This is a genomic window from Methanomassiliicoccales archaeon, assembly GCA_013415865.1.
Classification (GTDB): domain Archaea; phylum Thermoplasmatota; class Thermoplasmata; order Methanomassiliicoccales; family UBA472; genus MVRC01.
Window position 1 is genome coordinate 576715 of sequence record CP058896.1, and the last position, 115343, is coordinate 692057.

Sequence of the window (115343 nt, forward strand, 5' to 3'; positions counted from 1 at the left end):
GCCGATCGACTATACGGAGCTCCGACGTAACGCCAAGGCCTTGAAGGAGCTGATAGACGAAGGAAAAGAGGTCCACGTTACCTCGCCCTCCGGCACGGACATAAGGTTCAGGATAGAGGGGAGGAAGGGGCATTACGATGACGGGGACTTCCGCCAGCCCGGTCAAGGCGGCAACCTGCCGACCGGCGAGGTGTACGTGTCGCCGGCCAATGGGACGGCAGAGGGGGCCATAGTGTTCGACGGTACCATCGACCTAGACACCGCCGCCGAGCTCCCTGATGAGCCTGTGAGGGTAAGGTTCGAAAAGGGATTTGCCGTTGAGATATCCGGGAAGGAGACCGCAAGGAAGTTACGTGAGCTCCTCGATAGGTCGGAGGCGCAGGCGAGGGGCCTTGGCAAGCTCGAGGATGCGAAGAACACGAGGCACCTGGGCGAGATGGGCATCGGTCTGAACCCCAGGGCAAAGATGTCCTGCAACATCCTGGAGGACGAGAAGGTGGGCGGCACGGTGCATTTCGCCATAGGCATGAACCTTGAGAACGACGCCCATGCCATGATACATCTGGACTGCCTCGTTCTCCGTCCTGACGTCTTCATCGATGGACGACAGGTGATGAAGGAAGGCAGGCCTCTGGTCTGAGGTGGTGATGGATGGCGGAGAAGGTCTATGGGCTGAACGTCGGGGACAAGGCACCGGACTTCGAGCTCCCCAAGGAGGACAATGAGCCCGTCAGGCTGAGCTCGTTCATCGGCAAGAGACCTGTCATCCTGGCGTTCTACCCTTCCGACTTCGGCATGATGTGCACCGTCGAGATTAAGGGCCTGAAGGAGTACTATCCGCAGCTCAAGGATATCTGCACGCTCCTCCCGATAAGCACGAACACCACCTATTCCCATGGCAATTGGATCATCGCCCTCGACCTGCCGTTCTCGCTCCTCAGCGACCGGGATGGAAAGGTCTCGAGGATGTATGATGTGATGCCCGACCCGAACGACATCGCCTATGGCTACCTGGAGGGCGGAAGGAGCTACAGGTGCGTGTTCATACTCGACCTCAAAGGGGTCATAAGATACAAGTGGGCCCCGGAGGACCCCTCCCTGGAGCCTGACTACGATGAGCTCGTCAGGGTGTGCACCGAGCTGATGAAGGAGAGATGATCGGTCAGGGACCAAAACAATCTTTAACCATATGGACAGCTCCCGTTGTGATGATAACAGGAAAGGCCCCTCCGCTCGGTACCAAGGTGGTAGACTTCACCCTGCCCGATGAGAGCAACAGACCGGTGGGCCTGAGCGAACTTAGGGCGGACGGCCCTGTGCTGATCTTCTTCTATCCGTCCGACTTCGGCATGCTGTGCTCGATACAGATGGGCGAGGTGCGGGACAAGTACCAGCAGTTCGTCGATGCCGGGGTGAGGGTGGTCGGTATCAGCACGAACACTTACTATTCGCACGCCGCCTGGCGCTCGAACATGCGGCTGCCGTTCACCCTGCTCTCTGATGTGGATGGTAAGGTGGCAGAGGCCTTCGGCGTCCTCTGCCCCAAGGACAGCTGGTTCAAGGGCAGGGCATGCAGGTCGGCCTTCATAATCTCGAAGGAGGGCGTGCTCCTCTACGCTTGGGTCCCGGAGGACACGCATCAGACGCCCGACATCGACGGTCTGATCAAGGAATGCAGGAAGATCACCGGGAGATGATCATGCGAGGTCCGCATCGGTCACCACCAGCCTTGATGACGACCTGTCCTCTTCCACATAGCTGGAAAGCACTTTGATCGGACGGGAGTGCAAAGGCGATGAGAGCACGAGGGTCTCGTACTCCCCGCCCTCGCCGGAGACGTTGATGCCAAACCTCTTCTTAAGACGTATAAGCTCGTCTATCGCGAAGGTGTCGATCTCCCTGCCCAGCCAGCTTCTGTCCATGCCCTCCACGAAGGTGCCGACGATGATGGCCCTGATGCCTGCGGCGACCATGTCCCTCAGGAGCATCTCCTGGTCCTTCCTCCATAGGGGGGAGAGGCATCTCAGCCCCGACCGTTCGCAGACGCCGTTGATCCTGTCCCATTGGTAGTCCGACGCGATCGCACCGGTGACGACGCCGTCGACGTCAAGAGCTGAAAGCTCATCGCTCAACGCACGCAGGTCGTCCTTCTCCTCGCCGCTCGTCCTCACCATCCTGACCTCCTTGCCCATCGACCTCGAATGCAGGGGCATGAGGTCCAGGTTCAACGTGTGGAAGAGCATGGCATAGGGGTCCCTCGGCACCATGGTGACGAGCACCGTCACCTCATGGCCCATCTGCTCTTCCAGATAGAGCGCGTATGTCGAGTCCTTCCCTCCAGAGAAAAGTGCGGCGAGCTTCACGTCAGGCCGATGTCCCTCGCCTCTCATCAACCTTGCTAGGAGAAAATATCTAGGGCCTCGACAATGCCAGGTCATGTACTGCCCCAAGTGCGGCAAGACGATACCGGACGAGAGGTTGGAGGAGATCAACAGGACCCTGGTCGAGAGGTTCAACAAGGATTCGTTGTCCAAGGGCCTCTGCCCTGTCTGCGGCACGAAACTGATAGCGCCGAAGAGGAAGTGATGACATGAGGATCGAGGAGATGAGCTCGGTGGATTTCGCCAAGGCGGTGAAGAAAGGCCCTGTGGTCATACTTCCCTTTGGGGCGGTCGAGGCGCACGGTGAGCATCTGCCCTTGGGAACGGACTCGTTCCAGCCCATGTATGTCGCAGATGAGGTCGCCAGGAGGATAGGAGGGCTCGTGGCCCCGATAGTGGCATATGGGCAGCACAGCTCCACAAGGCGGATGCCCGGCACGCTGGGCATAAGGATGGAGACCCTCAAGGCGGTCGCCATAGATGTGGTCTCATCGCTCTATGACCAAGGCATCAGGAAGGTCGTGATATTGACAGGCCACGCCGGGACCGTGCACATGGCCGCCCTCAAGTCCGCAGGAGAGGAGCTTGTCTGGAAATATGAGGACCTTCAGCTCATGGTGCTCTCCGATTATGATTATGCGTTCAAGATGAAGGACGAGCTCTGCGGAGAGGAGGACGATGGCCATGGGGGCATAATCGAGACCTCCAGGGTCTTGGCGCTGAGGCCCGAGCTTGTAAAGAAGAAAAGGAGGCGCGGATGCGCGACGAGCCCGAACTTCATGGTCGTCCGTCATCCGGAGAGGTTCTATCCCGACTGCTTCGTCGGGGATGCGGCAAAGGCCAGTGCCGAGAAGGGCAAGAAGGTGAACGATTTCGTGGTCGAGAAGCTGACCGCGGCGATCAAGATGAACTTCGGGGTCTGACATGAGCGAACTTAAAAAGGCGGCGGAGAGGGCGGTCGGGCTCGTCAAGGACGGCATGATATTGGGCCTGGGCACCGGAAGCACCACATATTACGCGGTGGAGGCGATCGGAAGGCTCGTCGCCCAGGGGTATGACCTCAAAGGTGTTCCGACGTCCAAGGCCACCGAGGAGCAGGCGAGGAGACTGGGCATACCTCTCTTAGAGCTTGACGACGTGGACCGTATCGACCTCACCATCGATGGCGCGGACGAGGTCGACGGAAGGATGGACCTGATCAAGGGGATGGGCGGCGCCCTTCTGAGGGAGAAGATGGTCGCGTACGTGTCAAGGCAGGAGGTCATCATCGTCGATGGGTCAAAGATGGTCGACAAGCTAGGTACGAGGTCGCCGCTCCCGGTGGAGGTCGTGAGGTTCGGGCATAAAAGGACGAGAAGGCACCTCGAGATGCTTGGCTGCCAACCGGAGCTCAAGGGCGGGGCGACGCCTTTCATCACCGACAACGGGAACTACATCTACAACTGCAGGTTCGATTGCATCGAGGACCCCTATGCCCTCGAGCTACAGCTCAAACAGATACCGGGCGTGGTAGAGACCGGTCTGTTCCTGAGAATGGCCACAAAGGTCGTGATCGCCCGGGAGAACGGCATAGAGATAAGAGAACGCTAGAAGGTCATGGATAAATGGTTTGTCACTAAGGGGGTCAGGGACCCTGTCCCTGCTGGGCCTGTTGCTTCAGCAGCTCTATGTTCGCCTCGATCCTCTCGATGCGCTTCCTCTCTTCTTTTTCCAATGTCTCTATGATCCTTTCAAAAGGTATCGCGAGCTTGTACGAATGCACAGGCCTGCCCTTTCCCTCTTTCTTTATGTCACGCTTGATGACCCACTTGCGCCTTCTTAGCTCCTGCATCGCTATCGAGACCTCTGGCTGCCTCAGCTGGGTAGAAAGCTCGATGTCGACCGACGTGGTCTCCTCCTTCTTGCGCAGGTAGGCCAACGTCTTGGCGACGTTCTTGGGCATGCCTGTGCCCATCAGTATCTCGACGAGCGTCTCGTCTTTCTTGTTAAAGCCTCTCTCGACCATTTTCAAACACGCTCCCCTTAGTAAAACGGTTTATTCGATTTTGAACGGTTCCTTAAAAACATTTATTATGTCGTAGATATAAATGATTTTCTATTTCTCATTATTATTGAAATGCCTGGATAAGATGCTGGCATATGATTTAATTGTAACAGTCCCAGATAAATTATGCCTCTTCTCGTGATTATAATGCCATTACTAAAATAATTTAAATATTCCCTAAGGGCGCGATCAGCTTCTGGCGGTCGACCGGTATGAGCCGTTTACAAGGGCGCCCCTTACATGATGAACATGCCCCTCCGGCCCTTGACATTTTGACCTCTGGAATAGCATCGCTGCATCATGGCCAGCATACTTCCAGATGGCCTCATAGTGCTAAGAGTTTAAATAATAATTGAGTATTAGGGCTCCTTCATCCAAGGGTGATATTGATGAAGATGCCCAGGGCGATCAAGACTTACTGTCCCACTTGCAAGGTCCACACCGACCATGAGGTCGAGAGGGTCAAGAAGAAGAAGGCAAGTGAGCTCAAGTGGGGCCAGAGGAGATTCAGGAGGGCCACCTCAGGTTATGGAGGTTTCCCAAGGCCAAAGCCGGAGGGGCGTGAGAAGCCCACCAAGAGGATCTCCCTCAGATACCGCTGCAAGAAATGCAAGAAAGCGCACCAGAAGCCATGCTTCCGTGCAAAGAAGTTCGAGCTGACGGAGTGATGCTCATGACCCACACCAACAATTTCGTGAAGATCAAATGCGCGGACTGCGGGAACGAGCAGGTCGCGTTCAAGAAGCCAGCGACGAATGTCACCTGCCACGTGTGCGGCTCCACTTTGATCAGGCCCAAGGGAGGCCAAGGGGAGATCAAAGGGCAGCTGCTTGAGGTGGTCGACTAATGCCAAAGACCAGCGAGTTCCCGGAAGAAGGCGAGCTCGTTGTATGTACAGTTCAGAACGTGAAGAGCTTCGGCGCCTTCGTCACCCTGGATGAGTACGGCAACAAGGAGGGCTTCATCCACGTGAGGGATGTTGCCACCGGGTGGGTCAAATACATCAGGGACTTCATACGCGAAGGCCAAAAGATCGTCTGCAAGGTCCTGGGCGTCGACCCCAGCAAGGGGCACATAGACCTCTCGTTGAAGACCGTCAACGAGCACCAGCGACGTGACAAGATCCAGGAATGGAAGAACGAGAACAAGGCCGACAAACTGATGGAGATAGTGGCCGAGCGGCTCAGGATGCCGGTAAAGGAGTGCTTTGAGAAGTTCGGCTTCGCTCTCATGGAGCATTTCGGAACCCTGTACGCCGCCTTCGAGGCGTGCGCCGCGAACCCCAAGGCACTGCAAGAGGCGGGCTTTGAGGGCGACTGGAACAATGTTTTTATCGAGGTCGCGAAGGAGAACGTCACACCGCCGTTCGTACAGATATCGGGGTATCTCGAGATGAGATGTCCTGCGCCTGATGGCATAGAGAAGATAAAGGGGTCCCTCTTGGCCGGACTGGAAGGAAGGGAGGACAAGATGACCGTCCAATACATCGGCGCGCCAAAGTATCGTGTCGTGGTCACCGCGGCCGATTACAAAGAGGCCGAGGAAGAGCTCAAGGCGGGGACCACCATAATGATCAACAGGATCAAGGAATGCGGTGGAGAGGGCGTCTTCAACCGCGAGGCAAACAAGTGACCGGCCCCTTGTTCAAAGGAAATATATTATTCAGCGTACGACATAATCTGGTCCTGGAAATGAGGGTACGATGAAGACCTCGCTCAGGAAATGTGACAATTGTAAGGAATACACCTTGAAGGATGTGTGCCCCAGATGCGGTCAGGCTACGACCGTCCCTATACCGGCGAGATACTCGCCCGACGACCGCTATGGCAAATACAGGAGAATGCTCTTGGCAAAGAGGAGGCAGTGACATGGACAATATTCTTATGATCGAGAAGGAGAGACCGGTACTGAAGGACCCAATATTCATCGAGGGGCTTCCCGGTGTCGGCAATGTAGGCAAGCTGGCAGCTGACCACATGGTCGAGCAGCTGAAGGGGGTTAAGTTCGCCGACATCTACTCTAAGTTCTTCCCCCCGCAGGTGCTCGTCGACGACAATGGGCTGATCAGGCTGGTCAGCAACGAGCTCTACTATGTGAAGATGGAGGGGCAGGAGCATGACCTCATCATCCTCCTTGGGGACTACCAAGGCCTTACGCCAGAGGGCCAGTATGAACTGTCCTATCACATGCTCCAGTATATCAGAGGTTACAATGTCAAACGTATCTACACCCTTGGGGGCTATGGTGTAGGAAGATTGCTGGAGAACCCGAGGGTGCTCGGTGCGGCCACACACCCCCATCTCGTCGAGGAGATGAAGGCAAAGGGGGTCATCTTCTCAAAGGGGGAGCCAGGCAGCGGGATTGTCGGTGCTTCGGGCCTGCTCCTGGGACTGGGCAAGAACTTCGGTATGGAGGCTGTATGCCTTATGGGCGAGACGTCAGGTTACTTCGTCGACCCTAAGGGCGCGGAGGCGGTTTTGAAGGTGCTATCCTCCATCGTCGGCGTCAACGTCGATTATAGTGCTCTGAGGGACAAGGCGGAGCAGATCGACGCCCTAGCATCGAAGCTGAAGGAGGCCGAGGAGCCTGTCGTGCCCAAGCGCGAGGACCTGGGCTACATCGGTTGACGTCCTCTTTGAAACTCCTTTTCCGTTTCAATTTTCATTGACCTGATCGTCTGGCCTTGTTCGAGAATGAGCAAAAAAATAAAAAAATAAGGGGAGGTAATAGTGACCTAGCCCCTCAGAATGCGTGCACCCCATCCCATTCTGACCGGCTACTTCCTCAGATACCTTTGTTCCATCTCCTCGATGCTCGCTAGGGTCCGTTCGGCCTCTTCCATCTTCTTCATCTTGTCTGCCACAAGGTCGACCCTTGCGTAGATGAAGTCACGGATGGCTGCCCTTATCGCCTCTGACCGTGATGGGAAGTCATCGGCCTTCACCAGGAAGTCCAATGCCCTCACATATCGGGCCGGTAGACGAAGGGTCACTTTTTCGAGGTCGTTCTCCTCCATCGCCCCCACCTTGGAGTACAGAAGAGGTCTATCCGACCTCTTTTGTCGGACAAAGTATGTTCAGCATGATATAAATACTTTTGTTGATGGGACCGACTGGATTAATGATTATGAAAAATTACGATGCGTATTTGACTCATCGAACGTCAGACATCCCGCAGCATCGATCAGAATCATCAGACTCCTTCATATGAAGAGAGTTCGGACGTACTGGATGCCTCCTTCGGCTCAGAACTCTACGGCAAAATTAAATATGGTGAGGTGATTAGGAGGAAAGCCACCCGACTTAGCTCAGACTGGCTGGAGCGGCTGACTGTAGTGGGTTTACCGGCTTGCCGGTTACTTTGACGCCGATATCAGCAGGCCCCCGGTTCAAATCCGGGAGTCGGGACCATTTTATAAAATTGAGGCTCCTCGGTCACGAAGACCTTTTAAGATGCCCTCGCTCTCTTCTACGACCTTCCGCTCATCGATCGTAAGGATCTTCCTGTCCCTCATCACGATCTTACCATCACAGACCACCGTCTTCACATTACCTGCATTCGCGCTGTAGACGATGTTCGAGACGATGTTCTCAGGGACCAACGGCCTTAGGTTCGGCGCCGAGCCGTCGAGGATGGCCAGGTCCGCCCTCTTCCCTAACTCTATCGAGCCCAGGTCGGGCATTCCTATCGCCTTGGCGGCGTTCACCGTGGCGAGGTCCAACACCTGTTGGGCCGGCAGCACGGTCGGGTCCCATCTGCTGGATTTTTGAAGTAACGATAGGAACTTCATCTCCGAGAGCATGTCGAGGCTGTTGTTGGTGGTCGATCCATCGGTGGCAACGGTGACGTTGACGCCATTTGCAATCATCTCCGGTATCGGCGCGATGCCTCCGGTCGCAAGCTTCATGTTCGATACAGGGCAGGTGGCGACGGAACAATGATTCCTTCCAAGGGCTCGGACCTCGTTCATGGTCAGCCAGGCGGCATGTGCGGCAAGGACCCTATCGCTCAGGACGCCTATCGACTCAAGATGCTCGGCCGGTCTCTTGCCATGCTTGTCCTTATGGTCGTAGACCTCCTTGCGCGTCTCCGAAAGGTGCATGTGCATAAGAAGGCCTTCCTTTCTCGACATCTCATCTGCCTTAAGGAACGTCTCCGTAGAGCAGACGTACACCCCCTGGAGACCGATGCCCGGTATGACCCTCTCGTTGTCTTTGTGGTCCTCACAGAACCTTCTGCAGTTGTCCAAAGGATTGCCCTTCTGGGTCGTGAACTCCTCGTCGAGGACGGCCCAACATAGCACCCCCCTTATCCCGGTCTCTGTGACGGCCCTGGCGACGATATCCTCAGAATAATAGAGGTCCACGAAGGTCGTCGTTCCTGAACGGAGCATCTCGAATATGCCCAATCTGGAACCGAGGAGAAGGTCCTTTTCGGTCCTGTCGGAATCGATCGCGAACACCTTTTCTAAAAAATCTGGGAATGGGACGTCGTCCGCCATCCCCTTCATGACGGCCATGGCCACATGGGTGTGCGTGTTAATGAGCCCTGGCATGACGATGTCGCCTTTCGCCTCGATGGTCTCATCCGCGTCGGCATCGGAGGTGCCGACCGCAGCTATCCTTCCATCCTCGACCAGGACATCTCCTCTGATTATCCTCCTTTTCGCATCCTGGGTGACCACAGTCGCATCCTTGATCAAAAGGCGCATCTTATCGGCCAGAATATCCACGCGGATGATAAATAGTCATTGTCCGGAGCATAGCCCGCGCAAAAAGGTTGAATATGCATCAGGACTGAGGGTGATACCGCCGGACAAGGAAGGGCGATGACGACCATAACATTCCTAGGGACGGGCGGGGGGAGGTTCTCCACCATATACCAGGTCCGCTCCACGGGGGGCATATACGTCAGGGACGGGGCGAACGTCCACATCGATCCCGGCCCAGGCGCCCTGGTGAACATGGCCAGGTTGAGACTGGACCCCGCCAAGACCGATGCCATACTGGTTTCACATTGTCACCCTGACCACTACACAGACACGGAGGTGCTGCTCGAGGGCATGACGCGGGGAGGTCTTAAGAGAAGGGGGACGCTCGCAGGCAGCACGAGCGTCATTGAAGGCGACGGGTGTCATGGCCCAGCCGTATCAGCCTATCACAAAGGTCTTCCGGAGAGGGTGCTCTCTCTGTCGCCAGGCGACACGTTCGCCCTTGGAAAGATTGGGATATCCGTGACACCTACCAGGCACAGCGATCCCGTTGGGGTCGGATTCGTGCTCAGAACTAGCTCTGGCCAGATATCATACATGAGCGACACCGAGCTGGACGAGAAGGTGGTGAGGAGCCATGAGGGGGCGAGGCTGCTCATACTCTCATTGACAAGGCCCCTCGGTTCCAGGGTCCCCAACCATATTTGTACCGAGGATGCTGCGGAGATCGCGAGGCGTATACGTCCAGAAGCGGTCGTTCTTACTCATTTCGGCGCTAAACTGGTCTATAATGGCACATCGAGGCAAGCTCAATATGTGGAGCAGGAGAGCGGGGTAAGGACAATAGCCGCCGAGGACCTTATGACCGTCACGGTCGGGAAGAAGATCAGGGCGGTCAAAGGGCCGGAGAGGGTTGAGAAGGGGCCTTTGATCAGCGGATGCTCAAAAGCGGTGGACTGAGCTGCTAGATCGTGCGCTCATTGTTGGTCGACCTTTGAACTCTAAAGAAGCAGCCAGCATTCATTTTGCAGGGAAATTATTTAATCGGCCAAAGGTCATCACACAGTGATGATGATCTGCCTGATATCAGGGTTCCTGGGAAGCGGAAAGACGACGCTTATGATAGAGCTCGGTAAACGTCTTGGTTCCAAGGGAATAAGGACCGCGATCATCGTCAATGAGGTGGGGGAGGTCGGGGTCGACGGCGCTTTGATAAATCGATACGGATTGAACAGCGTCGAGCTCACCGAGGGCTGCATATGTTGCTCACTATCAGGGAGCCTGCAGAACACCCTGCGCGTGGTGAGCAATGACTATAAGGCCGACGCTATCTTCATCGAGCCTACCGGGATCGCACTGCCATCGAAGATAGACAAGATAATCAGGACGTCGATGGTAGAATATGACGCGAAGCTGGGCATATGCGTGGTGGACGCCTATAGGGCGACCAAGATATACCGCGAGGCGGAGCTCTTCTTCAGGCGGCAGATAGAGGATGTCAACATCGTGGCGGTCAACAAGATCGACCTTGTAGATGAAGCGAGGATCAAGGAGGTCGAGGACCTCGTCACCGGCTTGAACCCCAAGGTCCAACTGGTCAGGATGAGCGCCCGAGAGGACAAGGGCGTGGACCACCTTGAGAGCATGCTCCTTGGTCAATCGGGGGCGGTCAGGTGACCGAGGACTCAAAGAAGCTGGCAGGGGCGGGCAGCACGGGAGTTGAACTCCATCTGGAAAAGGCCAGGGTACCTTCCGAGATATTCAAGGAGGCGTTGGACAGGTTCATCATGTCCTGGGCCAAGGACCTTGAGGGGAGGGGGGCGTTGATAGGGCACGTCAAGATGATAGCCGAGGTGGACCTGGGCTATTATAAGCTCAGCGTCGTCGATGTTGGTCTGGGCGTGGAGAAGGATGATGGCCTAGAGGACGGGAACGTTACAAAAGGAAGGGTCAGGATAATGGCAGCGGTGCTGAACCTTGATGACGAGGAGGTGGAACGGTCATTGGAGAAGGCCTTGGAGGGGCTCTCCAGAGATGTCCATTTCCATAAGGCAGGGCACCAGTGCGCTCATGGACATTGAGTCGAAGGGGGGAAAGGACTGTACGGGATATCTATTGATATAGGGACGAGCGGGACAAGGATGCATGCGGTCGACCTGGGGTCGGGACAGATCGTTTCGACCGCTATCACTGTCAGGCATCCAGTTCCGGGTGCCAATGTGATGGACCATCTGACCTTCTGCATAGAGGTGGACCAGAACATCGCGAACAGGCTTATGGTGGACACGATCAACAAGCTGATCGGATTGTTGGGCGTGCCAAAAGAGGAGATCGAAAGGTTCGCTGTCTGTGGGAACCCGATCCAGCTATCGATATTCCAGAACATGGAGATAAGGGACCTGGCGTTCGCAGGGGAGAGGGCCTTGAAGGCCAGAGGCGTGGAGCCACAGAAAAGGGATGCAAAGGTGATCAACTCAGATGATGTTGGCATCGATGTGCCGAAGAGCTCTCCGGTCTACGTCCCGCCTTCGATCAAACATGAGATAGGGGCAGATGCTCTGGCCATGATGTTCAAGACCGGTCTCCTGGAGCGCAAAGAGAACTGCCTTGTGACGGATTATGGCACGAACGCAGAGATGGCGCTCAAGGTGGGGGACGAGATCTATACCGGGTCAGCGGCCGCCGGACCGGCCATGGAGGGGCAGTCAGTGCATTTTGGGATGCTCGCCTCCCCAGGGGCGATATCGGACGTGGATTTCGATTCCTATTGGAGGTGCAAGGTTCTAAATGATGACCTGATGCCCACAGAAGGAGATCTGGTAGAGATCAATTCCGGGAACATCGTGGAAGAAGGGAAGATGCATGGCAGGGCAAAAGGGATCACTGGTACTGGTGTCGTTGCGGCCATCGCATTGGGCCTTGAGAACGGGAACATCAAGGCTCCGAAGTTCACGACCTTGGACGGCAAGATCCACCTCCAGGATGGCATCTATATCGATCAGAAGGACTTCCTCGAGGCCTCAAAGGCGTTCGGGGCAATGCGCGCCGGACATTTCACGCTCATGGAGCATGCGGGGATGAGGTTCGAGGACCTGGACTCGATGTACATGTCAGGTGCCTCAGGTACATATGTGGATGCCATAAAGGCGCAGAAGGTAGGTCTGCTGCCTGCCACGCCAAAGAAGATCTACCAGGTGGGGAACACCTCGCTGGCGATGGCAACGGATATCGTAAGGGACCCTGGAATGATCGATGTTCTGCAGGCCAAGGCCAATTCAATAAGAGCAAACCATGTGATGTTCGCCACTGACAAGGTGTTCGAGACCATCTATCTCCAGGAGCTGGGGATGTGGCAGGAAGGGATGCCGAAGGAGACATACAATTTCTTCCTGAAGACCATGGGCATACAAGAGCTGCCAGATAAGATAGTGGAGGCAGAGGTGCACAAGCTCGTCGACAGGGACATACCCGTCCTGGGCAAGAAAGGGCTGAAGATCCTCAGGGACATCGGAACTCTGATATACGGTACCTTCGAGGGATGCATCGGCTGTCATAAGTGCCAAGAGGAATGCCCTGAGGACGCTATCGAGATCGTTGAGCAGAGGGGCGATTTCCAGATACAGATAAGATCGGACCTGTGCAATGGCACCGCCTGCATGAGGTGCGTCAGGATCTGTCCTGAGAAGGTGTTCGACCTCAAGAAGATGACGATCGAGGTGTGACCAGATCAGTCTATATGAAATATATAAAAAAAGGTTCGGAGGGCCTTATGCCCTAGGCCCTATGATGGCAACATCTCTTTTCTGCCTCATGGCGAAGGTCCAGTATCTGCGCCTGATGAGGGCATGGGCTCGTTATTACCATTGATATGTATGGAATGATTGAACAGAGATGTATTATTCTGCATGACTGAATGGCCAATTAAATTGTCCAGCAGATTTGCCGACACCGATAACGTTAAAGGAAGCTCACTTAAAAAAAATGGTTCTATCCCTTATCCTATTTTAGGATTTGAAAAAGATAGTTTATTGAGAATTTTTAAAAATAATCCTGGTCCACAAGGATCATATTAAAAAGGAAAATGGAAAGGGTTTGGAGGTGGAAACACTCGATCTTGCTCAGAGTCCGTAGTTCTTCGGGTTCCAGCCTGGTACGTTCTTGTACTCCTTCAGGCAGGCCTCTTCGAACTTGGAAGCGCTGTCCGGCAACGACTTGAGGTCGGCGATGACCTTGTTGAGCATGTCACGCTCGTGCTTGCTCAGCTTGATTCCGCCCTTGTCATTGCTCTCCATTATGAGCTCAGCGGCTTTCAGGCCAGCGGCCTTCGCCCTCAGGTAGATGTCGTTGCCCTCCGCCACGATGGCCTCACCGATCTTGTATGCGTTGTCGTAGCGCAGGATGAAGCCCTCTGGGCTGCGGTAGCTGTCGCATGCGGCGTACAGGTCACGGAGCACCTTGTCCTGCTTCAGCTGCTTGGCAGTGTTCATCAACGCAGCTTCGTAGCCGATGACACCTAGCCAGCAGGCCACGGATGACCCACCGAACTCAGGGTGGTACTCGACGGACTCGTTGGACCACAGGTCGCAGGTGGAGGCGATGAGGTTGCCCATGAGGTCCGCGTGAGCGTCCTGGGCGCCCTTTCCTTCCTGAGCGGATGGCTTTCCAGATATGGCTTTGAGAATCGGACCCTCGTAGCCGCAGTCCTTGTCAGGTCCGGTCGCACCGCACTCATAGGCAACGAGCGTCCTGGCGGATGCGATTGCCCTCGTGACGGCAGCGAATGTCCTCGGAATGTCCTTGTCCAGGTATCCGCCGGCCATGAACATCGAGGTGTTGGCGCCTGCGCAGTTCGTGTCACCGCCGGCTATGACCTTGTTCTTCTTGGCGATGTCGACGATCTGAGGCCACAGCCACTCCATGTCAATGGAGCCGACGTAGCCGATACCGAACAACCATCCTTTTATGTCCTGGTGCAATATCGCGTAGTCAGCGAGCTCCTTGCCACCCATCGATTCTATGGAGAGCACATCGGCACCGTTCTTAGCGGCGACCTCGAGGGACTCAATGACCTTCTCTGGGTAGTTGTGCTCCTTGTCCATGCCCGGGCGCATACCCTTCTCGCAAAGCCTTGGGTCGGCGACCGTGTGCCTTATGGACAGCGCAATGCCGTACTCGTCGTGGTACTTCTGCATCAATGCCTTCTGGCCTTCGACGACCGGCTTCGCGAATTTCTCTGGGTCGTTGCCCATCTGGAAGATCCACTCGTTCTCGAGCTGGACCGCAGGGAAACCGAGCGTAACTGCGCGGTCAAGTATGTCCTTTGTGATATAGTCGACATACTCGCGGGTGAGCGTCTGTGGGTTCTTCTCAGATCCCGGCCTTGGAGCAAAGTTGATCTCAGGAACGACCGTTCCTGCCCCGATCTTCTGTCCCAGACCATAGGTGAGCGGGTACTTCGCCTCTCCAAAGACGAGGTCGTCAGCACTCTTCATCTCCATCTTCGTGTATCTCTTTATTGCCATCTATCTCACCCCTTCACCACTTCATCCCACTTGGTCCTGATCTTCTTCCAGTCCCATCCGTCCATGGCCTTTCCGACCAACGCAGGTCCCTGTGCTGCCGCGACCGCATATATGCCCATGGGGAATGATTCGACATACGCACGGTTGACCGCACCACCTGCACAGATGAACGGCAGCTCGACGCCCTTCTCCAGCAACCTCTCCGAAATCTTCGGGAAGGCGGACATCGTTGTCGTCATCAAAGCTGTTCCAGTGAGAACATCTGGCTTCTCTTTCTCGACCGTCTTTACTACATCGACGATCGGCACATCACGTCCCATGTCGACAACGCCATAACCGGCAGACTTCAACAGGACCGCGGCAATGTTCTTGCCGATGTCGTGCGGGTCTCCCTCGGCGACGTGCATGACGACGCTCCCCTTCATCTTCCTCTCTCCCTTCATGTTCTTCTAGCAGAGCTTAATCCCACGGTCCATTGCATCTGCGGCGACCATGACGTGGGGGAGATAGTAGATGCCCCGGCCATATAGCTCAGAGACCACGTCCATTCCCTTGACAAGCCCCTTCTCGATGATCTCCTCGGGCTTGAACTTCTCAAGGGCAGCCTTGGTGTCGGCCTCGATGTCCTTATATTTCATGAAGACAACGTCCTCGGCGACCTTCTTCAGGAGCGCGTCCTTAGGAAGGATCTTCGCGGCGATGTCTTCAGGCTTCTCCTTGGCCTCTACCAAGATGTCGTAGCGCCTGAATATGACGTCATAGTTTACACTACTTATGTCTAGCATTTATACACCCCTATTCGACTCCTCCAATCCGAGAAGGATCCGTAGTCTAAACCACTCCCCAATTCGGACCACGTATCCTATCTCTGATGTTGTCGATTTTATTGTTGAGTATATTAAGCTAATTATATCATCATATATATAATTATTTACAATTATTATATTATATTTATATATATGAATTAAGAGTAATAATAAAAGATATATTACTCTATCTGGTTTAGACTTAAAATATAGTTTAATATAATTAATATAAATATCAATATCTATTCATATGATACATATAATATATCTAAAATTTATTAATTTATTTATATTTATAAGTTATATTTATGATAATGAATTTAATATTACGATATTTCGTATGATTTATCCAGTATTTAATTAATTTCAAAATTAATTATTGCAATTAATAATACAATTAATTATTAAAAATAATTTGTAAATTTTTTAATGCATTTTTTCATTTAATTATTTTCATTACTGGACGATTCAAATTACTAGTAGAATTTATTTATTTGAAACGCAATAAATATAGAGTTGGATTATTTATCCAATTATTCTGGCAAAAATCGATGATAAATTAATAACATTAAATTAAAAAATTAATAAAAACAATTACTTGCCTAAAGGGCAAATAAACTTCGTATTATTGATCAACTAATGAACGATCCGTGTGTTGCATTTAAATACTAGATGATTTTACACTTGTTAGCGTTCGAGGTCGATGCATTTCTCTCCTCCTATGAAACCCGTTCTGAATCCCCTTCATCGGCCTCAAACGCATTTTTCTCTTGTGCAATAAGAAGGATTATCGTATGAACAGTGTTTTATGGACCGATTATGGATCTTGAAGAAAGAGTCTTGGAAATAATCCGTCCAAATGATCGATCGAAAAAGGAGGTCAAAGATAAATCACAGGACCTTCTGAAAAAAGTGAAGGCCCTTGCATCAAAATATGATTGTATAGAAGATGTAAGATTGGTAGGTTCTGTTGCCAAAGATACATACGTAGGCAGACCAGATATTGATGTTTTCATCCTCTTCTCACCATCTACTAAAAGAGAGGTGATGGAAGAGACAGGATTGCTAATCGGAGATGCTTTGTTAACGGACAAAGAAAAAAGGTATGCTGAGCATCCTTATGTTCATGGTCATTTTGATGGTTTTGAGGTTGACATCGTCCCCTGTTATATGATCAGTGACACCAAGATGATGATGTCTGCGGTGGACAGGACCCCTTTTCATACCGATTACATCATATCAAATCTAAAAGATGAGCAAAAATCGGAGGTCATTCTTTTAAAACAATTTTTGAAGGGTATAGATGCATATGGAGCAGAGGCAAAAACACAGGGTTTCTCAGGTTACCTTGTTGAATTGCTTGTGATAAAATATGGGACGTTCAAAGGGGTCTTAGAAGCTGCATCGACATGGAAGACAGGTGAAAGGTTGGACATCAATGGAAAAGGTGGCAAGAGATTTCAAAGCCCCTTGACCTTCTATGATCCCGTGGACCTGTCCAGGAACGTTGCTTCCGCATTATCTCTGGAGAAGTTCTGTCTTTTTGTTCATGCCTGCAAGGAGTATCGAGCTTCACCCGATATGAGGTATTTCTTTCCGAACAAGAGGATGAATCTGTCATGTGATGAGATCCGGAAAAGAGAAGATGCCATAGGTCACCCGATCGTTTTTGCCAGTTGCAAGAGGCCGGATATTGTGGATGATAACCTCTATCCTCAAGCGAGGAAAACGCTTGATGGACTTGTCACACAATTGGAAAAAGATGACTTCTGCATTTTGGACAAAGCGTTGAACATCACTGAGGATGAGGTCGTTTTCGGTCTATTGCTTGAAACAGATGTCTTAAGTCCGACCTATAAACATATCGGCCCACCTGTGACGATGGCGAACTCCAAGACCTTCCTTGCCCGATGGAAAGGGGAAGCGAAGGTGGGACCGTATATAGAGAATGGAAGATGGGTAGCGATCGTCAAAAGGGATGTTAAAAATGCTGATGTCGCTCTCATCAAAGCATTGACGACCGCTTCGTTGGGGGATTCGTTCAAGGATTGCGACATAAAAGTGTTCAATACAAAACAGCATCTGAGGGATGGACACCTTGAATGCGCGACCAAGTTGCTCGATAAAAGAATGAGCTGGGAGATCTGATCGACGCGTCCATTGATCATATTAGCTGAACGGCTTGTTCAGCAATATAATCCAAACCCCCATTGAGAGAAGGAAGAACAAGAACAGATTCCCGGCCCATCCTTTTTTATCGATCTCCTTCGTATCGATCTTTGCCAGAGGATAGATATATTTTAAACTCACCATCCCGACGATTATCAACAACAGACCGATGGCGAAATGGATGGGTTGGGTCAGAAAGGCCATTATCCCGAACAAAGGGGCTATGAGGGCAGTCACCCAAAGTGCCTTTGTGCCCTTGATATCCTTTTCAAGGAACTCCCTCTCATTAAAGTCCGGTGGCGTCCAGGTGAATTCCGGTTCCTTTTTCTGAGAATCCTTTTTCTTCTTCTGGGCCATGTTTCACCCTAAATCATGAGCCGTTTATAACCATTTTGTTAACTATCAGTTAGGGATGCTGTAAGGTCGTTGATTGTAACCGAATCAATTATCATGCCGTTTCTCGTTTTGTTCAATGAGGAGGTACTTTCGGGGACCTCCCATCATTAGGGATATCATCCCCAGTTACATGGTTGAAGGTAGGTGCATCAATGGCCGAGATGAAATTGGAAGAGTTGCCTGGAGTAGGGCCCGCAACTGCAGAGAAACTTCGTGATGCCGGTTATAATGACCTTATGTCCATAGCGGTCGAGTCCCCGAAGACGTTGGCCGAGGTAGCTGAGATAGGTGAGAGCACGGCGGCCAAGATAATTGCCGCGGCGAAGCAGGCGGCAGACGTGGGAGGATTCGAGTCAGGAGACACTATACTGGAGCGAAGGAAGAAGCTCAACAGGCTCACCTCCTCATCAAAGGCATTCGATGACCTGTTGGGCGGAGGGCTGGAGACACAGGCGATCGTCGAGTTCTTCGGGGAGTTCGGAAGCGGTAAGACCCAGATGTGTTTCCAATTGGCGGTCAACACAACGATGCCCATAAACAAGGGAGGGTTGGACGGGGATGTCATAGTCATCGATACCGAGAACACCTTCAGACCAGAGAGGATCGCACAAATTGCAGAGGCGCAGGACCTGGATCCTATTGAGACCCTTCAAAGGATACATGTGGCCAGGGCCTACAACTCATCTCATCAGATGCTGCTTGTCGAGAAGGCCCAGGAGATAGCTCAAAAGACCCCTGTCCGATTGATGATAGTAGATTCCTTGACGGCCCATTTCCGGGCAGAATACGTTGGACGTGGCACCCTTGCCGAAAGACAGGGGCTGTTGAACAAGCATATGCATGACCTTCTAAGGTTCGCAGATGTGAACAATGCTGTCATCGCTGTGACAAACCAGGTCGCTGCAAAGCCAGATGCCTTTTTCGGAGACCCCACAAGACCGGTGGGAGGACATATTGTGGGGCATGCGTCGACATATCGCATTTATCTTCGCAAGAGCAAGGGAGGAAAACGCATAGCGAGGCTGATCGACTCTCCGAATCTTCCTGAGGCAGAGGTCGTAATCACCGTCTCGGAAGAAGGTATAAGGGACTGAGCGTCCTCACCTCTATCCAATGGAGAGCGCTAAGAGCAGTTCATACCTTTTCGAGCTGTCAGGGGAGCATCCGACCTTACCTCTGGCAGAGCTTGTCTCCACCATCAGGGCCGAGGTGGGAAGCTCTCAGATCATCATCTCAGGGCCTGGATACGCTGTCGTTTCAATTCCATCAAATTCCTTTGATCGGATAGCTGGAAGATTGGCATTGACCCATAGAGCGGGGGAGTTCCTGGCTGAGGTCGATCTAAAAGGAAAGGACCTTCATCTGGACATTCCAGAAGGCACCCTCGCATTGAGGGTCAGACGTTTTGACGACAGAGCTGGGGATTGGGACGTAGATGCCATTACAAAAAAGATCGCTGCGATGATCACCGTGGGTCGAAAGGTCGACCTGATGCACCCCGATATAGAGATAAGGGGGATCGCATCCGACCGTCTTCTATTATATAGAAAGCTAATGGAGGTCAACAGGAGGCAGTTCGACCTGAGAAGGGTGGCGGAGCGTCCTTTTTTCTCCCCTATCTCCCTGCACCCCAGATACGCACGTGCATTGATCAACCTTACTGGCCTAAAAAAGGGGGAAGCCGTACTGGACCCCTTCTGCGGGACAGGAGGGATCCTGATCGAGGCGGCCATTATGGGCCTCAGGACCTACGGGTCGGATATCTCTGAAGAAATGATCGAGGGTGCGCGGAGGAATATCGAGCATTTCGGTCTGAGGGCGGACCGTTTGGAGGTGATCGATGTTGGCTCTGTCCATGATGTCTTCGGGGAGGTTGATGGCATAGTCACCGACCCACCTTATGGCAGGGCAACGAGCACTAACAAGGAGGGGCTTGTATCTCTATACTCCCGTGCATTGGTCTCAATGAAGAACGCGACAAGGCCGGGCGGTGGACTGGGGGTGGTGTTCCCGTTCGAGATGCAGGTCCCCTCAGGCCTCGAACTGATAGAAATACACCATCAGAGAGTTCACAGGTCGCTCACAAGACACTATCATATCATGCGGCGACGTTAATGATAAATGTCTGTGTGAAAGACTCCTTTTCAATCCCTTTTGAGGTGAGGGATGTTATCTTGACGATGACGGTGTACGTACCGGCCTGCGTCTCAGGGGAGGTCTCTAACGTCAGCAGCACTGTTGCGGAACATTCATATGGCAGGTCGAGGGACAATAGGTCAGTGGAGTTCGCAGGGTCCTCCCCTTGCAGGTACAACCCTCGTTTCCAATCCATTGGAACGTTCATCACCTGCATCTGCAACCTGTAATCCGTGTTGCCAGTGTTTTTGATGTTGATGAAGAAGGTCACGGTGTCGCCTGGGGAGAGCTCGACGTCGTTGGTCCCTTGCAGCTCCACCCCGAACTCGTAGCTCGGGAACACGTTCGCGACCGGTACCGGGACAAAGGTCACTAAAAGCAGCAGGATGGCCACCACTCCCAGGAACTTCCTCTTCGTGTCGATCTTCGATATGTCGTTCAATGGTTGCGGGTGCTTCAGACCTAAGAAGAAAACGAGTATCCCGAATATCAACCATCCGCTGTAAAGGAAGACGCCAAGTATGAACAGCATGGCCATCGTCGCATAGCTCAGGTACTTTGCCTTTTCACCTAGGAAGCCGCGTGCAACGTGGCCCCCATCCAGCTGTCCTGCGGGAAGAAGGTTGATCGCTGTGACAAGGAACCCCACCCATGCCGCAAAGCCCACCGGGTGCATGCTGACGTTCTCCGGTACCGGGATGAAGAGCATCAGGCCCCAATAGAACAGCTGGTAGAACACCTGGAGGGCGCCCTCTTCTGGTATCGACCCGTCGGTCGGTGTGCCATTGGCAGTCAGATAAAGACCGATCAGGGCGATCGGTATGGTCACCAACAGGCCACCGACAGGACCTGCGATGCCGATGTCGATCAATGCCTTTCTGTTCGGGATCGGGTCCCTCATGGATATGAAGGCCCCCATGGTCCCCAAGGGCGGGATCGATGGTATGAAGAACGGGAGCGAGGCGGCGACCTTGTGCCTCTTTGCCATGTAGTAGTGCGATAGTTCGTGCACCCCAAGTATGGCCATCAGCGGAAGGGCAAAGGTCAAGGCCCCCCACAACAGGTTCTCAGCGGTGATCCACTCGTCCTTTCCTTCATAACCTGCCCACAATGCGGCACCGGCCAGGACGGTCGTCACACACGTAATGAACAGCAGGGCCGCGTTGACCCAAAGGCTCCTGGTCCTCCTTTGTTCCTTCTTGACCACCGTCAATGAGTACTCTCCGCCCTTGTGCGAAAGGAAAGGGATGTAGTTCTTCTCGCTCATCTCGAGCCTCATCTTCTCAAAGCTGTCCTCGAGGGTCGTAAGATCTGGACTGATGAATATCGTCAGGGCGTTGTAGTTCACCCTGACATCATAAATCGGGAAGTGACGCGCAACGATGGATTTGACCTGCTCGACCTCAGAGAGCATGTCGGATGGCATCATGGTTGGCACAAAACAGCATTTACTATCTAATCCTTTCCCAAATAAAAGGCGATGGGCCAGCAAACATTATTACGGACGATGGTCTATCGCCGCACGTGAACAAGGTCCTACAGCTTTTCCGCATCGGCAACTGTCTGATGGGGATCGTCGGTCTGCTGATGGGCGTATGGGTCGCCCTGGGAACGGACATCTTGGAAGGGCTTAGAGAGATCGTCTTCGCCTCGGCCGTGGTCTTCTTCTTTATCGCTGGGGGCAATGCCCTGAACGACTATGTCGACAGGGAGGTCGACAAGGTGGGACACCCTGAGAGGCCCATCCCCTCGGGCAGGATGACGCCCGCTGATGCTCTGAGGATATCCTCGGCCTGTTTCGTGCTGTCTGTGGCGTTCTCCCTGGCATTGAACGTCCCTTCGATCGTCATAGTGCTCTCTGCGGTGGCGCTCATGCTCCTATATGAGCTGAGGACGAAGAAGGCAGGTCTCAGCGGGAACTTGACGATCGCCCTGCTCACTGCGATGCTCTTCTTATTGGGCGGGACGGTCGTCGACAAATTAGATAGGACATACGTGCTCGCGGTCCTCGCGGGTCTCGCCACCTTGGGAAGGGAGATAATCAAGGATATCGAGGACATGGAGGCAGATTTCGACAGGAACACGCTCCCCAAAAGGATCGGGAAGAGGAGCGCATCCATAATAGCTTCTTTGTCCATCTTTGCAGCTGTGGCCATGAGCCCATTGCCTTACGTCGGGGGACAGTTCGGTCTTGGGTATCTGCTGATGGTGACCGTCGCGGATGCAATATTTATATATGCCTCTGTAGTTCAATTTCGAAACCCTAAGCAAGGCCAGAGGTATGCCAAATATGGCATGTTGGTGGCACTTGTGGCCTTCTTGCTAGGGGGGCTCCTATGAAAGTCTTCGATTACATAACGCAAGGGATCGGCAAGGGAACGATGCATATGACGCTGCTCGACCCGGCGAAACAGTCTCCCGAAGAGGCGGCGGCGATCGCCAAGGAAGCACAGGATTATGGGACCGACGCTATAATGGTGGGAGGAAGCACGGACATCACCCAGGAAAACCTAGATGCAACTGTGAAGGCGATCAAGAAGGTCTGTAGCGTCCCCGTCATCTATTTCCCTTCTGGCGCTCATGCCATATCCCGCTATACCGATGCCATCTACTTCATGAGCATGCTGAACAGCAGGAATGTGAAGATGGTCGTAGGGGAACAGGTGATGGGGGCCCCGATCGTCAAGGCGTTGGGGCTGGAACCTCTCTCCATGGGCTATATCATAGTGGCGCCAGGGATGAAGGTTGGCGAGGTCGGTCAGGCCGACCCTATACCAAGGGATGACCTGAAGCTCGCCTGTGCCTACGCCCTCGCGGCCGAATATATGGGGATGAGGCTTGTGTACATGGAGGCCGGGTCGGGCGCACCGGAGCCGGTACCGATAGAGATGGTGTCCGCGGTCAAGAAGACAATATCCGTCCCTCTGATCATAGGTGGCGGCATCAGAAGGCCGGAGCAGGCGGCGGCGATAGCAAGGGCAGGGGCCGACATCATCGTTACCGGGACGATAGCGGAGCATGACGACCTGAGCGCCCTGGGCTCTATCATCAAAGCGGTCAAGGCCCGTTGATCAGACCATCTTTATCAAAAGCTCATGAAGGCGCCAGTCGTTTGAAAGCTCAGGATGGAACGAGAGGGCCAGCAGATTGTCCTGTCTCGCCATGACGATGCTCCCTCCATGTCTCGCCATAGGTACACATCTGCCCCATGTCCTGTTGATAAGGGGGGCCCTGATGAAGACGGCAGGGAAAGGTTTTTCCAGGCCATCTATCTCCAATGCGGTCTCAAAGGATTCCCTCTGCCTCCCGAAAGCGTTCCTGTCCACCTGCATGTCCATGAGTCCGAGCAGCTCGGTCCCTGTCCTCTGAACCTGGTCGTCGCCTTCCTTTGACAGGAGGACGCACCCTGCACATGTGCCCATAATAGGCACCCCCTCTTTTGCCATTCGGACGATCTCATCGAAAAGACCAAAACGGCGCATCAGCTTCGAGATCGTGGTGCTCTCGCCTCCAGGGATGACAAGGCAATCGATGCCCTCAAGGTCCTTGCGCTTGCGGACAGGGCTCGCACTGCCTTTGATCCCCAGGTCCTCAAAGGCTCCGTTTAGCGCAGTGATGTGCTCTGGCGCCGCCCCTTGGACAAATACCACGCCTGCTCTCATGGCCAGGGCGGGGCTAGCGACCATCATAGATAAAAAACCGACGGAGCCCCGTCATGTCCTGTCGTAGATCTTCCTTCTGTCGACGATGGTCGCCTTCTTTGGCGTAAAGCCCGATGAGGAGCTTATCACCTCTACCTCGATGGGCTCAAGGAGGTCATTGTCCATCGACGACCTTATCTCATCTAATGCCAGCACCCTTTCCTCGATCTCCTTTCTGGCCCATTGCGTGTCACCGCTGAACTCTACTTGGAAGGTCAATCGGTCCTTGTAGCCGACCTTGTCGATTATTACCTGATACCCGAGCACTCCGGATACGCTTAGGACCGCCTCGTCAAAGAGAAGTGGGAAGACCTTCTCGCCATAGCCTATCTTGGTCTCGGAGTTTATCCTTCCCCTTGGCTTGCCTATCTTTCCCACCGACGTGAACCCGCACCCACAGGGCGGTTCGATGTAGGACGATAGGTCATAGGACCTGTACCTCAAAAGAGGACTGCCTTCCATCTCAAGGCTGGTCCAGATGAGCTCGCCCGGCTGCCTGGACCTCGTATGCTCACCGGTCTCGAGGTCGATGCACTCCGCCATATAGTTCCCCTCATCTATATGGAGACCGTCCTGCGCAAAGCATTCTATGGTCGTCGCCAGGCCCATCTCCGTCATGCCATACTGGCTCAGCGCCTTGCATCCCCAAGCGGTCTCGATCTCCCGTCTCATGGCCTCGCTCAAAGGCTCAGAGGAACAGATTATGGCCTTCATGCCGAACTGCCGAAGGTCGTACTTCGCCTTGGCCAGGACCGTGATGCGGTAGATGAACGATGTCAGCCCTATGATCACTTTCGCCTTGTTCTGCGTCATGCTCTTTATCTGCTCATCGACGTCCACCGAGCTGCAGACGTTCGAGCTCAGCCCGACCACCTTGCAGGCCCCGTCGAGCATGAGGCTCGGGTCCCATGCGGAGACCGCTGGGAACATTATGTGGAGAGTGTCATCGCCCCTCATCCCAGTGTTCTTGAAGGCCGAGGCGATCGAGTCGATGATGTTGAGCACGTCCTTTTGGGTGTAGAAGAGCCTTTTCCTCTGTCCCGATGTGCCAGAGGTGGTGAACGCCCTCATGACCTTGGACTGGGAGACGCAAAGGAAAGAATATGGCTCAGCGGCGAGCTCGGACGGCTCTGTCACAGGCACCTTGAGAAGGTCCTCCTTCGTCCTTATCATTCCAGGCTCAAGACCTAGCTTCTTGAACCTGTTGTGATAGAATATCGAGTTGGCATCAGTATACCTCATCTGCTTCCTGAACTTGTGCAGCTGATACTCCACAAGGTCCTGCCTGGACACGTCGCTCAGTCTTGAACGGCCGAGCGCCTTTTGAAAATCCTTGTCGCGCCTTAGCTCGCGCCTGACCTTCATCTCGATGAGCGCCTCGAGAGGGTGCTCGACATCGTCATCGATCTTCGTTGAAAGAAGCTTCATCCTCGCGACCGCGACCTTTAGACGTTGAAGCGGGCTCACACCGTCGTGAACAACATCCACTGGGATAATCGTTTCCCATCCATCATAAATCGGTATATATATCCGTCAACAGGATTCATCTGATATGGGGGACGGTAAGGACTGGACAAAGGTAAGGGAGGACCTCATCATTTCGCTCAGGATGAGGTCGGACCCTGTCGGAGTACGGATGCTCAGGGCATCCGAGCTTGCCGACCTTCGCGAAACGAGGGTCTTGAGGACCACGGCGGTCTGCCAGATGATCGCGATGTCCAGATATGAGAGGGAGGAGGGTGTCGTGGCCGCATCAGTCGAAGGGGTGAGATGCCTTTGGGCCACCAGCTGCCTGGGCTTGACTAGGACACCGGAAAGGCTCCTCAGAGGGGACCTCAACAGGGCGTTCACGAAGGATGTTAAGGCGGCAAAGGCCCTTCAGGACATGATCTTCTCCATCGGGAACGTCGAGAAAAGATATGGCGGCATAATGACCGCCCCCCTCGACCTGGTCGAAGGGGCCGTTGACGCCGTGGTCTTGTATGTCACGCCCGGTCAGGCATTGAAGCTGTTGCTGGCACTTAGCTATCAGGAGGGAGAGGTCGTCACTGCACCGGTGACGGGTCAGGCGGCCGTGTGCCAGGGGATAGCACGAGCGGTGTCCGAGGGGAAGGTCACATTAGAGGTCCCGTGCGTGGGGGACAGGACCTATGGGCTGGTCCAGGACGATGAGCTCGTCTTCGTGACGCCAGCACCCAAGATCGACCAGCTGCTCCAAGGGATCAAGGGGACAGACCGGTTCGCCCCTTATCCGTTCAGGCCTTTCCTGAGATGGCCCGCCCTCTTCCCGCCCGAGTTCGAACCGACAAGGTCCGAGATAGACCGCGACTAAGGCCGCGGACCTCTGCCATATTATTTATAATGCCAGAGCTTTCCTCGTTGTGGAGCTTTGATATGCCGCTGACACCAGAGATGAGACGCGCTGGGGTTACCCCACAGCTCATGAAGACGACCAAGCGCCTGAAGTGTCCAAGGTGCGGCAAGGAGTTCAGCCTTTTCCAGTCGAGGGCGATCGCCTGCGTCGGCTGTCCTAAGTCCACCACCAGCTGTCGCTTCGCGCGCTGTGTCCATTGCGACCAGGAATTCCCATTGCAGGAGTTCAATGTTCAGACGAAAGAGCAGGAGCAGTTCGTGTCCAGATACATGAACGATATCGTGGCCAACTATAGAAGGTCGGTCGGTAAGGAAAAGAACCGCTGAGACGGTTCATTTCAAGGGAGCACCGCAGGAATCGCAGCGTCTGGCACCAGACCTGTTCTGGGTACCGCAATATTGGCATCGGGCCCTCATCATCCTCATTTGTCTCAGCCGGTGCCGTCTCTCGCTGTCCTTCTTGTACATGACGATGCCGACGGCCAGCATCACGGTGGCAACGATGAGCACCACCGCCGCAAGTATCAGGAAACCATCCTCTGCAATGGCCCCGACCAGGCCGAAGAAGAGCGAGAAGAACAAAAGGAGACCGCCCACCGCGATGAGCACCAATGGAGCGACAGGTGCCGTCCGCGTGTCACACTCAGGGCAGTCGTGCTGTGGATCTCCGGTGCCTTGGCGCTCGGGCAACAGCTCACTCCTTCTTCGCGAACTTCGACCACATCTCATGACGATAGAGCGTCCTCCCATCGGCCCCGTTTATGTTGAAGAGGCAGAAAGGTATCAGCTTGCCATCCGGGGTCACTGTGTGGATGCAACAGTTGCAGAGCCTCTCCGTCTCAACGTTCCATGCGTCCTGGAAAGCCATCGTCGAGACGGTCAGGTACATGGTCTTGGCCCTTTCGATGAAAGACCCCCAGGAGTTCTCCTTGTTCGTATCCTCGTCCAGATTTAGAGATTCCTCGATGAAGCGCCAGAGGTCCGAGATCTCCTTCCTGGTCTTTGTGGCGATGGCGCTCGTCTCCCTTGGTGGGCCAAGGGCCCTCGAGGTCAGGGGGAACATTGAGCCGTCCTCAAGTATCACTGACATCGATTTTGCATCACAATGCACGTTGCTGCATGAGGTGGGGATGAAGTTGTCGGCCCTCAGCTCCCCCTTGGTCTGCTTCTCTATGGCCACCAAGAGGTCCGGGATGGTCACCCTGTCCAGGTCCCTCGGGACAATGGGATACCTGCCGAAATAGGCAATGGGCTGGAAATGCACCCCCTTCACCGTAGGCACGTTCTTCTTGGCGAAGTTTATGACATCGCCCACCTGGTCCAGGTTGATGTTCGGGGAGACCACGCACACCAATGTCACTCCCATGCCGACCTTGGCACAGTTAGAGATGGCGTCGAGCTTCGCCTGAAGCAGGTCCTTCCCACATGTCGCAAGGTAGACCTCTGGTGTAAGTCCGTCGAATGAGAAATAGAGCGAGTCGACCCCTGCCTCCTTCACCTTTTTCAGGAACTCGAGGTCCTGACCGAACCTCACCCCGTTGGTGTTGACCTCTATATGGTCTATGCCCATGCTCTTGCCCAGCCTGACGATGTCCGGAAGGTCGTCCCTTATCGTCGGTTCCCCGCCAGATATCTGTACGCAGATAGGGTGGTTCACATATTCCAACATCGTCTGATACATCTTCTTGATCTCATCCAGCGAGGGGTGGAACTTGTATTTCTCGTTCGCAGATGCGAAACAGATCGGGCACTTGAGGTTGCAGGAGTTCGTTATCTCCATTACCACGAGACATGTGTTCTGCGTGTGGTCGGGACAGAGCCCACAAACCTCTGGACACCGCTCCTTTTCTTGCACCGCGACCTTTGTAGGCCTGTTGGTCACGCATGCATACCGTGTCAGGTCCTTGTAGTCCTGCACCCCCCTCCAAATGATCGTACGGAACCTGCCGTGCTCGGGGCATTCCTTCTCGAGATAGATCGCATCGTTCTCTGCTATCTTGTGAGCAGGAATGGTCTTGAGGCATTGAGGGCAAAGGCTGCGGGTCTCTCCTATCTTCTCTATCATCGGCTCACCAAAAGCTGACCCAGAATCACCTCGCGAATAATCAAGCTTTGCTGATGGTCATCCTATCAATATGCAAATATTGACGATGATGGGATGTTCAGAAGAATAAAAAATGATTTTGATAGGCCGCTTGCGCGGCCTTTTTGAGTTTATGCCCTCTTCTTCTCGAACAGGCCCTCGGCCGCTGCGAGGGTCTTTGTCGCGAGATACTCCTCGGCCATGAGGAGGGAGCCGTCAGGAGATGCGAGGCCAGGTCCGGAACGGACGACGGTCATGTACTCCATCTGGAGGGTGGCGTAGTGCATGGGGGTGCTCCCATAGACCCAATCGCTCTCTCCCTCGAGGTGGTCGACCTTGACCAGCTTCACCCTGTGGGAATAGGCGGTCTTGACGTTCGCCTTCTTCTTCAGGATCCCGCTCTCAAGCTCGTACTCGACATATGCGGTGACGTCCCCGATCTTCTTCTGCGCGAGGTAGTGGTTCGTGCCCTTCTTCTGGATGGCCTTTCCGTTCTTCACCACGTCCTCGACATCGGCGACCTTCATCCCCCTCTTCCCGATCAGTTCCTTGACCGCGTCAGAAATTACGACTTCCATTTTTTTCACCTCACCATGTTCCGTACGTACCGAAGTCCCTAGCGGCCTTTACCAGAGCATACATGTTCCCTGGGATGGTGAACGGCGGGGTCTCGCAGGATGTTCCGAGGATGTAACCTCTCTTCGCGTCGCGCCCGGCGAGCAGCTGCTCCTTCGCCTGCTCATAGACCATCTTCGGGTTCGGGTTGATCATCAGCTTGGTGTCCACTGATCCCATGCAGGTCGCCCTGTCCTGGAACTCCGCCTTCAAGGTGGCGGACGGGAACGGGTTGCGGCCCATGTAACCGGCGTGTATGACGGTGAACGGGCTCCACATCAGGGTGTCCTTGAACACCTTGTAGTCGGTCTCGTGGTTACCGCATAGGTGATAGAACACCTGCGGACCTGCTCCGCGCCTGAAGCACTGGTCGACATAGTACTTCATGTTGTCCGCAGAGTATGTCTTGACGGCCTCGTCCGAGAATATGTCGTTGTTGGCCAGAACGGACCCGACGATCAACATCGCCATTCCGTAGGTGTCCGCCAGACCCTCAGCGCCGTTCACTGCGGTCTCGGTGTACTTGCGTACCAGCTTTTTCGCCTGCTCCTCCTCGGTGAAGGTCCACATGATGAAGTTCTCAACACCGCAGAGCTCGGCGGCGGCCCCGACCAGGTCGAAACCGTAGGATATCGGGACCAAGGTGTGTCCGAGGTTCTTCTGGACATAACCATAGATCCTCTTGAACATCGGCAGGGTCCATGCTCCCTCAAGCTCCTTCTTGTCAGGAACGCGGATCTTGTCCACCTCGGAGGGGTCCGATATTATCGGGCCGGTCGAGATCGGTGGCAGGGTGTCCTTGTACTCCAGCTTGATGCCGAGCTCGGTGACCCACGGCAAAGAGAAGAACCAGTGCGTCACAGGCAACAGGTCGTACAGCTGGGATATGTACCCAACACAGTGTATTCCCAATTCAGGCTTCTCATAGAAGTCCCTTATCGTGTATCCGCATGCCACGGCGGCATGGGACAGGATGATCGGGTCAACGTCGATCCTGTCGTGCGGCACATCGACAAAGGGGCTTGCAAACCTCTTGGCGGCGTTCGCCGCCCACTTCATGTCTGCTGGTGGAAACATGTCTTCATAGCCCATTATGAATCCCCATCCACTCAAACGCGATTGTTAATATATAATCCTTATCTCTTTTTTAGTAGGTTGATATGGAACGTTGTTTCACATAGGCGTATAAATAGGTGTTAAGATAGAACACTTTTACACTAAATAATTATAATTTGAAACAATATTGCATAAATATGATATTTATTTTCATTTAAAATATTTAGCCTTGAAGGCGGGTAAGAGTATCCCCTGGGAGGTTCATAAACATTTCATTTCCCGCAGGGGACGGTCGTGATCGGCTTTTCCTTTGTTGCCACCTTCTTTATCGCCATCGATGCGACGAAGAAGGCCGTGCTTGTCAAAACTATCGCCCCTCCTGTAGCAATGTCGTAAAAAAAGGACATGAAAAGCCCTGATACGACAGAGACCACGCTCAGGCCCAAGGCCATCACCATTGTAGAACGGAATGACCTTGACAGCTGGAGCGCTGTCGCCGCCGGCAATATGATCAATGATGATACCAGGAGAGATCCCACGATCTTTATTGAAACGACCACGGCCAACGCGACCATTATGTTGAAGACGAGGTCGAGGGCGCCCACCGGGACGCCGGAAAGCCTGCTCCCTTGCTCATCGAACGTCAAAAGCATAAGTTCCTTGTAAAGTGCGGCCACGAACGACATGACGACGAAGGTCAAGACCACCATCAGGAGCATATCCTGATGTGAGATCGTCAGGATGTCCCCGAAAAGGTATTGGAAAAGGTCGACGCTGAACCCTCCCGCCATCTTTGCAAGGACGGCACCGACCGCCAGCCCGAACGAGAAGAGGATCCCTATCGCCGTCTCAGAGTATACGATCCTTTTTTTATGCAGATAGGATATTGCCAAGGTCCCGACGATAGAAAGGGCTAGTGCTGTATAGAGAGGATAGAGACCGGCGAACAGGCCGATGGCGATCCCCCCAAAGGAGAGATGTGCGACGCCCTCTCCGATCAATGAGGCCCTCTTCAGAACGATGAAGACACCCAATGCGGCACATGTCACCGCGGCCGCCACACCCCCGATGAGACCATTCTGCACAAAGGTGTAACTGAACATATCCTGAATGAGCTCCAGGCCGTTCATTTCATCTCCTCCTCGGCCAGGTCGATAGGGCTGATGCCGCATGTGCTATGATCGTGGTGGAACAGGAATGTGAAGTGCTCGCCATATGCCTGCCTCAACGCCTTGGTCGGGTCCTCCCCTCCCCTTATCTCTTGGAAATAGATCTTTCTGTTGACGACGGCGAGCTTATTGGCCTGGCACATGACACCGGATAGGTCATGGGACACCGTGATGACCGTCACATCCCTTTCCTCCTTCATCCTCCGGACCATGTCTATGAACCGGTCCTCGATGCATATGTCCAGACCGACGGTGGCCTCATCGAGTATGAGAAGGTCCGGGCGTTTGACCAATGCCTTTGCAAGGAATATTCTCTGTTTCTGTCCCCCGGACAGCTGACCTATCTTGCGCTTCCGCAGGTCATAGAGGTCGACCAGCTCTAGCGCATGTCTTATGTTGTCCTTGTCCTCCTTTCGGAGCCTCCTCCCAAGCCTGCCCTTGGATATGCACCCCAATGAAACGATCTCCTCGACGGTGGCCGGAAATATCGGATCGAACTGGATCGCGTTCTGTGCGACATATCCTATACGATGGAACTGAGTGAACGTCCTGATGTCCTCTCCAAAAAGCCGGATGGTCCCAGATTCGATCGGAAGGATGCCGAGGACCGCATTGACAAGGGTGGTCTTCCCACCGCCGTTAGGCCCTACGACCCCAACGACATCGCCCTTGAGCACTTCGAACGAGACCCCCTCGAGCACCCTAAGGCTCCCGTACCTGACATTTACGTCCTTAACTTCGAGGACCTTCTCCATTTGAGCGGTCATGCTGTCACCTCCAGTCCCTTCCTTAGGTTTTCCAAGTTCTCATACATTATCTCAAAATAGTTCATCCCGGCATGAGGTCCGCTCCTTCCGTGGATGCCGTCAAGGACCAGCATATCGGCCCCTGTCTCTTCGGAGACCTGTCGCATTATCGCATCATCGAATACGGGCTCAGAGAAGACATAATTGAGCCCGAGCTCCTTGACAAGGTCAGAGAGCTTCTTGAGGTCCTTTGCACTGGGCCTCTCATCGCCAGATATGCCGATCGCCCCATGCGCTTTGAACCCATATCTGAGGGCCATATAGTCGAAGCCCTCGTGCGTGGTTATTATGTCGTTCTTAGTCCTGTTCTCAAGCCCCTTTCTGAAGTCCTCATCGAGCTTGCGCAGCTTTTCCACAAGAACGTCGCAGTTCGAACTGTAGTAGGTGCTGTTGGCAGGGTCTGACAGGCACATGGCATCGGCGATGTTCCGGGCCTGGACCACCGCTGCAAGGGGGTCGAGCCAGAAGTGAGGGTCTAGTTCCGGCGCCGTGCCGTTTCCGAACAGCGCCTCCTCCATCCCAGAACTTGTATCGACTATCAGCACACCTTCTTTGAGCTGATCTATGAATTCGTCGACCCAGGGCTCGAAACCTCCTCCGTTATATACAAAGACGTCCGCCCTGCTGACCCTGATGAGGTCCGAGGCACTAGGGCCCCATGAGTGTGGCTCAACATTGTCCGGTATCAACATCCTTACATCGGCCCTTGTGCCGCCGATCTCGCTGGCGAAGAAGTAAAGCGGATAGAACGTGGCCACCACATTCAACCGTTCATCGTCCTTGATCTCGCCGTAATCAACGAATAAAAGGAGACCTGTCGCCGATAGTATTACCATCGACGCAATGAAGATCGTGAACAACCTCCCTCGGTCCATCGCAAGCTCCAAGGCTTTTTAGAATATTATTACTAATTATAATTATTTCTATTAAAAATGACGCAATAATTCATATATTTATTATTAATATTCTAATCTGGCTGTTTAAATGACAATAATAAGCGTTTCCCTGAATGAAAGGAACCTCAAGGACCTCGACATAATACAAAAGGAGCTTGGCTTCTCTGGCAGGTCAGAAGCCGTACGGACAGCTCTAAGGATGTTGGTTGCGGAAAGGAACGAGAGGAAGAAGATGGTCGGACATGTGGACGGCGTGCTGGTGGTGGTCACCGAGAAGGGCTCTTCGGAGCAAATAGATGAGATATATCACAGTCACCAGGACATGATAAGGACCCATATCCACAATCACATCGGTGCTAACCGATGCATGAACCTCCTCATCGTAGGAGGGGACGCCGTCCAGATGAACAAGGTCCTGGACAAGCTCGAGCGTCTGGATGGGATACATTATATGAAGTTCATCAAATCCTGATTCATTTCCCCATCTGGAAACCTGAGGATGTCCATGCCTCGAACCCTCCGCTCAGGTTCATCACCTTGGAGAACCCGTTCCTCAGGAGGATGCTTGCCGCGCAACTACCTCGGAAACCAGACCCGCAAAAAGTGACGATGGGCTTGTTCTTAGGAAGCTCGCCTATCTTGGACTGCAACATCCCGAGATGGATCATTTTTGCACCAGGCACTGTCCCGGATGTTATCTCCTTCATATCCCTGACATCGATCAGGACCACATCTTCTTTCTTTGAGAGCATCGAGCTGAGGCCTTTCGCGGACAAAGGTTCCAACCTTGATGTCTCATTCCCTCCTTTGAGCCAAAGCTCCATGCTTCCCTTCAGTACCCCAACGATGTTGTCGTACCCGATCCTCAAGAGATGTCTCTGTAAGATGCTTGTCTGAGCCGGACAATCTGTTACAAGAACGAGCGGTCGGTCGGCCGGAAGCACATAGGGCGCGTAGACGGGTATGAAATCAACGCCAAGATTGATCGCCCCTGGGACGTGGGCGGCGGCGAAGTGGTGCGGTTTTCTCGTATCAAGGACCATCGCCCCTTTGACGATCAAGTGCTTCACCTCTTTGGGGAGAAGTGCGTGCGGAGGTGCGATCCTTCCCATAGGTCTTGCCCCTTCGAGGTTCACCGCCTCCATCCTTGCGAATATCGGCGATATCTCCAGTTCCTCCTTTATCTTCCAGGATATGAAGTCCTCTCTGGACATCTTCAACATCCGGTTCAGGGCCATCTCTGTCCCTATGGTCGTCTCCTCCCGTTCCTCGATGTTGGCACCGCATAAAGATCCCGGACCATGGGCCGGTAAAAGGATGGTGCCTGCACCTAGAGGCAACAGTTTCCTCGTTATGCTATCGAACAGGTCCGCGGCCATCCTTCCCCTCACGTTGGGACCGAAGAAGTCGGTCCTACCAACATCACCAGGGAATATCGTATCACCACAGAACACCATCAAGGGATATGACGGGGACCGCAGGTCATAGAGCACGTATGAGAAGCTCTCAGGGGTATGGCCCGGTGTATGCAAGGCAACGATCACGGACCTGCCTATCTCTATCCTCTGGCCATCATGGACCTCATGGCCATATCTGAACGGTGTCTGCCCACCGTGGAGGACCTTCGCCCCGGTCGCCGATGCTATCTCAGTAGAACCGCTGACGAGGTCCTCGTTCCTATGGGTCTCCAGGACGTATCTTATCGTCATCTCGTTCGCTGAGGCGATGTCCAGGTATTCCTCTATGTCCCTCCTTGGATCGATGACGGCAGCCTCGTTCCCATCGCCCACGAAATACGAATTGTGGGATATGCCCTCGGACCTTATCCTTCGGACCAACATGCACCAACGCCATTGAATGATTGCATCTTGGCGATAGATATAATTTGCACCCTTCCTCAGGAGGGGCCGATAGAGCCCTCAGAATTTCACTCCTTGACAACGTCCACCAATGGCTCTATCCTTCGTATCGACCTTTCGATGTACGAATCGTCCACCACCCTCAGCTCTATCGCCCTTGACCTACAGAACTCCACGCATCGACCGCATCCTTTGCAGAGACCGTCGTCGATCCGCACTTTGCCATCGACGATGCTGATCGCATTGACATAACAGATCTTTTCATTTACGCATCTGGAACATCCAGTGCATCTTTGAGCATCAGCTACTATCTCTATGCCTGGCATCTTGGTCAACGTCGAGCCGATCTTATTGGAGAGGTCGGGCACCATCTTCCACAGGCAACAGCAATGGCAACAGGAGCATATTGAAAGGAGGTCCTCCTTCGGCCCGGTGGCAAAGACCACACTGTCGATCTTGTCCCTTCCGATCAGGTGGACCAGACCGGCCTCCCTACACCTTCTCATGTGCTCCTTTGCCTCCTCAGCGGTTATCATCTTGCCAAGATGCTTTGGGATCCTCGTCGTCCCTTTACCCAGGAATATGCACCCCAGCTCCTTTGGATAGTTCCTGCAATTGTTGGAGTCGCGACAGACGCATTTGTCCATCTTGAAGATGTACCTTGACCTTTCGATGAAATGGTCGATGATCGCCGATGGGACCACGATGTCCTTCCTCTCGACCTCGATGTCCATCGATATGGACCTTGACCTTGCCTTCATGAAGACGTCGTCCTTTGGGAGGATGATGATGTCATCGTCCTCGAAGAACAACATCTCCATAATGGACCCTACCATCGGCACCTTGGTCAGCCTGGCCAAAGTGAACCTCTTGTCGAACGAGCGTTTGACTATCCTCAACGAAAGGTCGGTCCTGAGCCCCATCGTACCATGCAGGGCCTGAGACCGTATAAATCGTTTTCATGGGGGTTGATGGAGAACGGTCCAATTTTGATCGGCAAATGCCTGGTAATATAAGACTTCGTCGTGATCATATGGAAGACTGTTGGTCATGCTTGATTTGGATCTATGATTACTATGCGTCCTTCTCACCTATTTTCATGGTTTTGTGAAACGTTAAGTATCGTTTTCATATTCTCGCAGGACAGACGCGGTCGATGAAAATGGGATCGAAGATGCCATATCCGGTCATAATCGAGGACGAGTGCAAGGGATGTGGGCGGTGCATAGCTGCCTGCCCCAAGAAGGTCCTGAGGTCATCTGGGAAGATCAACAGGAAGGGCTTCGTCACCGCCGAATATGCCGGCGAGGGGTGCACAGGATGCCTTATCTGCTTCTACAACTGCCCTGAGCCTTATGCGATAGAGGTACATAAGGCCGACAAGGAGGGTCAGGCATGAGGAAGTTCGTGAAAGGCAACGAGGCGGTCGCGATCGGGGCCGTCTATGCGGGGTGTGAGATGTACTTCGGATACCCGATCACTCCGGCCAGTGACATCGCACATGCAGCGGCAGAATGGTTCCCACAATTGGGCAGGGAATATCTACAGGCCGAATGCGAAACGGGGGCGATCAACATGATGTTCGGGGCGGCATCCACAGGCAAGATGACGATGACCGCGTCCTCAGGCCCAGGCATCAGCCTCATGCAAGAAGGGATATCATATCTGGCGGGTGCACAGCTGCCCGCGGTCATAGTCAACGTCATGAGGGTGGGACCTGGACTGGGCAATATCGGTCCAGAGCAGGGCGATTACAATCAGGCGGTCAAGGGAGGTGGGCATGGGAATTATCGCACTATAGTCCTGGCCCCAGCTTCGGTACAGGAGATGTGCGACCTGACGATGAGGGCCTTCGAGCTTGCCTTCAAATACAGGAACCCTGCGGTCGTACTGGCCGATGCCGTCCTAGGCCAGATGATGGAATTCTTGAAGGTCCCGGATAAAGAGATGACAAGACCGGATACCTCCGGCTGGGCGGTGCAAGGGGATGCGATGACCAGGAGGAACCTCATAACCTCGATCTATCTGGATGTCGACCTCATGGAGAAGCACAATCGGATGTTGCAGTCAAAGTACGCCTCGATGGGAGAGGATTCCGACGCCGAGATGTACATGACCGGCGATGCGGAGATCATATTGGCCGGATATGGCATCAGCGCCAGGATCGCCAGGTCGGCGGTCGATGCCCTGAGGGGCCGGGGCATACGGGCGGGACTTTTCCGCCCAAGGACCCTGTTCCCTTTCCCGGCAAGGCAGCTGAATGAGGCCGCAAAATGCGGCAGAGTGATGGTGGTCGAGCTCAGCAATGGACAGTTCAGGGACGACGTGCTCTTGCACCTGGACAGGTCCATTGAATGCGATGTGCGATTGATCAATCGCATGGGCGGGAACCTCATGAAGGTCGAAGATGTCGTCAATGCGGTGGAGAGGATGGTGGGGGGTGGTCGCAGATGATTAAAAGGCAGACCGGTCTTTACGAGCATTTTGAAAGGAAGGAGCCAGGGACAAGGACGACGACATTCTGTCCCGGCTGCGGGCACGGTATCATCCATAAGCTGATTGGCGAGGCGATCGCGGACCTGGGGTTGGCGGACAGGACGGTGTTCGTGAGCCCTGTCGGCTGCGCGGCCTTCTGCTATTATTATTTCGACTGCGGGAATGTGGCCGGACCGCATGGCAGGGCATCTGCGGTGGCCACGGGCATATCCCGTTCTTTACCAGGAAAGGTGGTCATCGCCTATCAGGGGGACGGCGACCTTGGGGCCATAGGGTTCAACAACGCGTTCCAGGCGGCGAGCAGGGGAGAGCATTTCGCATGTTTCTTCGTCAACAACTCGATATATGCGATGACGGGGGGACAGATGGCCCCCACGACCCTACCTGGCCAGAGGACGACCACGACCCCGTTCGGAAGGGATGTTGTGGCCGCAGGATACCCTCTCAAGGTCTGCGAGGTGCTGGACCAGCTTGAGGCCCCGGTCTACATAGAAAGGGTGTCCGTTGCCGACACAAAGAGGATCATGCAGGCCAGGAAGGCGATACGCAAGGCGCTGGAGGTCCAGAGAGATGGCAAGGGCTATGCGTTCGTCGAGATACTGTCCCCATGCCCGACGAACTGGCGCATGGATGCGCTCAGGTCCGCCGAGTTCGTCACGGAAGAGATGGAGAAGGTCTTCCCTCTCAAGTGCTTCCGTGACAGGAGCGAGATGCCTGCCCCAGAGCGCATGAAGGTGCCAAGGAAGAGCATAGCTGAGCTCATCGGTCCCTCGGAGGAGGGCATGGACCAGAGACCCGACCAGTCCTTCAAGGAAAAGTCACTTAAGTTCTCTGGATTCGGGGGACAGGGGATCCTGAGCCTGGGGCTTGTGATAGCGGAGGCCGCGGGCCGCTCAGGACGATATGTATCGTGGTTCCCCAGCTACGGTCCGGAGCAACGTGGCGGATATGCCTCATGCTCGGTGGTGATCAGCGGCACCGAGGTCGGCTCTCCCACCGTGGACAGCCCGGACGTGCTCGTGGTGATGAGCCAGCCAGCATTGGATAGGTTCCTTCCTACCATGAAGGAAGGTGGGGTCCTTTTGCACGAGTCGGGCCTCTCGGTACCTGACGCGGTCCCCTCAGGGGTCAAGGTCTATTCCTTCCCAGCAGCAAAGATCGCGGCAGACAATGGCGTCCCTAAGGCCCAGAACACCGCGTTCCTCGGCGCGCTCACGGCATTAGGCCTGCACTCCATCGAGGAGGAGCACATCCTCTCTGCACTGGACAACAGCTTTTCGGCCAAGCCATCGTTGATCGAGAAGAACCGGAAGGTCTACGAGGCGGCCAAGGCGTGGACCGCGACTAACCTCTCCTGATGGCGCAATGGCCCAAGGGGAGCGGCCTTTCTATTCTTATTGGTAAGTTTCTTAAATCGATTAATGATTAGGTCCATGAGATTGCCATTGGTTGGCGTGGCACATACTGGCTAGGCAGTTTCTGGGCATTTGGCAGGGAGAGCGGAGAGCAATGTCTTCTTCTGAACTTATCGGGGCGAGGATCAAGAACTATAGGGAGAGATTAGGCCTGAGCATCGAAGAGCTGGCAAAGAACGCGGGTGTCGATTCCTCGCTCATAGGGAGGATCGAGGAGGGAAAAACCTACCCTCCGATCGGCGTCATGGTGAGGCTCGCAAGGGCACTTGGACAAAGGCTAGGGACCTTTATGGACGACCAGGTCATGGAAGACCCCTTGATCGTGAGACTGGATGAGAGAAGGGAAGAGACGTCCTCCCACAATGGTAAGACCTCGGAGCACTATCATTATTTCCCCCTTGCCAAAGGGAAGCCGGACAGGCACATGGAGCCTTTCTTCATAATTGTCGAACCGTGCAGGGAAAAAAGGCTCTCGTCCCATGAGGGCGAGGAGTTCATCGTCGTCGTCTCCGGGGAGGTGGAGCTGATCTATGGCAAAGAGAAATTCCTCCTCAGGCCGGGGGACACAATGCATTACAACTCGATCGTACCACACCATCTGGGCGCGGCCGGTGACAAAAAGGCGGAGATCTACGCCGTCATCTACATGCCGATCTGAGGTGTGGACCATGCCTAGGAAGGAGATCACAAGGGAGGCCACCATAGGACAGCTCCTTGACGAGACCGTCGCAAGGTTCCCCGACAACGATGCGGTGGTCTACGCCGACCGGGACTACCGACAGACCTGGAGAGAGTTCTCCGATATGGTCGACAAGGTCGCGAAGGGGCTGATGGCCCTTGGCATAAAGAAAGGTGAGAAGGTCGCGATATGGGCCACGAACGTTCCACATTGGGTGACCCTCCAGTTCGCCACTGCCAGGATAGGTGCGGTGCTCCTCACGATCAATATCAACTACAAGGTGGCCGAGATAGAATATCTTCTCAGGCAGTCGGATTGTGAGAACATATTCCTGATCGACGGCTTCCGTGACACCGATTATGTCAACACCATCTATCAGCTGGTCCCTGAGCTCAAGGAGCAGCCACGGGACTCCTTCCGGTCAGCCAGGTTCCCGTTTTTGAAAAGGGTCTTCTTCCTAGGGCCAGAGAAGCACAGGGGGATGTATTCCTGGAATGAGGTCGTGGCAATGAGCGTCCAGACCTCCGATGACGAATACAAGGAAAGACAGGCGTCATTGAGCTGCCATGATGTCGTGAACATGCAGTATACATCAGGCACGACCGGTTTCCCCAAAGGGGTGATGCTGACGCACTACAACATTGCTAATAACGGCTATTGGATCGGCGTCAACCAGAACTTCACATCAAAGGACAGGGTATGCCTTCCCGTTCCTCTCTTCCATTGTTTCGGATGTGTGCTCGGGGTGATGGCATGCCTGAACCATGGCTCGACCATGGTGATATTGGAGAAGTACGACCCGGTCAATGTGATGATGTCGGTCGAGAGGGAGAGATGCACGGCGCTCTACGGTGTGCCGACGATGTTCATCGCCATACTTGAGCACAAGCTCTTCGACAAGTTCGACTTCTCCTCGCTGAGGACCGGGATCATGGCCGGCGCGCCCTGCCCAGTGAAATCCATGAAGGAGTGCGTGGAGAGGATGAACATGAGGGAGGTCACCATCGTCTATGGACTTACTGAGTCCTCTCCAGGCATGACACAGACAAGATACGATGAACCTGACATCAATAAAAAGTGCTCTACTGTGGGCAAGGCCTTGCCGGGGGTCGAGGTCGCGGTGATCGACCCCGAGACGGGAAGGTTCTGTGAAGATTACGAGCATGGGGAGCTCTGCTGTCGCGGATATAACGTGATGAAGGGGTACTACAAGATGCCCGAGGAGACGGCAAAGGCCATAGACAAGGACGGATGGCTCCATTCTGGGGACATCGGGATGAGGGACAAGGACGGATATTTCTCGGTCACCGGCCGCTTGAAGGACATGATAATCAGGGGAGGGGAGAACATCTACCCCAAGGAGGTCGAGGACTTCATACATCACATCGAAGGCGTCCAGGATGTTCAGGTCGTCGGCGTCCCCAGCAAGAAATACGGTGAGCAGCCAGGGGCATTCATCATCCTGAAGGCAGGGTCGAAGCTGACCGAGGCGGACATCCAGGACCATTGCCGCGGCAAGATAGCTTGGTACAAGATCCCCAAATACATCAGGTTCGTGGACTCATACCCGATGACGGCGAGCGGGAAGATCATGAAATACAAGCTGAGGGAGGAGTCTGCAAGACTGTGGCCAGATGCTTGAAGGTCATTGTGGCAGTGCCCTCGGCCGGCCCTTGATCGCGACCATCTTGTCCCGCCAGGTCCCCATCGTGGCCGACCTGATGATGAGGCTCGCATCGATATGATCGAAGCATTCGGTCTCCTCGAACGACCTCATGACCGACCTCAGCTCCTCGAGGTCCTGTAGGACCGCCAGGCTCGTCATCATATGTGGCATGTTGGAATAGGTGTTGAAGAACAAGATGCTGGGAGCGTGGCGTCTCATTAATTCCTGGACGGTATCTACGATCCTGTCCTTATTGAAGCATTCCATGTGGAACAAGCACAATGGGTTGGAGATAGCGTTAGGGTCGAACTCTATCGAGAGGTCGAGCGCGTTCCTCTCAAGCATCCGGTTGAACCTTCCCACCACCCTTCTCAGTGGCTCATCTATCTCCGCTGCCACCTCCTCCATGCTCTTGCGGGGGTCCTCGCTCATAGAGCTTACTATGCGCCAGTCCAATGTGCTGTAATTATACTCACCGGCGATGTCGAACAATTCTCTTATGGCCGCGACAGGGCTTGCGATCATTGCCCTATCAGCGGTCTTCTGGACGGCAAGATCGATGTCATCGTCCTTTTTGAGATGTATCGCGATATAGAACCTCCCCCCGGTCGATTGAGCTATCCATGCAACGGAATCCTCGCCGCTCAACATGGACATGGCATGCTGCATCGAACGGAGCCTGCTCCTGCCATAGATGAGGACGCTCTTCGCCCCTAAGGATGCCAGGCTCGGTTTTGCGGTCATCGCCCTGACAACCCCCTCTCTGACCAAGGTCTCGGTCCTGAGATAGACCCCCCGGGGCGTGATGTTCAGGACCTCGGACATCTGCTGCTCAGATGCCCTGGAATCCCTCATGAGGATGTGGAGCAGCGAAATGTCGGTCCGGTCCAAGGTGCCCTCTTTCATCTTTTCATATGACGATTGATGGCCCGACTATTTGAGCGTGCAGTGGGCGTCCTTTACCTTAACGAGACCTTCCAATTGTCCCTTTGTCACTTTCAATAGACCGGCTGGGACGAGCCGTCTCAGGAGCTCGCGCCAATTGTCGTTCTTTGCGAACACCATGCTGAAAAGGTGGGAGGCGTCGTCCAAGTGGCCGTTGTTGACAAGGGTCACAGCGTGCCAGAACATCATCTCCTCATTGTCAGGGACCATCTCCTCTGCGTATGAATAATGATACAGGGCCTTTGCCATGTCCCCTCTTTCCATCTCGAGGTCGCCCTGGTCCATATGCTCATAGGCCCTTTTGACGGAGAGCAACCTCCTTAGCTCTTCCAATGGCTGGTGGGAGTCGTCCACCCTGAGGTCGATGATGCGGTCCTCCCACGCCCTTCCGGTCGAACCGGTCCTGACGACCACCAGGGCCGCGGACTGTCTCCCCCTTATGTCGCCCCCCTCCTTCTCAGCGGCCTCGAGGGCTGCGAGCATCCTCTCCGCGAGCGGGCCTTCGGTCGAAATGAATGTATCGGCCATGGCGCTCCAGACGGTATTCCTCAGCATCATGTTGGCCTGAACGGAGAACCCATCCCCGGTAAGATGGCCGGCCTCGGCTATACAGCCGCTGCCCGTCCATGCTGCTACCTCCCCTTCAGGGGACAATATCGCCAGTTGCCTCATGTGTCTGGCTCCATCCGCAGCGGTGAGCCTCTCAAGCACCTCCTGCGGCAGGAGACCTCTCCTGAGGAGGGCCAGCCCGTTCGGCCCATAGGAGATGTTGACCATCGCCTGGGTGGCGACCACTCCCACCCCCGGCTCTGCCCAGATGACCGATGTCCCGACCGAGAACCAATGTGATTGCACGGCGGCGCCCATCTCCCCTCGCTCCTTGTCCACCGCGACGATCGAATAGGTATGCGCCAGCCTGTTGAATCGACCGCTCTTGCCAAAATTGCCGCACATCTGAAATCAGATGCTCCTCCGCCGATATATCAATGATGTTAACGGAGTTATTGCGGATTAGCACCGATAACAATATGTCGGATATCGACATCCTTTGACCGAGCAGATGCCGAAGATGGACCTGGGAAGGGTCAAGCTGCATTACCATATCAACGGGGAGGGGGAACCGGTGGTGCTGATCACCGGCCTTGGCGGGGATGTGAGCTTCTGGAAGGGGCTTGTACCATTGCTTTCCTCGGAATTCACAGTGATCACCTTCGACGCAAGAGGGTCCGGCCAGACGGAATATCCCGACGAGGACTTCACCATGGAGGACCTGGCCGACGATGTCATTGGGCTCTTGGAGGGGCTGGGAATCAAGAAGGCCCACGTAGTAGGATGGTCAATGGGGGGCAACGTGGCCCAGGACCTTGCATCAAGATATTCGGAGATGGTCGGTTCCCTGACCCTTATCTCGACATATACAAGAAGGCCTGCGAGGTCCTCCTATGCCATAGATACTATGATAAAGATGGTGCACGAAGGCGCCAGTTACGAATCTCTCTTCATGATGATGCAGGCCTTCTGTATGACCGAGGCCTCTTTCAGGATGAGGGAAAAGAGGCAGGCTGGTCATAAGGCCCAGGTCTCGTTCTCAGAACAAAGCATCATCGGTTTCGAAAGGCAGAAGAAGGCCCTGGACGGGTTCGATGGGGGCCCAAGTCTCGAACGTATCAAGGCCCCGACGCTCATTCTCCATGGGACCGATGACATAATGGTCCCACCCCAGTACAGCGATGAGCTCGCCCAGGGCATCAGGGGATCGATCCTGGAGAACATCAAAGGGGCGGGGCATATAATCAGCCCTAGGCTATATCACGAGAAGCTACGCGCGTTCCTTCTAGCGAACCGCTTTACGGATGGCAAGGACCAGCCCTACTTCTCCGAGTGAGAGCGTCCGCAAAGATGAAGGGCTCATGAGCCCTTAGAACGTTCATAGAGGGCCGGATGTCAAGAGATGATCGTCATGGAGCCGCCTATGGATGTCTCAGAACGGATCGAGGCAATCAACAACTGTGAGTATGCAAAGAGGTTCGACATGAGGGTCACCCTCCTCACAAAGGAGGAGGTGCGGGTCGAGATGCCGATCAGAGGGAACATCAACGGTTTCAAGATCGCACATGGAGGGGCGATCTTCACCCTGGCGGACGAGGCCTTTGCGCTCATTGGAAATCTGGGCGAGTATCCCGAGGTGGCAATGTCCGCGAGCATCCGGTATCTAAGGCCGGCCAAGGAGGACATGGTCGCGATAGCCAGGAAGGTCTCTGAGGACGATAGGACGTCCACCTACAAGGTTGATGTCATCTCAGGGGGGGTCCTGGTCGCTGAGTTCGAGGGGGTCGGTTATAAATTGAAGGGAAAAAAATGACGGAAGGACCTTCATCATACTTTTCTTCGATCATAGACGGCCAAGGATCTGGAGACAATAGTCATATTGCTCCAGTGTGGTGTCTTAGAAAGGTAATGTTAAATCTGTCTTATCCTGAGATCTTTAAAAATGTCCATGGAAGGATTCCCTGTGGATCTGACCTGGGTCAGGAAGGCCCGGCTACCGCAGTCTGAACTTCCCATTGGGGACCGTGATCTCGAACCTCGCGCCTTTACCAGGGGTGCCCGTCTCGCATATGGATATACCTGTCGCGGCCAGAACGGCATGTGCAAGGGGCAGGCCGTGCTTTCCGTACCTCCTCTCGAATAATCTCGGTTTCATATCCATTGGGATGCCGACGCCATTGTCCTCGAATATTATCTTCACGGCGCTGCCCTCCATCTCGTACGCCACCCAGATCTTATGCGCCTTTCCGCCGTGCTTCATGGTGTTGTCGATCAGACTGTAGAAGACGCGGTCGAGCATGGGGTCCGCGAGCACCTCCAATCTCTTCGCGAGCACCTGAACGTGGACATCGTCAGGATCTATGCGGATGATGATGTCCCTCAAGAGATCGTGGACGCTTTGCCATTCCGCCTCCTTGGTGCCGATCTGCTGGAACTCCAGGACGCTGTTCGCATTGTCGATCACGGTGCCAAGGAGCTCCTCCATCTTGGCAAGCCTGTCGAGCAACCATGGGTCCTTGGCCCTTTCCTTCACCAGCTCCAGATGCCCCATCACATCCATCAGTCTTTCAAGGTCCTCGACCTTGGTGACGACGTTCATGTCAGAGAGAATGACCTTTTCTTCATTTATTGGTCCGATGACGGGCACAGCCGGTTGCTCTTGGCGCGGCCTACACGAGACGTCCCTCGTGATCATCAGGACCCTTAATCCTTGCCCATTGCCAACATCCACGACCCTCCCTTTGGCCTCGACGTTTACGAGGGAGCCGTCCTTCCTCCTCAATCGGAACTCGATAGGAGGGGCCGAACCCGTGTCGAGCATCACCCCCATCGCTTGTTTGATCGCCGGAACGTCCTCAGGTGGGACAAGCTTGAAGAGCTCCATCCTCACCACATCATCAGGGGCGTGACCAGTGAGCTCTTTGATCGCAGACGAGGAATATGTTATCCCTCCGAACGGGTCGAGCATCGAGATCCAATCTGTGGAGTTCTCGGCGATGAGCCTCAGATTCTCATGACTTTTCTTAAGGGACTCGTCGCACGCCCTCTTCTCCGTCACATCGATGAGCGTGACGTGGTGGCCGAACAGCTTTCCTGTCTCGTCTTTTATGCTGGTAACATACGCGTATGCCGTGAAGGTCGTCCCATCTGTCCTCTTTGCGGTGAAATCCCCTTCCCACCGGCCTAGGATGTCGATGCCCGCCTTTATGACATCGATGACGTCGCCGTGCTCCAAGAGGTCTTTTATCTCCTTGCCCACAAGCTTGGAGCGGTCCTCCACCTTCCAAAGCCCTAATGCTGCCTCGTTTACCTCAAGGACCCTGTCATGTGCATCTATCATCAAATTCCCAACGACGGCCCTGTCAAAGGCGGTCGTCTTGAGGCTGTTCGCTTTCTCCCTCCAATGGTCATGCACGGCCGACCTCACCATCTGCTCAAGGTCGCCTAGTTTTGAGATGGGGTTGGGGCCCTTCAAAATAAAGTAATCCACCCCGGAGTTCAAAGCGTCGATGACCACATCCTCCTCGACGCGCCCAGAGAAAAGGATGAACGGGATGGGGTCTTTTCTCATCCTCAGCTTCTTCAGGTATTCCAATCCGCTCATCCAGGGGAGGTAGACGTCCGCGACGATCACGTCTATCTTCTTCTTCGAGATCAGCTTCTCACCGTCGCGTACCGACTGCACCATCTCAACATGGAGATCGCTGGACCTCTCGAGATATTTCTTGCACAGATGCTGCAAGGATTCGTCGACATCGATGAGGAGGACGTTGATCATCAGAGCACCGGGATAGGGCATGAACCCTCTACAGATTCAAGAAGATTGCGAGATGAGAATCGATATTGCGACGGGTTGGACATGCTCGGTCGATGCGATCTCTTAGGGGGTCATTCCTCCATCGTCGATGTATCTCCTAGGTCGTGCCCGAGCTCCTTTGCCTTGAGCACCCGCCTCATGATCTTTCCAGAGCGTGTCTTTGGCAAGGTGGTGACGAACTCGATCTCACGGGGATAGGCATAATAGGACAGCCTCGTCTTAACAAAATTGGTGATATCGGCCCTCAGCTCATCTGAAGGTTCTTTTCCTGGCCTTAGCACGATGAAGGCCTTGACGATCTCTCCCCTCAGCTCATCTGGCTTCCCGATGACCGCCGATTCCGCAACGGCCGGATGCTCTATCAATGCCGATTCCACCTCGAACGGCCCGAGCCTTTCCCCAGAGGTCTTGATGACGTCATCCACCCGTCCCAGGAACCAGAAATACCCGTCTTCGTCCATGTATGCCTGGTCGCCTGAGGTGTACCATCCTGGGACGTAGAAATACTCACGATACTTCGATACGTTCCCCCATATCCCTACCATCATGGAGGGCCAGCCTGGCCTCAGGGCCAGGAACCCTTCCTTCCTTGGGGGCAGCTCGTTGCCGTTCTCGTCGACGATGGCCGCGACGACGCCCGGGACCGGTCTGCCCATCGAGCCGGGCCTGATGTTCATGCATCTGAAATTAGAGATGCACGGGGCACCGGTCTCGGTCTGCCACCAGTTATCATGTATCCTCTTTTGAAGGACGTTCATCCCCCAACGTACCACCTCGGGGTTCAGCGGTTCACCGGCCGAGCAGACATGCCTCAACTTTGAGAGGTCGAACTCCCTGACCAGTTCATCTCCCGACCGCATGAGCATCCTCAGGGCGGTCGGCGCGGTGAACCAGACGGTCACTTTCATCTTTTCCAGGATGGAATACCAGGTCCTCGCATCGAACCTTCCTTCGTAGGAGATTATCGTCGTCCCGAGATACCATGGCCCCAGGATCCCGATGGAGGTCCCTGTGACCCAACCAGGGTCGGCGGTGCACCAATAGACGTCATCCTCGCGCAGATCGACGACTGAAATGCTCCCCCAGACCTGCTGGAGCATCGCCCGGTGAGGCAGCAATATACCCTTGGGCTTGCCTGTGGAACCCGAGGTATAGTGGATGATATAAGGGTCGGTGGGCCTCATGTTGGCGCACTTGAACGTCGGGTCCCCGACGGCCATCACCTCATCGAAAGGTATCACCCTTTCACCGAGGTCCTTGCCTCCGCCCACGACGATGAAATGTCTCACATCGTCCAACTGTCTGATGATGGGGGCGATCCTTTTGTAAAGATATGGTGAGGTGATGAAGACCGAGGCCTTGCTGTCCTTTGCCCTGTCCAAGACCGCCTCGGGGCCTAGCGCTGAGAATAAAGGACCGGCTATCCCCCCCATCTTTATCGTGCCTATCAATGAAATGAACAGCTCGGTCGTTCTGTCCAAGAATATGAAAACCCTATCGCCCGGTGAGACCCCGAGCTTCCTTAGACCGTCAGCAAACCTGCTGGATAAATTTGACAGTTCCCCAAACGTAATTTTCCCGATCGTACCGTCGGATCTGACAGAGCAAAGTGCGGTCTTGTCCCTCCTCGGCCCATTGGCATGCCTGTCCACCGCCTCATGAGCGATGTTGTAGGTCCCGCCCCTCGACCAATCGAAATGGGCTTCCAGAAATGACCAGTTGAAATTCCGATATGCCTCGTGGTAATCCTTGAACTGCCCGACGTCCTGGGGTGGAAGGACCTCCTCCATCAATCATTCTCCCTGAAGTTGCGCTGGGTATCGCGATATTTTATTTAAAACGATGTCAGAACAAGTTCGTTGACGTTCGGTCGACGGAACGGATGACGGCCTGACCATGTGTCAACATCTTATCGGCGATCATGGAAAAATGGCCCGACCTGATATTATGATGGGATGGTCCTATCCGATTATCCGCCACTTTATACATTTCCCGCATACCTGATCTTATCCGATATATCATGCCCGTATGGTGGATGGGTTAGACCTGGACAGCGGATAATTATGGAACATGCCCTGCACAATGTCATTTTCTGTCCTGCAACAACAGGCCCAACGATCGAAGGTCGGTCGGGCCGACGGCCGCCCCCTCTATCGTCGATCATCAGGGCCCCCTCCTTCTTGGTCATGATCGTAAGACGGTCTGGTGTTATCATGCTGCTGCATGCGTAAATTCAAAATACGCTCTAGCTCCAAATGTCATCAGAGGATCTTATGAAAGGATTACGGGAGGGCGATCGTGTCCCTGGCTTCACCCTCAGGGACCAGGACGGGAAGCTAGTTGACATGTCGGAGCATATTGGAAAGGGAAAGCTAGTGATATACTTCTATCCAGCTGACTTTACGAGCATATGCACCATGGAGGCGAGGGCATTCCGGGAGATGCATGAGGGCTTCATGAGAGAAGGTGCCAAGGTCTTTGGCATCAGCTCTGACAGTGTTGAATCACACAAAAGGTTTGCGACGGAACATGAGCTCCCCTTCACCTTGCTGAGCGACCCTGAGGGGAAGGTGCGGGAGATGTTCGGCGCGGTCGGGATCGGAGGTACGCCCGCAAGGGTCACCTATGTGATCGATGAAAAGGGTGTGGTCAGGATGGTCTACTCATCAGCTCTTCAGGGCAAGAAGCACTCGGAAGAGGCGATGAAGGCGGTCAAAGGTCTGTCATAGGATGGTACTGTCCAGCACCCTTCACGCTTTTGAGTGGTCTCATGATCGATTGGATAGATGACAACGTGGCCATCGGGAACTGGATGGACGCAAGGAACGTCAAGATGCTCCAGCGTGAAGGGATAGACCTGGTCTTGGACTCGAGGGTGTTGTTCGATGATTCGAAAGGCAGGTCCCGTCGGACGCCGAAGGTCGACCTCATAGAACGAGAGGTCAGGTTCATCCTTGCCTTGGCAGGGATGGGGGCAAAGGTCCTCATCAGGTGCTATCATGGAAGGGACAGGTCCCCTTTCGTCGCCATGGTCTATATAAGCCGGAAGCTGGGAATATCACATCTCCAAGCATACGAAATGGTAAAGGAGAGGAGGAGGATGACCGTCCCACATTGGGATTGGGTCGATATGTTGGAAAAGAACGGTGAGGGGGTCTCGACAGATGATGTCCTCTCTGGTTCTGATTAATCGTGGAAGTGGTTCAGGACCTTGTCATCCAACAGATATTTCAGTCTTGGGCCTATCAGATATATGGGCGATCTTCCTAATATATCGACCTTTATCACATCGACGATGACGAGCGAATAGAACGTCCTTCTGATGTCCGTGAACTCGGACTCGAACTGTTCCTCTGTCATATATCGGCTCCTCTCCATCAGGTCGTCGAACCGCGCAAGGACCTGTTCTCGCATCTTCCGGATGCGCGACGTCAGCATCCGGACCGCCATGCCCCGGCTCGCCAATGACTGGAAATGCCTCATGACGAAGAGCTCGATGACCACGATGATGAGGAGCAAAGGAAGGTTCGCGCTGCCCACCTCGAATATCTCGATCCCCAAGGCCACCATCGTATAGTTCGGAAGAAGAGAGGCACCTATGACGAGCACGGCGCTGATGAAAATGAAACCAATTATCCCTAAAATGAAGAGCAACGCCCAGATCCTTCCCTTCGACCTCATCTCCCCGATCTGTCTTTGGACCTTTCTGGCCAGCCTTGTCACCCCCTGAGATTCGGGCTCGAGGAAGTAGATCAATAGCTGGAATCCGATGATGAGCCCTATCTGGACCATCACTATGGTGGCGGTATAGACCCCTATCACATCCGTGAAGAATGTGTAATACAGGACAAAAATAAGGGCCAGGCCGAATATCATCGCGAAGCTTACGACAAGAGGCACGTTCCCTCCAAGAAAGACTGTCAGGCCGACCTCTATCGCAAGTTTCTTTTTCTTGGCAAGGAGCTTAAAGGCCAACCATTTTGTGTCCTTCCCCTTCCGTCTCAAAGCCTTCGCCTCCTTGGGACGGACCCGGATGGTGGTGGTCGGATTGAGCAAGGTTAGGAAATTATAGGAATAGATCAGAAGACCGATCACCAGCCATAGATAGAGGGCGGTGATGTCCGTGAAGATTATCGCTCCCGCCACCCCGAGGGCGACTATGGCGGCAATGTGCACCAGATTCAACATGTCAGAGGGTCTTTCGACCTTCTGGAGCATGTAGGTCTCCGTTTCGATCTCCTTCAGCACCTCTGAACGGAAGCCGACAGGGTCGTAGCAGACAGTCAGGTCCTCCAGGTCCACTTGCTCTTCCACAATCGGGTATAGACGCACGGACCGATACTTAATCATTAAAGATAGGGGCATCCTGTCCGTATCTTTCGTAATCTAGGTTTTGTCTGGAAATGGGACGCTCGGTCATTGAACGGACCTATAGAAAAGGATAATTATCCCCGGCTAAGTTAGAACCCTGGGATAATCAAATGGGCAAGAAAGAGAAGGTGTCGTCAGTCCTGAACCTTGTCGGCGGGAAGCCTGAGAACGTGGAGAAGATCGTCGACGAGATCGACAAGTTCTTCGAGACCATCAACGCAGAGCTGGAGGATTGGAAGATCTCGATGGAGGAATATAGCGACGGCACCAGGATCTTTGCGAGGTTTCAGGTCCTTATAAAAAAGTAGGTGTTCCATGGCCGACCCGGAGAGGAAGGAAAGAAGGCCCGATGGGCCCGTCTGCGACAGGGCATTGATGTGCCCCGAGGAGTGGGAAGAACCTAAGACCAGGAAGGTGCTCGGTGAATATCATAAAGAGGGCCTTCCTGAAGGGATGTTCGGGGTGGACGCTGACCTTGAAAGGTTCGAAGAGTACTGGTCAAAAAAGGGGAGCGTCAATGTCCAGAGCAAGTACCACAAGGATGGCGCCCCGTACCTGGAGGAAAAGGATGGAAAGGAAGGGGGAGAAGGCGGTGTTCACACTGTAGATGATAGGGACGAAGGCCCAAAGGATGCCGCTCCTCATACCTTAAAGGATGAGGCTGTCCGACAAATGCCTCCCCCGAGGTCGGAAAGGGCGATCGACCTCGCTACGGTGGAGGTCATATCTTACGCATTGTTCCGGGCCGCGTTCGCCAATGGCATAAGGGTGCCGATAAAGATGGAGAACGTCGTCGATGCCGAGATAACGATAAGAGGAAAGGACATCGTGATCAACACCAACGAGCTTTACACGAACATACCCGACCTGGCCATTTGGCGTGTCATCTACACCCACAAGGGGAAGCCCGTATTTGAGCTGGGAAGAGGGGTCAAGAAGGGTCTAAAGGTACATCGTCTAAATGCCCTGGGTCTTGGGATCGCCTTATGGAGGCAGGCACGGAGGAAGGAGAGGGAGAAGCAAAGGGCAAGGCATCTGAGAGAGAAGGCCCCCAGCGATGATAAAGAAGCTGGCACTTCCATAGCGGAGGAGTGATATGTCACGGGCAGAGGCCATCGATTATGACGCTCACCGTGAGTTCTTCAGACAGGTCCTGGAATCTGTGCATGAGATCATGCGGAGGGAATACGGCTTCAAGGAGATGATGATCAAGCCCTTAGGTGCAGGAGGGTCCAGGCTCTCGATCCCTGTCAAGATCCAAGGGGTGGATCGGATGGGCAACGAGGTCAAGGTGTTCGCCAAGATCCTAGGCAACTCCGAGCTGATGACGGCGAGGACGATCCAGCTTTTCAAGAACATATTCCTTGAGATGAACGGCAGGGCCCCGATGTTCGATTTCAACGCCTCGGCCGAGAAGATGGCGAGGCACCAATATGAGCTTCTGAGAGCCATCCATGGTCTAGGGATCCCCACGGCAAGGCCGTTGGGATATCATAAGCTGAAGGGGAACCTATGGATGCTCGTCGAGGAGTTCCTTGATGCCAGGCCGATAAGTGATGTCTCGAAGATCACCGAGGACCACCTCGACACAGCGTTCTCATATCTGGCGATGATGCACAAGAACGGCATATTCCATGGGGACATCAAGCCGGAGAACATAATGTTCGCGGACAGGGTGTACATAATGGACGTCGGTAACTTCCTGGATGAGGCGCCTGAAGAGGATAAGAGGGCATATGATATCGCATGTCAGATCGCTTCTTTTTTGCAATATGCGCCTCCAAGGAAGATCGTCTCCTTGGCATCCAGGCATTTCTCAAGGAGGGACATCCAACACGCGGCGGACTTCATTGAGCTCATCCAACGCCGTCCAGACATCAATTTCTCTGACGAGGTGAAGCTTGAGCTCATCGACCTCATGAAAAGGAAGGGAATAAGGAAACGGAAGGAGTGAATGGGTTTGAAGATCGTCCCGATCATTCCTTGGCCTTTTTCTCCCTCTTTATCAATGCAGTGGCGTGTATCTCCACCCTGATGCCTTCCTTCGATTCCTCGATCGAGAACTTCCACTGTTCAAGGTTCGCCTCAAGTTCCTTGAACATCTTCTTGAGGTCTTGGCTCTTCTCGTTCAACGCGACCGCGATGTCCTTTTCTGCGATATTTACCACCTTGCTGCGAATTAGTGGAGCAATGACTAGATAAAGATATCTGGAGGGGCATAAGTTGGATGCCCACGGTTCAAAATGGTCAGACGGCCCACGGCCCTAGACCGACCAATGGCGAGAAGATGAGCATATGGTGGAGACGGCCATCCTCTACCATATCTGATGGTCGATCAAGGCACAGACCCCCACTTTTCAAGAGGGGTGCCCTCCTCGCTGACCGGTATCTCTCTCCCGTCGTACCTTGCGACGAGACCATTGTCCGTCCGATAGAGAATGATCCCGTCCAGGAATGGCACCAGGCCTTTCGTACGAAAATCGTATCCGAAATAATAGGCCATCGGTGGCGTGATGATCATGTCATGGGTAATAAAGAGGCCGAGGCCGTTGTCCATGTCCTTGATCTTCTCGATCGCGTACGATAGTAGCATCTTCATTCCTTGACCGCAGGGCAGGGCGATGCTCCTGTCGATCTTGTCATTGACATATAGGTCAACGAAACCTATCAGACCTAATTCTCGCATCTTATCATAGGCCCTCTTCGTGTCCACCATGAAAGGTGCGGACATGCCAAGAAGCTCGGTTCTCTCAGGCACTATACCCTGACCAAACCCTTCTGAGATGAGCTTGGCGGTGTCCACACAGCGGCCGACAGGGCTCGAGAATGCCTTTAACATATTGAACCTGGTGAGACGGGAGCCGAGCTCCCTCGCCCTTCTTATACCGGTCTCATTGAGCCCCTCATCATTCCTTACGATCTGGCCAAGCTCCCCGCCTCGGTCAGCATGGCGAATGATCATTGCGCAGCTCGACCCTTCGGGGACGGCATGGATGTCCCTGAGTATCCTTATCCCATCCTCGCTCTTCATCCCCAACGCCTTTCTTATTCTATCGTCATGGTGGCCACAAAGGCATAGCCCTTTGGTATCATGTCAGCATCGCAACCGCTGAGATCGAAGGAGACCTTCCTCCCCTCGTGCTGTGCGGCCAGCCACATATGGCAGAGCGCTATCCCCACATTGATGCGGTTCAGATGGTCGGTTATGAGCGACCTCTCCGCGAATGCGTATATCTTCCCATCCCCGCCGGTGAAATACCATGATTGGTTGTTAACGCTGGAAGGGGCAAGCCTGGCGGCCTCTATGATGTTCTCCATCCCCTTTACGGAAGATATCTTGGTGACCTCCTTCCTCTTGAACTCATCAGGCCCTTTACGATATATCTCCTCTGCGGGCCTTCCGAATGAGGTCATGATCACCAGCTCCATCCCCTGAGGAGGCTCCCCTCCTCCCTTTGCAAGTTTTGCACCGGCCTGCCAGCAGTTACCAATCCCCTTCTTAGCGAGATAAAGGTCGAGCTGTTGGAGCATGAACCCCGCGTTCGGGAGATATCCATCCTTCTTCTCCGAGTAAAAGGCGATGTAATGTGGTGCGTTGGTCCTGAACATGCCCTTTATGGTCTGTTCGTTCAGGACTCTTATCTCGGTCCGAATACCCGGGACCAATGGTACAATATTATCGATGAATGTCGAGATATCGGACAGGACCGATGGGTCGAGCGGCTCCTTCTGATATTTCCTGACCGACCTGCGCTTGAATATGTATGGATAAAGACCTTCGTCGCTCATCTCAACCTGCCTCCTTGGGAGTGATTACAGTTATCCCCCATATGATGTTTTTGCCTTGGGAGGGTCGAAAAATAATGGGACAGGATCTGATCATGTATGTCTGAAGCGGAGCATTCTTGCCTCTGCTCATCCAGATCGTCTTTGGGACTCACCTCCATGCCAGGGACCTTGTTGAGGATGGGGTCTGTTCGATATCGGACTTACCTAATTCGATCATTTTATCCGGTTGAAGGACATGCACTAGGATATCCCAGGAGATGACAGCATGGCGACGTACGATTATACGATCAACTGGTCTGGAGACATACGCAAGGGGACCATCGAGTGCGCTAACAACGAAGATTCGAAGAGGGAGGTAAAGAAGATGCTCAAGGAGATCGGGGTCCCAAAGGGCAAGTACGTCTTCGTCGACATCGTGAGGAGGGACGACGGGAAGGTCGTGATAGAGGAGGAGCTCTGGATGGCCTGATCCCATCCCTTGAGGTTCATCTGGTATCAATAATATATCCATCATCCCCTTTTAAGCTGTGAAGAGGGAGAAAGATGGGGAAGAGGTTTGGAAAGACCGCGGCGAGGATCGCGAGCGGAGCGCCTCCTTCCGATTACCTGATGCCTGGCGAGACCTTGAGATGGAAGGGGAAGCCCGCGGCGATCGTCATACTCGGAAGGGGACTTTTGCTCACCTTTTTCGCGCTGGTATATTTCTCAGTCATGATGGTCTATGTTGAAAATGATGGATACCTCCCCGCATTGGGGATCGTTGTCCTTATCTGCATCATGATGGCCCTTGTCGAAAGAAGGTTCGGGCTCTTGGGCGGGGTCGCTGGGATAGGTATTGCGGTATGGGCATTCCTTTCGGACAAGGGCCTTGAATGGTATTGGTACCTCGTGCCCCTGATCTTTGCGCTCGTCGCCCTCCTGATCAATTACATCTATCTCAACCGGGTGATGTTCGTCATCACGGACCGGAGGATAATCACAAGATACGGGATTTTCACGCTAAGATATGCTGATACTGGCGTGGACAAGATCCAGAACGTCACGGTCATTCAGCCCTGGTATGAGAGGGTCTTCGGCTACGGTGATATATACTTCGCAACGGCCGGTGAAAAGGGAGGGATCGACTATGAATCGCCAGGCATCAAGCTCAGGAGCGGGGGAGCTGTGGAGTGGGAGAACGTCGGGAGGCCGTTCGAGGTCAACAAGATCGCGGCAGCAGTGATCAATCCATCCGCAATGCCGGTGGTCGTCGTCGACCAACCTGTCCAACGACCCTCGGCCCTGGGCACCGAGGAAAGGTTGCGGGAGCTTGATGACCTGAGACAAAAGGGGTTGGTCACACAACAGGAATATGATGAGAAGAGGAAGCAGATCCTGGAAAGGCTATGAACAAGAGCGAAATGGTGCCTCGGCCTGGCTTTAGATGAGGCGGAGAATTGAACGCCCTGAAATTATCGGGCCGTGCATATGGAAGGCGGGTCTCAACCATATTGAGCTGCCATATGTTCTGCATAGAGCCCCTTCTTTTCTTTACTTCAAGAGGGGCGTCGGACAGTCAGGATCAAATCTGGCTATTGACCTATGCCCTAACATGGTCCTCTTGCCAAGGTCATTAATCCACTTCAATAATTTGGACGCGATCGCTGACGGGCTCATCTAACATGAGCTTGTCCATGGCCCTTTCTTCTTTTGTTATGTGAATGCTCCCCGCCTCTCCTTTTCTGGTCCCTTGTAACGTTCATTTTGCCTGGACCGCTTTGATGACGTTTTTTTACGGAAATGTGTACTTCTCTTGCCTGGGTCCCCCTTGGATCGACCCGAGGTACAGGAGCAGGGACGACCTCGATATCAAGCAGGTCAATGGGCTTTTTGGTTTTGGTCAGGATCTCTCGGAGAAGGCCTCGCTCCTCTGGGAGGAAGATCGATACCGCCACGCCTTCTTTCCCTGCCCTCCCTGTCCTGCCGATGCGGTGAACATATGTGTCCGGGTCCATGGGGGCATCATAATTGACGACCAGCTCGACATCGTCGATGTCCAACCCTCGCGCTGCCACGTCCGTCGCGACGAGCATGTCCACCGAGCCTTCCCTGAACGCGCTCATGACCTTCTCCCTCTTGTTCTGCGCGACATCGCCGTGGATGGCGGCTGCATCATAACCGTCGGCGACGATCTTCCTCTTCAGCTGGTCGACCCTTCTTTTGGTATGACAGAAGATGATGGTCTTTTCATGGAACTTGTTCAGAACAGCATAGAGCGCGTCACGCTTGGTCTCCCTGGTGGCCATCAGGAAGTATTGCGTTGTAAGGTCCAGTACTGGCTCATCCTTCGATACGAGGACCTCCAACGGGTTCACCATCTGTCTCATCGCCAGCTGTTTGATGTCCGGGGACATCGTGGCGGAGAACAGAAGGGTCTGCCTCTTTTTGGGCAACTTTGACATGATGAAGTTGATGTCGCGGATGAAGCCCATGTCGAGCATCCTGTCCGCCTCGTCCAGGACCACGACCGACACCTTCGAGAGGTCCAGCTCGTTCCTCTCAAGGAGGTCCTTCGCCCTGCCAGGGGTGACCACTACCGTGTCCGTCCCCCTTCTCAGGTGCTTGATCTGTGGCTCGATGCCGACCCCGCCATAGATCGGCATTGACTCATGACCAGTGTACTTCCCGAGATGGTTTAGCTCGTCGGCCACCTGGTTTGCGAGCTCCCTTGTTGGAACGACAACGAGGGCATCAGGCTCCTTGTAGCCTGGCTCTGTCCTCATCAATATTATGGTCCCGTAGGCACCGGTCTTGCCGGTGCCGGTCTGGGCCTGGGCGAACATGTCCCTGCCCTCCAGACCAGCCGGGATCGCCTGGGCCTGGACCGGCGTAGGCTCGGTCCAGCCCATCTCATGCATGGCCTTGACTATCTCATGTGATATCTTAAGATCTGTAAACGATGGCATCATCTTCACTCTGTTTCGAAAAGAAAAACGATCTGCTGACCGCAGACGAGATTATTTTCAGATGGTGGTGGCATAGGCCATATTTATAACTGTGCATCTAACCCGCCAGGGTCGTTGGCATTACCTGTGCGCCGGTTCTATGGATATAATTCTTCAGGTCTCCGGTCTGTGATGGGCCAGGCCCATTTATTCTACCTTCAAAGCGACGACCGTTCGAGATTGAGGAGATAATGACCATCGGCCATAATGGTCAAATTGTTCTATCTCGTTGATCATCTTCGAAGGGCGTTCGTCGAATGTGGCAATAGGGGCCGACCTGGTCCATCATATTGGTCATCTTTCTCTGGGACGTCACTCCCATCAGGAAAACAAATGAGCATGTGATGGTTCATCCCATATCCTCATGACATTTGAACGCTAGAGGCCTGGCCGAAAGAATGTCGGTTCATGACCACAAAAAAATTGCTGCCGACCTTTGCAGCCATCAATCCCCATCCAAGGGAGTGCCGACGGCCCTGGCCCTTACCCTTATCTGGACCAGCGCATCGGAGCCGAGAGGGCTGTCTGGTCTTTCCCTCTCCTCGTCGACGATTATCTCCACCTTCAGGTCGTGACCGCCCGACATCTCGGCCCTGGCGATGGCATGACGAGATGCCATTTCCTTCGCTTTTGCCACGGCGTCCGCCTTCTCCGTGTAGTAGATAGGGTTTGCGAAGATGGAGTAGACCGCGAAACCCCTGTCCCTCGGATAGACGAACACGTCAACGAACTCGGAGACCTGGCCACATACCGCTCCGATAGCGTTGCCGACCTCGTGGTCATCAGGTATGATGACCTCCACATCCATCATCTCGGCCAACCGGGGAAGGAAAGCCCTGGCCGGACCTCCGAGCCCGACGATCGGATGATCTATTTTTGCCCTGAGCCTCAGGTTCGAGAACCTTCGCCCACCGCTCATGCCATTTATGATGTGACCGACAGCTTCGTGCTTGGGAAGCTCGCCAAGCTCGTCAGATAGGACCTTGTTCAGAAGCTCCTCTCCGATGCGTGAAAGGACCTTGTTGAACAGCTTCTCCGTCATCTCCGTCTCTTCTAGGCCATGCGCCAAAGAGAAGATCTTCAATCCAATCCTTGAGGCCTCAACATCCCCCTCACGATATATTCCCAAGACGTGCAATATGTCGGTGGGCGTAAGCCCGATACCTTCTATTGCCCCCTGCTTCCAAAGCGAGCTGATATGCCTGTCTATGAGGTACATCTCCTCGAATGCCATCTTAAGCTCGGTGAACGTCGATGGACCGTTCTTTCTTATGTGCTCGACAAGGAGTTTCTCATTTTCAGAGAGCCCGTTCACCGTCCGCATCGAGGCGACAAGGAACCTTGGCTCCCCAAGGGCCTTCATCTTCTCAACGAGACGCTCATATCTCTGTGATGCGAAACAGAGCGGCATGACCCTATAAGGGCCCACCTTGAGCCCATGCTTCGTGGCCCTTATCTCGGAGTCACCACCTAGGCCTACTGTCCATACGTTGACCGCCTCCACCCTCGTCGGCCAAGAGCCGACCACCGCGCCATTGGGCGCTGTCCTCGACCTGCCGTTCTCCATCACGGCAATGTCGGTAGATGTCCCACCCATATCTATGACGATGCAGTCCTTCTTTCCAGATAACAACATCCCTCCCATGGCGCTCGCCGCAGGCCCTGAGAGAAGGGTCTCGACCGGTCTCTCCATGGCCGTCCGGATGTTCATGAGAGAGCCGTCGCCCTTGAACACCATCAACGGTGCCCGTATCCCCTTTTTTGAGAGTATGACTTGGACCTTTTCAAGGAAGTCCCTAAGGACCGGTATCAGGCCCGCGTTCAGAACGGCAGTTACCGTGCGCTCATGGAACCCCAGCTCCCCAGTGAGCTCGTGCGCCATGACGACCGGTATGTCGTGATCCTGTTGTATGAGGCGCTTGACCTCCTTCTCATGGGCGGGATTGTAGACGCTGAAAAGCCCCGAGACCACGATCGAGTCGACATGCTCGACCATCTCCTCGACCGAGCGCATCACCTCACGATGATCAATAGAGGCCAGCACACGCCCTCTGACGTCATGACCGCCAGCAAGGAAGCATTGCTTCTTCGCGCCGAACTCCTTTCCCTCCTGAGGTGTCCACCCCAGCCCGATGAGCCCTACCCGCCCCAATCTGCCCTCAAGGACGGAGTTGGTGGCCAAGGTCGTCGACACCCCTACCAGGCTCGGCTCGAAGTGTTCGTCGACATAGCTCATCACCTTGTCCACACCCTCACCCAGCCCGATGCTGAGGTCATGATGTGTGGTCCTCGCCTTGGCCTTGGCAAGGACCTTTAGGGTCCTAAAATCGACCAACGCGACGTCGGTATAGGTCCCACCAGTGTCGATGCCGAGACCATAATTGGTCGATCTGTCTCTGTCAGATGTCGAAGATATTTGAACCACGCACCTGCGCTTGGACGACAGGATTTGAGGAGGTCATATTAATCTTCATCTGCATTTTCTTAGGCCACTTGAACGTCCAGGCATATCTGTTGGCGCAGTTGGTCGATCGGGGGTATCATTGCTGTTGAGAACGATATGACCATAGGTATCACCAGCACTTCCCACTCTCGTCCATCTCGAGATGGTGCGCCTACCGGGACATAAATCAGGGAATATGTCCGATCCGAACACAATGTTCCCTTATTTTTTAGGGACCGGGGAAAACCATTTATCCGACCGTTAGATTCCCATAAGAGTTTCAAAGAAAAAGAGGTTTTTTCAGAAATGATGAGATTCGACGGTAAGGTATTGATAATCGGGTACGGTTCTGTGGCCAGATGCACGCTCCCTATATTGCTGAAGCATATAGAGATACCATATGAGAACATCACGATCATAGATTTCGAGAACAAGGCCCCTGCCCTGAGACAATGGACCAGCAAGGGGATAAGGTTCAAGAGGCAGAGGATCACCGAGCAGAACCTCGATGGGGTTCTGTCACAATACCTGGGCCCTGGCGGGCTCTTGATAGACCTATCATGGAACCTGGACACGTGCACGCTGATCAGATGGTGCCACGAGCATGATGTCCTTTTCATCAACACCTCGGTGGAGGTGTGGGACTCCATGGCCGAGATAGGTTCAAAGGACCCCGTGGAGAAATCATTATATGCCAGGCAGATGCGCCTCCGCGAGCTCACGAAGGGGTGGGACGATGGGGTGACGGCCGTAATAGACCACGGGGCGAACCCCGGTCTGATCACCCACTTCGTCAAACATGCGCTTTTCGACATCGCCGAAAAGCTGATCGAAGATGACAAGGTCCGCGAGGAGGAGGCCGAAAGGCTACGGGCCCTGATGAGGACGCATAACTTCGCAGAGCTGGCCATGGCCTTGGACGTCAAGGTAATCCATTGCTCTGAGAGGGACACCCAGATCACCAAGAGGCCGAAGAGGGTCGACGAGTTCGTAGGCACCTGGAGCATCGAAGGGCTAAGAGAGGAGGGGACAGCACCGTCCGAGATCGGCTGGGGGACGCACGAGAAGACCTTGCCTCCTCTGGCGTACGTTCCTAAGACCGGACCGAAGAACCAGATCATGCTCGCACAGATGGGCATGAACACCTGGGTCAGGTCGTGGGTGCCAGACTGCGAGATAGTTGGCATGGCGATAAGGCATGGCGAGGCCTTTGGACTGTCAGACAAGTTAACGGTGTGGAAGGACGGGAAAGCGATCTACAGGCCGACCGTTCACTATGCGTACATGCCCTGCGATTGCACCATAGCCTCCCTGCATGAGCTGAGGTGCAACAACTATGTGATGCAATCTAAGCTCAGGATCCTGAAGGAGAGAGAGATAGTCTCGGGAGAGGACATCCTCGGGGCGTTGCTCATGGGCCATGAGTATGGAAGCTGGTGGTGCGGCAGCATCCTGAGCATCGAGGAGGCGAGGAAGCTCGCGCCAGGTCAGAACGCTACGACCGTGCAGGTGGCCATGGGCGTGATATCCGCGGTCATGTGGATGATCGAGCACCCCCGTCAGGGCCTGTGCACGCCTGAAGACCTTCCTCACGACTATATTCTGAAGATAGCGATGCCTTATCTCGGCAAGTTCGTCTCGATGCCGTCGGACTGGACGCCGCTCAAGAACAGGCAGGTCTATTTCAAGGAGAACCCGGCGAACAATTATGATGAGGACATGTGGCAGTTCAAGAACTTCATGTTCGTTCCTTGAGGGCTTGTCGTAATGACTTTTTCCCAACAATATTCTCTTCATGGCATAGGTATATGGCAGATTCATATGTCCACCATGCCAAGACATTTTTTTAAAGTATAACAATAAAAATAAGATGTTTGAGAGGAGGAGCTTTTAATCGGTTTATTGCTATGATATTATTATCCACCTACCATCACTGGCTTCATTAATAAGGAGATGGAATGCTCTCGTATGTCTTATTATGAACAATATGAGGGACACAAATGTCAGAGAAAGGTGTAGCGGTCATCTGGATCTGCGATTTTTTTAATGATAAATCAAATGAGTCATTATGTGGCTGACTTTGCCTCTGATAATGAGACCATCATACCATTTGGAATGTAAATCCTTAACAGAGCATCAAGGCAGAATCTGATGAGGGGACCAGGTCATCACGGCCAAGATCTTCGAGGCTTTTTTCCATAACACTCCTTCCTGACTACGCTCCATGATATAGTCCTTGACGATCGATGACCTCTCCTCGTCCATTACAGTAAAGATCTCGAAATAGGATATGTAATTACGGACGACGGTCTGAGGGTCCAGTGCCACCTCGGTCTTTCCGGTGATAAACTTTAGATCTGGACGTACGCCACTTTCAAGAAGAATATTCAGAGGATACTTGATATCATAGGCTGACGATGGGGTAAAAGGGCCTATCAAGCGTTTCCAGAGCTCGTTCCTTATCTGCATCTCATCGCTCCAAGAGGCGGTGGTATAACAACAATGCCTTGTAGAGCAGGCCCCCATCTTGAAGAGCGCCGCGGCATCTTTTATTGCTGGAGATTGACCGCTGATCACCAGATCGTATTGTTGAGGAAGGGGGGTAGGATCGTTCCAATCCCGCAATATGGTCCTCACATTACTGAGGCCTTTGCGCTTTGCCCGTGACTCAAGCTCTTGTATCATGCCTGTAGAGTTATCAAGTCCTACAACTTGACGGGCCTTGGCCGCCAATGGTATTGTATAAGTGCCTGGTCCGCACCCCACATCTAGGACAATATCACCGGGAAGAAGGTATCCCCCAGACTCGAGATGATTGATGATCTTTTCATAAAGACAGGTTTCAGCCTCGACCTCAAGACCATATTGCTCAGCGCAGAGGTTCCAATATCTGTTCCATCTTTCCTCGTTCTCTGGCGTCACCCGCAGCGGTGATCGTTCATGAGCATTGTGCCACTCTCTGTCCCATGTTTCAACATCAATTTTCATAAATGATACCCTCTCTGCCTCAACAGTAAATATATCAAGAGCGGGCCTCCGAGGAGTGCGGTGATAGCACCTACCGGCAGCATTACCGGGGCCGCAGCTGTCCTTGCGATAATGTCAGCGAAGAGCATCAAGCATGAACCACCTAGAGCCGATGCGGGAAGCAGATACCTCTCCTCTGAGCCTATGACAAGCCGTGCAATGTGAGGGGCAAGAAGGCATATGAACCCTATCGCCCCGGTAAATGATACGATTACAGCGGTCGAAAGACAGGCCGCCATTATTATAATCGTCCGGACTCTTTCGACTTCGACTCCCAGACCCTTGGCCGAGTCGTCGCCCATCTTGATTATTGATATATCTTTGGCGAAGAACAGAACGATCAGTATGAATATTGTGAGAGTGGCAAAGACATAAGGAAGTTGCCACCATGCGGAACGGGCAAGATCGCCGACCATCCAAAAGACCGTTGATTTCATTGCATCAGCCTCTGCAAAGAACTGCAACAAGGTGTTAGATGCACTGAAGATATACGCCATGGCCACACCACACAATATCATCGTCTCTGGGGACATACCGATCCGCCTAGAGGCGAGCAATATTACAAAAGCTGGTATAAGTGAAAAGAGAAAGGCATTGCCTATGACCAATAGACTGCCCTCGAACAGCCCGTGCCCCAATATGATACCGATGGCGGCACCGAAACCAGCGCTTGCCGAAACGCCAAGGGTATAGGGTGTGGCCAATGGGTTGTGCAGTATTCCCTGGGTTGAGCATCCAGCTATTGCCAGGATTGCTCCGGCAGCAACTGCCATCAAAGTTCGTGGCAATCTTAACTGCCAGACAACAGTATTGGCCAGCCAACTGACATCAAATAGGTCGGGTAGAAACCTGTCAAAGATTGCTGCATAAGCTTCGAACACAGATATGCCAGCTGAACCAATGGACAATGATACGCCCATCAATAAGAGCATAAGAACAAAGCAACCACCCATGAATATCATTTTACGGTAACGGATCAGACGCAATTTTTCCCGCTCGACCTTCTCAGAACTCTGCTGAAGATCAGGAGCTATATTCACTTCTTCCACCAAACTACCCCAACCTTTCTTGTTCGCTCTAGGTAGAATCCACCATCTTTCTGAATCATCACGGCCTCTAGATGTTTATAGAGTGCCGTCTTTCTTTCATCCGGGATATTATAAAACCAAGCCAGATCGTTTGTTGCCTTGTCGATAGATTCGTAAAAGGCCATAGTCTTATGATGAAGAATCTGAACGTTTGCCTCGATGCCCAGCTCATATAGTGCGTTAAAGAGGATCGTGTGCTCGCTCAGGCCGGTAGTAACATTGCGACCGTAAATTGCCCTTTGCACGTCCTCAGGGATACGCTGCTCTGCGGGAACGAAGATGTATACAGACCTCAACGAGGCCTCATCCATTTTCTTTAACTGTTCAGAGAGATCGCTCATGAACATGCTATATGACGCAAGAACAAGCTCATGCGGAACCAGGTCCTCGCCGACAATAATATCCTCCCACCGCTTGGCCAACAGATGGATGTTGTTAATCCCCTGCCTAGCACAATCGGTCATTAGCCTTGATCTCATAGTAGCGGAAGGTTCCACTGCCGTCAAAAGTTCGCATCGTTTTGCCAATGGTATCGTCAATCTTCCTCTTCCTGGACCGATCTCAATTATCGACCGATGGCCATGTCCGACCAGATCAAGCTGGGCATCATTAAGTCCAGATAGTTGCCCATCATCAACCTTCCATGCCAACCCATCCCATAGCTTAATATCACGCAACCTTGTCCTTCCTGTACTCTGCATGTCTAACTCCCATAGCTGGTCCCAATCCACGATTCCCATTGATGTATCCCCTCCGATCGATCATGGCTAAAAGAAAAAAGATTGGAAAGCGTTTTGGAAGCGCATTAATCCGTAGCTGGGTAGATGAACACCCCATGTGTACTTAGGTCGTAAGAAAGCCCCATCCATGACGTTACGTACTCTTGATGTATCGATTCTGGGTCCAGGTCAGAGAACAGGTCAGGATGCAATATCTTGGCCAGATAGACCGCACCTAAGATGCCCCCGGCAGCATTGTTGCGGAAATCTCCAGCAATGATGTATAGGTTCGAACTGACATAGGCATCCGTGTTCTGTAAAAGGGGGCGGCTCAGCATGGCCGAGACGGCAGAGGCCATCTCTGCACTGTCGTTCATGTCATAACCATAAGCCGGTGTCATGATCGCACCTCCATATGTGTATCTGACAGTGTGGGTAAAAATGAACTCTGGATTCTTCGTCATGACCCATTCGATATCTACAGTTGTGGAGTATACGTTATTGGCACCTGACCAGTCCGGTAGGTCCTTTGCGATCGGGTCTCCCCCGGCCAAGATGCACATCTGGGAGAGGGGATCGATCATCGTATAAGTTGCACAATTGGTCGTCGTCCCATCTCTAAAATATTTATTGTATGAGGTCATGAGCACTGAAGGACGCTCTTCGGCCGTCAGGTTGCTGGTTCTCGCATAGATCATATCACGCAGCCCAAGCAGCCAATCCACATAATCAGCGGCCCTATCTTCCTTTCCAAAGATGTATCCTGCCTTCATGACCCCTGCCAAGAACCTGGAATCCTCGGGAATGATGACATTGGGCCAATACAGACCTAGGAAGATAATGTTGGTGTTCGGTAATTTCTCCTGCTTTTCCGTGACAGCGTTCGAGAAGGTAAGGATGAGATCGAAATCCTGCTCAGTTAGGAATTCATAATCCGGATTGAACATATTATTCATGTTGACAATGGCACCATTGTCCTCTGGGAAGTAAAACCATTTAAGCTTGTAAGGAGCAAAGTCCAGGCCGGCAACAAGGTTCTGCACCCCGAGTATTCGTACCAGTTCGGCATTGCTCAGATACTCCACGCCGATCTTTTGTATCGGATAATCGACCTTGACCTTGTTGCCGTTGCCATCTTTAATCCACAGGATCGATTGCTCATGGGCAATTATATCCTCGATCTGGGCAACATCGGCGATATTGATCTCGCCATCGTTGTTGGCATCCGCATATTCTGTTGTGTTCAGCTCACCGGAAATTATAGACCTGACATAATCCAGGTCTTCCTCGTCTATATCCTCATCCAAATCTGCATTCCCATAGACCTCTAAGACAAACCTTGCTGGTCCTTTTTCCTCCTCTTCACTTGGTCTCGAGGACAAGTACACCGCAGCTGCTAATCCGGCCACGATTACTATGCAGACTATGCTTATTGTAATCATCTTGTTCTTCATACAAACACCGTGTTACTTTTTTTAAAATCGTAACACTTAATTACTTTAAAAACATTTGCCAGTCCAGTCGGTGAAGTTCGTGTTGCTTAGCGCAGATAAGGTGTATTTCTCATATGGTCAAGACCGAGTGTTGAACGGTATCTGCCTTACAGCACAATGTTCGGAGATCCTAGGAATAGTCGGTCCGAACGGTTCAGGTAAAACCACCTTTTTAAAGTGTATCAACAAGATATTGACACCCAGCCAAGGAAACATCTTGCTTGAAGGGGATTTGATATCATCGATGCCCCGCATAGAGGTGGCCAAGCGCATCGGTTACGTTCCACAGAATTCTAACGGAAATGGTGGTCAGATCACCGTGTTCGAGGTAGTATTGATGGGCCGCAGACCTCACATTAACTGGTCCATCGGACAATCTGATGAGAACAAGGTATGGGCCGTACTCCGCTCGATGAATATGGAGCACTTGGCCTCTCGACGCTTTGACGAACTTAGTAGCGGACAGCGGCAGAAGGTGCTGATCTCGAGAGCTCTGGCCCAGGAAGCAAAGGTGATATTGCTCGACGAACCGACCAGTAACCTGGACATCAGACATCAGCTGGAGGTCATGGAGATGCTCCGTTCTCTTGTGCGCGAAAAGTCGTTGGTGGCCATTGCCGTCGTCCATGACCTGGACCTGGCTTTGAAATATTGTGATAAGGTGGTGATGATGAAGGATGGGGTCGTCTTCGCCTCGGGTAATAAAAATGATGTTCTCACACCCGAGAACATCGAGACCGTATATGGTGTCAAGGTAGCTATAGATAATTCCTATGGCAGACCACACATTGTTGTTCTTTGATCAATTATTTTAGATAACGAATTGTTGTAACAAAAGGATCCGTTCATCTTCATGTTGCTTTTTCAGCCAAGCATGGACCTTCTTGAACAGACGTGTGTCCTTTGGCCCTTAGTAAGGATGCTGGACCCCGCCGGTCCAACGATGAAAGACGTTCAAAATTCCCATTGGGATAGCAGCAGATTATTGAAGAGAAGAACATTTTCGATGAAGAGATGCTTCTCTCCATAGTGTAACAAATTAAAAAAAATAATCCATAGAAATTTGGAAAGAACGGTCTTATCGAATACCCCCTCGTTCAAGAGTACTCGAAAAAGCAAGATCGACCATCAATCGGTATGGTTCCTATTGCTCATAAACTAATGATGCCTTATTAATGGCCATTTTATGGTTTAATGCAATATTCATATCAAGACCTTTGGCATTGATGGCTCTACAGCATTGAACTTCGAGCATTTGATATAGCCTAACCTGAACTTTATCGATTTGGTCGAAGAATGCTTTCTTGGATTCTTTTAGCTCAGGATATCCGGCCATAATCCATTTAACTACGAGCAGAGAATTCTAGAAAGTATCAGCATGAGAACAATCTGCATCGTGCCCTGCGGGAAGCGCAAGATCTGGGATAGGAAACCGCAGGCCAGACCAACGGCAGCTAGGGAGGTCTACATCGGACCTTTCGCACAGAAGTGCCGAGAGTACGCGGAGGCGTTCTATCCTGACGATTGGTACATCCTCTCAGCCAAATATGGTTTCCTCGACCCTTTCGATATCATACCAGAACCTTATGATGTGACCTTCAACGATCCTTCGACCAATCCCATCAGTATCGCCGAATTAACCATCCAGGCAGCCAGCATGGGTTTGTTGAATTACGAAAGAATAGTCGTACTAGGTGGCAAAAGATACTTGGACATAGTCGAGCATGTATTTACCTCGAAAAAAATAGAGGCCCCGCTGGCAGGATGCACAGGCATCGGTGGGATGATGCATCGCCTTGATGAACTCATGAACAGGTGATAGGATGGCCGACTTCGATTCATATAATGAGGACATCACCAGGTTTTATGAGTTAATGGCAGTGCTCGAGGATGGTCTAGGTGGAAAGAGGCTGTTGGGAGAGTGTACAGGAAAGCAGGCCTGGCCGAGACGTGGAGTTTACTTTATCTTTGAGGATGGTGAGACCAGGGCGGATGATCTTGAAGCGCTGCGTGTCACCCGAGTAGGCACCCATGCTATCAGAGAGGGGCAGGAAACCACACTCTGGGCACGACTAAGGAATCATCGTGGAACAAAGACCGGGGGAGGGTACCAACGCAGCTCGGTGTTCAGGAGACACGTTGGCCTGGCCCTCATGAACCGGTTCCAGGACACCATCGAAATTCCAAGCTGGAAAAACTACAACCCAACGAAAGAAGAAAGGCAACGTGAATGGGAGCTCGAGAGATTGGTATCAAACTATATTGGAAAAACGAGGTTGCTCTGGCTCTCTATTGAAGACGCTCCATCTCCTATTAGCGACCGAGCGTATATTGAGAAGCAGGCGATAGCTCTTCTCTCTAATCCACTTAACAGAGATCGGCCAACGAGTGGTTGGTTAGGTAACTACAGCCCAAGGAATGAGATCAAGTCAAGTGGCCTTTGGAATGTGGATCATGTAAGCGTTAACTATGAACCAAAGTTTCTTGATGTATTCGAAAAATACGTTAAGAAGTCAATTTAGACCTAGGATGTGAATTGGAAGCTCCCCTCTTTTTATCGCATATAAGAAAAGCATTTCATCGGATAGACATTGAGATGTCAGGGGAATGGGTGACATTTTTTGTAATTATCTATGGCCCCTGAACCCAAGGTGCGGGGGGAGGCCCTCGTAACATATGATAGCCAGCAATCTACTAACGATAGTCAATCAAGGGGTTTTAGGTATAAACATTTTTAAATATATTTTTTAAATATAATATACTAATTATTTAAATACTATGATTCTTCTCAGCGTAATTTGATATAAAACGCACAAAATATATCATAGATTGAGGTTATTAAACCAACCGGCCAAATAATTCTTCATCGGATATTTCAATATATTCTCCATTCAAGATGTAAACATTTTCCATCGCTGAGTAGCAAAAATCAATAGTTAATTGATTTGATTTATTTTTTGCCGCGATTTCTTGAATCTTTGTTATACTGGCCTTTGACCCGATTAATCCTAATCCCTCAATAGCACGGCGAAATGCACTGTCATTAAGCTGCGGATAAGATTCTATGAAATTCGAATACCATTCTTCATCCTTTTTCGATATAAGCGCGTTCATAGCCCTAAGAGCTCGTTCGGTAACGATACCACCATTACTTACTACATTTTTCAAAGCAATCTCTTTTAAGATTACAAGAGAGGACTCCCCACCAATTTTTTCTAAGGACTCGATACACTGATGCTCCAAAAATAATCTATATCGTTCATCTTGAATGGTTGAAGCTAGAGTGAATTTTACCATTTCAATTGCATATTCTTGGTCAAATATTGGGGCAATTTCAACTATATCTGATAAAGCATACATTTCCATGTGTGTACCTTTATTTGTTATCAATTCATTGAGAATTGATTTTGCCTTTGTAACTTCGCCAATGATGCAAAATGTCTTTGAAACCCTCACAATGCTTCTATCTTGTTGACAGTAGTTTAATAAATCATTGAGAACGGGTAACATTTCGATAGCCTTACTATCCTCAATTTTTTCTAGGAGGATTTCGAAGGCAGGTTGAGATATATTTCCTAGGAAGTCTCGTTGTTTCGTAAGTTCTAGTAACATTCCTTTTTCCGCCAATACTTTAATTGCTTCCCGTTGAGCCCACCAAACATCGTCAATATGTCCAACAAGGTATTCTTTTATGGTCGGAGCTGGAAATCTTTGTAACCCATCCAATGCATAAGCCCTCACAAGTTGTTCTTTACTATCAAGCAACTTGATGAACACATCTTTTGGAACCCTCCCCTTTGACTGAGAAAGTGCTTTCGCGCATTCTACAATGATGTTCTTGTCACTTTTCTTTTCGGTAACCTGTCCAATCAGGTAATCCACAACTTTATCATCCTTAAAACTAGCCAATATTTCATTTGTATACATTCCATAAGTTTTGTCTTCCTGCATATCCTTCAAGCTCTCAACCAAGGACGGTACAATGCTTGCATCTCCGATTTCGATTAGAACTGTAGCTAAACCGCCATCTTTACTGGTTTTCTCAATATCTCCTTTTTCAAGATAAAATTCCAATAGAGCTTTTTTTAATCCATCTGTCATATGGCCCGACCGTAGGACTATTAGGATTGCATCTTTACAATTTTGACTAGTAAACAAGTCAGGTTCTCTTTTCCAAATTTCGATAATTTTCAGATAGTCCCCTTCCTTATTGTGGGCTATAGAAAGAGCAATATTACCTGGAATAGTTTGGTCGAAGAATAACCTCCCATTGCCACTCAAATCGATATTCTGACTTAGTAATTCCTGACCACGAGTCGAGCCGATGATATTCAGTTGTTTCAACGCCATCATTTTTACATCGGTATATTCACAATCCATGAATAACTTGTAAAATATTTCTTCGGAATAAGTTGATTGAAGTCTACGAAGGATGTTCATTGCTCTGAATCTAGTTATTGTGACAAGAGATGAACATTTCCTAGCCAATGATAATGAAATACGGTGACAAATTTCATCATCGATATTATTCACCTCAACGGCACAACGCCCAGCTAAAAATAGGTGGCTCTTCTCAATATCGATAACATAAGTACCCCCGTCCTCTATACTCCCAGCAGCCAATTCAATGATTGGAGTCCAATAAATCTTGCTGATTTTCGTTGATAAAATTGTCAATTTTGATGAATACTTATTTGCAAATGCTTCACTGGCAAAATAATCTAAGAAAATTCTATGACAAAATGAAATGGAATTGTTTTCGTAATTGACCAAACCGATTAGGGAAAGGTCTTCAAGAATACCCCTCTTATCAACATCAGCAGGAATCGAACACCCATCCTTTAACTCCTTGATTAATGGAATTAACACCTTATCGATTTCTGAACTGGATAGAGTTACTCCTTTCTCCCCATCAATTATTTCATAGGCAAGTTCAGCTAGAATCCTTTTTCTAATATCCCATTCAATTGTGTTCGATGCTCTGCTATCTTTGCCTTTTTCCCACAATTTCATGAGTTCAATAATTCTCTGAATCGTCTTTCTTCGGGATGATGGGAGATATTTATCTTCTTTAAAGATTAAAGCCAAGAATGTAAGTATTAATGTGTTATGCGCATCTTTACCAATTCCACATCTCGCCATCTCATTATAGAATGAATATTTTTCAGCTCCAAAATATAGACCCGAAATCTCTAGAACCACCTCATCGTCAAGAGGTTCTATGATAAATGTCGATGCATTGTGTAGGAAGGGTGGCCTAGAATCTCGTGAAGATATTATAAAACGGCTGTTGCCCACTTCCGAAATAGCTTCGATTTCGTGAATTGCGTCTATAACATACTTTTCTTCTATCTCATCGAATCCATCAAACAAGAAAAGGAACATATTTTTATTCAGCATCTCGGAAAATCTAGCATCCGATGGCGTCATCCCATATTTTTCTAATGAATTTTTTATTAATGACCTTATGTTAAGATTTAATCCATATCGCCTGAGCTGAATATATACGGGAATTAATGGTGACTGGCCGCGAAGACATTCTGTTGATTTTTGATAGGCTAAATATCTTAGGGTTGTTGATTTACCAATACCAGATGGTCCAATTATGATTCTAATTTTTCCATAATCCTTGTTGATAAGGTCCAATAGACTTATCTTTTCAGTATTATCTTTGATACCCCCTTCCAGACCTTTCCTTCGGAATTGTAACATTTTTTCTGGTGGGTACTGCTCAATATTCTGACCAATTCCTGATTCCATTTCAAAAGGGACTTGCCAATCAAATAAGTCTTCGTTTATCTTTTTAAGATACGATAAAAAATCTGATAATTGTAGTTTTAAAAAGGAAGCATCATCTCCAGCATACATCATTCCCAGTGATTCTTTGAGATTAATTGTTTGGATTATTTCCGCATGCTTTTTTGTCGTTTGAATATCTTTACTCAAAATGTGTATTAAAATTTCAGATTTAATATCTAAATCCTCCATTGTTTCAGCAAAAAAGATTGGTTCGTTGACATCATTGACCATCAGACTTTTCCCGTTAGTCATGACAATAAAATTTACGCCGACGCCGATGGCATAAGATGTCATTTGTTTTAGATGATTGTCTAACTTTTCTTCAGGACCTTTGCTTTCAACAACAAATTTCGGTTTATCGGTCGTCCCATTACATACAACATAATCAGGCTTTTGACTTTTAGGCAACTTATCAGAAGAAAAACTTCTGCGACCATAATTAATTTTAAAGACTGGGTATTCTTTCTCAGGTTTAATATCTTCTCGAGAGTATCCCAACAATTCTGTTAAGAGGGGAATGATGAAGTTCTGACTCACTTCCGCTTCATTGGCGTAAGTCAGCGTGCCAAAAGTATCAAAGATTTTACCCATTGAATATGGGCATGGTTTCTTGAATTAAAATTAATGTGTGGAAATTTTCAATTTAATTGTCAAACGAATGAACAAAATGTTACCGACATAGTCGAATAATTTATGTTGTTTAAACCGACCAATAATCGATGGGTTAGATTTATTGATAATGAAATATCTACAACCCCTGGCGATTTGATTGGCGGGGGAAGAGTTAATCAAGGATGTCAAGGAAATTTATCATAAGCTTATTCGTCGGGAATACTCCAAATATGAGCAATCCAAGACGATTAAGAGCGTTTCCCTTCAAACCAAAGACTTTGATGAATTGGGCATCCATCCAGATTTTCTGGAATACCTTGTTGATAATGGCTATTTAATTAAGCTTGGAGATGGTGAATATCGAACCCTCCTGATGGATGTCGTTTTCCGCTCGGCGGATGTGCGAGTAAAATATGGTGGAACAAAATATGTGCTGGAATCCGAGTTGAAGCTAAAGGTTCGTCCAATTTTGAGGCATGATTATATAAAATTTGAAAGAGAAGATAAAGAGCTTCGAGAGCTTAAGGAATCGATAACAAGAAAGCTGGGCAATAGTAAGCTAACTGAAAATTTTCTCATGGCCTTGAGTCGGTCTGGGGTAATTGGATTATCAAAATATCAATATCAATCAATAATCAGCATTCTTAATAGTGACAAAGATGTTGTGGTCTCTGCTCCAACGGCATTTGGCAAGACCTATACATTTGTTATCCCAATGCTTGTAGAATGCCTCAAAGCGGATATTGAGGGGGCTAATGGTTCAACAGCTGTAATTTTCTACCCTCGAAAATCACTTGGCTCCGACCAGATGGGCAAGTTGATTAAATTGGTGGATAACATTAACACATGTTGTGGAACGAAGATAACCATTGGTATCGATGAGGGAGACACAAAGAAACGGGCAGAAATTAGAGATGGAGAAATTTTTCGAGGAATTAAGTGCCCCCACCACGATGAACAAACATTATCGTTTCTTGACAAGCGTGTTTATTGCCCAAAAGGTCATCATTATCTTGATTTCATTAATTCTTCAAAGGATAGTTTTAAAACCAATCCACCCAGCATTGTTATTACTAACATCTACTCGTACCCATACAGATTATCAAATACGGCAAACTGGACCAACGGCTATCTTAATAAGGACATCAAATTTTTCATATTCGATGAAATCCACGCATATCGGGGTATTGTCGCTGGAATGCTGAAGTATTTTATAGGAATCCTTAGGAGTCTAGTTGCACCTAACGCGAGGGTTGTTCTTTCTTCTGCAACAATCCCTCACTTAGAGGACTTTGTTACTGAGATAACATCAAAAAAATTAGACAACATGCTCGACTTGGTTTATAAGGAGAGTCGATATGGTCGAGATTCGGAGAAGTTGGAACTTTATCTCCTGGTGGGTATTAATCCATACACCTCTTGGGAAACCTACACCCACGAATTAGCTATCTACCTATCTTCAGTGAATAGGTTGAGAGAAAATAAGAACCTCCAGAGTTTGATTTTCATTGACAGCGTAAAAAATATCAACCGAGTCTATGGGCAGGCGAGGGAAGCTATCAAACTCGGTGACCCGAAAGACCATTTCAATTCAGCAATTGATGTGAGACACCCTTATTCTTATTGGGCATATAACGACAAGTTTAAAGTCAATCCAGAAGAGATTGATACAAGTAAAGAACTGCTGGAATTGAGAAAGGAAATAGATTCTAATCTAAGCTATCACTATTCTCAGAGGCCGGACCGCTTCGAAATCGAAGAGAAAATTAAGAAAGGAAATATCGATGTTGTATTCACTACATCGACTCTTGAACTCGGGGTGGATTATGATAATGTCTCTGTTGTGGTGAATGCGGGAATACCATTTAGCTTAGAGAGCATTGTCCAGCGTGTTGGTAGGGCAGGAAGGAAAGAAAGTACAACGCTGAATACTTCGTTATCTATTGTAGTTGTGAAGAACAATCCGCTCCAATATTTTTACCTGTATAAGGGCATCGATTTCCTCATCGACCCTGACATGATGCAGAAGATACCAGTCTCGTTCAACAACCAGTTTGTCATACTTTATTCCTCGATGCTGTATTCAGTAGCCACATTTGCAAAGCAAGGAGGCGATGTTAAGGGTAATGTTAACACGCTCCGGTCCATCATTGATTATATCGATAAAAACGAGACCAGGATTAGAGCGGAACTGGGTATGCGGGTAGACTTCTCTAAAATAAGAGAAAACACAAAGAAAATTATTGAGATATTGGGTAGAGATGATATTGATGACAAGTGCAAAGAAGTGCAGTCGTATTTGAATTCCTTGTGGTTGAAGGATTCTTTGCTAGAAATCGACCAAGACATTGGGCGTATAGTTGAGATGGTTGAATCCAGCATGGAAAGAGTAGCTACAAGAGAAAGAGAGCACTTTCAAAAACATCTATCCTCGATTAAGGACCTTAGAAAACATATATTAGACGAAACCATCGAATTGGATGAACTGGAAGTTATTTTGTGTAATCTGCAAAACGAGGTAGACCAAACAAAAAATATGATTAGGTCGCAGCAGCACCCACTTATTGAGAGCAAGAAAGAGTTGCAAGACCTTTCCCAATCACTGTTCGATGCTGCTGAGGGGGCTGGAAAAACCACCGCCACCAAAGGTAAGCTTACCAAAGAGCAGTATGGTATATTCTCGCGCGCCTGTGAAATTCATAAAAGTATGAGCGACCACATTATCAAGCTCATAGAAACTCTGGTTGGAGTCAAATTCATGGGCACTCAGTTCATGGACCAATTGATTTTCATTAAACCAATGCATCAATCTGGAAATGGGGAGGAGGAATTCCTGACCAATGTTGTTGAGCGCATACCCCCCTTTGAACTAGCCAATGTCCCATTTGAATCTAAAGAAGCTCGAGAATTGACTAACGCTGTGGGCGCTCGGCATGTATGGTTCCCCAAGCCAAAATATCGATACATTTTGACTCCAGACGCAGTTCCAAGGCTAATAACCAACCTTGACACCAACGGTTTATCAGGTGGGGTCGCCTCTAAAATGGGAAGCCTGATGGTCCCTGAGTCCATAGAGCTTATTGATGTTTCTGCATTGGATAAACCTCTCATTATTAGGGTTGGTACCCGTCAGGGACCGCCTCTCTACATAAAATATGGTTCTGATTCCTTCTCCGGCTCCAAAGTACGGGGGCAATATCCCATACCAAGGAATATCAGGAGCATGTATCAAGAGTGGAAGTTGAAAAATTATAATTTGGTCAAGGAGGCTACCCTCGCTGAAATCGAGCTGATGGATGAGAGGATAATCAACCAAGACAATAACAGATGGGGTCTTCATAAATGATACCCTCTCTGCCTCAACAGTAAATATATCAAGAGCGGGCCTCCGAGGAGTGCGGTGATAGCACCTACCGGCAGCATTACCGGGGCCGCAGCTGTCCTTGCGATAATGTCAGCGAAGAGCATCAAGCATGAACCACCTAGAGCCGATGCGGGAAGCAGATACCTCTCCTCTGAGCCTATGACAAGCCGTGCAATGTGAGGGGCAAGAAGGCATATGAACCCTATCGCCCCGGTAAATGATACGATTACAGCGGTCGAAAGACAGGCCGCCATTATTATAATCGTCCGGACTCTTTCGACTTCGACTCCCAGACCCTTGGCCGAGTCGTCGCCCATCTTGATTATTGATATATCTTTGGCGAAGAACAGAACGATCAGTATGAATATTGTGAGAGTGGCAAAGACATAAGGAAGTTGCCACCATGCGGAACGGGCAAGATCGCCGACCATCCAAAAGACCGTTGATTTCATTGCATCAGCCTCTGCAAAGAACTGCAACAAGGTGTTAGATGCACTGAAGATATACGCCATGGCCACACCACACAATATCATCGTCTCTGGGGACATACCGATCCGCCTAGAGGCGAGCAATATTACAAAAGCTGGTATAAGTGAAAAGAGAAAGGCATTGCCTATGACCAATAGACTGCCCTCGAACAGCCCGTGCCCCAATATGATACCGATGGCGGCACCGAAACCAGCGCTTGCCGAAACGCCAAGGGTATAGGGTGTGGCCAATGGGTTGTGCAGTATTCCCTGGGTTGAGCATCCAGCTATTGCCAGGATTGCTCCGGCAGCAACTGCCATCAAAGTTCGTGGCAATCTTAACTGCCAGACAACAGTATTGGCCAGCCAACTGACATCAAATAGGTCGGGTAGAAACCTGTCAAAGATTGCTGCATAAGCTTCGAACACAGATATGCCAGCTGAACCAATGGACAATGATACGCCCATCAATAAGAGCATAAGAACAAAGCAACCACCCATGAATATCATTTTACGGTAACGGATCAGACGCAATTTTTCCCGCTCGACCTTCTCAGAACTCTGCTGAAGATCAGGAGCTATATTCACTTCTTCCACCAAACTACCCCAACCTTTCTTGTTCGCTCTAGGTAGAATCCACCATCTTTCTGAATCATCACGGCCTCTAGATGTTTATAGAGTGCCGTCTTTCTTTCATCCGGGATATTATAAAACCAAGCCAGATCGTTTGTTGCCTTGTCGATAGATTCGTAAAAGGCCATAGTCTTATGATGAAGAATCTGAACGTTTGCCTCGATGCCCAGCTCATATAGTGCGTTAAAGAGGATCGTGTGCTCGCTCAGGCCGGTAGTAACATTGCGACCGTAAATTGCCCTTTGCACGTCCTCAGGGATACGCTGCTCTGCGGGAACGAAGATGTATACAGACCTCAACGAGGCCTCATCCATTTTCTTTAACTGTTCAGAGAGATCGCTCATGAACATGCTATATGACGCAAGAACAAGCTCATGCGGAACCAGGTCCTCGCCGACAATAATATCCTCCCACCGCTTGGCCAACAGATGGATGTTGTTAATCCCCTGCCTAGCACAATCGGTCATTAGCCTTGATCTCATAGTAGCGGAAGGTTCCACTGCCGTCAAAAGTTCGCATCGTTTTGCCAATGGTATCGTCAATCTTCCTCTTCCTGGACCGATCTCAATTATCGACCGATGGCCATGTCCGACCAGATCAAGCTGGGCATCATTAAGTCCAGATAGTTGCCCATCATCAACCTTCCATGCCAACCCATCCCATAGCTTAATATCACGCAACCTTGTCCTTCCTGTACTCTGCATGTCTAACTCCCATAGCTGGTCCCAATCCACGATTCCCATTGATGTATCCCCTCCGATCGATCATGGCTAAAAGAAAAAAGATTGGAAAGCGTTTTGGAAGCGCATTAATCCGTAGCTGGGTAGATGAACACCCCATGTGTACTTAGGTCGTAAGAAAGCCCCATCCATGACGTTACGTACTCTTGATGTATCGATTCTGGGTCCAGGTCAGAGAACAGGTCAGGATGCAATATCTTGGCCAGATAGACCGCACCTAAGATGCCCCCGGCAGCATTGTTGCGGAAATCTCCAGCAATGATGTATAGGTTCGAACTGACATAGGCATCCGTGTTCTGTAAAAGGGGGCGGCTCAGCATGGCCGAGACGGCAGAGGCCATCTCTGCACTGTCGTTCATGTCATAACCATAAGCCGGTGTCATGATCGCACCTCCATATGTGTATCTGACAGTGTGGGTAAAAATGAACTCTGGATTCTTCGTCATGACCCATTCGATATCTACAGTTGTGGAGTATACGTTATTGGCACCTGACCAGTCCGGTAGGTCCTTTGCGATCGGGTCTCCCCCGGCCAAGATGCACATCTGGGAGAGGGGATCGATCATCGTATAAGTTGCACAATTGGTCGTCGTCCCATCTCTAAAATATTTATTGTATGAGGTCATGAGCACTGAAGGACGCTCTTCGGCCGTCAGGTTGCTGGTTCTCGCATAGATCATATCACGCAGCCCAAGCAGCCAATCCACATAATCAGCGGCCCTATCTTCCTTTCCAAAGATGTATCCTGCCTTCATGACCCCTGCCAAGAACCTGGAATCCTCGGGAATGATGACATTGGGCCAATACAGACCTAGGAAGATAATGTTGGTGTTCGGTAATTTCTCCTGCTTTTCCGTGACAGCGTTCGAGAAGGTAAGGATGAGATCGAAATCCTGCTCAGTTAGGAATTCATAATCCGGATTGAACATATTATTCATGTTGACAATGGCACCATTGTCCTCTGGGAAGTAAAACCATTTAAGCTTGTAAGGAGCAAAGTCCAGGCCGGCAACAAGGTTCTGCACCCCGAGTATTCGTACCAGTTCGGCATTGCTCAGATACTCCACGCCGATCTTTTGTATCGGATAATCGACCTTGACCTTGTTGCCGTTGCCATCTTTAATCCACAGGATCGATTGCTCATGGGCAATTATATCCTCGATCTGGGCAACATCGGCGATATTGATCTCGCCATCGTTGTTGGCATCCGCATATTCTGTTGTGTTCAGCTCACCGGAAATTATAGACCTGACATAATCCAGGTCTTCCTCGTCTATATCCTCATCCAAATCTGCATTCCCATAGACCTCTAAGACAAACCTTGCTGGTCCTTTTTCCTCCTCTTCACTTGGTCTCGAGGACAAGTACACCGCAGCTGCTAATCCGGCCACGATTACTATGCAGACTATGCTTATTGTAATCATCTTGTTCTTCATACAAACACCGTGTTACTTTTTTTAAAATCGTAACACTTAATTACTTTAAAAACATTTGCCAGTCCAGTCGGTGAAGTTCGTGTTGCTTAGCGCAGATAAGGTGTATTTCTCATATGGTCAAGACCGAGTGTTGAACGGTATCTGCCTTACAGCACAATGTTCGGAGATCCTAGGAATAGTCGGTCCGAACGGTTCAGGTAAAACCACCTTTTTAAAGTGTATCAACAAGATATTGACACCCAGCCAAGGAAACATCTTGCTTGAAGGGGATTTGATATCATCGATGCCCCGCATAGAGGTGGCCAAGCGCATCGGTTACGTTCCACAGAATTCTAACGGAAATGGTGGTCAGATCACCGTGTTCGAGGTAGTATTGATGGGCCGCAGACCTCACATTAACTGGTCCATCGGACAATCTGATGAGAACAAGGTATGGGCCGTACTCCGCTCGATGAATATGGAGCACTTGGCCTCTCGACGCTTTGACGAACTTAGTAGCGGACAGCGGCAGAAGGTGCTGATCTCGAGAGCTCTGGCCCAGGAAGCAAAGGTGATATTGCTCGACGAACCGACCAGTAACCTGGACATCAGACATCAGCTGGAGGTCATGGAGATGCTCCGTTCTCTTGTGCGCGAAAAGTCGTTGGTGGCCATTGCCGTCGTCCATGACCTGGACCTGGCTTTGAAATATTGTGATAAGGTGGTGATGATGAAGGATGGGGTCGTCTTCGCCTCGGGTAATAAAAATGATGTTCTCACACCCGAGAACATCGAGACCGTATATGGTGTCAAGGTAGCTATAGATAATTCCTATGGCAGACCACACATTGTTGTTCTTTGATCAATTATTTTAGATAACGAATTGTTGTAACAAAAGGATCCGTTCATCTTCATGTTGCTTTTTCAGCCAAGCATGGACCTTCTTGAACAGACGTGTGTCCTTTGGCCCTTAGTAAGGATGCTGGACCCCGCCGGTCCAACGATGAAAGACGTTCAAAATTCCCATTGGGATAGCAGCAGATTATTGAAGAGAAGAACATTTTCGATGAAGAGATGCTTCTCTCCATAGTGTAACAAATTAAAAAAAATAATCCATAGAAATTTGGAAAGAACGGTCTTATCGAATACCCCCTCGTTCAAGAGTACTCGAAAAAGCAAGATCGACCATCAATCGGTATGGTTCCTATTGCTCATAAACTAATGATGCCTTATTAATGGCCATTTTATGGTTTAATGCAATATTCATATCAAGACCTTTGGCATTGATGGCTCTACAGCATTGAACTTCGAGCATTTGATATAGCCTAACCTGAACTTTATCGATTTGGTCGAAGAATGCTTTCTTGGATTCTTTTAGCTCAGGATATCCGGCCATAATCCATTTAACTACGAGCAGAGAATTCTAGAAAGTATCAGCATGAGAACAATCTGCATCGTGCCCTGCGGGAAGCGCAAGATCTGGGATAGGAAACCGCAGGCCAGACCAACGGCAGCTAGGGAGGTCTACATCGGACCTTTCGCACAGAAGTGCCGAGAGTACGCGGAGGCGTTCTATCCTGACGATTGGTACATCCTCTCAGCCAAATATGGTTTCCTCGACCCTTTCGATATCATACCAGAACCTTATGATGTGACCTTCAACGATCCTTCGACCAATCCCATCAGTATCGCCGAATTAACCATCCAGGCAGCCAGCATGGGTTTGTTGAATTACGAAAGAATAGTCGTACTAGGTGGCAAAAGATACTTGGACATAGTCGAGCATGTATTTACCTCGAAAAAAATAGAGGCCCCGCTGGCAGGATGCACAGGCATCGGTGGGATGATGCATCGCCTTGATGAACTCATGAACAGGTGATAGGATGGCCGACTTCGATTCATATAATGAGGACATCACCAGGTTTTATGAGTTAATGGCAGTGCTCGAGGATGGTCTAGGTGGAAAGAGGCTGTTGGGAGAGTGTACAGGAAAGCAGGCCTGGCCGAGACGTGGAGTTTACTTTATCTTTGAGGATGGTGAGACCAGGGCGGATGATCTTGAAGCGCTGCGTGTCACCCGAGTAGGCACCCATGCTATCAGAGAGGGGCAGGAAACCACACTCTGGGCACGACTAAGGAATCATCGTGGAACAAAGACCGGGGGAGGGTACCAACGCAGCTCGGTGTTCAGGAGACACGTTGGCCTGGCCCTCATGAACCGGTTCCAGGACACCATCGAAATTCCAAGCTGGAAAAACTACAACCCAACGAAAGAAGAAAGGCAACGTGAATGGGAGCTCGAGAGATTGGTATCAAACTATATTGGAAAAACGAGGTTGCTCTGGCTCTCTATTGAAGACGCTCCATCTCCTATTAGCGACCGAGCGTATATTGAGAAGCAGGCGATAGCTCTTCTCTCTAATCCACTTAACAGAGATCGGCCAACGAGTGGTTGGTTAGGTAACTACAGCCCAAGGAATGAGATCAAGTCAAGTGGCCTTTGGAATGTGGATCATGTAAGCGTTAACTATGAACCAAAGTTTCTTGATGTATTCGAAAAATACGTTAAGAAGTCAATTTAGACCTAGGATGTGAATTGGAAGCTCCCCTCTTTTTATCGCATATAAGAAAAGCATTTCATCGGATAGACATTGAGATGTCAGGGGAATGGGTGACATTTTTTGTAATTATCTATGGCCCCTGAACCCAAGGTGCGGGGGGAGGCCCTCGTAACATATGATAGCCAGCAATCTACTAACGATAGTCAATCAAGGGGTTTTAGGTATAAACATTTTTAAATATATTTTTTAAATATAATATACTAATTATTTAAATACTATGATTCTTCTCAGCGTAATTTGATATAAAACGCACAAAATATATCATAGATTGAGGTTATTAAACCAACCGGCCAAATAATTCTTCATCGGATATTTCAATATATTCTCCATTCAAGATGTAAACATTTTCCATCGCTGAGTAGCAAAAATCAATAGTTAATTGATTTGATTTATTTTTTGCCGCGATTTCTTGAATCTTTGTTATACTGGCCTTTGACCCGATTAATCCTAATCCCTCAATAGCACGGCGAAATGCACTGTCATTAAGCTGCGGATAAGATTCTATGAAATTCGAATACCATTCTTCATCCTTTTTCGATATAAGCGCGTTCATAGCCCTAAGAGCTCGTTCGGTAACGATACCACCATTACTTACTACATTTTTCAAAGCAATCTCTTTTAAGATTACAAGAGAGGACTCCCCACCAATTTTTTCTAAGGACTCGATACACTGATGCTCCAAAAATAATCTATATCGTTCATCTTGAATGGTTGAAGCTAGAGTGAATTTTACCATTTCAATTGCATATTCTTGGTCAAATATTGGGGCAATTTCAACTATATCTGATAAAGCATACATTTCCATGTGTGTACCTTTATTTGTTATCAATTCATTGAGAATTGATTTTGCCTTTGTAACTTCGCCAATGATGCAAAATGTCTTTGAAACCCTCACAATGCTTCTATCTTGTTGACAGTAGTTTAATAAATCATTGAGAACGGGTAACATTTCGATAGCCTTACTATCCTCAATTTTTTCTAGGAGGATTTCGAAGGCAGGTTGAGATATATTTCCTAGGAAGTCTCGTTGTTTCGTAAGTTCTAGTAACATTCCTTTTTCCGCCAATACTTTAATTGCTTCCCGTTGAGCCCACCAAACATCGTCAATATGTCCAACAAGGTATTCTTTTATGGTCGGAGCTGGAAATCTTTGTAACCCATCCAATGCATAAGCCCTCACAAGTTGTTCTTTACTATCAAGCAACTTGATGAACACATCTTTTGGAACCCTCCCCTTTGACTGAGAAAGTGCTTTCGCGCATTCTACAATGATGTTCTTGTCACTTTTCTTTTCGGTAACCTGTCCAATCAGGTAATCCACAACTTTATCATCCTTAAAACTAGCCAATATTTCATTTGTATACATTCCATAAGTTTTGTCTTCCTGCATATCCTTCAAGCTCTCAACCAAGGACGGTACAATGCTTGCATCTCCGATTTCGATTAGAACTGTAGCTAAACCGCCATCTTTACTGGTTTTCTCAATATCTCCTTTTTCAAGATAAAATTCCAATAGAGCTTTTTTTAATCCATCTGTCATATGGCCCGACCGTAGGACTATTAGGATTGCATCTTTACAATTTTGACTAGTAAACAAGTCAGGTTCTCTTTTCCAAATTTCGATAATTTTCAGATAGTCCCCTTCCTTATTGTGGGCTATAGAAAGAGCAATATTACCTGGAATAGTTTGGTCGAAGAATAACCTCCCATTGCCACTCAAATCGATATTCTGACTTAGTAATTCCTGACCACGAGTCGAGCCGATGATATTCAGTTGTTTCAACGCCATCATTTTTACATCGGTATATTCACAATCCATGAATAACTTGTAAAATATTTCTTCGGAATAAGTTGATTGAAGTCTACGAAGGATGTTCATTGCTCTGAATCTAGTTATTGTGACAAGAGATGAACATTTCCTAGCCAATGATAATGAAATACGGTGACAAATTTCATCATCGATATTATTCACCTCAACGGCACAACGCCCAGCTAAAAATAGGTGGCTCTTCTCAATATCGATAACATAAGTACCCCCGTCCTCTATACTCCCAGCAGCCAATTCAATGATTGGAGTCCAATAAATCTTGCTGATTTTCGTTGATAAAATTGTCAATTTTGATGAATACTTATTTGCAAATGCTTCACTGGCAAAATAATCTAAGAAAATTCTATGACAAAATGAAATGGAATTGTTTTCGTAATTGACCAAACCGATTAGGGAAAGGTCTTCAAGAATACCCCTCTTATCAACATCAGCAGGAATCGAACACCCATCCTTTAACTCCTTGATTAATGGAATTAACACCTTATCGATTTCTGAACTGGATAGAGTTACTCCTTTCTCCCCATCAATTATTTCATAGGCAAGTTCAGCTAGAATCCTTTTTCTAATATCCCATTCAATTGTGTTCGATGCTCTGCTATCTTTGCCTTTTTCCCACAATTTCATGAGTTCAATAATTCTCTGAATCGTCTTTCTTCGGGATGATGGGAGATATTTATCTTCTTTAAAGATTAAAGCCAAGAATGTAAGTATTAATGTGTTATGCGCATCTTTACCAATTCCACATCTCGCCATCTCATTATAGAATGAATATTTTTCAGCTCCAAAATATAGACCCGAAATCTCTAGAACCACCTCATCGTCAAGAGGTTCTATGATAAATGTCGATGCATTGTGTAGGAAGGGTGGCCTAGAATCTCGTGAAGATATTATAAAACGGCTGTTGCCCACTTCCGAAATAGCTTCGATTTCGTGAATTGCGTCTATAACATACTTTTCTTCTATCTCATCGAATCCATCAAACAAGAAAAGGAACATATTTTTATTCAGCATCTCGGAAAATCTAGCATCCGATGGCGTCATCCCATATTTTTCTAATGAATTTTTTATTAATGACCTTATGTTAAGATTTAATCCATATCGCCTGAGCTGAATATATACGGGAATTAATGGTGACTGGCCGCGAAGACATTCTGTTGATTTTTGATAGGCTAAATATCTTAGGGTTGTTGATTTACCAATACCAGATGGTCCAATTATGATTCTAATTTTTCCATAATCCTTGTTGATAAGGTCCAATAGACTTATCTTTTCAGTATTATCTTTGATACCCCCTTCCAGACCTTTCCTTCGGAATTGTAACATTTTTTCTGGTGGGTACTGCTCAATATTCTGACCAATTCCTGATTCCATTTCAAAAGGGACTTGCCAATCAAATAAGTCTTCGTTTATCTTTTTAAGATACGATAAAAAATCTGATAATTGTAGTTTTAAAAAGGAAGCATCATCTCCAGCATACATCATTCCCAGTGATTCTTTGAGATTAATTGTTTGGATTATTTCCGCATGCTTTTTTGTCGTTTGAATATCTTTACTCAAAATGTGTATTAAAATTTCAGATTTAATATCTAAATCCTCCATTGTTTCAGCAAAAAAGATTGGTTCGTTGACATCATTGACCATCAGACTTTTCCCGTTAGTCATGACAATAAAATTTACGCCGACGCCGATGGCATAAGATGTCATTTGTTTTAGATGATTGTCTAACTTTTCTTCAGGACCTTTGCTTTCAACAACAAATTTCGGTTTATCGGTCGTCCCATTACATACAACATAATCAGGCTTTTGACTTTTAGGCAACTTATCAGAAGAAAAACTTCTGCGACCATAATTAATTTTAAAGACTGGGTATTCTTTCTCAGGTTTAATATCTTCTCGAGAGTATCCCAACAATTCTGTTAAGAGGGGAATGATGAAGTTCTGACTCACTTCCGCTTCATTGGCGTAAGTCAGCGTGCCAAAAGTATCAAAGATTTTACCCATTGAATATGGGCATGGTTTCTTGAATTAAAATTAATGTGTGGAAATTTTCAATTTAATTGTCAAACGAATGAACAAAATGTTACCGACATAGTCGAATAATTTATGTTGTTTAAACCGACCAATAATCGATGGGTTAGATTTATTGATAATGAAATATCTACAACCCCTGGCGATTTGATTGGCGGGGGAAGAGTTAATCAAGGATGTCAAGGAAATTTATCATAAGCTTATTCGTCGGGAATACTCCAAATATGAGCAATCCAAGACGATTAAGAGCGTTTCCCTTCAAACCAAAGACTTTGATGAATTGGGCATCCATCCAGATTTTCTGGAATACCTTGTTGATAATGGCTATTTAATTAAGCTTGGAGATGGTGAATATCGAACCCTCCTGATGGATGTCGTTTTCCGCTCGGCGGATGTGCGAGTAAAATATGGTGGAACAAAATATGTGCTGGAATCCGAGTTGAAGCTAAAGGTTCGTCCAATTTTGAGGCATGATTATATAAAATTTGAAAGAGAAGATAAAGAGCTTCGAGAGCTTAAGGAATCGATAACAAGAAAGCTGGGCAATAGTAAGCTAACTGAAAATTTTCTCATGGCCTTGAGTCGGTCTGGGGTAATTGGATTATCAAAATATCAATATCAATCAATAATCAGCATTCTTAATAGTGACAAAGATGTTGTGGTCTCTGCTCCAACGGCATTTGGCAAGACCTATACATTTGTTATCCCAATGCTTGTAGAATGCCTCAAAGCGGATATTGAGGGGGCTAATGGTTCAACAGCTGTAATTTTCTACCCTCGAAAATCACTTGGCTCCGACCAGATGGGCAAGTTGATTAAATTGGTGGATAACATTAACACATGTTGTGGAACGAAGATAACCATTGGTATCGATGAGGGAGACACAAAGAAACGGGCAGAAATTAGAGATGGAGAAATTTTTCGAGGAATTAAGTGCCCCCACCACGATGAACAAACATTATCGTTTCTTGACAAGCGTGTTTATTGCCCAAAAGGTCATCATTATCTTGATTTCATTAATTCTTCAAAGGATAGTTTTAAAACCAATCCACCCAGCATTGTTATTACTAACATCTACTCGTACCCATACAGATTATCAAATACGGCAAACTGGACCAACGGCTATCTTAATAAGGACATCAAATTTTTCATATTCGATGAAATCCACGCATATCGGGGTATTGTCGCTGGAATGCTGAAGTATTTTATAGGAATCCTTAGGAGTCTAGTTGCACCTAACGCGAGGGTTGTTCTTTCTTCTGCAACAATCCCTCACTTAGAGGACTTTGTTACTGAGATAACATCAAAAAAATTAGACAACATGCTCGACTTGGTTTATAAGGAGAGTCGATATGGTCGAGATTCGGAGAAGTTGGAACTTTATCTCCTGGTGGGTATTAATCCATACACCTCTTGGGAAACCTACACCCACGAATTAGCTATCTACCTATCTTCAGTGAATAGGTTGAGAGAAAATAAGAACCTCCAGAGTTTGATTTTCATTGACAGCGTAAAAAATATCAACCGAGTCTATGGGCAGGCGAGGGAAGCTATCAAACTCGGTGACCCGAAAGACCATTTCAATTCAGCAATTGATGTGAGACACCCTTATTCTTATTGGGCATATAACGACAAGTTTAAAGTCAATCCAGAAGAGATTGATACAAGTAAAGAACTGCTGGAATTGAGAAAGGAAATAGATTCTAATCTAAGCTATCACTATTCTCAGAGGCCGGACCGCTTCGAAATCGAAGAGAAAATTAAGAAAGGAAATATCGATGTTGTATTCACTACATCGACTCTTGAACTCGGGGTGGATTATGATAATGTCTCTGTTGTGGTGAATGCGGGAATACCATTTAGCTTAGAGAGCATTGTCCAGCGTGTTGGTAGGGCAGGAAGGAAAGAAAGTACAACGCTGAATACTTCGTTATCTATTGTAGTTGTGAAGAACAATCCGCTCCAATATTTTTACCTGTATAAGGGCATCGATTTCCTCATCGACCCTGACATGATGCAGAAGATACCAGTCTCGTTCAACAACCAGTTTGTCATACTTTATTCCTCGATGCTGTATTCAGTAGCCACATTTGCAAAGCAAGGAGGCGATGTTAAGGGTAATGTTAACACGCTCCGGTCCATCATTGATTATATCGATAAAAACGAGACCAGGATTAGAGCGGAACTGGGTATGCGGGTAGACTTCTCTAAAATAAGAGAAAACACAAAGAAAATTATTGAGATATTGGGTAGAGATGATATTGATGACAAGTGCAAAGAAGTGCAGTCGTATTTGAATTCCTTGTGGTTGAAGGATTCTTTGCTAGAAATCGACCAAGACATTGGGCGTATAGTTGAGATGGTTGAATCCAGCATGGAAAGAGTAGCTACAAGAGAAAGAGAGCACTTTCAAAAACATCTATCCTCGATTAAGGACCTTAGAAAACATATATTAGACGAAACCATCGAATTGGATGAACTGGAAGTTATTTTGTGTAATCTGCAAAACGAGGTAGACCAAACAAAAAATATGATTAGGTCGCAGCAGCACCCACTTATTGAGAGCAAGAAAGAGTTGCAAGACCTTTCCCAATCACTGTTCGATGCTGCTGAGGGGGCTGGAAAAACCACCGCCACCAAAGGTAAGCTTACCAAAGAGCAGTATGGTATATTCTCGCGCGCCTGTGAAATTCATAAAAGTATGAGCGACCACATTATCAAGCTCATAGAAACTCTGGTTGGAGTCAAATTCATGGGCACTCAGTTCATGGACCAATTGATTTTCATTAAACCAATGCATCAATCTGGAAATGGGGAGGAGGAATTCCTGACCAATGTTGTTGAGCGCATACCCCCCTTTGAACTAGCCAATGTCCCATTTGAATCTAAAGAAGCTCGAGAATTGACTAACGCTGTGGGCGCTCGGCATGTATGGTTCCCCAAGCCAAAATATCGATACATTTTGACTCCAGACGCAGTTCCAAGGCTAATAACCAACCTTGACACCAACGGTTTATCAGGTGGGGTCGCCTCTAAAATGGGAAGCCTGATGGTCCCTGAGTCCATAGAGCTTATTGATGTTTCTGCATTGGATAAACCTCTCATTATTAGGGTTGGTACCCGTCAGGGACCGCCTCTCTACATAAAATATGGTTCTGATTCCTTCTCCGGCTCCAAAGTACGGGGGCAATATCCCATACCAAGGAATATCAGGAGCATGTATCAAGAGTGGAAGTTGAAAAATTATAATTTGGTCAAGGAGGCTACCCTCGCTGAAATCGAGCTGATGGATGAGAGGATAATCAACCAAGACAATAACAGATGGGGTCTTAACTTCAGATATGTGTCGATGTGTAGACAGGGATTCTGTATAACGACGGACCCTTTTGATGTCCAGTGTCCCAAGGAAGTACAGAAAGAATGTACCGTGGGAACTGCTTGCGGAGGAACTCGACATTGGAACAAATACAGAAAAATGTTCCCGAAGTTCAACCTTCGTCTCACTGTTGAAAATGTAGCTGAGGAAAAAACTCCCCTGGTTATGGGAATGAGTACAAGAACTTATGAGGACCTGCAAGACGATATTGATTTCATCTACTCCTCGGCTTACACTTACCTTCCATATGGTTTCAACGATTATATGACCAGGGAAATCGAACTCGTTCCTTTTGGGTATAAAGCCAAGACATCATACATTGTCTTTAACCTCAATCGGATACTTGTTGATGCCATCGCCTCATCTGTCATCTCCTCAGATGCCAGACTACTCGACCTATTAAAATTTAAGTTCTATATGTATGGCCAGAGCAAGACTAGTAAATCAACGATGGACGCTTCGGTTATGAGTTTGAGGTACGATGGTTATAATATTGACACATCCTCATCAGATTTCAAAGATTTCATTCGTGAATCTCTAGTCCATTCGATGGCCCACATGTTCTATTCATACCTTGCAGTCGAGAAAATCGGGGTTGAACCAGACAAGATGGTGTATTTTATCAAAGGTACAACAATATTCATTCTTGAAAACTCGAAGAACGATGGTATCGGAATTGTTGAAACAGTACGAAACGAACTGAAAGATGGTGAAAATAAGTTTTTCAAGGAATTTTTTGAATGGTCCAACTGGCAGTTTAAGACTCATCAAGAAAGAGTGGGCAAGGCCGAGAGTATTTTGAGAGAAGATGCCCAGAAATCTTTAGAGCTGTTAAAAGTAAACCCAACCACCTCGAAAATTATTAACGAGAGCCTGGCAGAACTTCAAAAGCTGACGGGAATGATAAAAAAGAATGTTCCTCTTGACTTTATCGATATTACAACTTTCCGCCAATTATATATAAACGAAGTTAGGCCAAATGAGGACATATCTGAGTATATTATGACCCTTATTAATTCCCAAGATGGAATACATATTTGTTCTGATGGTTGTACAGAATGTCTGGTCTTCCCAAATGGGTGTTCCGAACCGTTCTCTCAGGTATATATTGTGTCCAGGAACTTGATTAATAAATTTATCGGAGCTGTACAGAAGGGAAGTCTGCCAATAGTTAGAAAGGGTCTGGGTGAACTTATTAATGCCTTAATGGATGTCTCTGAAGAAATTATTGTGAAATCACCCTTTGTAGATTCATACGGTCTTGATATGTTGCTTAAACAGGCCAAAGATGGAAAAAAGGTTCTCCTCATTACCCGAGATAAAACTGTTGAAGAACTGGGCGTACACCCCGAAATAAAAATAAAAGCTAGTTCCTCTGAGAGATTCCACTCCAAGTTATATTACTTCAAGATTGATGGTCAGGAATTAGCGGTTCAGGGTTCGCTCAATCTTATCAAAAGCAGCTTAGTAGATAATGAAGAAACGATTACCGTGGTTTGGGACAAGGACCAGGTGTCGTCCCTTTATGACAGTGTGAGGTTATGAGACTGGTGGATAGATTACCTGGGGAACTATTGGATTCTACCAATAGCTTTTCTAAGCAACTGGAGTGGGGGCGGAGGATACCGGTGTATGAAGTCCACAAATGGTGGGCTAGGCGTTACTCTGGCATCACACGCCTATTTCTCTTATATTCGAGATTAAACGCTGATGCAGTTCGGAGGGTCACTAACTTCGATGATTATGTTAATAATTTATACTGGACACCCCCACCAATTGCTAAATCGACCCTTTTAGACCCTTTCTGCGGTGGGGGGACTATTGTACTTGAGGGTTCAAAATTGGGTTTCAATTCTTATGGTATCGAAATAAACAAACTAGCATACACTGTGCTATCATCATACAAAGGAATTGACAAAATGGACTTAAATGATTTTAGGGAGAAATTGAAGAAATTTGCTGACCAAAATAACGAAAAATTGTGGTCTACAAAATGTAACCATGGCCATACGGCATTCATTGTACATACCCACCTCGTTTGGAAGGATAAAGGTGGCCAATCCCAGTTTATGAGTAACCTTATTAAGAAAGTGGGAAATGGTGGCATATATTATTGTGAGAATTGTAATAAAATAATTGAATCCGATAATCGCCTAAGCAAATGCACCAACTGCAACAATGTTTTTAATAGGAGTGTAAAGGGAGAACATGGTTCCATTGCCCCTTATGCGATTGAATATTATTGCCCCATTTGCGCTGAGAGGGGCTTTAAAGTTATGAACAAGTATGACCACGAACAATTCTCAAAAGTTCATCCATCTGAACCTATTTCGTGTCCAATTATCCCGAATCTTAACGAAACTAAGCGTCTAGTGAATAAGGGCTTTACACATTTTGAGGAATTGCTTACTCCGAGACAGCTCTACTCTTTCAAACATTTTATGGAATATTTTAAACGCACTGAGTATGCAGGAATAAGTAAACTTATGGTTTCTGATTCGCTAAGGTCATGTTCATTGTTTGCCTACTATTCCAGCACCTATGCCAAGGTAATTCCTGGTTTTGTCATAAAAGGATACTGGCTTCCCCTCCAACCTGCGGAGTTAAATCCGACCGCATATAGACCATCTGGAGAAGGAATGTTCCCACTGGGTAGGGGGAATCTTATCTCTTCCTATCGCAAGCTTTCCAACATTCGAAATTATTGTCAAAAATACAATTATGATTTTCATATCTTACATGGCCCCGCCCAAGAACGACTGAAAGAGATTAAATCTAAATTCGATGTAATTTTTACAGACCCACCATATGCTGATTATCAATATTATTCCGATTTATCGCTATTCAATCTTTCAATAATTAACGAACTCGACGAGAAAATACTAAATGATATGACCAGAGACGAGATAGTTCTCAGAAACGAGGATGGAGTTGAAGAGTATAAATCAGGATTGAAAAATATCTTGGGCCAGTCTGTAACAAAAATGAAGGATGATGGAAGATTGCTCCTCACATTCCATCATTCAAACAATGCGCACTTGGCTACCCTTATCGAGGTATTTAAGTCGCTAGAGCTCAACCTTAATGCTGTATACCCAGTGATGGGGGAAAGTGGTGGTGGTTTAGCTAAGAGGAAGTTGTATCTCGACCTCTTATTCGTTCTGTCCAAGGAAGAACTAGAGACATATACAGTTGGAACTAAGGTCCATTGCACTGAAAGCGACCGGAAGTTAATATCTTTGCTTGATGATATTGTGGCGTTTTACAATGAGGGAATTCAGCTGCCAGCTTAACCTGCAACAAAAGCAGGAGCTTGTAATAAATCCCATACTTGATTTCTTCACTATCCTAGAAAAATCAAAAATCAATGTAGTGTACAACCCATTCCTTAAGAAATATTGCACTGTAAGAAGGAACCTTGGCACTTTCCCAGTATATGTTCCAGAAGTGGGCCACATGCTATCCTTGGAGACCGTCTCCGAAGAGGTCTCTAAGGAATTCTACGATGAAACCAGGACCTACGAGGGCTTCCAATCAAAAGAGAGAGTAATGACTGCCAAACTTTACAATCACGACCCCGATTTGAATCGAGTCGTAACTTGGGGGAATTACTCTTCGTTCGCCGTGCCTGACAGATTATACAAATTATACCTTTCAAACCTTCTAAACGACTTCCTATTTTCACCGTCCGTGATAAGGAGACGCACATTAATCTCTCCTAACCGGTGGTTCATAATTGAATCCCAGAACAACTACCATTTTAAATGCACAGCGAACTACAATATTGGACTAATTCATCTCACAAAAGAATCTCTCAGGGAGGCAAGGAAGGTCAATGTTTGGCTCAATGCCCCCCAGGAAGTCTATGAGGTTAAAGCTGGTTTCGTTAAGTTCTCAACATTTGGTGATGTCCTCTTTACGAATGGGGTTTTCGTCCACTTCCCTACAGACCCAACAGAATTGGAACCCAGAATTGGCCCCAATGGGGAGTACTTTATATGTTTTATGATGAGCCTTAATGAATATACAACTAACTGGCCATCTTTCTCTACTAGCTTTGGTCGGAATGTGGTCAACATCAACCTCATCGAAAATCTATCTGAATTAGTATTCTCACCATACGAGTTATTCCCATTTATCTTTCCGAATTATATCGGGGCTACTCGTGGTCTGGATTCGCTTGTTTATGAATTCATGGTTGGAAAGGATACGTTTGACAGAATTGTTGGTAGGTTGATGCGTTTCAGCTCAAACCAAAACGCATTCCTTTTAGATGATTACACTGCGTTCGTTGAGGATTACAACAAGTTGTTAAGGATTGAACTGGAGGAGGGCATATATTCGGTTAGATGGCTTAACCCATCTGTTCTCCCTTTTTTAATAAAACGATACCCTGAAGGGCGCAGAGACATTAATGCGATGCTAGATAACCAAGACCTGCTCAAAGCTCTGAGTGAGGTCAACGCAGAATTCGCAAATTCCAAGACCGGATGTCCAAGATACATGTTCTTAGCTGGTTTAGGTAGATATTCATCTCCTCGGAGAACATGGTTATTGAAATATTATGACGCCTGGACCAAGAGCTGACATCTATTAACTGAATTGAGTTCACACATTGTTCGTTTTGAGGACCCATTTCTGAACGCACATTGTACTGACTGAGTATTTGACAGGGAACAGATACGGACCTAATTGTATTCTGATAATTGTATATATGTTTAAATTAGTATCCAGATATATGGAGAAAAGGGCTCTAAAGATTGATGAAAAAACCTATCAAAAACTGGTAAAAGAGGTTGGAAATCCAACAAAATCAAAAATTCGAATCGATGTTGGATTGGCAGTGGCGATGTTCAATATGGGGTGGAGCTATCGACAGATAGGAAAGCACTTCGGGGTCTCAGGAATGACGGTCAAGAGGCGTTTGAAGGAGTCGCGTCTAGTTTAGATATTGTCATTTTCTAACATCATAGCAAGGTAGAGCTATTCTTGACATTATCAAGGGACCATTCATTTCCATCAATGGCTTAACAATATTATCGATTAGCTCACGGATGTCTCTTTTCGTATTTTCTGTGATTTTCCTTTTTCCCTTTTTTCCGTTTTTATTTCGAATCGCCATCGACTCGATACTTTTTCTAATTCTGTCTTGAAAATGAACATCTTCAATCATTCCCAATCCACTATTGTCATAGAGCATTTTGACCAATGCGCGTAGCTTCCTGTCTTTAAGTTGTCTCTCATTTACGCGGACAACCTTCACAAATTTTACATCGTTGAAATTGGAGCTGAGTGATTTGTCAACACTTTCCTTCTCTTCAATTACCCATCCAAGCTGCATAAATTCATTTGTTAACCTTTCGTGAAATCTGACAAGGGCATAAGCTATCTTAGGGAGGTTAGGATTCTTATTTGGCTCAAAGATAATTTGCCTCAATACACACTCTCGAAGCTCATAGATGAGATAGATTGCCCATTTGTTCCCAAGAGCCTTCATTTGATTCTGGACATCCTTCTTGAAGGGGTTCACGATAGATTCGCCACATTTACTTGGGAAAACCAATTGAGCGTTCTGACCTGCGTATACAATATCGTTGGCAGTCAGAATAATTCTGTCCACATCAGTTGCTAAGCTCTGATTTTTATCGGTATTCAAATAATATCTCTTACCTATTTTTTGGACTAGATTATGAAATTTGAGCACTTTAAGGACTTTGTGTAATCTGGCCTTATCTATTGACTTGTTATTCTCAAATTTATTCTGACCATATAATGGAAACTCCTTTTTTAACAACTCAGTGAATGTAGCACCTTCACCCATGACCATTTTATCCGCCAAACATGCCAGTATTGATGAGTATGGTCTTCTACGCATCACTTGTTCTCTTGTCAATTTTTTCCTGGCCATGATTATCATAATTAGTTGTCAAAAATAAGAACTTTCCTTATCTAAATTGACAGGCTTGAATACAATCATGAAACAACCAGTGAGTGTTGAAATTAGAACCCAGTTGTACGAACGCGTCCAGATAATCGCTGAGAGCGAGGACATGTCGCCAGAGGAGCTAATCGACCATGCCATTAGGACCTATGCCGAAGGGTGGGAGAGCTACTCAGAGGATGAAGAGGATGTAGACGAGGAATCGGAGGAACTGGATGAGGAAATCGATGACAACTAAGCTAGACTAAGCAACGGAAGTGATTGTTATGAATAATGTAAGCAACGACAAGGGCCTATCCCGCGCCATCATCCTGAGGTGCTCGGACAAGGCTTTTATTAATTTATTGGAATTAATAAAAGGTTATCCGGAGTGCTACATCGTCTTCTCGAAGTCCAGCCCATTCAGGCTTGTCGTCAGGGAAGAGGGATGGTAGATGTTCATCAAGAGAGCTTGCTCTCGCTCCTTCGTATCTGTCCACCTGACATGCGTAGCTGACGCTGTTCAAAACAATGTTGGATTTGAGTTGGATTTGGGGGCTGTACTCCTTGCCTAAGTTCATGTGCAGTCCGCTCAAACTCCGCATCTACAGTTTAGCCGTCGATGGGAGGGGTCGTGGTTCGGGGTTTGCAATTCCGGAGATAGCCAGGATTGTTCACTTAAGTGAGGAGCGTGTCCGGGTCGTACTTAGGCAGCATGAGAGGGACGGGTATATCGCCAAGGTCCCTCACACAAAGAGACCCATAGCTTGGGTCAGAGGCCCCTGCTCCAACATACTGGATGAGTTGATAATCCGCTCGGAATCCAATATTGACGGTGAGACCGTCAATCCCAACTTCGAAGGGGACCGTAAATCCCAACAAATCAATGTTGGAGAATCAGCCACGCTTAAGCAGGTACGGGCCTCGCGGGCACATCTGAACGGTCGAATCATGTTCGAGGTGAGCAAGCTAGGTGACATGAATCAAATTAGAAGGGTTGATGCTCAAGGCCGTGTCGAAAAATACAATTTGTTCCCGAAGGAGCCATATCTGAACAATCACAACACCGAATACTGGAAGACCGACTTGCCCTATCACGGACGCGAAGTTCCTATAGAGCTCATATGCACAAAGAAAGTATGCAAATTGTCCGTCTTTGGATTGGAGCTTTCGCTAACAAAGAGTCAGATAGAGTCTGACAAGGAGTTGATGGAAAATTTAGCAGTCGAGGTCACCTCTGACTTGGTAAAGTTCGGGGGGTGGGTCCTTGGTCCGGCCAAATTCATCGGGAAAGTGGAGCATGCGTTTCTAGGGGATGACTGCCCAATCGACATGCCACACATAGAGAAGAGGGGCGATTCGAGAATATTCACAGACCATTCGCACGGTGAACGGGAGCTTGAAACAACCGACCACAAATTGGTAGCTACCCTCTGTACGCTTCCAGAGGAAATTGATGAAATCAAGGACATCCAGAAGGAGCACTCCATCAGATTGCTGTTGCATGAGGACTTGATTAAAACCCAGGGAGAAATGTTCAAGACTCTTTCACAGCTCCAACGGCTCGAAAGGGAGTCCGAGAAGTCAAGGGCGTCTCAAATCGAGGATGCTGGAAAGAACAAAGAATCAGAGTCGCCCAAGGGGACAGTCGCAAACGGTGCAGATAACGAGGTGATGTATCGTTGAAAGTACCAATCCGAGTCGTCTGGCAGGACTACAGGATTGATTATAAATCTCATACTGGCTCCTGGTGTCCATTTTTCGGTATCTTCTGCCCCCACTGCCCATTCGTTATATCGTGCATGGGCAAGAGGGGGAGCTGTGTCAACGCTAAGGGGGCGAGGTAGCCATGCGTGTAGCTCTATACGCCAGAGTGTCTCGCTCAGACAAGGACCAGAACCCTGAGAACCAGCTCCTTAAGCTTAGAGGATACGCCCTGAAGCATGGATGGTCCGTCTATAAGGAATACATAGACTATGCTAGCGGAGCTGCCCCAACTAGACCGGCATTTGACAAGATGATGTCCGAGGCCAGGGGGCGGCATTTTGACATAATCTTGGTCGTCAGAATCGACAGAATGGCCCGTTCGGTCAAGCAATTGTGGGCAAATGTGGAGAAATTGAATCACCACGGCGTATGCTTTGCATGCACAGACCAAGAAATCGACACGAGTAGCCCGACTGGAAAATTGACTTTCACAATCCTCGGGGCGGTGGCAGAGCTTGAGCTAGAATTAATCCGCGAGAGAACGAAGGATGGTCTTGAGCGGGCGAGGTCGCAGGGTAAGCGCCTAGGGAGGCCCCCGAATCCGACCTTGGATTCTCAGATTTCCAACCTAAGAAAACAGGGGCTGAGCTACAGAGAAATCGGGATTCAGGTCGGATTGAGCCATCAGGCGGTTAAGCAGCGCCTTAAGCGGATGGGGTACAAAAAGGGGAGCAGTTTAGAAAATGAAGCCAGCTAAGATTGGGTCTGTCGCCCAAGGCGGGGCTTCAAAAACGGTCGATAAGTTTACAGGTCGCATCGTCGATTCCTCCCTTGAGGGCAAAGATGCTGCGCTTAAGCGTAGCGGTAATAAGCCCTCCGTTATCGGGAAAAAAGGCAGACCGGGAAGAAGAAGGGGGGCGAGGTCATTGGGTGGCCGATACCCCTTCTTAAGCTGGTTGAATAAATTACTTAAGAGCTGTGGACTGGCTGAGGCGACTATCGTTGAGAGGCGGAGAAGGTTGAAACGGATATACAAGGACCTCCTGGACCTACAATCGAAGGGTAAAATCGAAACGACCAATCCAGAGAAGATGTCGGAAAAAGATGTGGGTGCATTCGTCGATGCGATGTGTCAGAAGGGGAAGAAAGGCAAGGATTTCGAGCATGATATGACCGCCTTAAATACTCTTCTGAAATATGCGAACAATCTGGCCTTAGAATCCTACAAGAACAAACATGCAAGCCAATTCCGTAGGAGTATGAAGGTCAATAGACATCCATCGTTAAGTCCGGATGAATATGCTAGGATACTAGATAACGCCGATAAGGTCGAAACGAACGACTGGAATAAGATGGAGTCCTATGCAATAGTAATCCTGGGAATGGCGACCGGTGCAAGGCACAAAGAATTGAGGGAAGGTAAGTTGGATGACCTCACCCTCACGAATGGAAACGAATGCTATCACATCGAGCATCCAAAGGGAGAGGATACATACGGACAAACGAGGGATACAGTTGTAATGGCCGCGTGTGTGAAATTCCTTAAACGGTATCGTGAGAAAAGGCTGGCGATGCTGGCCAGATACCCGGACAATCTATACCTGTTTCCTGCCTTCAGGGATAAATTGGATGGGAAATTATCGACCAACAGCATCACGAAAATGGTTAGGATGGTCGGTAAGGAGTGTAGTGTCGAGGGTTTAGACCTCCACAAATGTCGGAGGACCTTCGGTCAGAAGCTCCTGGATGAGGAGGCTCGCATAGAATCAGTTAGCGTCCTCATGGGTCATGCCACCACCGCGATGACGGAGAAGTTCTATTGCCGTAGAAAACAGCAACAGGCGATAAATGATGCCCGGAACTTGATGGGGAATGTACCATCCAGTACTGTGCAAAATTCATTGCCAGATACCAAAAACCCTCTGATTGACAAAAAATACGAGATGTCTGGATATGCTTGAAAGTGCGGGGGGAGGGATTCGAACCCACGAACCACTAAGGACGGGATCTTAAGTCCCGCGCCTTTGGCCGACTTGGCTACCCCCGCATTGTTCAATGGCATGCCGACAGACTACATCAATCTTTTTTCAACATACGACCTTTTATCGGGCCAAACCATCATTATTCATCGATGACGACGGTACGCTCTTTCCAGGACCTTAGGTTGGGCATAAAGACCAAGGCATCTATCGTCGTCGTGGTACTGGCCTTTTTTATTTTGATTGCAGACTCGTACGCCGGAATCTTCGGGCCGTTGCTCGCTTACCTCTATGGGTCTATTCCCTTCGGATGGATGTTCGCAAAGGCCAGGACGGGCAAGGATATCTCGAAGGAAGGGTCAGGAAATCTTGGTGTGGCGAACTCGTTCAATGTTGCCGGCTACTCAGAGGGGATTTTCACCATCGTGACTGAGGCGTCAAAAGCTCTTTTGCCCCTCACCATCTCCTACTTTTTCTTTGATCTCGACTTAGAGCTGAGCTGCGTTCTGATCGCCGGCTCATTTTTAGGCGCCAATTTCTCTTTGTTTATAAGGTTCCAAGGCGGCATGGGTGTTACGATAGCGTTATGGTCCATGCTCATCCTCTCACCATTGACATTCATCATTGTTATGGTCTTGATGTTCGTCATATTGAAGACGGTGAAGGACACTTATCACGCTTCACTGCTTAATTTCGCAATAGCACCCCTCATTCTGTTGGTCGTTGATGGAAGGACGCCTCTTTTTCTGCTCGCTCTATTCATTGCGGCCATCTTCTTCCTAAAATATCGACGGTCGATGGATGAGTTCAGGTTGAGGGATGAGATGAAAAGGAGGAGAGCCGAGAGCCGTCAACGGGATAGATGAGCGGAAGATCGTCAGCTACCAAAACAGTATAAAATATCCTTCTCTGCCATCTTAACCACCATGGAGAATGCGGTGGACAGGTTCTTGAACAAGATCAACCTCACCCTGCCCGTAAAGGTCGCGATCGTTGGGGCAAGCCTTACGTTTTTATTTCTAATCGGAGAGGGCGCCGAGGAGAGTTTCGGCCCGTTTCTTGCATATCTCTACGGTTCGATACCCTTCGGATACCTGATAACAAAATATTGGACCGGCAAGAACATCACCGCCGAAGGGTCTGGCAACGTCGGGATGGCCAATTCATATAACGTGGGCGGCATGGTGCCCGCGATCGTCACCACATCAGGGGAGATATCAAAGGCCCTCCTCCCCCTCACAATAACATTCCTTTATTATGACCTGGACCTAAGGCTATCGTGCTTCCTATTGGCCGGCACCTATCTGGGGACCAACTTCTCTATATTCCTGAAGGGCAAGGGAGGGATGGGCACGACCATGATGCTTTGGTCGTTGCTAGTGCTGTCGCCCCTGTCCCTGGTGGCCATATTGGCATGCATGGTCGTCACCATGAAGGTCATGAAGGACACCTACCACATGGCGTTGTTGAACTATGCAATAGGTCCGTTCATCGTGTTCATCATCGACGGGCGGCCAATACTGGTCACTTTCGTGACGTTCGCGGCCATGATCTATCTCATAAAACTCAAGAGGGACATGGATGACCTTGGTGTTAGGCACAGGATGATGTCACAAAGAAGGTCAGGGTCCTTCTGATATACCTTCCAATACGACCTTGCCAGTATAGCCATCGACCACTACCATGCTCCCGTCCTCGATGTTCATGGCATGCTTGACCGAGACGACTGCCGGAATTCCGAACTCGCGGGCCACTATTGATGAATGCGACAGCATTCCTCCTGACTCTGAGACGACCGCCCCTGCCTTGGCGAATACTGAGCTCCAGCTGACGTCCGAAAATGGAATTATGATGATGTCTCCCTTTGCGACCTTCGCGAAGTCGCCGATCCCTCTGACGACCTTTGCCTTGCCCCTATAATAGCCTCCAGAGCTCGGTATTCCTGAAAGAATGTCCTTGGGACACGTCTCGAACGGAGGGGGATCCTCTCCGTATATTACCTCAGGCAATAGGACATTGGCGGTCCTGGCCATCTCGTCCTTCCTTTTCATCACCTCGTCTTTGAGACCTTCTGTCCTTCCTTCATGGATCGCTGACCTTATCTCCTCCAGATAAAGATAGAAAATGTCCTCGGGAACTTCTATCAAGCCCTTCTCAGAGAACCTTTTCCCTATCTCCAGATAATACCTTCTGAATATCCCGTATCCTTTCGTGTATGTAGAGCCCATTCTCTCCCTGAGGTCCGAGAAGAGGGCGGTTTTTCGTCCTATCCCTCTTATCATAAAACCTGAAATGGAAGGGCGACCAACATCTTTAGATCGCGTTTTTTCGATATTTTTTCCATCTGTTGTGTCCATCGCCAAGACCAGCTTCCATACTATCTCAGGATCCTCTCTCCATGGTACCTTGCTGAAATCATTCCCGCTCTCGCTGTAATGACCGTACTTGGAAAGGTACTCTCTAAGCAACGAGCTGACCATAGCTGCTTCTTCTATCTCCTCCAGCTCCGAGCACTTCGACGTTTCCACCTTCATCCTAACTTCTGGTGGGAGGGAGCCGATCGCTTTCCTCATCTCCTCGAGCTTTTTATGAGGGTATGCGTTTACGTATTTCCCGTCGGACGTCGACCAATTATAATGCTCAGCGAGAGCCTCTCTTTTTTGAAGGGCCCTTGCATAGATCTGAGCAAAGAGCATGGACAATATGTTGTAGTAGGCCGCCTTCTCGTTATATCTGAACAGGTCGTCCGATCTTTCCAAAAGATCGGTCTCGCTGGCCGAGGAAAGGTCCTCTTTTATCAGTCTATCATAATGGGGCTCTGCCTTCGCAATGAATCGGTCGATCTCGTGCCTGATATTGATCTTCGATAGGACGAACAGGGCTGCTCTGGGCGCAATTGCCATCATCTTTGGCTCGAACCTCATTTTTATCTTGCCCTTCCCAGACATCATGATCTCCAACGAGCTCCTGGGTAGTCCCATCTGTTCAAATATCCTCCCCACCTCGCCCATGTTGAAATAGGCCCTATAATGGAAAGCTCTCGCCAGTTCCAATGGGTCGATCCCTTTTACACCTGCGATCTCCTTGAAGAGCTTGACCCATGCACCATTCACCAAAGGTATATTTATGCTCCAGATCAGAGGCTTGACCTGGCCGGGCAGCATCTCCTTTGCAAGGCGGGAGGAGTAGATCGGTCTTCTCTCCACCTTTTGGACCGGACGCATCTGGACCCACCATATCCTACGCCCGTCGTAGACCCATTCAAGGTCCACCTCCTGTTTGAATATCGACCTGATGGACTCGGTCTCCAAAGCGACTTGGCCAACAAACCTTCGTCGATGTCCCACAGTGCACCTGTCACAAGACCGTCCTCCCATCTTGCGGTATCGGCCCCTTTTTGGACCAGAAGCTCACCGCTTCCTTTGACCGCCTCCACCACTGGTCTTTGTACGCCCGTCACAGGGTCCATGCTGAAAGAGACACCTGAGATCACCTGCGATACCATCTCCTGGACCAGAACTGCCATTAAGACCTTTTGGACGTCCCCTCCCATTCTGTCAGAATATTGCTTGACGCTGAATGTCGCGGCAGACTCCCAGACCTTTACGACGGCGTCTATAATCTCCTCCTTCCCTCTTACGTTCAAAAAGGTCGAGAACTGACCGGCGTAGGACCTTGACTCAAGGTCCTCTATGTTCGCGCTCGACCTGATGGCATACTTCTTGTTCGGGTCGAGGCTCGAGGAAACGGCCTTTTCCAGGTCAACCCGAACGGTCTGTGGGTCATCGAGAAAGGCCAGATACGCATAAGTCGGGACCACCCATGTTCTCGGGACATTGAACCCCTTCTCCATGAGCTTGACAAGGCCAACTGCCTTGGATCCAAACCGCTGCAGGTCGGTCCCTCGCTTCAGCTCTACTATAACACCACCCGTTCCGGTCCGGCCATGGTGGGTTTCCTTTCGGAGCGCCATCGTGATATCTACGGTCCTGGTCTGATAAATCGTTTATCGATGGCGTTATCTCAGAGTGCAGGCACCGTCACCGCAATCGAAAAGGAGCGGGCCGAGCCTTTCCTCTATGATCTCCTCGAGCGTAGGGTTCGTCAGATATTGGAGCTCATACCTGACCCTCACGATCGGTTTATTGACCTTCAAAATTCGGTTGAGGTCTATCGGGGTCCCGGTGACGACCACGTCACAATCCGCCCTGTTGATGGTCTCCTCAAGCTCTTTCACCTGAGGCTCGGAATAGCCCATCGCTGGCAGAATATGTCCGAGATGGGGATACTTCTCATAGGTATCCTTGATCGAGCCTATCGCGTAAGGCCTAGGGTCGATGACCTTCCCAGAGCAATAGTCCCTCGCCGCAATGGTCCCGGCCCCATAGCTCATCCCACCGTGGGTGACCGTGGGCCCGTCCTCCACTACAAGGACCCTCCTGTCCGTCACAAGGGAGCAGCTCTCCGCGGCTATAGGCGAGGCTGCCTCAACCATGGCCGCTCTGGGATTGATCGACGCAACGTTTCTCCTTATCTCCTCGACCTTTGCGCGGTTCTCATCGGCCACCTTGTTTATCAGCACAACGTCGGCCATGCGCACGTTCGCTTCACCTGGATGATATGTCAGCTCGTGACCGGCACGGAGGGGGTCCGCCACGACTACGTGAAGGTCGCTCCTCAGGAACGGGAGGTCGTTGTTCCCCCCGTCCCATACGATTATGTCAGCCTCCTTCTGTGCCTCTTTGAGCACCGCGCCATAGTCTATCCCTGCATAAACGACAGACCCTGAATCGATCAGGGGCTCGTACTCCTCGCGTTCCTCGATGGTGCACCTCTGCTCGTCGAGGTCCTCATAGCTGGCGAACCGCTGTACCGCCCTTTCCTTCGTAAGGGGGCCGTATGGCATCGGGTGCCTGATGGCGACCGTCCTGATGCCCCTTGAACGGAGCCAGGAACAAATCCTCCTGGTGGTCTGGCTCTTACCAGCACCGGTTCTGACGGCGCAGATGCTAATGACAGGGACGTCCGCCTCAAGGAACGTGCCGGCATTGGCCATGATCCTGAAGTCAGCGCCTGCCGCCATGACCATCGAGGCCTTGTGCATGAGGTCAAGATGGGAGATGTCCGAATAGGCGAAAACGACCTGCTCGACCCTGTTCTTCTTTATCAGCTTAAAAAGGTCCTCCTCCGGGTAAATGTCTATACCGTTGGGATACATTTCCCCGGCCAGCTCAGGCGGATATCGCCTTCTCTCGATGCCTGGGATCTGGGAGGCCGTGAATGCCACCACCTCATATCTCCTGTCTTCCCTGAAACAGGTATTGAAGTTGTGAAAGTCCCGTCCAGCAGCGCCCATTATTAGGACCTTTGTCCTGTTCATCTTCGTTCCCTATAGGGCAAGATAGCCACAGATATTTCATGATTACAGAACTTGCATCGTGATGGCCGATACTGGGGAGGTGCGATGGACCTATCTGGGGGTTATGATCCCCTGTTCCCTGTTATTTATATATAATTTTTTCAGGTATATCGGTTGGATGCCTTATCGGATCCCGCCGGCCAAGATACTCTCCCAGTCCATATCAGAGGTCATCAGGTCAAAAGGTACGGTCATATCTCAGCGGAAATTCTCTGAGCTCGTGAATGCCAACCTAAGGAAGAAGGACCCTGAGTATGTGGCGAGCGAGGAGCGCATAAGGCGGATGGCCATCTTCAAGAACCTGGCCAAACTTCATATCCACTATCGTGAGACGAAGGAACCCAGCGACCATGGGGAATGTCCGGTGTGCCGTTCGGAGACGAAGGAGATCCGCAATCAGACCCTCTCCGGGGAGAATGTAAGATTGGGATATCGTTGCACGAGATGCCCGTACTGGACGGGGCCGAACAAGCGCATCCCTGTCCGCTACACCTTCATTGCCCTGCAGCAAGGTGTGATCGAGCCTGCCCCTAAGAAGCGCAGGAAGGGCGACGAGCGATACGCGCAATGGAAGTTCGCCTGATATCTTCCATGATGTTGCTTCTCTTTTCCATTCTCTGTGGAGAGATGTCATTCAATCTGATTAAATACTGGTCCGTTGCTCTTCCACCTCTGAATTGGGGGGGGGAGGTCCAATGTCGATTTTAAACAACCGAACGGCATCACTGACCATAGCGACGATGTTCTTTGCGATGTGCCTGTCCATTCCGGTCCCGGTGGCGAGCTTCGAGTATGATGCCGGGAATGGCAACAGGGATTATTATGCGGATGACGAAAGGGGACTGGCCTATGGTCTCGACCGGATATATTCCAGATTCGTCGCGTATGATTGGAGCGGGAATGAGGTCTATTCCACTGCTCTGTCAGGGGCACCGATCTCGATGGACCTAAGCAAAGATGGGTCAAAGGCCTACATCGCATGCGATGGCGCACAGCGAGTGTCCGTGGTCGACCTTGACCTCCGAACCATGGTCGACGACATGGCCCTTGATTTCGTTCCGCATGGCATAGCATGTGGTGAGGGGACGACGGTGTTCATCAGCAGCTTGGACGATGGCCTGGTAAGGAAGGTCGATGTTTCCACGGATACTGTCATCTGGACAGAGGACATCGGCATGAGCGGTGTGCTGTACTCCTCGCCAGATGGCGGACGATTGTTGTCATTCCAGGCCACCGGTGATGGTGCAAGGGCCAAGTTGTACGATGTCAGCGGTGTTCCAGAACCGATGGCGACATCCAGCATCCTGGGGAATGGGTTCGCCGGGGCCGCGATAGATTGGGCCGGCGGAGATGTCTATGTGGCCATGCTCGATTCGAACGAGCTGCAGAGACTGTCGCTCTCTGACCTTCAAAAGAGCTCGGGGGTTGAGGTATCAGGTCGTTTGAGCAGCGTGACCTTGAGCGGTGACGGTAAAAAGCTCGTGACGATCTCCAACACCGATGGACCAGCGACCTACCTGACCGTCATCAATGAGACCGACCTGAAGATGGTCGGCACGCTCCAGACCGTCACCGGTATAAGGGCGGTCATAGTGAACGAGGACTGTACGGCCTATCAACGACCTGGATATTTTGGGACGGCCATTTGTGCACAGATAAGCATAATGGGGCCGTATGAGGGGGATGTATACGCTTTCACACCCTCGTTCGTCTATTTCAGCATCTATCAAGGTCTGTTCCAAATTGATAGAGCATCGGTGAACGTGTCCATCGAAGGGGAGGAGGGCACGATCCGATTGAACAAAACGTTCGTCTATGATGATATCAAGTGTTACCTGGGATCTGAGCTGCCAGATGGTGACCATCGGGTGAACATCAGCTATATAGAGGGAGGGGAAATAAGGAACAAGATATGCAATTTCAAAGTAGACCGCTCAGACCCTCTGGCGATCAGACCGACCATCGCGGTCTTTTCTCCTATCGAGGGAGAGGTCCTTTCAGAGGCCCCCGATGCGATAAGGATCTGGGCGAACATGACCTGGCCAGAACCTAAAGGGTTCAAGCTGAGCTTAGAGATGGATGGCCTGGACCTTGAGATAAGCGATGACCCCTATTGGGGCCAGGTCAAAAAGGCGGACATTTCAGTATTGAAGGCAGGTGTACATACGGTCAATGCTACGATGTCCTGGGGCGGCCATGAAGAGACCCTGTCCTGGAGCTTCATTCTCAGGGAGCTGCCATCGGTCATATCCCTCGACCCGGGGGATGGTACCATGATCTATCATAGACCATCGGAGATCACGGCTGTTCTCGACCCGGGGTTCCCACCATGCGATGTCCTGAATGCCACCATGGTCGTCGACGATATTGCCTATCCCTGCTCAACAGATGGGATGGTCATAACAGCCATGATACCTTCTGAGCACTGGAACAGGACCGGAGATTTATGGGACGATTATCATTTTACAAACAATGTTCATTTTGTGAGGATGGACCTTGAGACATCATTTGGGCCGATGACCAAGGAATGGTACTTCGATGTCAGGGTCGAGGCCCCGGTCCTAGAGATGGAGGTCCAGAAGTTCCAAGGAAGATACGGGGTCCCTGTCCCACTGGGTTGGAGCGTCACCGAGAACGGGACGATAGGGGACCAGACCTTCGATCTTGTCGGTTATACGGACTATTACGAGTACTTCGCCCAGGTCTACGTGATGACCGGCCGGGATGACAGCATCAAGGAGACCGACGGATATCTCAAGGACATGATGCAGGATCTATTAGGCCAGCTCTCCGAAGACATAACTTTGGTGGGAGAACCTGAGTATATTGAGATAGCAGGGCACAGGGCGGTCGTTTTCACCATGACCTATGGCTCCTTCATCACTTTCCACCACAGATGCGCGATCATCGTCAGCGAGGACAGCGATGAGTTCTGGATGCTCAATTGCCTGACCTATTCCGGCTATTATGAGGAGCTATCGCCGACCTTTGACTCGATGATCATGAACTTCGAGGTGTACGCTGAACGGGAACCTCTGGCCTCACCTGGGGATTATGCGATATATCTTATCCTGTTCGGCTCGATCGGTGCGGCGGTAACAGCTATCGTGATCGTCCATTCCAGAAGGCGCAGGCAGTAGATCTCTTATCGGCCTTGGTCCAAGGCCGTTTTTCCTTTTTCCCACAGATATAATCCTTATTGCTACAATCAGGACCATTTCTTATCTACCCCCTCCTGACTATCATCGCACGATGTGCGAATCGAACGCATTCATCATCGGTCCCGAGGGCGAGAAGGAGGTAATGAAGGATGTCACAAGGATCAAACTTGAAGGAAGGTCTGCGATACTCACGGACATCATGGGCCAGAAATTGGTCCTGGTGGGCGTTGCTGTGAGAGAGATGGACCTGATAGGCCACAGGATAATCTTCCATAGGGTTTGATCTGGCCAATGAAAATTAGTTGCTAAATGCCTGTCACTTCTCCTTCAGCGAATACCTTGCCAGAATGATCCCCAGACCGACGAACATACCTGCGAACAGCATGAGTCCAAGCATGTCCACGCCAAGGTCGTAGATCGATGTCGCCCCCTCGAACATCAGTTGCCTGATCCCGTCCACGGCCAAGGTCAATGGGTTCACCTTCGCCACGGCCTCAAGCCATCCAGGCATCCCGTCGACAGGGAACAGCGCTGCCGATGCGAACATCACTGGGAGGTTCAGAAGGTTCACGACCCCGAACAAGGTCTCCTGGTTCTTGATGGTAAGGGCGATGGACACGAATATCGCCGCGAAACCGAGCGCCAGAAGGAACATGATAAGGAGCATGGAACCGAGCTCGAACGCCCCAAAGTCCGAGGTCACGGTCAGCCCTTTGAGACCCGGTATATGGACGAAGACCAGGGCTATGAGCAGGACCATGAGGCCAGATATCATAGCCCTTATGACCGACGCCAATACCCTCGAGGTCGGAATGACGCCCCTCGGTATCGGCGCGACCCGGAGCTTGTTGAGGAACCCCAACCTCCTGTCCCATACGATCGACATACCGCTGAACATGCAGGTGAAGAGGGTGACGACCGCGACCATGCCGACGGACATGAACGAGATATAATCAGGGGCCCCTTGGAGCATCTCCCTGGGCATAGGGAATGCGACCGCCTGGCCGAAGAGCCCTAGCCAGAGGATGGGCTGAATAAGGGTCATGAAGATCTGGATCCTCGCCCTGTACCAATGTTTCAGCTCACGTATTGTGAGGGCATAAGTCTGGCGCAGCATTCATCTCCCCCTCCTCATGACGGCAAATGGAGGGAGCGATGTTCCGTTCCCTGACTGCTCCGCGTCGCGGAGCGAGCGGCCCGTATATTCGAGGAACACCTGGTCCATATTGGGTCTTTCCAGGCTCACATAGGTCACTGTTCCACCCGACCTGGCGATGGCCTGCATTAGTCCTGGCGCCGCAGATTCCCCGCTGAGCACCTTGACCCTGTATGAGCTACCCTCCCTCTTGACATCCAAAACTCCAGAGGTCGACCTTATCGTCTCGGTGAAGTCGATGTCCTCGTTCACCTTCAAAGAGACGACGTCCCCTCCGAGCGACCTCTTCAACGTCGCAGGCGTGTCCATGGCCATTATCCTTCCCATGTCTATGATGCCTATCCTATCGCAGAGAGAGTCCGCCTCCTCCAGGTAATGGGTGGTCATGAAGACCGTCATGTTCGACTTCCTTTTCAGCTCGCGTATGTGCTCCCACATGACCGCCCTTGTCTGAACGTCCAATCCTAGCGTGGGCTCGTCAAGGAATAGCACCTTCGGGGAATGGATGAGGCCCTCCGCAAGCTCTAGCCGCTTCCTCATTCCTCCTGAATAGGTCCTCACCAACCTGTCGGCCGAGTCGTCCAGTTTGACAAGCCCCAGGAGCTCGTCTATGCGCTTTTTAGCCTCCTTTCTATCAACGTTATAAAGGTCCGCCTGGAGCAACATGTTCTCCCGCCCTGTGAGCTCGTCATCGACGGTCAGCTCCTGTGGCACAAGACCGATTATGGAGCGGACCTCCTTCTGCCTCTTTACAACATCATATCCACCGATCGAGGCGGTGCCGCTCGTTGGGACCAGCAACGTTGTCAACATGGCGATCGTCGTGGTCTTTCCCGCGCCATTGGGCCCGAGAAACCCGAAGATCTCGCCCTCCTTTACCTCGAAGGTAATGCCGTCAACGGCCTTCACATTACCAGAATACACCTTGACCAGGTCCTTGACCTCTATGAAACCTGACATAACTATGCCCTGAAATTGAAAGGGCCTGCCGATGCCCTTGATGATGTCAGGTGACAGCGGTCCCCTTCTTATTAAGGGTTTTCTTGTTCTCACCGACCGTGATGCGGCAAAGGCTAATATCATCGAACCCTCTCAGAGGGACGATGGTCAGCTTCGACCCCATACCAGAGGACATGTGGGAGGATTGGAAATGGTTCGTTTATCCAGAAGGCCACATCCTTGGGATGAGGGAAGGCCGTCATAGGGTCGAGAGCTCGGGCGTCGTCCTGATCCCATGTTACATCGTGAACCTTCCCAAGCTGATAATGTCGGAGGTGATGTGGGCCTCTCGAACGGAGAGGGGTCCAGATGGCGAGAGGGACACCTATGACTACCTGCGCACGGTTCATGTTGATGTCGATTCGCTCATCGATGAGATGATCTTCATGTTGAGCCAGTATCCGATGGTGGTCCTTAAGAAGGTCTCGCCTGATGGGTCAACGATGAAGGAAAGGATCGAAGCCGCCCTGGCAACAGGGGATGAGCTCATCCTTCTCGACGAAGAAGGCGCACCTAGGACCTTGGCGATGTATGGCCTTGAGGTTCGCTTCTTTAACCCTTTTGCAGAGAGAGAGGATGATCACGAGGAGATCATCGGCATCATCGCGGCAGAGAGATGCATAAATGAGCTTATGCTTGCAAAGGTGGACGCGCCAGGTTCCCACGTGAGGGAGGCCATATTGTCATCCATGCACGAACTGGAAGAGCGCGGCCTCGTTGACCATGGATCGGGCGTGGTCACGAGGATGACGGAAAGGGGAAGGCGCCTGCTCGAACTGGAGCCGGTCATCGATGCGATGGCGTGCAGGTGCGAGGTGGAGGGGCCCTCTGGATGAACTTATAGGCGAAGATCGGGTTCAGATTCTATTAAGAATCGGCATGACAAGGTTTATCATTCATTATCGATTTGACGGATTGGGTCCGTACATGAGATTATATGATTTCACGAGGCTGCAAGGCTCGAAGATCGCCGTCACAGAGAAGATAGCCAAGGCACTTGGCCTGGTCGACGGAAGTCAGGTCTACACAACGATGTTCCGCTATGACCGTGATGGCTTCAGCGGATATGAGATAGTCGCCTCGACCTTCGGACCAGAGAACTACAGACAGATATGCCAGGCCACCTTCTATCTGAATGACGCGCCTGGTGCATGTGCGCAGGTCTCCAAGTTCCTTGCAGAGCGAAATATCGACATCCTCAACTCTGTCAGCATAACCATGATCTCCAACGTCACGATGGTCTGGAGGATGCTGGTAGACCTTTCGTATTATGGCGACGTCTCCCAGCTGAGGGATGAGTTCGAGACGCTCAAGAAGCAGAAGTCGCTGTCGATATCGAACGTGGATGCCATGGAGATAGAGCCGTCCAATATCTCGGACCGATACACGAAGGGCATACACTCTGAGGGCTCGAACGTCAAGGTCAAGCCGGTGAGGCAGAGGCAGAAAAAACCCTCTATTTTAAAGAACGGCATCATGGAGATCCCGGCGGATCTTATGGCCAACCTGGAGGACGTCAAGGATGGCTCCGTGGTCATGTTGGTGGCCGACCTTAATGCCTGGGTCCTATCATTGTCGTTCCTTCCCTATGACACCAAGCTCGTCGAGTTCGAGGTGTGCATCCCGGACAAGCCGGGGGCGATATTCGAGGTCACCAGCGCGATGGCGAAGGTGGACATCAACCTCCTGGCACTCTATACCAGGGTGCTCGTGTTCTATGAGAGGATGACGATCAGGGTCGTGGCCGACGTGACGAAGTACCATGGTGGCATGGTCGCGCTGGTGAAGGAGCTCTCCTCCCATATGGCAGGGGTCGAGGGGCGCTATGAGCTCCTGTCCCTCAGGGAGATCAAGGTCTAGGGCACAGTGAGCTGCGATGATCATCGGTCGCAAGGTATTGCTGAAGGAGGAGGTCTCCTCCACGAACGAGGCGGCGAAGCTGCTGGCGGCCGAAGGTGCGGAGGAGGGTACCGTGATAGTCGCCCGGCGGCAGACCGCCGGGAAGGGCCGGTCAGGAAGGCATTGGTCATCTCCCGAGGGCGGCATCTATATGTCGGTCATCCTGAGACCGAAGATGAGCGCCTCAGAGATCCTGCACCTGACCGTCATGTTCGGCATACCAGTGGTCGACACTATAAGTGAGATGACATACCTGCAGGCCACGTTGAAATGGCCGAACGACGTGATCGTAGAGGGTAAAAAGGTAGGCGGGATACTGGTGGAATCGTCGTCGAAGGGGGGCGATATGCTCCACCTGGTCCTAGGTATAGGTATCAACCTCAATTCAAGACCTGAGGAGCTCGTCGGTGACAATCCCGGCTCATTGTCATCGATCTCAGGACGCGAGTTCGATCAGGACGCTTTCCTGCATACGTTGCTGTTCAAGCTCGATGATTTCTATGGCAGGTACCTGAATGGGAAGGTCACCACGGACGATTACTTGAAAAGGTCCTCCACCCTTGGCAATCATGTCATAGGGAGCGTAGGGGACCAGAGGATATCGGGCAGGGCGCTGTACATTGATGCTTCGGGCGCTCTGATAATTAAAGGGGACGACGGACTGACATACAGGCTCGATTCGGCTTACAGCCTGAGGTATGAATGAGATTCGGGGTAATATTAGAATAATATCGGCAACAAGCGTTAATTAACCACACGTGATTTGAGGAGGAACCTGGAGGCTGAACATGGGCAACGAGGAGAGGCACAAGGAGCTCAAGGAGATGAAGAAGAGGTCAAGGATAGGCGGTGGTCCTGACCGTGTCGAGAAGCACCGCAGACAGGGCAAGCTTACCGCCCGTGACCGGATCGATGCCCTCCTCGACCCGGGCAGCTTCGTCGAGTTCGACGCCTTCGTCACCCATCAGTCCAGCCAGTTCGGTATGGACAAGAACAAGCTTCCAGGGGATGGTGTGGTCACAGGTCATGGGACCATAGACGGCAGGCAGGTCTTCGTCTTCGCGCAGGACTTCACAGTGTTCGCCGGTAGCGTAGGCAGGATGCATGCCATGAAGATATGCAAGGTCTACGACATGGCCATGAGGACAGGTTCCCCGGTGATCGGCATATATGACACCGGAGGGGCGCGCATACAAGAGGGGGCAGAGAGCCTTCAGGGGTTCGGGGAGTTCTTCTACCGCTGCTCCCTCGCGTCGGGCGTCATCCCGCAGATAGCATTGGTCATGGGCCCCTGTGCCGGTGGCATGACCTTCGGTCCAGGTCTTGCCGATTTCGTGCTCATGGTCAACAAGAAGGCCCATATGTTCATGATAGGGCCCGATGTCATCAAGGCCGTGCAGAACGAGGATGTTTCCTTCGAGGAGCTGGGCGGAGCCATCACCCACATGAACAAGTCGGGCACGTCGCATTTCGTCTGCGATGACGACCTGGACTGCATCAAGAAGGCGAAGAGGCTTCTCTCCTATCTCCCATCCAACAATCTTGACAGCCCGCCCTATCAAAAACCAAAGGACGACCCTGAGCGGAGGGAGGACTCTCTGGACTTCATAGTCCCGGAGGACCCGCAGAAGCCATATGAGATGCGGGAGGTCATCAGGAAGGTCTTCGACTCCGGTGAGTTCATGGAGGTCCAGGAGAACTTCGCGAAGAACATCATCGTCGGCTTCGCCCGGATGGACGGGGCGGTCGTCGGGGTGGTCGCGAACGAGCCGATGGTCTTCGCCGGCACGTTGGACAACCACTCTTCGGTCAAGGCGGCGAGGTTCGTCAGGTTCTGTGACTCCTTCAACATCCCCATCATCACGTTCGTCGACGTGCCAGGATATCTTCCCTCCAAGGAGCAGGAGTTCGAAGGCCTGATACGCAACAGCTCGAAGCTGCTTTACGCCTACTGCGAGGCCACCTGCCCTAAGATCACGGTCGTGACCAGGAAGGCGATCGGAGCTGGTTACTGCGTCATGGCCTCCAAGCACATACGTGCGGACATAAACCTGGCCTGGCCCAGCGCCGAGATCGCCGTTGTCGGTCCAGAGGGCGCGATAAACATCGTCTACAAACAGGAGCTCATCATGGCCGAGGACCCCCAGGTGAAGAGGGACGAGCTCATCACCGAATATCGGAAGGTGTATGCGTCCGCCTTCGTCGCGGCCGAAAGGGGATACCTTGACGACATCATAGAACCGAAGGAGACCAGGCCAAGGATCATAAGCGCTTTGAAGATGCTCGAGAAGAAACGGGAGTCCCGTCCCGCCAAGAAGCACGGGAACATGCCACTGTGAGGAAGAGAGATGAAGGTCAAGATAACGGACCTGGTGCTCCGCGATGGGCATCAATCGCTCCTTTCGACCAGGATGAGGACCGAGGACATGCTGCCGATCGCGCCCCTCATGGACGAGGTCGGATATTGGTCAGTTGAGATGTGGGGGGGAGCGACCTTCGACACCGCCCTGAGGTTCCTGAAAGAGGACCCCTGGGAGCGGATCACCTTGCTGAAGAAGGAGATGCCGAACACACCCTTCCAGATGCTCCTGAGGGGTCAGAACATCGTCGGTTACAGGCATTACTCCGATGACATCGTCGAGAAGTTCGTGGAGAGGGCCTCGGCCCGGGGCATCGATATCTTCAGGATATTCGACGCGCTCAACGACCCGCGCAACATGCAGACGGCCATGAGGACCGTTAAGAAATGCGGGGGTGTCGTGGAGGCGGCCCTTTCCTACACCATCTCCCCAGTGCATGACATCCCTGCTTTCGTGAGGGTGGCCAAGAGGCTGCAGGAGATGGGGGCGGACACGTTGTGCATCAAGGACATGGCCGGCCTCATCTCCCCCATGGACGCTTACGAGCTGGTCAAGCAGCTGAGGGAGGAGACCGCCCTACCGGTGCACTTCCATTCGCATATGACCTCGGGGATGGCCCTCCCCGCGACGCTGAAGGCGATCGAGGCGGGGGCGGAGATCGTCGACACGGTCATCTCCTCATTGAGCATGGGCACGTCCCATTCCCCGACCGAGACGGTCGTGGCGATGCTGAAGGGCACAGAGTATGACACTGGCCTCGACCTGAGGAAGCTGGCAGAGATATCCGCCTACTTCAAGAAGGTCAGGAAGAAGTATAAGGCCTTCGAGGGGGAGGCGATCACCATCGACACTGACGTCCTGATCTACCAGATCCCTGGGGGCATGATGTCGAACTTCGCCACGCAGCTGCGGGAGGCGAAGAAGGAGGACAAGCTGCAGGAGGTGCTGGAGGAGGTCCCGCGGGTCAAGGCGGACCTGGGCCATGTCCCGCTGGTCACCCCGACCTCCCAGATAGTCGGAACCCAGGCGGTCCTCAATGTCATAGCCGGTGAGAGGTACAAGATGGTCACCAAGGAGACCAAGGACGTCGTAAGGGGGCTTTATGGCAAGACTCCCGCGGAGATAAGGCCCGAGATACGCAGGAAGATCATAGGCGACGAGCAGCCCATCACGGTACGTCCGGCGGACCTCCTGGAGCCCGAGTTCGAGAAGCTGAAGAAAGAGATATCCCAGTACGCGCGCTCGGACGAGGACGTGCTCTCATACGCGCTGTTCCCACAGGTAGCGATCGAGTTCTTCAAGGAGAGGGAGATGAACGAGAAGGGGCTCAACCTGAAGGACCTTGCTGCCGTGGCCGCGCTCTACATGCGCTCTACCGAGAAGAAGATCGAGCCGAAGGCGCAGGGCAGGGACGTCGACCTCTGGGTCTGGGCGGCCAGGCGTGAGGCCATCAACGGCGGGGGGTGGAACCTATGAAATTGAAGATCACGGCCAACGGGCACCCGCATGATGTCGTTGTGGACAAGGCCACCGGAGAGTACAAGGTCACGATCGATGGCCAGATCTATAAATGCGTGTTCAAGGACAACGGCCTTTACATCAACGGCGAGCTGTTCCCCATAGAGGTGGAAGGGCAGCTTGACGAAGGGGCCACGG

107 protein-coding genes, 2 tRNA genes and 1 pseudogene (2 of these 110 only partly in view) are annotated in these 115343 nt (G+C 50.4%); 65 read left to right on the plus strand and 45 right to left on the minus strand.

Features of this window, described 5'->3' with window-relative positions:
* The 3 genes in view from HPY73_02810 to HPY73_02820 are tightly spaced (at most 50 nt apart) and all read left to right on the plus strand, a layout consistent with a single transcriptional unit that may run on beyond the window.
* Positions 1-640: the 3' portion of an aminopeptidase gene (locus HPY73_02810; GenBank protein ID QLH74487.1), read on the plus strand. The gene continues 425 nt to the left of window position 1, outside the view; only the last 640 of its 1065 coding nucleotides appear in the window; its start codon lies off the left edge, out of view; the stop codon is at positions 638-640.
* 11 nt (positions 641-651) lie between these two features.
* Positions 652-1158 carry a redoxin domain-containing protein gene (locus tag HPY73_02815; protein QLH74488.1) on the plus strand — a complete coding sequence of 169 codons (507 nt, stop codon included), beginning with the start codon at positions 652-654 and terminating at the stop codon, positions 1156-1158.
* Between the two features lie 50 nt (positions 1159-1208).
* The gene (locus HPY73_02820) at positions 1209-1697 is read left to right on the plus strand and encodes a redoxin domain-containing protein (protein QLH74489.1); all 489 of its coding nucleotides are present in this window, start codon (positions 1209-1211) and stop codon (positions 1695-1697) included.
* Here the strand turns inward: HPY73_02820 and HPY73_02825 are convergent, their stop codons facing one another.
* Positions 1698-2363 (minus strand): diphthine--ammonia ligase, encoded by a 666-nt coding sequence (locus HPY73_02825; GenBank protein ID QLH75625.1) that lies wholly within the window; start codon positions 2361-2363, stop codon positions 1698-1700.
* Positions 2364-2436: 73 nt separating this feature from the next.
* On the opposite strand from HPY73_02825, the gene HPY73_02830 reads away from it, so the two are divergent.
* The 3 genes from HPY73_02830 to rpiA are packed head-to-tail and all read left to right on the plus strand — an operon-like array spanning position 2437 to position 3971.
* On the plus strand, positions 2437-2586 hold the full coding sequence (locus HPY73_02830) for a hypothetical protein (GenBank protein ID QLH74490.1): 150 nt from the start codon (positions 2437-2439) through the stop codon (positions 2584-2586).
* A gap of 4 nt (positions 2587-2590) precedes the next feature.
* Complete coding sequence (locus tag HPY73_02835; GenBank protein ID QLH74491.1) at positions 2591-3304, plus strand: creatininase family protein; 714 nt, start codon at positions 2591-2593, stop codon at positions 3302-3304.
* 1 nt (position 3305) lies between these two features.
* Complete coding sequence (rpiA, locus tag HPY73_02840) at positions 3306-3971, plus strand: ribose-5-phosphate isomerase RpiA (protein ID QLH74492.1); 666 nt, start codon at positions 3306-3308, stop codon at positions 3969-3971.
* Positions 3972-4005: 34 nt separating this feature from the next.
* Here rpiA and HPY73_02845 read toward each other — a convergent pair whose 3' ends face one another.
* Positions 4006-4386: an ArsR family transcriptional regulator gene (locus HPY73_02845; protein QLH75626.1), complete on the minus strand. Its 381-nt coding sequence runs from the start codon at positions 4384-4386 to the stop codon at positions 4006-4008.
* Between the two features lie 428 nt (positions 4387-4814).
* On the opposite strand from HPY73_02845, the gene HPY73_02850 reads away from it, so the two are divergent.
* From HPY73_02850 to HPY73_02870, 5 genes are all read left to right on the plus strand, one after another.
* Positions 4815-5093 (plus strand): 50S ribosomal protein L44e, encoded by a 279-nt coding sequence (locus tag HPY73_02850; protein ID QLH74493.1) that lies wholly within the window; start codon positions 4815-4817, stop codon positions 5091-5093.
* The gene (locus tag HPY73_02855; protein QLH75627.1) at positions 5093-5272 is read left to right on the plus strand and encodes a 30S ribosomal protein S27e; all 180 of its coding nucleotides are present in this window, start codon (positions 5093-5095) and stop codon (positions 5270-5272) included. The genes HPY73_02850 and HPY73_02855 overlap by 1 nt, the downstream gene beginning before the upstream one ends.
* Positions 5272-6057: a translation initiation factor IF-2 subunit alpha gene (locus HPY73_02860; protein QLH74494.1), complete on the plus strand. Its 786-nt coding sequence runs from the start codon at positions 5272-5274 to the stop codon at positions 6055-6057. Before HPY73_02855 ends, HPY73_02860 begins: the two co-directional genes overlap by 1 nt.
* A gap of 70 nt (positions 6058-6127) precedes the next feature.
* Positions 6128-6292 (plus strand): RNA-protein complex protein Nop10, encoded by a 165-nt coding sequence (locus HPY73_02865; protein QLH74495.1) that lies wholly within the window; start codon positions 6128-6130, stop codon positions 6290-6292.
* Position 6293: 1 nt separating this feature from the next.
* Positions 6294-7052 carry a proteasome assembly chaperone family protein gene (locus HPY73_02870; protein QLH74496.1) on the plus strand — a complete coding sequence of 253 codons (759 nt, stop codon included), beginning with the start codon at positions 6294-6296 and terminating at the stop codon, positions 7050-7052.
* 149 nt (positions 7053-7201) lie between these two features.
* Here HPY73_02870 and HPY73_02875 read toward each other — a convergent pair whose 3' ends face one another.
* Complete coding sequence (locus tag HPY73_02875; GenBank protein QLH74497.1) at positions 7202-7441, minus strand: ribbon-helix-helix protein, CopG family; 240 nt, start codon at positions 7439-7441, stop codon at positions 7202-7204.
* Positions 7442-7721: 280 nt separating this feature from the next.
* On the opposite strand from HPY73_02875, the gene HPY73_02880 reads away from it, so the two are divergent.
* Positions 7722-7835 (plus strand) — tRNA-Tyr (locus tag HPY73_02880).
* Between the two features lie 2 nt (positions 7836-7837).
* Here HPY73_02880 and HPY73_02885 read toward each other — a convergent pair.
* The gene (locus HPY73_02885) at positions 7838-9136 is read right to left on the minus strand and encodes an amidohydrolase family protein (protein QLH74498.1); all 1299 of its coding nucleotides are present in this window, start codon (positions 9134-9136) and stop codon (positions 7838-7840) included.
* Positions 9137-9253: 117 nt separating this feature from the next.
* Between HPY73_02885 and HPY73_02890 the strand changes: the two genes are divergently transcribed.
* The 4 genes from HPY73_02890 to HPY73_02905 all read left to right on the plus strand — a co-directional run bounded on the left by HPY73_02890 (position 9254) and on the right by HPY73_02905 (position 12858).
* Complete coding sequence (locus HPY73_02890; protein ID QLH74499.1) at positions 9254-10096, plus strand: MBL fold metallo-hydrolase; 843 nt, start codon at positions 9254-9256, stop codon at positions 10094-10096.
* A 108-nt stretch (positions 10097-10204) separates the two neighbouring features.
* Positions 10205-10813 carry a GTP-binding protein gene (locus tag HPY73_02895; GenBank protein QLH74500.1) on the plus strand — a complete coding sequence of 203 codons (609 nt, stop codon included), beginning with the start codon at positions 10205-10207 and terminating at the stop codon, positions 10811-10813.
* The gene (locus HPY73_02900; protein ID QLH74501.1) at positions 10810-11217 is read left to right on the plus strand and encodes a hypothetical protein; all 408 of its coding nucleotides are present in this window, start codon (positions 10810-10812) and stop codon (positions 11215-11217) included. Before HPY73_02895 ends, HPY73_02900 begins: the two co-directional genes overlap by 4 nt.
* Positions 11218-11277: 60 nt before the next feature.
* Positions 11278-12858: a methylamine methyltransferase corrinoid protein reductive activase gene (locus HPY73_02905; protein ID QLH74502.1), complete on the plus strand. Its 1581-nt coding sequence runs from the start codon at positions 11278-11280 to the stop codon at positions 12856-12858.
* Between the two features lie 396 nt (positions 12859-13254).
* Here HPY73_02905 and HPY73_02910 read toward each other — a convergent pair whose 3' ends face one another.
* Both HPY73_02910 and HPY73_02915 read right to left on the minus strand, forming a co-directional pair.
* Entirely contained in the window at positions 13255-14658 is a 1404-nt protein-coding gene (locus tag HPY73_02910) for a methanol--corrinoid methyltransferase (protein ID QLH74503.1), read from the minus strand.
* A gap of 5 nt (positions 14659-14663) precedes the next feature.
* Positions 14664-15443 (minus strand): annotated as a pseudogene (locus HPY73_02915) (B12-binding domain-containing protein).
* Positions 15444-16304: 861 nt separating this feature from the next.
* Between HPY73_02915 and cca the strand changes: the two are divergent.
* The gene (gene cca, locus HPY73_02920) at positions 16305-17612 is read left to right on the plus strand and encodes a CCA tRNA nucleotidyltransferase (GenBank protein QLH74504.1); all 1308 of its coding nucleotides are present in this window, start codon (positions 16305-16307) and stop codon (positions 17610-17612) included.
* A 21-nt stretch (positions 17613-17633) separates the two neighbouring features.
* On the opposite strand, the gene HPY73_02925 is transcribed toward cca, so the two are convergent.
* Positions 17634-17990, minus strand: coding sequence for a hypothetical protein (locus tag HPY73_02925; GenBank protein ID QLH74505.1), 357 nt, complete (start codon positions 17988-17990; stop codon positions 17634-17636).
* 191 nt (positions 17991-18181) lie between these two features.
* Here HPY73_02925 and radA point away from each other — a divergent pair, with 191 nt between their 5' ends.
* Positions 18182-19123, plus strand: coding sequence for a DNA repair and recombination protein RadA (gene radA, locus HPY73_02930; protein ID QLH74506.1), 942 nt, complete (start codon positions 18182-18184; stop codon positions 19121-19123).
* Between the two features lie 19 nt (positions 19124-19142).
* Positions 19143-20144 carry a methyltransferase domain-containing protein gene (locus HPY73_02935; protein QLH74507.1) on the plus strand — a complete coding sequence of 334 codons (1002 nt, stop codon included), beginning with the start codon at positions 19143-19145 and terminating at the stop codon, positions 20142-20144.
* Here the strand turns inward: HPY73_02935 and HPY73_02940 are convergent.
* On the minus strand, positions 20128-21594 hold the full coding sequence (locus tag HPY73_02940) for a site-2 protease family protein (GenBank protein QLH74508.1): 1467 nt from the start codon (positions 21592-21594) through the stop codon (positions 20128-20130). The genes HPY73_02935 and HPY73_02940 overlap by 17 nt on opposite strands.
* Positions 21595-21689: 95 nt before the next feature.
* Here HPY73_02940 and HPY73_02945 point away from each other — a divergent pair, with 95 nt between their 5' ends.
* Together HPY73_02945 and HPY73_02950 are read left to right on the plus strand one after the other, a co-directional pair.
* Positions 21690-22505 (plus strand): UbiA family prenyltransferase, encoded by an 816-nt coding sequence (locus tag HPY73_02945; protein ID QLH74509.1) that lies wholly within the window; start codon positions 21690-21692, stop codon positions 22503-22505.
* Entirely contained in the window at positions 22502-23236 is a 735-nt protein-coding gene (locus HPY73_02950; protein QLH74510.1) for a geranylgeranylglyceryl/heptaprenylglyceryl phosphate synthase, read from the plus strand. Before HPY73_02945 ends, HPY73_02950 begins: the two co-directional genes overlap by 4 nt.
* On the opposite strand, the gene pdxT is transcribed toward HPY73_02950, so the two are convergent.
* Entirely contained in the window at positions 23237-23827 is a 591-nt protein-coding gene (gene pdxT / locus HPY73_02955) for a pyridoxal 5'-phosphate synthase glutaminase subunit PdxT (GenBank protein QLH75628.1), read from the minus strand.
* Positions 23828-23878: 51 nt separating this feature from the next.
* On the minus strand, positions 23879-25333 hold the full coding sequence (locus HPY73_02960) for a phenylacetate--CoA ligase family protein (GenBank protein ID QLH74511.1): 1455 nt from the start codon (positions 25331-25333) through the stop codon (positions 23879-23881).
* An 85-nt stretch (positions 25334-25418) separates the two neighbouring features.
* Between HPY73_02960 and HPY73_02965 the strand changes: the two genes are divergently transcribed.
* Together HPY73_02965 and HPY73_02970 are read left to right on the plus strand one after the other, a co-directional pair.
* Positions 25419-26198 (plus strand): DUF169 domain-containing protein, encoded by a 780-nt coding sequence (locus HPY73_02965; GenBank protein QLH74512.1) that lies wholly within the window; start codon positions 25419-25421, stop codon positions 26196-26198.
* A 62-nt stretch (positions 26199-26260) separates the two neighbouring features.
* Positions 26261-26566: a hypothetical protein gene (locus HPY73_02970; protein ID QLH74513.1), complete on the plus strand. Its 306-nt coding sequence runs from the start codon at positions 26261-26263 to the stop codon at positions 26564-26566.
* A gap of 6 nt (positions 26567-26572) precedes the next feature.
* Here HPY73_02970 and HPY73_02975 read toward each other — a convergent pair whose 3' ends face one another.
* The 7 genes from HPY73_02975 to HPY73_03005 form a co-directional block, all read right to left on the minus strand.
* Positions 26573-26929, minus strand: coding sequence for a zinc ribbon domain-containing protein (locus HPY73_02975; protein ID QLH74514.1), 357 nt, complete (start codon positions 26927-26929; stop codon positions 26573-26575).
* 4 nt (positions 26930-26933) lie between these two features.
* Positions 26934-28304: a radical SAM protein gene (locus HPY73_02980; protein QLH74515.1), complete on the minus strand. Its 1371-nt coding sequence runs from the start codon at positions 28302-28304 to the stop codon at positions 26934-26936.
* A gap of 149 nt (positions 28305-28453) precedes the next feature.
* The gene (locus HPY73_02985) at positions 28454-28900 is read right to left on the minus strand and encodes a hypothetical protein (GenBank protein ID QLH74516.1); all 447 of its coding nucleotides are present in this window, start codon (positions 28898-28900) and stop codon (positions 28454-28456) included.
* Between the two features lie 10 nt (positions 28901-28910).
* Positions 28911-29912, minus strand: coding sequence for a hypothetical protein (locus HPY73_02990; protein QLH75629.1), 1002 nt, complete (start codon positions 29910-29912; stop codon positions 28911-28913).
* A 353-nt stretch (positions 29913-30265) separates the two neighbouring features.
* The gene (locus tag HPY73_02995) at positions 30266-31123 is read right to left on the minus strand and encodes a metal ABC transporter permease (protein QLH74517.1); all 858 of its coding nucleotides are present in this window, start codon (positions 31121-31123) and stop codon (positions 30266-30268) included.
* Positions 31120-31929, minus strand: a complete 810-nt coding sequence (locus HPY73_03000; protein ID QLH74518.1) for a metal ABC transporter ATP-binding protein — start codon at positions 31927-31929, stop codon at positions 31120-31122. The genes HPY73_02995 and HPY73_03000 overlap by 4 nt, the downstream gene beginning before the upstream one ends.
* Positions 31926-32843: a zinc ABC transporter substrate-binding protein gene (locus tag HPY73_03005; GenBank protein ID QLH74519.1), complete on the minus strand. Its 918-nt coding sequence runs from the start codon at positions 32841-32843 to the stop codon at positions 31926-31928. The genes HPY73_03000 and HPY73_03005 overlap by 4 nt, the downstream gene beginning before the upstream one ends.
* Before the next feature lie 109 nt (positions 32844-32952).
* Between HPY73_03005 and HPY73_03010 the strand changes: the two genes are divergently transcribed.
* Entirely contained in the window at positions 32953-33336 is a 384-nt protein-coding gene (locus HPY73_03010) for a CopG family ribbon-helix-helix protein (protein ID QLH74520.1), read from the plus strand.
* 1 nt (position 33337) lies between these two features.
* On the opposite strand, the gene HPY73_03015 is transcribed toward HPY73_03010, so the two are convergent.
* Both HPY73_03015 and HPY73_03020 read right to left on the minus strand, forming a co-directional pair.
* Positions 33338-34705: an MBL fold metallo-hydrolase gene (locus HPY73_03015; protein ID QLH74521.1), complete on the minus strand. Its 1368-nt coding sequence runs from the start codon at positions 34703-34705 to the stop codon at positions 33338-33340.
* An 86-nt stretch (positions 34706-34791) separates the two neighbouring features.
* Positions 34792-35646 (minus strand): 4Fe-4S binding protein, encoded by an 855-nt coding sequence (locus HPY73_03020; protein ID QLH74522.1) that lies wholly within the window; start codon positions 35644-35646, stop codon positions 34792-34794.
* A 233-nt stretch (positions 35647-35879) separates the two neighbouring features.
* On the opposite strand from HPY73_03020, the gene HPY73_03025 reads away from it, so the two are divergent.
* From HPY73_03025 to HPY73_03045, 5 genes are all read left to right on the plus strand, one after another.
* On the plus strand, positions 35880-36122 hold the full coding sequence (locus tag HPY73_03025) for a ferredoxin family protein (protein QLH74523.1): 243 nt from the start codon (positions 35880-35882) through the stop codon (positions 36120-36122).
* Positions 36119-37177, plus strand: a complete 1059-nt coding sequence (gene vorB / locus HPY73_03030; protein ID QLH74524.1) for a 3-methyl-2-oxobutanoate dehydrogenase subunit VorB — start codon at positions 36119-36121, stop codon at positions 37175-37177. Before HPY73_03025 ends, vorB begins: the two co-directional genes overlap by 4 nt.
* The gene (locus HPY73_03035; GenBank protein QLH74525.1) at positions 37174-38577 is read left to right on the plus strand and encodes a 2-oxoacid:acceptor oxidoreductase family protein; all 1404 of its coding nucleotides are present in this window, start codon (positions 37174-37176) and stop codon (positions 38575-38577) included. Before vorB ends, HPY73_03035 begins: the two co-directional genes overlap by 4 nt.
* Before the next feature lie 151 nt (positions 38578-38728).
* Positions 38729-39292 (plus strand): helix-turn-helix transcriptional regulator, encoded by a 564-nt coding sequence (locus HPY73_03040; protein ID QLH74526.1) that lies wholly within the window; start codon positions 38729-38731, stop codon positions 39290-39292.
* 10 nt (positions 39293-39302) lie between these two features.
* On the plus strand, positions 39303-40955 hold the full coding sequence (locus tag HPY73_03045) for an AMP-binding protein (protein QLH74527.1): 1653 nt from the start codon (positions 39303-39305) through the stop codon (positions 40953-40955).
* Between the two features lie 3 nt (positions 40956-40958).
* Here HPY73_03045 and HPY73_03050 read toward each other — a convergent pair whose 3' ends face one another.
* A complete protein-coding gene (locus tag HPY73_03050) occupies positions 40959-41885 on the minus strand; it encodes a winged helix-turn-helix transcriptional regulator (protein QLH74528.1) in 927 nt (308 codons plus the stop codon).
* Positions 41886-41912: 27 nt separating this feature from the next.
* Positions 41913-42878: a DUF1028 domain-containing protein gene (locus HPY73_03055; protein ID QLH74529.1), complete on the minus strand. Its 966-nt coding sequence runs from the start codon at positions 42876-42878 to the stop codon at positions 41913-41915.
* A 94-nt stretch (positions 42879-42972) separates the two neighbouring features.
* Here HPY73_03055 and HPY73_03060 point away from each other — a divergent pair, with 94 nt between their 5' ends.
* Together HPY73_03060 and HPY73_03065 are read left to right on the plus strand one after the other, a co-directional pair.
* Positions 42973-43809, plus strand: a complete 837-nt coding sequence (locus HPY73_03060; protein ID QLH74530.1) for an alpha/beta fold hydrolase — start codon at positions 42973-42975, stop codon at positions 43807-43809.
* A 75-nt stretch (positions 43810-43884) separates the two neighbouring features.
* Positions 43885-44286: a hotdog fold thioesterase gene (locus tag HPY73_03065; protein QLH74531.1), complete on the plus strand. Its 402-nt coding sequence runs from the start codon at positions 43885-43887 to the stop codon at positions 44284-44286.
* 180 nt (positions 44287-44466) lie between these two features.
* Here the strand turns inward: HPY73_03065 and HPY73_03070 are convergent, their stop codons facing one another.
* Together HPY73_03070 and acsA are read right to left on the minus strand one after the other, a co-directional pair.
* The gene (locus HPY73_03070; protein QLH74532.1) at positions 44467-46251 is read right to left on the minus strand and encodes a PAS domain S-box protein; all 1785 of its coding nucleotides are present in this window, start codon (positions 46249-46251) and stop codon (positions 44467-44469) included.
* Between the two features lie 110 nt (positions 46252-46361).
* Positions 46362-48080, minus strand: coding sequence for an acetate--CoA ligase (gene acsA / locus HPY73_03075; GenBank protein ID QLH75630.1), 1719 nt, complete (start codon positions 48078-48080; stop codon positions 46362-46364).
* Positions 48081-48545: 465 nt separating this feature from the next.
* Here acsA and HPY73_03080 point away from each other — a divergent pair, with 465 nt between their 5' ends.
* Positions 48546-49019 carry a peroxiredoxin gene (locus HPY73_03080; protein ID QLH74533.1) on the plus strand — a complete coding sequence of 158 codons (474 nt, stop codon included), beginning with the start codon at positions 48546-48548 and terminating at the stop codon, positions 49017-49019.
* Between the two features lie 41 nt (positions 49020-49060).
* Positions 49061-49480 (plus strand): dual specificity protein phosphatase family protein, encoded by a 420-nt coding sequence (locus tag HPY73_03085; protein QLH74534.1) that lies wholly within the window; start codon positions 49061-49063, stop codon positions 49478-49480.
* Here the strand turns inward: HPY73_03085 and HPY73_03090 are convergent.
* Positions 49477-50604: a hypothetical protein gene (locus HPY73_03090; protein ID QLH74535.1), complete on the minus strand. Its 1128-nt coding sequence runs from the start codon at positions 50602-50604 to the stop codon at positions 49477-49479. The genes HPY73_03085 and HPY73_03090 overlap by 4 nt on opposite strands.
* Before the next feature lie 167 nt (positions 50605-50771).
* Here HPY73_03090 and HPY73_03095 point away from each other — a divergent pair, with 167 nt between their 5' ends.
* Genes HPY73_03095 through HPY73_03105 form a run of 3 tightly spaced genes read left to right on the plus strand, consistent with a single transcriptional unit; the run spans position 50772 to position 52615 of the window.
* Positions 50772-50969: a hypothetical protein gene (locus HPY73_03095; protein ID QLH74536.1), complete on the plus strand. Its 198-nt coding sequence runs from the start codon at positions 50772-50774 to the stop codon at positions 50967-50969.
* Positions 50970-50976: 7 nt separating this feature from the next.
* Positions 50977-51756: a hypothetical protein gene (locus HPY73_03100; GenBank protein ID QLH74537.1), complete on the plus strand. Its 780-nt coding sequence runs from the start codon at positions 50977-50979 to the stop codon at positions 51754-51756.
* Position 51757: 1 nt separating this feature from the next.
* Positions 51758-52615, plus strand: coding sequence for a hypothetical protein (locus HPY73_03105; protein ID QLH74538.1), 858 nt, complete (start codon positions 51758-51760; stop codon positions 52613-52615).
* Positions 52616-52637: 22 nt separating this feature from the next.
* Here HPY73_03105 and HPY73_03110 read toward each other — a convergent pair whose 3' ends face one another.
* The 3 genes from HPY73_03110 to HPY73_03120 form a co-directional block, all read right to left on the minus strand.
* A complete protein-coding gene (locus tag HPY73_03110; protein ID QLH74539.1) occupies positions 52638-52829 on the minus strand; it encodes a hypothetical protein in 192 nt (63 codons plus the stop codon).
* 167 nt (positions 52830-52996) lie between these two features.
* A complete protein-coding gene (locus HPY73_03115; protein QLH74540.1) occupies positions 52997-53692 on the minus strand; it encodes a histidine phosphatase family protein in 696 nt (231 codons plus the stop codon).
* Between the two features lie 14 nt (positions 53693-53706).
* Positions 53707-54450, minus strand: coding sequence for a nitroreductase (locus tag HPY73_03120; protein ID QLH74541.1), 744 nt, complete (start codon positions 54448-54450; stop codon positions 53707-53709).
* A gap of 265 nt (positions 54451-54715) precedes the next feature.
* On the opposite strand from HPY73_03120, the gene HPY73_03125 reads away from it, so the two are divergent.
* Positions 54716-54919 carry a hypothetical protein gene (locus HPY73_03125; protein ID QLH74542.1) on the plus strand — a complete coding sequence of 68 codons (204 nt, stop codon included), beginning with the start codon at positions 54716-54718 and terminating at the stop codon, positions 54917-54919.
* A 74-nt stretch (positions 54920-54993) separates the two neighbouring features.
* Positions 54994-55839: a PH domain-containing protein gene (locus HPY73_03130; protein QLH74543.1), complete on the plus strand. Its 846-nt coding sequence runs from the start codon at positions 54994-54996 to the stop codon at positions 55837-55839.
* Positions 55840-56102: 263 nt separating this feature from the next.
* Here HPY73_03130 and HPY73_03135 read toward each other — a convergent pair whose 3' ends face one another.
* Together HPY73_03135 and HPY73_03140 are read right to left on the minus strand one after the other, a co-directional pair.
* On the minus strand, positions 56103-57347 hold the full coding sequence (locus HPY73_03135; GenBank protein QLH75631.1) for a DEAD/DEAH box helicase: 1245 nt from the start codon (positions 57345-57347) through the stop codon (positions 56103-56105).
* A gap of 532 nt (positions 57348-57879) precedes the next feature.
* Positions 57880-59859, minus strand: coding sequence for a hydantoinase/oxoprolinase family protein (locus HPY73_03140; protein ID QLH74544.1), 1980 nt, complete (start codon positions 59857-59859; stop codon positions 57880-57882).
* A 327-nt stretch (positions 59860-60186) separates the two neighbouring features.
* On the opposite strand from HPY73_03140, the gene HPY73_03145 reads away from it, so the two are divergent.
* Positions 60187-61632, plus strand: coding sequence for a homospermidine synthase (locus tag HPY73_03145; protein ID QLH75632.1), 1446 nt, complete (start codon positions 60187-60189; stop codon positions 61630-61632).
* A gap of 381 nt (positions 61633-62013) precedes the next feature.
* Here the strand turns inward: HPY73_03145 and HPY73_03150 are convergent, their stop codons facing one another.
* The 4 genes from HPY73_03150 to HPY73_03165 all read right to left on the minus strand — a co-directional run bounded on the left by HPY73_03150 (position 62014) and on the right by HPY73_03165 (position 66165).
* Complete coding sequence (locus HPY73_03150; protein QLH74545.1) at positions 62014-62865, minus strand: class I SAM-dependent methyltransferase; 852 nt, start codon at positions 62863-62865, stop codon at positions 62014-62016.
* A complete protein-coding gene (locus HPY73_03155) occupies positions 62862-63866 on the minus strand; it encodes an iron ABC transporter permease (protein QLH75633.1) in 1005 nt (334 codons plus the stop codon). Before HPY73_03155 ends, HPY73_03150 begins: the two co-directional genes overlap by 4 nt.
* A 74-nt stretch (positions 63867-63940) precedes the next feature.
* Complete coding sequence (locus tag HPY73_03160) at positions 63941-64732, minus strand: hypothetical protein (protein ID QLH74546.1); 792 nt, start codon at positions 64730-64732, stop codon at positions 63941-63943.
* Positions 64733-64797: 65 nt separating this feature from the next.
* Positions 64798-66165, minus strand: a complete 1368-nt coding sequence (locus HPY73_03165) for an ABC transporter substrate-binding protein (protein QLH74547.1) — start codon at positions 66163-66165, stop codon at positions 64798-64800.
* 79 nt (positions 66166-66244) lie between these two features.
* On the opposite strand from HPY73_03165, the gene HPY73_03170 reads away from it, so the two are divergent.
* The 3 genes from HPY73_03170 to HPY73_03180 all read left to right on the plus strand — a co-directional run bounded on the left by HPY73_03170 (position 66245) and on the right by HPY73_03180 (position 68726).
* The gene (locus tag HPY73_03170; GenBank protein QLH75634.1) at positions 66245-67006 is read left to right on the plus strand and encodes an ABC transporter ATP-binding protein; all 762 of its coding nucleotides are present in this window, start codon (positions 66245-66247) and stop codon (positions 67004-67006) included.
* Positions 67007-67582: 576 nt separating this feature from the next.
* Positions 67583-68023 carry a hypothetical protein gene (locus HPY73_03175; GenBank protein QLH74548.1) on the plus strand — a complete coding sequence of 147 codons (441 nt, stop codon included), beginning with the start codon at positions 67583-67585 and terminating at the stop codon, positions 68021-68023.
* A 4-nt stretch (positions 68024-68027) separates the two neighbouring features.
* Positions 68028-68726 carry a hypothetical protein gene (locus HPY73_03180; GenBank protein QLH74549.1) on the plus strand — a complete coding sequence of 233 codons (699 nt, stop codon included), beginning with the start codon at positions 68028-68030 and terminating at the stop codon, positions 68724-68726.
* A gap of 316 nt (positions 68727-69042) precedes the next feature.
* On the opposite strand, the gene HPY73_03185 is transcribed toward HPY73_03180, so the two are convergent.
* A complete protein-coding gene (locus HPY73_03185) occupies positions 69043-72594 on the minus strand; it encodes a type I restriction enzyme HsdR N-terminal domain-containing protein (GenBank protein ID QLH74550.1) in 3552 nt (1183 codons plus the stop codon).
* A 178-nt stretch (positions 72595-72772) separates the two neighbouring features.
* On the opposite strand from HPY73_03185, the gene HPY73_03190 reads away from it, so the two are divergent.
* Positions 72773-75961 (plus strand): DEAD/DEAH box helicase, encoded by a 3189-nt coding sequence (locus HPY73_03190; protein QLH74551.1) that lies wholly within the window; start codon positions 72773-72775, stop codon positions 75959-75961.
* Here the strand turns inward: HPY73_03190 and HPY73_03195 are convergent.
* The 3 genes from HPY73_03195 to HPY73_03205 all read right to left on the minus strand — a co-directional run bounded on the left by HPY73_03195 (position 75952) and on the right by HPY73_03205 (position 79255).
* Complete coding sequence (locus tag HPY73_03195) at positions 75952-76956, minus strand: iron ABC transporter permease (protein ID QLH75635.1); 1005 nt, start codon at positions 76954-76956, stop codon at positions 75952-75954. The genes HPY73_03190 and HPY73_03195 overlap by 10 nt on opposite strands.
* A 74-nt stretch (positions 76957-77030) precedes the next feature.
* A complete protein-coding gene (locus HPY73_03200) occupies positions 77031-77822 on the minus strand; it encodes a hypothetical protein (GenBank protein QLH74552.1) in 792 nt (263 codons plus the stop codon).
* Between the two features lie 65 nt (positions 77823-77887).
* Positions 77888-79255 (minus strand): ABC transporter substrate-binding protein, encoded by a 1368-nt coding sequence (locus tag HPY73_03205; GenBank protein QLH74553.1) that lies wholly within the window; start codon positions 79253-79255, stop codon positions 77888-77890.
* 79 nt (positions 79256-79334) lie between these two features.
* Here HPY73_03205 and HPY73_03210 point away from each other — a divergent pair, with 79 nt between their 5' ends.
* The 3 genes from HPY73_03210 (at position 79335) to HPY73_03220 (ending at position 81816) form a co-directional block, all read left to right on the plus strand.
* Entirely contained in the window at positions 79335-80096 is a 762-nt protein-coding gene (locus HPY73_03210) for an ABC transporter ATP-binding protein (protein ID QLH75636.1), read from the plus strand.
* 576 nt (positions 80097-80672) lie between these two features.
* Positions 80673-81113, plus strand: coding sequence for a hypothetical protein (locus tag HPY73_03215; GenBank protein QLH74554.1), 441 nt, complete (start codon positions 80673-80675; stop codon positions 81111-81113).
* Between the two features lie 4 nt (positions 81114-81117).
* Complete coding sequence (locus tag HPY73_03220; protein ID QLH74555.1) at positions 81118-81816, plus strand: hypothetical protein; 699 nt, start codon at positions 81118-81120, stop codon at positions 81814-81816.
* Between the two features lie 316 nt (positions 81817-82132).
* On the opposite strand, the gene HPY73_03225 is transcribed toward HPY73_03220, so the two are convergent.
* Positions 82133-85684 (minus strand): type I restriction enzyme HsdR N-terminal domain-containing protein, encoded by a 3552-nt coding sequence (locus tag HPY73_03225; GenBank protein QLH74556.1) that lies wholly within the window; start codon positions 85682-85684, stop codon positions 82133-82135.
* 178 nt (positions 85685-85862) lie between these two features.
* On the opposite strand from HPY73_03225, the gene HPY73_03230 reads away from it, so the two are divergent.
* The 4 genes from HPY73_03230 to HPY73_03245 all read left to right on the plus strand — a co-directional run bounded on the left by HPY73_03230 (position 85863) and on the right by HPY73_03245 (position 94035).
* On the plus strand, positions 85863-90632 hold the full coding sequence (locus HPY73_03230; protein QLH74557.1) for a DEAD/DEAH box helicase: 4770 nt from the start codon (positions 85863-85865) through the stop codon (positions 90630-90632).
* Complete coding sequence (locus tag HPY73_03235) at positions 90629-92380, plus strand: hypothetical protein (protein QLH74558.1); 1752 nt, start codon at positions 90629-90631, stop codon at positions 92378-92380. Before HPY73_03230 ends, HPY73_03235 begins: the two co-directional genes overlap by 4 nt.
* Positions 92355-93674, plus strand: a complete 1320-nt coding sequence (locus HPY73_03240) for a hypothetical protein (protein QLH74559.1) — start codon at positions 92355-92357, stop codon at positions 93672-93674. Before HPY73_03235 ends, HPY73_03240 begins: the two co-directional genes overlap by 26 nt.
* 151 nt (positions 93675-93825) lie before the next feature.
* Positions 93826-94035: a hypothetical protein gene (locus tag HPY73_03245; GenBank protein QLH74560.1), complete on the plus strand. Its 210-nt coding sequence runs from the start codon at positions 93826-93828 to the stop codon at positions 94033-94035.
* Positions 94036-94041: 6 nt separating this feature from the next.
* On the opposite strand, the gene HPY73_03250 is transcribed toward HPY73_03245, so the two are convergent.
* Positions 94042-94995, minus strand: a complete 954-nt coding sequence (locus HPY73_03250; GenBank protein ID QLH74561.1) for a hypothetical protein — start codon at positions 94993-94995, stop codon at positions 94042-94044.
* 67 nt (positions 94996-95062) lie between these two features.
* Between HPY73_03250 and HPY73_03255 the strand changes: the two genes are divergently transcribed.
* The 4 genes from HPY73_03255 (at position 95063) to HPY73_03270 (ending at position 98675) form a co-directional block, all read left to right on the plus strand.
* Positions 95063-95266, plus strand: a complete 204-nt coding sequence (locus HPY73_03255; protein ID QLH74562.1) for a hypothetical protein — start codon at positions 95063-95065, stop codon at positions 95264-95266.
* A gap of 308 nt (positions 95267-95574) precedes the next feature.
* The gene (locus HPY73_03260; protein QLH74563.1) at positions 95575-96693 is read left to right on the plus strand and encodes a helix-turn-helix domain-containing protein; all 1119 of its coding nucleotides are present in this window, start codon (positions 95575-95577) and stop codon (positions 96691-96693) included.
* A gap of 163 nt (positions 96694-96856) precedes the next feature.
* Positions 96857-97471, plus strand: coding sequence for a recombinase family protein (locus HPY73_03265; GenBank protein QLH74564.1), 615 nt, complete (start codon positions 96857-96859; stop codon positions 97469-97471).
* Positions 97458-98675: a site-specific integrase gene (locus HPY73_03270; protein ID QLH74565.1), complete on the plus strand. Its 1218-nt coding sequence runs from the start codon at positions 97458-97460 to the stop codon at positions 98673-98675. Before HPY73_03265 ends, HPY73_03270 begins: the two co-directional genes overlap by 14 nt.
* Before the next feature lie 3 nt (positions 98676-98678).
* Here the strand turns inward: HPY73_03270 and HPY73_03275 are convergent.
* Positions 98679-98761, minus strand: a tRNA-Leu gene (locus tag HPY73_03275).
* Between the two features lie 84 nt (positions 98762-98845).
* Between HPY73_03275 and HPY73_03280 the strand changes: the two genes are divergently transcribed.
* Positions 98846-99559, plus strand: a complete 714-nt coding sequence (locus HPY73_03280) for a glycerol-3-phosphate acyltransferase (protein ID QLH74566.1) — start codon at positions 98846-98848, stop codon at positions 99557-99559.
* Between the two features lie 60 nt (positions 99560-99619).
* Positions 99620-100330 (plus strand): glycerol-3-phosphate acyltransferase, encoded by a 711-nt coding sequence (locus HPY73_03285; protein QLH74567.1) that lies wholly within the window; start codon positions 99620-99622, stop codon positions 100328-100330.
* Here HPY73_03285 and HPY73_03290 read toward each other — a convergent pair.
* The 3 genes from HPY73_03290 to HPY73_03300 are packed head-to-tail and all read right to left on the minus strand — an operon-like array spanning position 100316 to position 104073.
* Positions 100316-101917 (minus strand): hypothetical protein, encoded by a 1602-nt coding sequence (locus HPY73_03290; protein ID QLH74568.1) that lies wholly within the window; start codon positions 101915-101917, stop codon positions 100316-100318. The two genes, HPY73_03285 and HPY73_03290, sit on opposite strands and share 15 nt — an antisense overlap.
* Positions 101830-102666 carry a hypothetical protein gene (locus tag HPY73_03295; protein ID QLH74569.1) on the minus strand — a complete coding sequence of 279 codons (837 nt, stop codon included), beginning with the start codon at positions 102664-102666 and terminating at the stop codon, positions 101830-101832. Before HPY73_03295 ends, HPY73_03290 begins: the two co-directional genes overlap by 88 nt.
* Positions 102667-102711: 45 nt before the next feature.
* The gene (locus tag HPY73_03300) at positions 102712-104073 is read right to left on the minus strand and encodes a GTPase (protein QLH74570.1); all 1362 of its coding nucleotides are present in this window, start codon (positions 104071-104073) and stop codon (positions 102712-102714) included.
* Positions 104074-104230: 157 nt separating this feature from the next.
* On the opposite strand from HPY73_03300, the gene HPY73_03305 reads away from it, so the two are divergent.
* The 3 genes from HPY73_03305 to HPY73_03315 all read left to right on the plus strand — a co-directional run bounded on the left by HPY73_03305 (position 104231) and on the right by HPY73_03315 (position 107556).
* Positions 104231-104695 (plus strand): hypothetical protein, encoded by a 465-nt coding sequence (locus HPY73_03305; protein ID QLH74571.1) that lies wholly within the window; start codon positions 104231-104233, stop codon positions 104693-104695.
* Positions 104696-104807: 112 nt separating this feature from the next.
* Positions 104808-107252 (plus strand): hypothetical protein, encoded by a 2445-nt coding sequence (locus tag HPY73_03310; protein QLH74572.1) that lies wholly within the window; start codon positions 104808-104810, stop codon positions 107250-107252.
* A 112-nt stretch (positions 107253-107364) separates the two neighbouring features.
* Positions 107365-107556 carry a CooT family nickel-binding protein gene (locus HPY73_03315; GenBank protein QLH74573.1) on the plus strand — a complete coding sequence of 64 codons (192 nt, stop codon included), beginning with the start codon at positions 107365-107367 and terminating at the stop codon, positions 107554-107556.
* A gap of 33 nt (positions 107557-107589) precedes the next feature.
* On the opposite strand, the gene HPY73_03320 is transcribed toward HPY73_03315, so the two are convergent.
* Entirely contained in the window at positions 107590-108390 is an 801-nt protein-coding gene (locus tag HPY73_03320) for an ABC transporter permease (GenBank protein ID QLH74574.1), read from the minus strand.
* Positions 108391-109389 carry an ATP-binding cassette domain-containing protein gene (locus HPY73_03325; protein ID QLH74575.1) on the minus strand — a complete coding sequence of 333 codons (999 nt, stop codon included), beginning with the start codon at positions 109387-109389 and terminating at the stop codon, positions 108391-108393.
* 101 nt (positions 109390-109490) lie between these two features.
* On the opposite strand from HPY73_03325, the gene HPY73_03330 reads away from it, so the two are divergent.
* From HPY73_03330 to HPY73_03355, 6 genes are all read left to right on the plus strand, one after another.
* On the plus strand, positions 109491-110264 hold the full coding sequence (locus tag HPY73_03330) for a hypothetical protein (GenBank protein ID QLH74576.1): 774 nt from the start codon (positions 109491-109493) through the stop codon (positions 110262-110264).
* A 91-nt stretch (positions 110265-110355) separates the two neighbouring features.
* Positions 110356-111288, plus strand: coding sequence for a hypothetical protein (locus HPY73_03335; GenBank protein QLH74577.1), 933 nt, complete (start codon positions 110356-110358; stop codon positions 111286-111288).
* Positions 111289-111304: 16 nt separating this feature from the next.
* On the plus strand, positions 111305-112033 hold the full coding sequence (locus HPY73_03340) for a biotin--[acetyl-CoA-carboxylase] ligase (protein QLH74578.1): 729 nt from the start codon (positions 111305-111307) through the stop codon (positions 112031-112033).
* Between the two features lie 82 nt (positions 112034-112115).
* Positions 112116-113666, plus strand: coding sequence for an acyl-CoA carboxylase subunit beta (locus HPY73_03345; protein QLH74579.1), 1551 nt, complete (start codon positions 112116-112118; stop codon positions 113664-113666).
* 9 nt (positions 113667-113675) lie between these two features.
* Complete coding sequence (locus tag HPY73_03350; protein ID QLH74580.1) at positions 113676-115163, plus strand: pyruvate/oxaloacetate carboxyltransferase; 1488 nt, start codon at positions 113676-113678, stop codon at positions 115161-115163.
* Positions 115160-115343, plus strand: partial view of an acetyl-CoA carboxylase biotin carboxyl carrier protein subunit gene (locus HPY73_03355; GenBank protein QLH74581.1) — the start only. 314 nt of this gene lie beyond the right edge of the window; 184 of the gene's 498 nt are visible here — the first part of the coding sequence; its start codon is at positions 115160-115162; the stop codon falls past the right edge of the window. The genes HPY73_03350 and HPY73_03355 overlap by 4 nt, the downstream gene beginning before the upstream one ends.

What these genes read in the sequence shown, in the direction of transcription:
- HPY73_02905 (QLH74502.1), top strand. Translation starts at nt 11,278, where the DNA reads ATGCATGCGGTCGACCTGGGGTCGGGACAGATCGTTTCGACCGCTATC.
- HPY73_03325 (QLH74575.1), bottom strand. Translation starts at nt 109,389, where the DNA reads ATGTCAGGTTTCATAGAGGTCAAGGACCTGGTCAAGGTGTATTCTGGT.
- HPY73_03200 (QLH74552.1), bottom strand. Translation starts at nt 77,822, where the DNA reads ATGGGAATCGTGGATTGGGACCAGCTATGGGAGTTAGACATGCAGAGT.
- HPY73_03180 (QLH74549.1), top strand. Translation starts at nt 68,028, where the DNA reads ATGGCCGACTTCGATTCATATAATGAGGACATCACCAGGTTTTATGAG.
- HPY73_02925 (QLH74505.1), bottom strand. Translation starts at nt 17,990, where the DNA reads ATGGCCCAGAAGAAGAAAAAGGATTCTCAGAAAAAGGAACCGGAATTC.
- HPY73_02820 (QLH74489.1), top strand. Translation starts at nt 1,209, where the DNA reads ATGATAACAGGAAAGGCCCCTCCGCTCGGTACCAAGGTGGTAGACTTC.
- HPY73_03095 (QLH74536.1), top strand. Translation starts at nt 50,772, where the DNA reads ATGGGCAAGAAAGAGAAGGTGTCGTCAGTCCTGAACCTTGTCGGCGGG.
- HPY73_03240 (QLH74559.1), top strand. Translation starts at nt 92,355, where the DNA reads ATGAGGGAATTCAGCTGCCAGCTTAACCTGCAACAAAAGCAGGAGCTT.
- HPY73_02890 (QLH74499.1), top strand. Translation starts at nt 9,254, where the DNA reads ATGACGACCATAACATTCCTAGGGACGGGCGGGGGGAGGTTCTCCACC.
- HPY73_02985 (QLH74516.1), bottom strand. Translation starts at nt 28,900, where the DNA reads ATGGAAGTCGTAATTTCTGACGCGGTCAAGGAACTGATCGGGAAGAGG.
- HPY73_03330 (QLH74576.1), top strand. Translation starts at nt 109,491, where the DNA reads ATGCGGCAAAGGCTAATATCATCGAACCCTCTCAGAGGGACGATGGTC.
- HPY73_03050 (QLH74528.1), bottom strand. Translation starts at nt 41,885, where the DNA reads ATGAAAGAGGGCACCTTGGACCGGACCGACATTTCGCTGCTCCACATC.
- HPY73_03115 (QLH74540.1), bottom strand. Translation starts at nt 53,692, where the DNA reads ATGAAGAGCGAGGATGGGATAAGGATACTCAGGGACATCCATGCCGTC.
- pdxT (QLH75628.1), bottom strand. Translation starts at nt 23,827, where the DNA reads ATGAGAGCAGGCGTGGTATTTGTCCAAGGGGCGGCGCCAGAGCACATC.
- HPY73_03235 (QLH74558.1), top strand. Translation starts at nt 90,629, where the DNA reads ATGAGACTGGTGGATAGATTACCTGGGGAACTATTGGATTCTACCAAT.
- HPY73_03225 (QLH74556.1), bottom strand. Translation starts at nt 85,684, where the DNA reads ATGGGTAAAATCTTTGATACTTTTGGCACGCTGACTTACGCCAATGAA.
- HPY73_02815 (QLH74488.1), top strand. Translation starts at nt 652, where the DNA reads ATGGCGGAGAAGGTCTATGGGCTGAACGTCGGGGACAAGGCACCGGAC.
- HPY73_02850 (QLH74493.1), top strand. Translation starts at nt 4,815, where the DNA reads ATGAAGATGCCCAGGGCGATCAAGACTTACTGTCCCACTTGCAAGGTC.
- HPY73_02875 (QLH74497.1), bottom strand. Translation starts at nt 7,441, where the DNA reads ATGGAGGAGAACGACCTCGAAAAAGTGACCCTTCGTCTACCGGCCCGA.
- HPY73_03155 (QLH75633.1), bottom strand. Translation starts at nt 63,866, where the DNA reads ATGATATTCATGGGTGGTTGCTTTGTTCTTATGCTCTTATTGATGGGC.
- HPY73_02935 (QLH74507.1), top strand. Translation starts at nt 19,143, where the DNA reads ATGGAGAGCGCTAAGAGCAGTTCATACCTTTTCGAGCTGTCAGGGGAG.
- HPY73_02910 (QLH74503.1), bottom strand. Translation starts at nt 14,658, where the DNA reads ATGGCAATAAAGAGATACACGAAGATGGAGATGAAGAGTGCTGACGAC.
- HPY73_03160 (QLH74546.1), bottom strand. Translation starts at nt 64,732, where the DNA reads ATGGGAATCGTGGATTGGGACCAGCTATGGGAGTTAGACATGCAGAGT.
- HPY73_03220 (QLH74555.1), top strand. Translation starts at nt 81,118, where the DNA reads ATGGCCGACTTCGATTCATATAATGAGGACATCACCAGGTTTTATGAG.
- HPY73_02895 (QLH74500.1), top strand. Translation starts at nt 10,205, where the DNA reads ATGATGATCTGCCTGATATCAGGGTTCCTGGGAAGCGGAAAGACGACG.
- acsA (QLH75630.1), bottom strand. Translation starts at nt 48,080, where the DNA reads ATGGAGGAGGTCCTTCCACCCCAGGACGTCGGGCAGTTCAAGGATTAC.
- HPY73_03295 (QLH74569.1), bottom strand. Translation starts at nt 102,666, where the DNA reads ATGGCGCTCCGAAAGGAAACCCACCATGGCCGGACCGGAACGGGTGGT.
- HPY73_02995 (QLH74517.1), bottom strand. Translation starts at nt 31,123, where the DNA reads ATGAACGGCCTGGAGCTCATTCAGGATATGTTCAGTTACACCTTTGTG.
- HPY73_03145 (QLH75632.1), top strand. Translation starts at nt 60,187, where the DNA reads ATGAGATTCGACGGTAAGGTATTGATAATCGGGTACGGTTCTGTGGCC.
- HPY73_03125 (QLH74542.1), top strand. Translation starts at nt 54,716, where the DNA reads ATGGCGACGTACGATTATACGATCAACTGGTCTGGAGACATACGCAAG.
- HPY73_03015 (QLH74521.1), bottom strand. Translation starts at nt 34,705, where the DNA reads ATGTTGGTCCGAAGGATAAGGTCCGAGGGCATATCCCACAATTCGTAT.
- HPY73_02885 (QLH74498.1), bottom strand. Translation starts at nt 9,136, where the DNA reads ATGCGCCTTTTGATCAAGGATGCGACTGTGGTCACCCAGGATGCGAAA.
- HPY73_03150 (QLH74545.1), bottom strand. Translation starts at nt 62,865, where the DNA reads ATGAAAATTGATGTTGAAACATGGGACAGAGAGTGGCACAATGCTCAT.
- HPY73_03070 (QLH74532.1), bottom strand. Translation starts at nt 46,251, where the DNA reads ATGATCAACGTCCTCCTCATCGATGTCGACGAATCCTTGCAGCATCTG.
- HPY73_03010 (QLH74520.1), top strand. Translation starts at nt 32,953, where the DNA reads ATGACAATAATAAGCGTTTCCCTGAATGAAAGGAACCTCAAGGACCTC.
- HPY73_03165 (QLH74547.1), bottom strand. Translation starts at nt 66,165, where the DNA reads ATGAAGAACAAGATGATTACAATAAGCATAGTCTGCATAGTAATCGTG.
- radA (QLH74506.1), top strand. Translation starts at nt 18,182, where the DNA reads ATGGCCGAGATGAAATTGGAAGAGTTGCCTGGAGTAGGGCCCGCAACT.
- HPY73_03290 (QLH74568.1), bottom strand. Translation starts at nt 101,917, where the DNA reads ATGCGTCCGGTCCAAAAGGTGGAGAGAAGACCGATCTACTCCTCCCGC.
- vorB (QLH74524.1), top strand. Translation starts at nt 36,119, where the DNA reads ATGAGGAAGTTCGTGAAAGGCAACGAGGCGGTCGCGATCGGGGCCGTC.
- HPY73_02940 (QLH74508.1), bottom strand. Translation starts at nt 21,594, where the DNA reads ATGATGCCATCCGACATGCTCTCTGAGGTCGAGCAGGTCAAATCCATC.
- HPY73_03345 (QLH74579.1), top strand. Translation starts at nt 112,116, where the DNA reads ATGGGCAACGAGGAGAGGCACAAGGAGCTCAAGGAGATGAAGAAGAGG.
- HPY73_02860 (QLH74494.1), top strand. Translation starts at nt 5,272, where the DNA reads ATGCCAAAGACCAGCGAGTTCCCGGAAGAAGGCGAGCTCGTTGTATGT.
- HPY73_03080 (QLH74533.1), top strand. Translation starts at nt 48,546, where the DNA reads ATGTCATCAGAGGATCTTATGAAAGGATTACGGGAGGGCGATCGTGTC.
- HPY73_03270 (QLH74565.1), top strand. Translation starts at nt 97,458, where the DNA reads ATGAAGCCAGCTAAGATTGGGTCTGTCGCCCAAGGCGGGGCTTCAAAA.
- HPY73_02980 (QLH74515.1), bottom strand. Translation starts at nt 28,304, where the DNA reads ATGATAGAGAAGATAGGAGAGACCCGCAGCCTTTGCCCTCAATGCCTC.
- HPY73_03215 (QLH74554.1), top strand. Translation starts at nt 80,673, where the DNA reads ATGAGAACAATCTGCATCGTGCCCTGCGGGAAGCGCAAGATCTGGGAT.
- HPY73_03250 (QLH74561.1), bottom strand. Translation starts at nt 94,995, where the DNA reads ATGGCCAGGAAAAAATTGACAAGAGAACAAGTGATGCGTAGAAGACCA.
- HPY73_03105 (QLH74538.1), top strand. Translation starts at nt 51,758, where the DNA reads ATGTCACGGGCAGAGGCCATCGATTATGACGCTCACCGTGAGTTCTTC.
- HPY73_02835 (QLH74491.1), top strand. Translation starts at nt 2,591, where the DNA reads ATGAGGATCGAGGAGATGAGCTCGGTGGATTTCGCCAAGGCGGTGAAG.
- HPY73_03000 (QLH74518.1), bottom strand. Translation starts at nt 31,929, where the DNA reads ATGACCGCTCAAATGGAGAAGGTCCTCGAAGTTAAGGACGTAAATGTC.
- HPY73_02870 (QLH74496.1), top strand. Translation starts at nt 6,294, where the DNA reads ATGGACAATATTCTTATGATCGAGAAGGAGAGACCGGTACTGAAGGAC.
- HPY73_03135 (QLH75631.1), bottom strand. Translation starts at nt 57,347, where the DNA reads ATGCATGAGATGGGCTGGACCGAGCCTACGCCGGTCCAGGCCCAGGCG.
- HPY73_03255 (QLH74562.1), top strand. Translation starts at nt 95,063, where the DNA reads ATGAAACAACCAGTGAGTGTTGAAATTAGAACCCAGTTGTACGAACGC.
- HPY73_03205 (QLH74553.1), bottom strand. Translation starts at nt 79,255, where the DNA reads ATGAAGAACAAGATGATTACAATAAGCATAGTCTGCATAGTAATCGTG.
- HPY73_03195 (QLH75635.1), bottom strand. Translation starts at nt 76,956, where the DNA reads ATGATATTCATGGGTGGTTGCTTTGTTCTTATGCTCTTATTGATGGGC.
- HPY73_03310 (QLH74572.1), top strand. Translation starts at nt 104,808, where the DNA reads ATGTCGATTTTAAACAACCGAACGGCATCACTGACCATAGCGACGATG.
- HPY73_03065 (QLH74531.1), top strand. Translation starts at nt 43,885, where the DNA reads ATGGAGCCGCCTATGGATGTCTCAGAACGGATCGAGGCAATCAACAAC.
- HPY73_03350 (QLH74580.1), top strand. Translation starts at nt 113,676, where the DNA reads ATGAAGGTCAAGATAACGGACCTGGTGCTCCGCGATGGGCATCAATCG.
- HPY73_02845 (QLH75626.1), bottom strand. Translation starts at nt 4,386, where the DNA reads ATGGTCGAGAGAGGCTTTAACAAGAAAGACGAGACGCTCGTCGAGATA.
- HPY73_03100 (QLH74537.1), top strand. Translation starts at nt 50,977, where the DNA reads ATGGCCGACCCGGAGAGGAAGGAAAGAAGGCCCGATGGGCCCGTCTGC.
- HPY73_03305 (QLH74571.1), top strand. Translation starts at nt 104,231, where the DNA reads ATGCCTTATCGGATCCCGCCGGCCAAGATACTCTCCCAGTCCATATCA.
- HPY73_03245 (QLH74560.1), top strand. Translation starts at nt 93,826, where the DNA reads ATGGAGAAAAGGGCTCTAAAGATTGATGAAAAAACCTATCAAAAACTG.
- HPY73_03055 (QLH74529.1), bottom strand. Translation starts at nt 42,878, where the DNA reads ATGTGCGGCAATTTTGGCAAGAGCGGTCGATTCAACAGGCTGGCGCAT.
- HPY73_03045 (QLH74527.1), top strand. Translation starts at nt 39,303, where the DNA reads ATGCCTAGGAAGGAGATCACAAGGGAGGCCACCATAGGACAGCTCCTT.
- rpiA (QLH74492.1), top strand. Translation starts at nt 3,306, where the DNA reads ATGAGCGAACTTAAAAAGGCGGCGGAGAGGGCGGTCGGGCTCGTCAAG.
- HPY73_02965 (QLH74512.1), top strand. Translation starts at nt 25,419, where the DNA reads ATGGGGGACGGTAAGGACTGGACAAAGGTAAGGGAGGACCTCATCATT.
- HPY73_03005 (QLH74519.1), bottom strand. Translation starts at nt 32,843, where the DNA reads ATGGACCGAGGGAGGTTGTTCACGATCTTCATTGCGTCGATGGTAATA.
- HPY73_03020 (QLH74522.1), bottom strand. Translation starts at nt 35,646, where the DNA reads ATGGGGCTCAGGACCGACCTTTCGTTGAGGATAGTCAAACGCTCGTTC.
- HPY73_02865 (QLH74495.1), top strand. Translation starts at nt 6,128, where the DNA reads ATGAAGACCTCGCTCAGGAAATGTGACAATTGTAAGGAATACACCTTG.
- HPY73_02830 (QLH74490.1), top strand. Translation starts at nt 2,437, where the DNA reads ATGTACTGCCCCAAGTGCGGCAAGACGATACCGGACGAGAGGTTGGAG.
- HPY73_03120 (QLH74541.1), bottom strand. Translation starts at nt 54,450, where the DNA reads ATGAGCGACGAAGGTCTTTATCCATACATATTCAAGCGCAGGTCGGTC.
- HPY73_03315 (QLH74573.1), top strand. Translation starts at nt 107,365, where the DNA reads ATGTGCGAATCGAACGCATTCATCATCGGTCCCGAGGGCGAGAAGGAG.
- HPY73_02855 (QLH75627.1), top strand. Translation starts at nt 5,093, where the DNA reads ATGCTCATGACCCACACCAACAATTTCGTGAAGATCAAATGCGCGGAC.
- HPY73_03025 (QLH74523.1), top strand. Translation starts at nt 35,880, where the DNA reads ATGAAAATGGGATCGAAGATGCCATATCCGGTCATAATCGAGGACGAG.
- HPY73_02970 (QLH74513.1), top strand. Translation starts at nt 26,261, where the DNA reads ATGCCGCTGACACCAGAGATGAGACGCGCTGGGGTTACCCCACAGCTC.
- HPY73_03185 (QLH74550.1), bottom strand. Translation starts at nt 72,594, where the DNA reads ATGGGTAAAATCTTTGATACTTTTGGCACGCTGACTTACGCCAATGAA.
- HPY73_03040 (QLH74526.1), top strand. Translation starts at nt 38,729, where the DNA reads ATGTCTTCTTCTGAACTTATCGGGGCGAGGATCAAGAACTATAGGGAG.
- HPY73_03300 (QLH74570.1), bottom strand. Translation starts at nt 104,073, where the DNA reads ATGAACAGGACAAAGGTCCTAATAATGGGCGCTGCTGGACGGGACTTT.
- HPY73_03340 (QLH74578.1), top strand. Translation starts at nt 111,305, where the DNA reads ATGATCATCGGTCGCAAGGTATTGCTGAAGGAGGAGGTCTCCTCCACG.
- HPY73_03130 (QLH74543.1), top strand. Translation starts at nt 54,994, where the DNA reads ATGGGGAAGAGGTTTGGAAAGACCGCGGCGAGGATCGCGAGCGGAGCG.
- HPY73_03035 (QLH74525.1), top strand. Translation starts at nt 37,174, where the DNA reads ATGATTAAAAGGCAGACCGGTCTTTACGAGCATTTTGAAAGGAAGGAG.
- HPY73_03320 (QLH74574.1), bottom strand. Translation starts at nt 108,390, where the DNA reads ATGCTGCGCCAGACTTATGCCCTCACAATACGTGAGCTGAAACATTGG.
- HPY73_03085 (QLH74534.1), top strand. Translation starts at nt 49,061, where the DNA reads ATGATCGATTGGATAGATGACAACGTGGCCATCGGGAACTGGATGGAC.
- HPY73_03175 (QLH74548.1), top strand. Translation starts at nt 67,583, where the DNA reads ATGAGAACAATCTGCATCGTGCCCTGCGGGAAGCGCAAGATCTGGGAT.
- HPY73_03280 (QLH74566.1), top strand. Translation starts at nt 98,846, where the DNA reads ATGACGACGGTACGCTCTTTCCAGGACCTTAGGTTGGGCATAAAGACC.
- HPY73_02950 (QLH74510.1), top strand. Translation starts at nt 22,502, where the DNA reads ATGAAAGTCTTCGATTACATAACGCAAGGGATCGGCAAGGGAACGATG.
- HPY73_03285 (QLH74567.1), top strand. Translation starts at nt 99,620, where the DNA reads ATGGAGAATGCGGTGGACAGGTTCTTGAACAAGATCAACCTCACCCTG.
- HPY73_03335 (QLH74577.1), top strand. Translation starts at nt 110,356, where the DNA reads ATGAGATTATATGATTTCACGAGGCTGCAAGGCTCGAAGATCGCCGTC.
- HPY73_03265 (QLH74564.1), top strand. Translation starts at nt 96,857, where the DNA reads ATGCGTGTAGCTCTATACGCCAGAGTGTCTCGCTCAGACAAGGACCAG.